Annotated in this window: 107 protein-coding genes and 1 tRNA gene (2 of these 108 cut by a window edge); 76 read left to right on the top strand and 32 right to left on the bottom strand. The window is 65.7% G+C overall.

Features of this window, described 5'->3' with window-relative positions; translation table 11 throughout:
* Nucleotides 1-787, top strand: the 3' end of a protein-coding gene (gene dsbD / locus ACIGJC_RS14445) for a protein-disulfide reductase DsbD (RefSeq protein WP_483709635.1). Its footprint begins 1130 nt before the window's first position; only the last 787 of its 1917 coding nucleotides appear in the window; the start codon falls outside the window, past its left edge; it ends in the stop codon at nucleotides 785-787.
* A 3-nt stretch (nucleotides 788-790) separates the two neighbouring features.
* Here the strand turns inward: dsbD and ACIGJC_RS14440 are convergent, their stop codons facing one another.
* The 3 genes from ACIGJC_RS14440 to yihA form a co-directional block, all read right to left on the bottom strand.
* A complete protein-coding gene (locus tag ACIGJC_RS14440; RefSeq protein WP_483709634.1) occupies nucleotides 791-1984 on the bottom strand; it encodes a magnesium transporter CorA family protein in 1194 nt (397 codons plus the stop codon).
* 15 nt (nucleotides 1985-1999) lie between these two features.
* Nucleotides 2000-2992 (bottom strand): porphobilinogen synthase, encoded by a 993-nt coding sequence (gene hemB / locus ACIGJC_RS14435; RefSeq protein WP_483709633.1) that lies wholly within the window; start codon nucleotides 2990-2992, stop codon nucleotides 2000-2002.
* Between the two features lie 265 nt (nucleotides 2993-3257).
* A complete protein-coding gene (yihA, locus tag ACIGJC_RS14430; protein ID WP_483709631.1) occupies nucleotides 3258-3959 on the bottom strand; it encodes a ribosome biogenesis GTP-binding protein YihA/YsxC in 702 nt (233 codons plus the stop codon).
* Nucleotides 3960-4408: 449 nt separating this feature from the next.
* On the opposite strand from yihA, the gene ACIGJC_RS14425 reads away from it, so the two are divergent.
* The 8 genes from ACIGJC_RS14425 (at nucleotide 4409) to msrQ (ending at nucleotide 12526) form a co-directional block, all read left to right on the top strand.
* Nucleotides 4409-5068 carry a c-type cytochrome gene (locus tag ACIGJC_RS14425; protein ID WP_483711561.1) on the top strand — a complete coding sequence of 220 codons (660 nt, stop codon included), beginning with the start codon at nucleotides 4409-4411 and terminating at the stop codon, nucleotides 5066-5068.
* A 156-nt stretch (nucleotides 5069-5224) separates the two neighbouring features.
* Complete coding sequence (locus ACIGJC_RS14420) at nucleotides 5225-7444, top strand: cytochrome c biogenesis protein ResB (protein WP_483709629.1); 2220 nt, start codon at nucleotides 5225-5227, stop codon at nucleotides 7442-7444.
* Nucleotides 7445-7535: 91 nt separating this feature from the next.
* On the top strand, nucleotides 7536-8741 hold the full coding sequence (gene ccsB / locus ACIGJC_RS14415; RefSeq protein WP_483709628.1) for a c-type cytochrome biogenesis protein CcsB: 1206 nt from the start codon (nucleotides 7536-7538) through the stop codon (nucleotides 8739-8741).
* 140 nt (nucleotides 8742-8881) lie between these two features.
* A complete protein-coding gene (locus ACIGJC_RS14410; protein ID WP_483709627.1) occupies nucleotides 8882-9316 on the top strand; it encodes a COG4315 family predicted lipoprotein in 435 nt (144 codons plus the stop codon).
* A 30-nt stretch (nucleotides 9317-9346) separates the two neighbouring features.
* A complete protein-coding gene (locus ACIGJC_RS14405; protein ID WP_483709626.1) occupies nucleotides 9347-9889 on the top strand; it encodes an RNA polymerase sigma factor in 543 nt (180 codons plus the stop codon).
* A complete protein-coding gene (locus ACIGJC_RS14400) occupies nucleotides 9886-10719 on the top strand; it encodes an anti-sigma factor family protein (RefSeq protein WP_483709624.1) in 834 nt (277 codons plus the stop codon). Before ACIGJC_RS14405 ends, ACIGJC_RS14400 begins: the two co-directional genes overlap by 4 nt.
* A gap of 107 nt (nucleotides 10720-10826) precedes the next feature.
* Entirely contained in the window at nucleotides 10827-11834 is a 1008-nt protein-coding gene (gene msrP / locus ACIGJC_RS14395) for a protein-methionine-sulfoxide reductase catalytic subunit MsrP (RefSeq protein ID WP_483709622.1), read from the top strand.
* 14 nt (nucleotides 11835-11848) lie between these two features.
* A complete protein-coding gene (gene msrQ / locus ACIGJC_RS14390; RefSeq protein ID WP_483711560.1) occupies nucleotides 11849-12526 on the top strand; it encodes a protein-methionine-sulfoxide reductase heme-binding subunit MsrQ in 678 nt (225 codons plus the stop codon).
* Nucleotides 12527-12553: 27 nt separating this feature from the next.
* Here msrQ and lysA read toward each other — a convergent pair whose 3' ends face one another.
* Nucleotides 12554-13813 carry a diaminopimelate decarboxylase gene (gene lysA / locus ACIGJC_RS14385; protein ID WP_483709620.1) on the bottom strand — a complete coding sequence of 420 codons (1260 nt, stop codon included), beginning with the start codon at nucleotides 13811-13813 and terminating at the stop codon, nucleotides 12554-12556.
* 2 nt (nucleotides 13814-13815) lie between these two features.
* Nucleotides 13816-14046, bottom strand: a complete 231-nt coding sequence (locus tag ACIGJC_RS14380) for a hypothetical protein (protein ID WP_483709619.1) — start codon at nucleotides 14044-14046, stop codon at nucleotides 13816-13818.
* Nucleotides 14047-14246: 200 nt separating this feature from the next.
* Here ACIGJC_RS14380 and cyaY point away from each other — a divergent pair, with 200 nt between their 5' ends.
* Nucleotides 14247-14582 carry an iron donor protein CyaY gene (cyaY, locus tag ACIGJC_RS14375; RefSeq protein WP_483709618.1) on the top strand — a complete coding sequence of 112 codons (336 nt, stop codon included), beginning with the start codon at nucleotides 14247-14249 and terminating at the stop codon, nucleotides 14580-14582.
* 75 nt (nucleotides 14583-14657) lie between these two features.
* Here cyaY and ACIGJC_RS14370 read toward each other — a convergent pair whose 3' ends face one another.
* Nucleotides 14658-17033, bottom strand: a complete 2376-nt coding sequence (locus ACIGJC_RS14370; RefSeq protein WP_483709616.1) for a penicillin-binding protein 1A — start codon at nucleotides 17031-17033, stop codon at nucleotides 14658-14660.
* Between the two features lie 380 nt (nucleotides 17034-17413).
* Here ACIGJC_RS14370 and pilM point away from each other — a divergent pair, with 380 nt between their 5' ends.
* The 11 genes from pilM (at nucleotide 17414) to ACIGJC_RS14315 (ending at nucleotide 33138) form a co-directional block, all read left to right on the top strand.
* Nucleotides 17414-18484, top strand: coding sequence for a type IV pilus assembly protein PilM (gene pilM / locus ACIGJC_RS14365; protein ID WP_483711559.1), 1071 nt, complete (start codon nucleotides 17414-17416; stop codon nucleotides 18482-18484).
* Between the two features lie 20 nt (nucleotides 18485-18504).
* Complete coding sequence (locus ACIGJC_RS14360) at nucleotides 18505-19146, top strand: PilN domain-containing protein (protein WP_483709614.1); 642 nt, start codon at nucleotides 18505-18507, stop codon at nucleotides 19144-19146.
* Nucleotides 19147-19148: 2 nt separating this feature from the next.
* A complete protein-coding gene (locus ACIGJC_RS14355; protein WP_483709613.1) occupies nucleotides 19149-19817 on the top strand; it encodes a type IV pilus inner membrane component PilO in 669 nt (222 codons plus the stop codon).
* On the top strand, nucleotides 19814-20353 hold the full coding sequence (locus ACIGJC_RS14350) for a pilus assembly protein PilP (RefSeq protein WP_483709611.1): 540 nt from the start codon (nucleotides 19814-19816) through the stop codon (nucleotides 20351-20353). The genes ACIGJC_RS14355 and ACIGJC_RS14350 overlap by 4 nt, the downstream gene beginning before the upstream one ends.
* A complete protein-coding gene (locus ACIGJC_RS14345; RefSeq protein WP_483709610.1) occupies nucleotides 20350-22467 on the top strand; it encodes a type IV pilus secretin PilQ in 2118 nt (705 codons plus the stop codon). Before ACIGJC_RS14350 ends, ACIGJC_RS14345 begins: the two co-directional genes overlap by 4 nt.
* Before the next feature lie 160 nt (nucleotides 22468-22627).
* On the top strand, nucleotides 22628-23290 hold the full coding sequence (locus tag ACIGJC_RS14340; RefSeq protein ID WP_483709608.1) for a shikimate kinase: 663 nt from the start codon (nucleotides 22628-22630) through the stop codon (nucleotides 23288-23290).
* A complete protein-coding gene (gene aroB, locus ACIGJC_RS14335) occupies nucleotides 23287-24393 on the top strand; it encodes a 3-dehydroquinate synthase (RefSeq protein ID WP_483709606.1) in 1107 nt (368 codons plus the stop codon). The genes ACIGJC_RS14340 and aroB overlap by 4 nt, the downstream gene beginning before the upstream one ends.
* 47 nt (nucleotides 24394-24440) lie before the next feature.
* Entirely contained in the window at nucleotides 24441-25577 is a 1137-nt protein-coding gene (locus tag ACIGJC_RS14330; RefSeq protein WP_483709605.1) for a deoxyguanosinetriphosphate triphosphohydrolase, read from the top strand.
* A 107-nt stretch (nucleotides 25578-25684) separates the two neighbouring features.
* Entirely contained in the window at nucleotides 25685-26410 is a 726-nt protein-coding gene (locus ACIGJC_RS14325; protein ID WP_483709604.1) for a transposase, read from the top strand.
* 437 nt (nucleotides 26411-26847) lie between these two features.
* Entirely contained in the window at nucleotides 26848-31554 is a 4707-nt protein-coding gene (locus ACIGJC_RS14320) for a glutamate synthase-related protein (protein ID WP_483711558.1), read from the top strand.
* A gap of 120 nt (nucleotides 31555-31674) precedes the next feature.
* On the top strand, nucleotides 31675-33138 hold the full coding sequence (locus ACIGJC_RS14315; RefSeq protein ID WP_483709602.1) for a glutamate synthase subunit beta: 1464 nt from the start codon (nucleotides 31675-31677) through the stop codon (nucleotides 33136-33138).
* A gap of 75 nt (nucleotides 33139-33213) precedes the next feature.
* Here ACIGJC_RS14315 and ACIGJC_RS14310 read toward each other — a convergent pair whose 3' ends face one another.
* Nucleotides 33214-33744 (bottom strand): GNAT family N-acetyltransferase, encoded by a 531-nt coding sequence (locus tag ACIGJC_RS14310; protein ID WP_483711557.1) that lies wholly within the window; start codon nucleotides 33742-33744, stop codon nucleotides 33214-33216.
* Between the two features lie 368 nt (nucleotides 33745-34112).
* Here ACIGJC_RS14310 and ACIGJC_RS14305 point away from each other — a divergent pair, with 368 nt between their 5' ends.
* From ACIGJC_RS14305 to ACIGJC_RS14175, 27 genes are all read left to right on the top strand, one after another.
* Nucleotides 34113-35054, top strand: coding sequence for a Bug family tripartite tricarboxylate transporter substrate binding protein (locus ACIGJC_RS14305; protein ID WP_483711556.1), 942 nt, complete (start codon nucleotides 34113-34115; stop codon nucleotides 35052-35054).
* A gap of 96 nt (nucleotides 35055-35150) precedes the next feature.
* Nucleotides 35151-35972, top strand: a complete 822-nt coding sequence (locus ACIGJC_RS14300) for an ABC transporter ATP-binding protein (protein ID WP_483709601.1) — start codon at nucleotides 35151-35153, stop codon at nucleotides 35970-35972.
* Entirely contained in the window at nucleotides 35969-36745 is a 777-nt protein-coding gene (gene mlaE, locus ACIGJC_RS14295) for a lipid asymmetry maintenance ABC transporter permease subunit MlaE (RefSeq protein WP_483709600.1), read from the top strand. The genes ACIGJC_RS14300 and mlaE overlap by 4 nt, the downstream gene beginning before the upstream one ends.
* 52 nt (nucleotides 36746-36797) lie before the next feature.
* Nucleotides 36798-37319, top strand: coding sequence for an outer membrane lipid asymmetry maintenance protein MlaD (gene mlaD / locus ACIGJC_RS14290; RefSeq protein WP_483709598.1), 522 nt, complete (start codon nucleotides 36798-36800; stop codon nucleotides 37317-37319).
* Complete coding sequence (locus tag ACIGJC_RS14285; RefSeq protein ID WP_483709597.1) at nucleotides 37316-38221, top strand: MlaA family lipoprotein; 906 nt, start codon at nucleotides 37316-37318, stop codon at nucleotides 38219-38221. The genes mlaD and ACIGJC_RS14285 overlap by 4 nt, the downstream gene beginning before the upstream one ends.
* A 200-nt stretch (nucleotides 38222-38421) precedes the next feature.
* Nucleotides 38422-39051, top strand: coding sequence for an MlaC/ttg2D family ABC transporter substrate-binding protein (locus tag ACIGJC_RS14280; protein ID WP_483709595.1), 630 nt, complete (start codon nucleotides 38422-38424; stop codon nucleotides 39049-39051).
* Nucleotides 39052-39187: 136 nt separating this feature from the next.
* Nucleotides 39188-39472 (top strand): STAS domain-containing protein, encoded by a 285-nt coding sequence (locus tag ACIGJC_RS14275; protein ID WP_483709594.1) that lies wholly within the window; start codon nucleotides 39188-39190, stop codon nucleotides 39470-39472.
* A 245-nt stretch (nucleotides 39473-39717) separates the two neighbouring features.
* On the top strand, nucleotides 39718-40668 hold the full coding sequence (locus tag ACIGJC_RS14270) for an ABC transporter ATP-binding protein (RefSeq protein ID WP_483709592.1): 951 nt from the start codon (nucleotides 39718-39720) through the stop codon (nucleotides 40666-40668).
* The gene (locus tag ACIGJC_RS14265) at nucleotides 40665-41486 is read left to right on the top strand and encodes an ABC transporter permease (RefSeq protein WP_483709591.1); all 822 of its coding nucleotides are present in this window, start codon (nucleotides 40665-40667) and stop codon (nucleotides 41484-41486) included. The genes ACIGJC_RS14270 and ACIGJC_RS14265 overlap by 4 nt, the downstream gene beginning before the upstream one ends.
* Nucleotides 41487-41519: 33 nt before the next feature.
* Nucleotides 41520-41768 carry a BolA family protein gene (locus ACIGJC_RS14260; RefSeq protein WP_211955740.1) on the top strand — a complete coding sequence of 83 codons (249 nt, stop codon included), beginning with the start codon at nucleotides 41520-41522 and terminating at the stop codon, nucleotides 41766-41768.
* A gap of 105 nt (nucleotides 41769-41873) precedes the next feature.
* Complete coding sequence (murA, locus tag ACIGJC_RS14255) at nucleotides 41874-43124, top strand: UDP-N-acetylglucosamine 1-carboxyvinyltransferase (RefSeq protein ID WP_483709589.1); 1251 nt, start codon at nucleotides 41874-41876, stop codon at nucleotides 43122-43124.
* Between the two features lie 8 nt (nucleotides 43125-43132).
* Nucleotides 43133-43807 (top strand): ATP phosphoribosyltransferase, encoded by a 675-nt coding sequence (hisG, locus tag ACIGJC_RS14250; RefSeq protein WP_483709588.1) that lies wholly within the window; start codon nucleotides 43133-43135, stop codon nucleotides 43805-43807.
* A gap of 28 nt (nucleotides 43808-43835) precedes the next feature.
* A complete protein-coding gene (gene hisD / locus ACIGJC_RS14245) occupies nucleotides 43836-45173 on the top strand; it encodes a histidinol dehydrogenase (protein ID WP_483709586.1) in 1338 nt (445 codons plus the stop codon).
* Between the two features lie 45 nt (nucleotides 45174-45218).
* Nucleotides 45219-46319 (top strand): histidinol-phosphate transaminase, encoded by a 1101-nt coding sequence (hisC, locus tag ACIGJC_RS14240; protein ID WP_483709585.1) that lies wholly within the window; start codon nucleotides 45219-45221, stop codon nucleotides 46317-46319.
* Between the two features lie 4 nt (nucleotides 46320-46323).
* Nucleotides 46324-46911, top strand: a complete 588-nt coding sequence (gene hisB, locus ACIGJC_RS14235) for an imidazoleglycerol-phosphate dehydratase HisB (RefSeq protein ID WP_483709583.1) — start codon at nucleotides 46324-46326, stop codon at nucleotides 46909-46911.
* A gap of 93 nt (nucleotides 46912-47004) precedes the next feature.
* On the top strand, nucleotides 47005-47628 hold the full coding sequence (locus ACIGJC_RS14230) for a YchE family NAAT transporter (protein ID WP_211949890.1): 624 nt from the start codon (nucleotides 47005-47007) through the stop codon (nucleotides 47626-47628).
* Complete coding sequence (gene hisH, locus ACIGJC_RS14225; RefSeq protein WP_483709581.1) at nucleotides 47625-48278, top strand: imidazole glycerol phosphate synthase subunit HisH; 654 nt, start codon at nucleotides 47625-47627, stop codon at nucleotides 48276-48278. Before ACIGJC_RS14230 ends, hisH begins: the two co-directional genes overlap by 4 nt.
* A 115-nt stretch (nucleotides 48279-48393) precedes the next feature.
* The gene (hisA, locus tag ACIGJC_RS14220) at nucleotides 48394-49140 is read left to right on the top strand and encodes a 1-(5-phosphoribosyl)-5-[(5-phosphoribosylamino)methylideneamino]imidazole-4-carboxamide isomerase (RefSeq protein ID WP_483709580.1); all 747 of its coding nucleotides are present in this window, start codon (nucleotides 48394-48396) and stop codon (nucleotides 49138-49140) included.
* 69 nt (nucleotides 49141-49209) lie between these two features.
* On the top strand, nucleotides 49210-49980 hold the full coding sequence (gene hisF, locus ACIGJC_RS14215; RefSeq protein ID WP_211949893.1) for an imidazole glycerol phosphate synthase subunit HisF: 771 nt from the start codon (nucleotides 49210-49212) through the stop codon (nucleotides 49978-49980).
* Between the two features lie 2 nt (nucleotides 49981-49982).
* On the top strand, nucleotides 49983-50390 hold the full coding sequence (hisI, locus tag ACIGJC_RS14210; RefSeq protein WP_483709579.1) for a phosphoribosyl-AMP cyclohydrolase: 408 nt from the start codon (nucleotides 49983-49985) through the stop codon (nucleotides 50388-50390).
* Nucleotides 50387-50764, top strand: coding sequence for a phosphoribosyl-ATP diphosphatase (locus ACIGJC_RS14205; protein WP_483709577.1), 378 nt, complete (start codon nucleotides 50387-50389; stop codon nucleotides 50762-50764). The genes hisI and ACIGJC_RS14205 overlap by 4 nt, the downstream gene beginning before the upstream one ends.
* Before the next feature lie 34 nt (nucleotides 50765-50798).
* Nucleotides 50799-51188, top strand: a complete 390-nt coding sequence (locus ACIGJC_RS14200) for a DUF4870 family protein (RefSeq protein WP_483709576.1) — start codon at nucleotides 50799-50801, stop codon at nucleotides 51186-51188.
* A gap of 54 nt (nucleotides 51189-51242) precedes the next feature.
* The gene (locus ACIGJC_RS14195; protein ID WP_483709575.1) at nucleotides 51243-51599 is read left to right on the top strand and encodes a histidine triad nucleotide-binding protein; all 357 of its coding nucleotides are present in this window, start codon (nucleotides 51243-51245) and stop codon (nucleotides 51597-51599) included.
* Nucleotides 51600-51745: 146 nt separating this feature from the next.
* Nucleotides 51746-51970 (top strand): Sec-independent protein translocase subunit TatA, encoded by a 225-nt coding sequence (gene tatA, locus ACIGJC_RS14190; RefSeq protein ID WP_483709574.1) that lies wholly within the window; start codon nucleotides 51746-51748, stop codon nucleotides 51968-51970.
* Nucleotides 51971-52069: 99 nt separating this feature from the next.
* Nucleotides 52070-52576 carry a Sec-independent protein translocase protein TatB gene (tatB, locus tag ACIGJC_RS14185; protein ID WP_483709573.1) on the top strand — a complete coding sequence of 169 codons (507 nt, stop codon included), beginning with the start codon at nucleotides 52070-52072 and terminating at the stop codon, nucleotides 52574-52576.
* A gap of 107 nt (nucleotides 52577-52683) precedes the next feature.
* The gene (gene tatC, locus ACIGJC_RS14180) at nucleotides 52684-53472 is read left to right on the top strand and encodes a twin-arginine translocase subunit TatC (RefSeq protein WP_483709571.1); all 789 of its coding nucleotides are present in this window, start codon (nucleotides 52684-52686) and stop codon (nucleotides 53470-53472) included.
* A 228-nt stretch (nucleotides 53473-53700) separates the two neighbouring features.
* A complete protein-coding gene (locus ACIGJC_RS14175; RefSeq protein WP_483709569.1) occupies nucleotides 53701-54852 on the top strand; it encodes a porin in 1152 nt (383 codons plus the stop codon).
* 457 nt (nucleotides 54853-55309) lie between these two features.
* Here the strand turns inward: ACIGJC_RS14175 and ACIGJC_RS14170 are convergent, their stop codons facing one another.
* Nucleotides 55310-56503, bottom strand: a complete 1194-nt coding sequence (locus ACIGJC_RS14170; protein ID WP_483709568.1) for a Do family serine endopeptidase — start codon at nucleotides 56501-56503, stop codon at nucleotides 55310-55312.
* Between the two features lie 19 nt (nucleotides 56504-56522).
* On the opposite strand from ACIGJC_RS14170, the gene ACIGJC_RS14165 reads away from it, so the two are divergent.
* Nucleotides 56523-57269, top strand: a complete 747-nt coding sequence (locus ACIGJC_RS14165; RefSeq protein WP_483711555.1) for a Nif3-like dinuclear metal center hexameric protein — start codon at nucleotides 56523-56525, stop codon at nucleotides 57267-57269.
* A 64-nt stretch (nucleotides 57270-57333) separates the two neighbouring features.
* On the opposite strand, the gene mscL is transcribed toward ACIGJC_RS14165, so the two are convergent.
* Nucleotides 57334-57771: a large conductance mechanosensitive channel protein MscL gene (gene mscL, locus ACIGJC_RS14160; RefSeq protein ID WP_483711554.1), complete on the bottom strand. Its 438-nt coding sequence runs from the start codon at nucleotides 57769-57771 to the stop codon at nucleotides 57334-57336.
* A 214-nt stretch (nucleotides 57772-57985) separates the two neighbouring features.
* Here mscL and petA point away from each other — a divergent pair, with 214 nt between their 5' ends.
* The 6 genes from petA (at nucleotide 57986) to ACIGJC_RS14130 (ending at nucleotide 62292) form a co-directional block, all read left to right on the top strand.
* The gene (petA, locus tag ACIGJC_RS14155) at nucleotides 57986-58603 is read left to right on the top strand and encodes a ubiquinol-cytochrome c reductase iron-sulfur subunit (RefSeq protein ID WP_483709566.1); all 618 of its coding nucleotides are present in this window, start codon (nucleotides 57986-57988) and stop codon (nucleotides 58601-58603) included.
* A 2-nt stretch (nucleotides 58604-58605) separates the two neighbouring features.
* Entirely contained in the window at nucleotides 58606-60009 is a 1404-nt protein-coding gene (locus ACIGJC_RS14150) for a cytochrome b (RefSeq protein WP_483709565.1), read from the top strand.
* A 38-nt stretch (nucleotides 60010-60047) separates the two neighbouring features.
* Nucleotides 60048-60791 carry a cytochrome c1 gene (locus ACIGJC_RS14145; RefSeq protein ID WP_483709564.1) on the top strand — a complete coding sequence of 248 codons (744 nt, stop codon included), beginning with the start codon at nucleotides 60048-60050 and terminating at the stop codon, nucleotides 60789-60791.
* Nucleotides 60792-60996: 205 nt separating this feature from the next.
* Nucleotides 60997-61608 (top strand): glutathione S-transferase N-terminal domain-containing protein, encoded by a 612-nt coding sequence (locus ACIGJC_RS14140; RefSeq protein WP_008643086.1) that lies wholly within the window; start codon nucleotides 60997-60999, stop codon nucleotides 61606-61608.
* Between the two features lie 58 nt (nucleotides 61609-61666).
* Complete coding sequence (locus tag ACIGJC_RS14135) at nucleotides 61667-62155, top strand: ClpXP protease specificity-enhancing factor (protein ID WP_483709562.1); 489 nt, start codon at nucleotides 61667-61669, stop codon at nucleotides 62153-62155.
* A gap of 61 nt (nucleotides 62156-62216) precedes the next feature.
* Nucleotides 62217-62292, top strand: a tRNA-Thr gene (locus ACIGJC_RS14130).
* A 79-nt stretch (nucleotides 62293-62371) separates the two neighbouring features.
* Here the strand turns inward: ACIGJC_RS14130 and ACIGJC_RS14125 are convergent.
* The 4 genes from ACIGJC_RS14125 to ACIGJC_RS14110 all read right to left on the bottom strand — a co-directional run bounded on the left by ACIGJC_RS14125 (nucleotide 62372) and on the right by ACIGJC_RS14110 (nucleotide 65898).
* The gene (locus ACIGJC_RS14125) at nucleotides 62372-63142 is read right to left on the bottom strand and encodes an enoyl-CoA hydratase/isomerase family protein (protein WP_483709561.1); all 771 of its coding nucleotides are present in this window, start codon (nucleotides 63140-63142) and stop codon (nucleotides 62372-62374) included.
* Between the two features lie 14 nt (nucleotides 63143-63156).
* Nucleotides 63157-64392, bottom strand: a complete 1236-nt coding sequence (locus ACIGJC_RS14120) for a CaiB/BaiF CoA transferase family protein (RefSeq protein ID WP_483709560.1) — start codon at nucleotides 64390-64392, stop codon at nucleotides 63157-63159.
* 60 nt (nucleotides 64393-64452) lie between these two features.
* Entirely contained in the window at nucleotides 64453-65427 is a 975-nt protein-coding gene (locus tag ACIGJC_RS14115) for a Bug family tripartite tricarboxylate transporter substrate binding protein (RefSeq protein ID WP_483709559.1), read from the bottom strand.
* Between the two features lie 108 nt (nucleotides 65428-65535).
* Entirely contained in the window at nucleotides 65536-65898 is a 363-nt protein-coding gene (locus tag ACIGJC_RS14110) for a hypothetical protein (RefSeq protein ID WP_483709557.1), read from the bottom strand.
* 3 nt (nucleotides 65899-65901) lie between these two features.
* Between ACIGJC_RS14110 and ACIGJC_RS14105 the strand changes: the two genes are divergently transcribed.
* The gene (locus tag ACIGJC_RS14105) at nucleotides 65902-66558 is read left to right on the top strand and encodes a LysR substrate-binding domain-containing protein (protein ID WP_483709556.1); all 657 of its coding nucleotides are present in this window, start codon (nucleotides 65902-65904) and stop codon (nucleotides 66556-66558) included.
* Nucleotides 66559-66576: 18 nt separating this feature from the next.
* Here the strand turns inward: ACIGJC_RS14105 and ACIGJC_RS14100 are convergent, their stop codons facing one another.
* Nucleotides 66577-67629, bottom strand: a complete 1053-nt coding sequence (locus ACIGJC_RS14100; protein ID WP_483709554.1) for a phytoene/squalene synthase family protein — start codon at nucleotides 67627-67629, stop codon at nucleotides 66577-66579.
* Nucleotides 67630-67825: 196 nt separating this feature from the next.
* On the opposite strand from ACIGJC_RS14100, the gene sorA reads away from it, so the two are divergent.
* Both sorA and sorB read left to right on the top strand, forming a co-directional pair.
* Nucleotides 67826-69079 carry a SorA family sulfite dehydrogenase catalytic subunit gene (gene sorA, locus ACIGJC_RS14095; RefSeq protein WP_483709553.1) on the top strand — a complete coding sequence of 418 codons (1254 nt, stop codon included), beginning with the start codon at nucleotides 67826-67828 and terminating at the stop codon, nucleotides 69077-69079.
* A 19-nt stretch (nucleotides 69080-69098) separates the two neighbouring features.
* Nucleotides 69099-69716, top strand: coding sequence for a SorB family sulfite dehydrogenase c-type cytochrome subunit (sorB, locus tag ACIGJC_RS14090; protein ID WP_483709551.1), 618 nt, complete (start codon nucleotides 69099-69101; stop codon nucleotides 69714-69716).
* 479 nt (nucleotides 69717-70195) lie between these two features.
* Here sorB and ACIGJC_RS14085 read toward each other — a convergent pair whose 3' ends face one another.
* From ACIGJC_RS14085 to manD, 3 genes are all read right to left on the bottom strand, one after another.
* Complete coding sequence (locus tag ACIGJC_RS14085; RefSeq protein WP_483709550.1) at nucleotides 70196-70384, bottom strand: hypothetical protein; 189 nt, start codon at nucleotides 70382-70384, stop codon at nucleotides 70196-70198.
* Nucleotides 70385-70754: 370 nt separating this feature from the next.
* Entirely contained in the window at nucleotides 70755-71789 is a 1035-nt protein-coding gene (locus ACIGJC_RS14080; RefSeq protein WP_483709549.1) for a Zn-dependent oxidoreductase, read from the bottom strand.
* A 19-nt stretch (nucleotides 71790-71808) separates the two neighbouring features.
* Entirely contained in the window at nucleotides 71809-73017 is a 1209-nt protein-coding gene (gene manD, locus ACIGJC_RS14075) for a D-mannonate dehydratase ManD (RefSeq protein ID WP_483709547.1), read from the bottom strand.
* Nucleotides 73018-73245: 228 nt separating this feature from the next.
* On the opposite strand from manD, the gene ACIGJC_RS14070 reads away from it, so the two are divergent.
* Genes ACIGJC_RS14070 through ACIGJC_RS14060 form a run of 3 tightly spaced genes read left to right on the top strand, consistent with a single transcriptional unit; the run spans nucleotide 73246 to nucleotide 77681 of the window.
* Complete coding sequence (locus tag ACIGJC_RS14070; protein WP_483711553.1) at nucleotides 73246-74706, top strand: mannitol dehydrogenase family protein; 1461 nt, start codon at nucleotides 73246-73248, stop codon at nucleotides 74704-74706.
* 45 nt (nucleotides 74707-74751) lie between these two features.
* Complete coding sequence (locus ACIGJC_RS14065; RefSeq protein ID WP_483709545.1) at nucleotides 74752-75771, top strand: TRAP transporter substrate-binding protein; 1020 nt, start codon at nucleotides 74752-74754, stop codon at nucleotides 75769-75771.
* 41 nt (nucleotides 75772-75812) lie between these two features.
* Nucleotides 75813-77681, top strand: a complete 1869-nt coding sequence (locus ACIGJC_RS14060; protein WP_483709543.1) for a TRAP transporter large permease — start codon at nucleotides 75813-75815, stop codon at nucleotides 77679-77681.
* A gap of 23 nt (nucleotides 77682-77704) precedes the next feature.
* Here ACIGJC_RS14060 and ACIGJC_RS14055 read toward each other — a convergent pair whose 3' ends face one another.
* Both ACIGJC_RS14055 and ACIGJC_RS14050 read right to left on the bottom strand, forming a co-directional pair.
* Nucleotides 77705-78184: a M48 metallopeptidase family protein gene (locus tag ACIGJC_RS14055; protein WP_483711552.1), complete on the bottom strand. Its 480-nt coding sequence runs from the start codon at nucleotides 78182-78184 to the stop codon at nucleotides 77705-77707.
* 49 nt (nucleotides 78185-78233) lie between these two features.
* Nucleotides 78234-78458: a hypothetical protein gene (locus tag ACIGJC_RS14050; RefSeq protein ID WP_061953311.1), complete on the bottom strand. Its 225-nt coding sequence runs from the start codon at nucleotides 78456-78458 to the stop codon at nucleotides 78234-78236.
* Nucleotides 78459-78600: 142 nt separating this feature from the next.
* On the opposite strand from ACIGJC_RS14050, the gene ettA reads away from it, so the two are divergent.
* Nucleotides 78601-80268, top strand: coding sequence for an energy-dependent translational throttle protein EttA (gene ettA, locus ACIGJC_RS14045; RefSeq protein ID WP_483709541.1), 1668 nt, complete (start codon nucleotides 78601-78603; stop codon nucleotides 80266-80268).
* A 190-nt stretch (nucleotides 80269-80458) separates the two neighbouring features.
* On the opposite strand, the gene ACIGJC_RS14040 is transcribed toward ettA, so the two are convergent.
* Nucleotides 80459-81589 carry a metallophosphoesterase gene (locus tag ACIGJC_RS14040; protein WP_483709540.1) on the bottom strand — a complete coding sequence of 377 codons (1131 nt, stop codon included), beginning with the start codon at nucleotides 81587-81589 and terminating at the stop codon, nucleotides 80459-80461.
* Nucleotides 81590-81941: 352 nt separating this feature from the next.
* On the opposite strand from ACIGJC_RS14040, the gene ACIGJC_RS14035 reads away from it, so the two are divergent.
* From ACIGJC_RS14035 to ACIGJC_RS14020, 4 genes are all read left to right on the top strand, one after another.
* Entirely contained in the window at nucleotides 81942-84326 is a 2385-nt protein-coding gene (locus ACIGJC_RS14035) for a carbohydrate-binding family V/XII (RefSeq protein ID WP_483709539.1), read from the top strand.
* A gap of 209 nt (nucleotides 84327-84535) precedes the next feature.
* Nucleotides 84536-85756 (top strand): efflux RND transporter periplasmic adaptor subunit, encoded by a 1221-nt coding sequence (locus tag ACIGJC_RS14030; RefSeq protein WP_483711551.1) that lies wholly within the window; start codon nucleotides 84536-84538, stop codon nucleotides 85754-85756.
* On the top strand, nucleotides 85753-88926 hold the full coding sequence (locus ACIGJC_RS14025) for an efflux RND transporter permease subunit (RefSeq protein ID WP_483709537.1): 3174 nt from the start codon (nucleotides 85753-85755) through the stop codon (nucleotides 88924-88926). The genes ACIGJC_RS14030 and ACIGJC_RS14025 overlap by 4 nt, the downstream gene beginning before the upstream one ends.
* Complete coding sequence (locus tag ACIGJC_RS14020) at nucleotides 88923-90371, top strand: efflux transporter outer membrane subunit (protein ID WP_483709536.1); 1449 nt, start codon at nucleotides 88923-88925, stop codon at nucleotides 90369-90371. Before ACIGJC_RS14025 ends, ACIGJC_RS14020 begins: the two co-directional genes overlap by 4 nt.
* Here the strand turns inward: ACIGJC_RS14020 and ACIGJC_RS14015 are convergent.
* The 3 genes from ACIGJC_RS14015 to ACIGJC_RS14005 all read right to left on the bottom strand — a co-directional run bounded on the left by ACIGJC_RS14015 (nucleotide 90360) and on the right by ACIGJC_RS14005 (nucleotide 93262).
* Entirely contained in the window at nucleotides 90360-91736 is a 1377-nt protein-coding gene (locus ACIGJC_RS14015) for an MATE family efflux transporter (RefSeq protein WP_483709534.1), read from the bottom strand. The genes ACIGJC_RS14020 and ACIGJC_RS14015 overlap by 12 nt on opposite strands.
* Nucleotides 91726-92235, bottom strand: coding sequence for a winged helix-turn-helix transcriptional regulator (locus tag ACIGJC_RS14010; RefSeq protein WP_483709531.1), 510 nt, complete (start codon nucleotides 92233-92235; stop codon nucleotides 91726-91728). The genes ACIGJC_RS14015 and ACIGJC_RS14010 overlap by 11 nt, the downstream gene beginning before the upstream one ends.
* 124 nt (nucleotides 92236-92359) lie before the next feature.
* Nucleotides 92360-93262: a LysR substrate-binding domain-containing protein gene (locus ACIGJC_RS14005; protein WP_483709529.1), complete on the bottom strand. Its 903-nt coding sequence runs from the start codon at nucleotides 93260-93262 to the stop codon at nucleotides 92360-92362.
* Between the two features lie 127 nt (nucleotides 93263-93389).
* Here ACIGJC_RS14005 and ACIGJC_RS14000 point away from each other — a divergent pair, with 127 nt between their 5' ends.
* The 4 genes from ACIGJC_RS14000 to ACIGJC_RS13985 all read left to right on the top strand — a co-directional run bounded on the left by ACIGJC_RS14000 (nucleotide 93390) and on the right by ACIGJC_RS13985 (nucleotide 98477).
* Nucleotides 93390-94892, top strand: a complete 1503-nt coding sequence (locus ACIGJC_RS14000) for an acyl-CoA synthetase (protein ID WP_483709528.1) — start codon at nucleotides 93390-93392, stop codon at nucleotides 94890-94892.
* Nucleotides 94893-94970: 78 nt separating this feature from the next.
* Nucleotides 94971-95966 (top strand): Bug family tripartite tricarboxylate transporter substrate binding protein, encoded by a 996-nt coding sequence (locus tag ACIGJC_RS13995; protein ID WP_483709526.1) that lies wholly within the window; start codon nucleotides 94971-94973, stop codon nucleotides 95964-95966.
* Nucleotides 95967-96126: 160 nt separating this feature from the next.
* Nucleotides 96127-97623, top strand: a complete 1497-nt coding sequence (locus tag ACIGJC_RS13990; RefSeq protein ID WP_483709525.1) for a chloride channel protein — start codon at nucleotides 96127-96129, stop codon at nucleotides 97621-97623.
* A 137-nt stretch (nucleotides 97624-97760) separates the two neighbouring features.
* Nucleotides 97761-98477, top strand: a complete 717-nt coding sequence (locus tag ACIGJC_RS13985) for a hypothetical protein (RefSeq protein WP_483709523.1) — start codon at nucleotides 97761-97763, stop codon at nucleotides 98475-98477.
* A gap of 19 nt (nucleotides 98478-98496) precedes the next feature.
* Here ACIGJC_RS13985 and dapB read toward each other — a convergent pair whose 3' ends face one another.
* Together dapB and ACIGJC_RS13975 are read right to left on the bottom strand one after the other, a co-directional pair.
* Nucleotides 98497-99306, bottom strand: a complete 810-nt coding sequence (gene dapB / locus ACIGJC_RS13980; protein WP_483709522.1) for a 4-hydroxy-tetrahydrodipicolinate reductase — start codon at nucleotides 99304-99306, stop codon at nucleotides 98497-98499.
* A 48-nt stretch (nucleotides 99307-99354) separates the two neighbouring features.
* The gene (locus ACIGJC_RS13975) at nucleotides 99355-99813 is read right to left on the bottom strand and encodes an Lrp/AsnC family transcriptional regulator (protein WP_483709521.1); all 459 of its coding nucleotides are present in this window, start codon (nucleotides 99811-99813) and stop codon (nucleotides 99355-99357) included.
* 138 nt (nucleotides 99814-99951) lie between these two features.
* On the opposite strand from ACIGJC_RS13975, the gene ACIGJC_RS13970 reads away from it, so the two are divergent.
* The 3 genes from ACIGJC_RS13970 (at nucleotide 99952) to ACIGJC_RS13960 (ending at nucleotide 103003) form a co-directional block, all read left to right on the top strand.
* The gene (locus tag ACIGJC_RS13970; RefSeq protein ID WP_483709520.1) at nucleotides 99952-101133 is read left to right on the top strand and encodes a saccharopine dehydrogenase family protein; all 1182 of its coding nucleotides are present in this window, start codon (nucleotides 99952-99954) and stop codon (nucleotides 101131-101133) included.
* Entirely contained in the window at nucleotides 101130-102647 is a 1518-nt protein-coding gene (gene amaB, locus ACIGJC_RS13965) for an L-piperidine-6-carboxylate dehydrogenase (RefSeq protein ID WP_483709519.1), read from the top strand. Before ACIGJC_RS13970 ends, amaB begins: the two co-directional genes overlap by 4 nt.
* Before the next feature lie 143 nt (nucleotides 102648-102790).
* Nucleotides 102791-103003, top strand: a complete 213-nt coding sequence (locus ACIGJC_RS13960; RefSeq protein ID WP_483709518.1) for a hypothetical protein — start codon at nucleotides 102791-102793, stop codon at nucleotides 103001-103003.
* A gap of 21 nt (nucleotides 103004-103024) precedes the next feature.
* On the opposite strand, the gene ACIGJC_RS13955 is transcribed toward ACIGJC_RS13960, so the two are convergent.
* From ACIGJC_RS13955 to hemA, 6 genes are all read right to left on the bottom strand, one after another.
* Nucleotides 103025-103657, bottom strand: coding sequence for a UbiX family flavin prenyltransferase (locus tag ACIGJC_RS13955; protein WP_483709516.1), 633 nt, complete (start codon nucleotides 103655-103657; stop codon nucleotides 103025-103027).
* 8 nt (nucleotides 103658-103665) lie between these two features.
* Entirely contained in the window at nucleotides 103666-103977 is a 312-nt protein-coding gene (gene grxD, locus ACIGJC_RS13950; RefSeq protein WP_483709514.1) for a Grx4 family monothiol glutaredoxin, read from the bottom strand.
* Between the two features lie 134 nt (nucleotides 103978-104111).
* A complete protein-coding gene (gene prmC / locus ACIGJC_RS13945) occupies nucleotides 104112-104981 on the bottom strand; it encodes a peptide chain release factor N(5)-glutamine methyltransferase (protein ID WP_483709513.1) in 870 nt (289 codons plus the stop codon).
* A gap of 157 nt (nucleotides 104982-105138) precedes the next feature.
* Nucleotides 105139-105465, bottom strand: a complete 327-nt coding sequence (locus tag ACIGJC_RS13940; RefSeq protein ID WP_483709511.1) for a hypothetical protein — start codon at nucleotides 105463-105465, stop codon at nucleotides 105139-105141.
* A 194-nt stretch (nucleotides 105466-105659) separates the two neighbouring features.
* Nucleotides 105660-106742, bottom strand: coding sequence for a peptide chain release factor 1 (gene prfA, locus ACIGJC_RS13935; protein ID WP_483709509.1), 1083 nt, complete (start codon nucleotides 106740-106742; stop codon nucleotides 105660-105662).
* Nucleotides 106743-106846: 104 nt separating this feature from the next.
* Nucleotides 106847-108151 (bottom strand): glutamyl-tRNA reductase, encoded by a 1305-nt coding sequence (gene hemA / locus ACIGJC_RS13930; protein WP_483709507.1) that lies wholly within the window; start codon nucleotides 108149-108151, stop codon nucleotides 106847-106849.
* A gap of 158 nt (nucleotides 108152-108309) precedes the next feature.
* Here hemA and ACIGJC_RS13925 point away from each other — a divergent pair, with 158 nt between their 5' ends.
* Nucleotides 108310-108555 carry a hypothetical protein gene (locus tag ACIGJC_RS13925; RefSeq protein WP_483711550.1) on the top strand — a complete coding sequence of 82 codons (246 nt, stop codon included), beginning with the start codon at nucleotides 108310-108312 and terminating at the stop codon, nucleotides 108553-108555.
* Nucleotides 108556-108603: 48 nt separating this feature from the next.
* On the opposite strand, the gene ACIGJC_RS13920 is transcribed toward ACIGJC_RS13925, so the two are convergent.
* A complete protein-coding gene (locus tag ACIGJC_RS13920) occupies nucleotides 108604-109371 on the bottom strand; it encodes a 5'-methylthioadenosine/adenosylhomocysteine nucleosidase (RefSeq protein ID WP_483709505.1) in 768 nt (255 codons plus the stop codon).
* 133 nt (nucleotides 109372-109504) lie between these two features.
* Between ACIGJC_RS13920 and ACIGJC_RS13915 the strand changes: the two genes are divergently transcribed.
* Entirely contained in the window at nucleotides 109505-110533 is a 1029-nt protein-coding gene (locus tag ACIGJC_RS13915; protein ID WP_483709503.1) for a DUF2157 domain-containing protein, read from the top strand.
* Nucleotides 110530-111085, top strand: partial view of a DUF4401 domain-containing protein gene (locus ACIGJC_RS13910; RefSeq protein WP_483709501.1) — the 5' portion only. It continues 569 nt past the right edge of the window; the window shows 556 of its 1125 coding nt (coding positions 1-556); its start codon is at nucleotides 110530-110532; its stop codon lies beyond the right edge, outside the window. The genes ACIGJC_RS13915 and ACIGJC_RS13910 overlap by 4 nt, the downstream gene beginning before the upstream one ends.

Genomic DNA, 111085 nt, shown 5'->3' with positions numbered 1-111085 from the left:
CATGGCGCTGGGCATGGGGGTTCCGCTGGTGCTGGTCGGGGTCGGCGCGGGCAATCTGCTGCCGCGCGCGGGGCGCTGGATGGAAGCCACCAAGCGCTTCTTCGGATTCCTGCTGCTGGGTGTGGCGATCTGGATGGTGACGCCCGTGCTGCCGGCATGGCTGATCATGGCGTTGTGGGCGGCGCTGTTGCTCGTGGCGGCGGTATTCCTTGGCGCGTTTGATGCACTGGGTGCTGAAGCGCGCGGCGTGGCACGGCTCGGAAAGGGGCTTGGCGTGCTGGCGGCGCTCGCTGGCGCCATCTTGCTACTGGGCCTGGCCTCTGGCGGACGCGATCCGCTGCAGCCGCTGGCGCATCTGAACCTGGCGCGCGTGACCGGCGCCCCGGCAGAAGCACCCGCCGGTCCTCAGGCGGTGCGTTTCGAGCGGGTCCGAACCGTGGCGGAACTCGATGCGCGCGTGGCGCAGGCCGCAGCCGCAGGCAAGCCAGTGCTGCTCGATTTCTACGCAGACTGGTGTGTGAGCTGCAAGGAGATGGAGCGCATGACGTTCACCGATACCCGTGTGCGTTCGCGCATGTCGGAGATCGTGCTGCTGCAGGCCGATGTCACGGCCAACAACGCCGACGACAAGGCTCTGCTCAAGCGCTTCGGCCTGTTCGGGCCGCCTGGCATCATCCTGTTCGGCGCCGACGGCCGTGAACGGCCGGTGCGCGTGATCGGCTACCAGTCCGCCGGTCGCTTCCTCGAAAGCCTGGAGCGCGCGCTTGGCACGCGCCCCAGCACCTGAGCACTAGCGCTCCAACTGCCGCCCGAGCGCCCACACGGCGCCTAGTACCACCACGACCGCGCCCATCAACCCAAGCGACCACCAGAAGCCGTCGGGCTCGCGCAGCCACGGCATGCGTTCGAAGTTCATGCCGAAGACGCCGGTGATCAGCGTCAGCGGCATGAACAGCGCGGTGATCAGCGTCAGCGTGCGCATGGTGCGGTTGGTCCGGTGGGCCACCGCCGAGAAATGGATCTGGACGGCGGACTCGATCGAATCCTCCAGTCGCCGCGCGTGCGCCAGCACGCGCTGGATGTGCTCCATCAGGTCGTTGATGCGTACCAGCAGCATCTCATCGCGGCCTGGCGCCTTGCCGGCGGGATCGGTCGGGTCGCCGCTGTAGCGGTTGTCCAGGACGCTGTCGCGGAATTCCTGCAGGGCATCGCGCTGCTCTTCGCTCAGGTGCTCCAGCTTGCGCAGCTGGATGCGGGCATCGAGCAATCCTTCCCAGCTTGAAAAACTGCGGCGCGAATTGAGCAGCGCGCGCTGCCAGCGGTCCAGTTGCCGTGTGAGCGGCGCGCGCAACTCCAGGTAGCGGTCGACCATGGCGTTGAGCAGGCGCAGCATCAGGTCTTCGGGCCGGCTCGGCGGCCGCACGCCGTGCAACAGCGGCGCCTGTCCGTTTGCCCGGGGCGCGGCTTGTGGCCTTGGCGCCTGGCAAAGCTCCAGCAGGCGCTGGCGTACCTGGTCGATCGTGCGCGACGGACCGGGCCGGACGGTGACCAGCACATTGTCGAAGACGAAGAACGTGACCGGTTGCGTGTCGATCCGGGCCAGTGCCGGCAGGAAGCCGGGCGGATGGCGGCGCGGCTTTGGCGCGGCCCCGGCGGGAGCCGGTGCCGAACCTTCAGCCTCGGCAATGGCGCGGCTGGTCTCGAAAGTCAGCTTGCGGAAGATCACCATGTCGTACGCATGCGTCGTATCGAAGTACGACGGATGCGCGGTGTTGGTGGCGTCTACCAGATGCAGGTCCAGGATAGGCGCGCCGGTGAGCTGCCGCACGCTCTCGCGCCAGCTTTCCGGGGCCGCCGCGACCTCTTCGATCGGAAAATCGGCCCAGACGAAGCGGGCCGACGCGCTACCGGCGAGGAACGTGCCCGCCTCGGCCAGCGAGGCGAGCGGGTGAACCTGGCTGGCCGAGAAGCCTAGCAGCTCCATGTGGGCGACGTCGCTTCAGCCGGCAAGCAGGCGCGCGGCATCGCGCGCGAAATAGGTGAGGATGCCGTCGGCACCGGCGCGGCGGAAGGCCAGCAGCGATTCCATCATGACCTTGTCGTGGTCCAGCCAGCCGTTTTGCGCGGCGGCCTTGAGCATCGCGTACTCGCCGCTGACCTGGTAGACGTAGGTCGGGAAGCGGAACTCGTCCTTCACGCGGCGCACGATATCCAGATAGGGCATGCCGGGCTTGACCATCACCATGTCGGCGCCTTCCATGATGTCCTGGGCGACTTCGCGCAGGGCCTCGTCGGTGTTGGCCGGGTCCATCTGGTAGGTCATCTTGTTGCCCTTGCCCAGGTTGGCGGCCGAGCCCACGGCGTCGCGGAACGGGCCGTAGAACGCCGACGCGTACTTGGCCGAGTAGGCCATGATGCGCGTGTGGATGTGGCCTGCATCCTCCAGCGCCAGGCGCACGGCGCCGATGCGGCCGTCCATCATGTCGGACGGGGCGACGATATCCACGCCGGCTTCGGCCTGCACCAGCGCCTGGCGGACCAGGATCTCGACGGTCTGATCGTTGATCACGTAGCCGTTCTCGTCGAGCACGCCGTCCTGGCCGTGGCTAGTGTACGGATCGAGCGCCACGTCGGTGAGCACGCCAAGTTCGGGGAAGCGGTCCTTCAGGGCGCGCACCGCGCGCGGAACGAGCCCTTCGGCGTTAGTCGCTTCAATGCCGTCAGGGGTCTTCAGAGAGGGATCGATGACCGGGAACAGCGCGATGACCGGAATGCCCAGCTTCACGCAGTCTTCCGCCACCGGCAGCAGCAGATCGACGGAAACACGCTCCACGCCCGGCATGGACGCCACGGACTGGCGCTGGTTCTGCCCGTCCAGGATGAAGACTGGGTAGATCAGGTTGTCCGGCGACAGGCGGTGCTCGCGCATCAGGCGCCGCGAGAAGTCATCGCGACGCATGCGGCGGGGACGGTACTCTGGAAAGGCAGACATGGCAGCTTGAAGGGGGAGTTCAGGGAGGAATTATGCGCAAAGCGGCTCGTCCCCGGCGGGCGGCGGACGCGCCGGAGCGCGTAATGCAGAAAAACTAAACTTTTGAGTGTGCCCGCTATCATACTCGCGGACACCTTGCGTTGCGCCTCGCGCGGCGCGGTGTCCCCCGCTACTCCTCCCTGAGCGGGTACCCGCCCTGACCGGCGGGAAAGTTCGTCCCCGTTGCTTGCAACGGGGCTTTTTTTGTCCGTGCGAAACGCGTGCGTTACTCGGGCTTGCGTTGCTCGGAGGTGCCCGGCTCCGCAGGTGGCTGAGCCGGCGTCTGGGGTTGCGCTTCGGGCAGCGACAGCCAGCCTGCGATGACGCGCTGCGCTTCTTCGATGCCGCGGCGCTTCAGGCTGGAGAACAGCTGCGCGGTGAGCGGCACCGGCGTGCCCAGTTGCTCCGAGTAGCCGGCCAGGATCTGCCGCGTCTCGCGCAGGGCCTTGGCGTTTTCGCTGTTGGTCAGCTTGTCGGCCTTGGTGAGCAACACGTGAATCGGCTTTCCGGTGGGCAGGAACCACTCCACCATCTGGCAATCGAGATCGGTGAAGGGGCGGCGCGCATCCATCATCAGGATCAGGCCGGACAACTGGGTGCGGCTCTGCACGTAATCGCTGAGCAGTCCTTGCCAGTGGAACTTGGCGGAGCCCGAGACCTCTGCGTAGCCATAACCCGGCAGGTCGACCAGGAAGGCAATCGGATCCGGCGCCTTGACCGGGGCCACCGTGAAGTAGTTGATATGCTGCGTGCGTCCCGGCGTGCGCGACGAAAAGGCCAGGCGCTTCTGGTTGCACAGGATATTGATGGCCGTCGACTTGCCGGCGTTGGAACGACCGGCGAACGCGACCTCCGGCACCGCGGTGGCGGGCAGGTCGCGCAGGTGGTTGACGGTCGTGAAGAAACGGGCCTGGTGTAGGAGGGACATGCGTCGAAGCGGGTGGGGCGGGTAGTTGCGGCCGGCGCGAATCGCGCGGGAGTGCAACGACGGTCACGCCGAGGTGGTAAGGCTGGCGGCACGGAATCGGCCAGGCCACCGGAGGTTGATCTTGCACAGGCACAGGGCGGCCATGGCATCAATCCGGCACATTATTTATTGTACAATACGCCGGTTTACGGTCTCCTGAACGGGTGGCGCAGGGCATCCATGGCCGCGTTGCCGGTGACCCGATCCATCCGGACGGGAGCCGTGTTTGCCGTTTCATCGCGAGCGGCGCCAGGAAAGGCGGGGTCTGCTGCCTGGCGCACCGGTCAACCCGGAATTTCCGGTTGCCACGACCACGATGCCAGGCCTTGCAAGGGTGCGTCCTCACCGCCCGCAAAGCGCCTGCCGGCATGCACTACGGTATTCAAAAACAATTCAGACAAGGTGTGCGAATGAACCGCATTGCGAAGCTTCTGGGTGTCCTGGTGCTGGCCCTGCCTGCAACCGCCATGACCGGTCTGGCTTTTGCCTCCGAGCAAGCCGCCGTGAAGGCGGATCCGGCAAAGGGCGAAACGCTTTATACGCAGGGTGCGCCCGATCGCAATGTTCCCGCCTGCCTGAGCTGCCACGGCGCCAACGGCAACAGCGGTGCCGCCGCTAATCCCAAGCTGGCGGCGCAGCATCCTGAATACGTCCACAAGCAACTCGCCAACTTCAAGGACAAGTCGCGCAACAACGCGATCATGTCGCCGCTGGCTGGTTCGCTGAACGATCAGGAAATGAAGGACATCGGCGCCTATCTCGCCAAGCAGCCGATCAAGCCGGCCACGGCCAAGAACAAGGACACCATCGAGGCAGGCCAGAAAATTTACCGCGCCGGTATCGCCGCCAAGGGCGTGCCGGCCTGTGCCGCCTGCCATGGCCCCACCGGCGCCGGCATTCCGGCCCAGTACCCGCGCATTGGCGGCCAGTGGTCCGATTACACCGAAGCCCAGCTCGTGGCATTCCGCCAGGGCACCCGCAAGAACAATCCGGTGATGACAACGATCGCCGCCAAGATGTCGGACGCCGAGATCAAGGCCGTGGCGGACTACGTCGCCGGCGTTCGCTAAGTCGTTCCGCGCCGGCCCGACGGTTGGCCTGCCGCTCCGCGCATGCGGAGCATGAAGCAGGATGCAACCGATGGCCTCGGCAACAATCGAAGAGGGTGGCCTGCTTGCAAAGCATGTCCACCCTTTTTTATTTCAAAGCTTATTGCTGCACATCACATGTCGACCGCTTCCACTTCAGGCCTGCACCTGAAGACCCCACACCGCGTGTTGCGCGACGCGGTCGAATTGTTGTCCTCGATGCGCTTTGCGATCACCCTGCTGACGGTGATCGCCATTGCCAGCGTGGTCGGTACCGTACTCAAGCAGAACGAGCCGTACCCGAACTATGTGAACCAGTTCGGGCCGTTCTGGGCCGATGTCTTCCACGCATTGTCGCTGCAGAAGGTCTATGGCTCGTGGTGGTTCCTGCTGATCCTGGCCTTCCTGGTCGTGTCGACGTCGCTGTGCCTGGTGCGCAACGCGCCCAAGATGATCGTCGACATGCGCTCCTGGAAGGATCATGTGCGCGAGCGCAGCCTGCGCGCCTTCCACCACCGCGGCGAATTCGAGGCGGCACGTCCGCGTACCGAAGCCGTCGCCCGCGTGAATGCGCTGCTGCAAAACCGCGGCTACCGCACCCGACAGGTCGAGCATGAGGGCGCGACGCTGCTGGCCGCAAAGGCCGGTGCGGCCAACAAGCTCGGCTATATCCTGGCGCACACCGCGATCGTGGTGATCTGCATTGGTGGCCTGCTCGACGGCGACATGCTGATCCGCGCCCAGATGTGGTTCGGCGGCAAGACGCCGATCCGCGGCAACGCAGTCATCAGCGAGATTCCGCCGGAGCATCGCCTGTCGGCGGCCAACCCGGGCTTCCGGGGCAATGCCTTCGTGCCCGAAGGCTCGACCGTATCCACGGCCATCCTGAACATTGCCGATGGCGCGCTGGTACAGGACCTGCCGTTCAACATCACGCTCAAGAAGTTCACGGTCGATTTCTACCCGACCGGCATGCCCAAGCTGTTCGCGTCGGATGTGATCGTGACCGACCGCGCCACCGGCAAGCAGACGCATGCGACGGTGAAGGTCAACGAGCCGCTGATCGTCGATGGCGTGGCGATCTACCAGTCGAGCTTCGAGGACGGCGGTTCGCAGTTGAAGTTCGTTGGCTATCCGATGCAAGGCAACAGCCACGGCACGTTCCCGTTCGCCGGTACCGTCGGTGGCAACACGCCGCTGACCACCACGGGTACGGCGGCCGACAAGGACGGCCTGACGGTGGAGTTCAGCGACTTCCGCCTGATGAATATCGAGAACGTCACCGATGCCTCGGGCAAGCCCGATGCACGTGGCGTGGCGCGCAAGTCGTTCAACGAGACGCTCGAGTCGCACCTCGGCGCCGCGGCCAACACGCAGAAGGAAAAGACGCTGCACAACGTCGGCCCGTCGGTGCAGTACAAGCTGCGCGACCGCAATGGCCAGGCGCGCGAGTACAACAACTACATGGTGCCGGTGCAGCTCGACGGCCAGTCCGTGTTCCTGGCCGGCATGCGGGAGTCGCCGAACGAGCCGTTCCGTTACCTGCGCATCCCCGCCGACGACCAGGGCAGCGTGGCCGACTGGATGCGCCTGCGCGCCGCCCTGCAGGACCGCGGACTGCGTGGCGAGGCGGCACGCCGCTTCGCGCTGGCGTCGATGCCCGGCGCGGATAAGGCCGACCTTCGCGGCCAATTGGCGGAAAGCGCCCTGCGCGCGCTGGACCTCTTTGCCGGCGCCACCCGCCCCAGCCCGGACGCTCCGCCGGGCGGCTTCACGGCGATCGCCGCGTTCCTCGAAAAATCGGTCCCGGCGGCAGAGCAGCAAAAGGCAGCCGATGTCCTGCTGAAGATCCTCAATGGCTCGATGTGGGAACTGTGGCAACTCGCCCGCGCGCAGGACAAGCAGCCGGTGGTGCCCAACAGCGCCCAGAGCGGGGCGTTCCTGCAGCAGTCGATCAACGCCCTGTCGGACAGTTTCTTCTATGGCGCGCCGGTTTTCCTGCAACTCGACGACTTCAAGGAAATCAAGGCCAGCGTGTTCCAGATGACCCGTGCGCCGGGCAAGAACATCGTGTATCTTGGCTGTCTGCTGCTGGTGCTGGGCGTGTTCTCGATGTTCTATATCCGGGAGCGCAGAGTGTGGGTCTGGATCAAGGATCCTGGACATCATGCGGATGCCACTGCACCGGCCGCGCCAACGGCGCCATCCGATGCGGCAGTGCCTGGCAGCCATGTGCTGATGGCCATGTCGACCCAGCGCCGCACCCTGGACTTCGAGAAGGAATTCGTCGCCTTGCGCGACGACATCGGCCGCGCGGCCGGGGCCGACCAGGAGGCCCCGGCGCAGGCGCAGCATTGAACCCGTCGGGCCGGGCGGTGGCGATCCTCGCCAGCCGCCGCCCGGCCTTCGTTGCGCAGCCAAAGGCTGTGCGCAGATCGCAGGTAACGCTATGTCTTCAAACGTGAACCAGGCCGCCCGGCCGGCCATGCGGCCGGCAACCCCTGCCGCTTCCGGCGCCGCGGACGAGGCCTATCTTGAACCTTCCTTCCTGCGCCGCCTCACGTGGCTCGACTGGGCCTTTGCGGTGCTGCTCGCGGTCGGTGCCGGCGTGGCGCTGTCGCGCTATGGCCAGTGGATGAACGGCTATGACAAGGCCGTGCTGATCGCGTCGGTGCCGACGTTCGCTCTGCTCGGCTGGCACTGGAAGCCGGTGCGAGCCCTGATGCCTGGGCTGGCCATCCTGGCGCTGTTCGCCGTGCAGCTCTATCAGGGCCAGCTCGCGCGGGCCGACCAGGCTTTCTTCCTGAAGTACTTCCTGTCGAGCCAGTCGGCCATCCTGTGGATGAGCGCGCTGGTGTTCCTGTCCACGCTGTTCTACTGGGTGGGCCTGGCGACGCGCTCGGCCACCGGCTACAGCATCGGCAGCAAGCTGTGCTGGGCGGCCGTGGTACTAGGCTTCACCGGTTTGCTCGTGCGCTGGTACGAGTCGTACCTGATCGGCACGGACATCGGGCATATCCCCATCTCGAACCTCTATGAAGTGTTCGTGCTGTTCACGCTGATCACGTCGCTGTTCTACCTCTACTACGAAGGGCGCTACGCCACGCGCGCGCTCGGCCCGTTCGTGATGCTCGTGGTATCGGCCGCGGTCGGCTTCCTGCTGTGGTACACGGTCAGCCGCAATGCGCAGGAGATCCAGCCGCTGGTGCCGGCGCTGCAAAGCTGGTGGATGAAGATCCACGTACCGGCCAACTTCATCGGCTATGGCACGTTCGCGCTGGCGGCGATGGTCTCGGTGGCCTACTTGCTCAAGCAGCGCGGCATCCTGGCCGAGCGCCTGCCCTCGCTCGAAGTGCTGGACGACGTCATGTACAAGGCGATCGCGGTCGGCTTTGCCTTCTTCACCATCGCGACGATCCTCGGCGCGCTCTGGGCTGCCGAGGCCTGGGGTGGCTACTGGAGCTGGGATCCGAAGGAGACCTGGGCCCTGATCGTCTGGCTGAACTACGCGGCATGGCTGCACATGCGGCTGATGAAGGGACTGCGCGGCACGGTGGCGGCATGGTGGGCGCTGACGGGCCTGCTGGTGACTACCTTTGCCTTCCTCGGCGTCAACATGTTCCTGTCGGGCCTGCATAGTTACGGCGAATTGTGATGACTGCGCTGCTTGCGTAGCGAAAAAACCTGTCCGATGGGCAGGTTTTTTTTGCCCTCATGGAATAAAGGCATCACATCCGGTGTTTACTTGAGGAACGGTGCCGGCTGGCGGCACCGGTCCGCATGGAGAAAAACATCATGGCAAGTCTGCGTCGTCCTATCGCTGCATCGCTGGTTCGTCCTGCCGCACTGGCCCTTGGCTGTGCATCCGTCCTGCTGGCCGCCTGTTCGGGCATGGGTGGCATGGGCGGTGCCGGAAGCATGCCTCCCACCGTCAAGGTGACCGACGGCGTGCTGACCGATCCGCAAGGCCTGACGCTGTACACGTTCGACCGCGATATGAAGGACAGCGGCAAGAGCGCCTGCAACGGCCCATGCGCGACCAACTGGCCGCCGCTGATGGCGGCACCCGGCACCGCTGCTTCGGGCAGCTACACCATCATCACGCGTGATGATGGCGGCAAGCAGTGGGCCTACCGCGGCATGCCCCTGTATCGCTTTGCCAAGGATGCCAAGCCCGGTGACCGCGTGGGCGACAACGTCAACAACGTCTGGCACGTCGCCAAGCCCTGACGGTCAGCAACGGATTGAGTCCGGCACGGCATGGACGGGTTTGAAGGCCAGCTGGTAGCGCTGGCGCCGCGGCTGCGGCGCCACGCGCGTGGCCTGACCAGGGACGCGGCGCTGGCTGACGACCTGGTGCAGGACACGCTGGAGCGCGCGTTGCGCTACCGCTGGCGTTTTCGCTTGCGCCCGGGAGCGTGGTGGGGCGATGGCGCCGATGGCCTGCTGCCCTGGCTACTCACGCTGATGCACCGCTTGCGCCTGAACACGGTGCGGCGCAAGGAGTTGGTGGTGAGCACCGAGACCCTGCCGGACGTCAGTGCCCCGGTTACCGACCCCGGCCTGCGGCGCGACTTGCTGCAGGCGCTCGCGGAACTGCCCGAGGCCCAGCGCGCGGTGTTGTTGCTGGTCAGCCTTGAGCAGTTCACCTATGCCGAGGCCGCACAGGTGCTGAATGTTCCGGTGGGCACCGTGATGTCCCGCCTGGCACGAGCGCGCGAGCACATGCGCGCCCTCCTGGACGGCGCGCGTCAGCCGGCACCGGCCGCGGAGGCCGGTACGACGCTGCAGCGAGTGAAATGATGTCCCCGATCCACGAAGCCGACCTGCATGCCTACGCCGACGGCCAACTGAGCGGCCGCCGCCGCGCGGCCGTGGAGGCGTATCTGGCTGAACGGCCCGAGGTTGCGGCACGCGTGGCGGCGTGGCGCCGCCAGGGCGAGGCATTGCATGGCGCGCTCGATGGCGTGCTCAATGAGCCTGTGCCACTCGCGGCCTTGCCGGAACCGCTGCGCGATGGCACCCCGAGGCGAGATGGCGCAGGCAGTGGCTGGCGCACGGCATGGATCGCCGCGTGCGCCTCGGTTGCCTCGCTGGCCATGGGCGGCGCGGTTGGCTGGCTCGCGCACGGCCGCATGGCTGATGGTGTCAGCGTGGCCATGGCGCCGGGCGAGCGCTTCGCGCGCGACGCGTTGGTGTCGCACGTGGTCTATGCGCCCGAAGTCCGCCATCCTGTGGAGGTGCCGGCCAGCGACGAAGCCCATCTGATCGCATGGCTGTCCAAGCGGCTCGGCGCTCCGCTTCAGGTGCCGGACCTGCGTCCGCAGGGTTTTCACCTGATCGGTGGCCGCCTAGGCGTGGCCGAAGGCGGCCCATCCGCCATCCTGATGTACGAATCCGATGACGGTACGCGCCTGTCGCTGCAGCTGCGCCGCATGGCGCAAGGCACGCCAGATACCGGCTTCCGACTTGAGCGGATGCCCCAGGCTGCTCCCGCCAAGGGGGCCGGCGCCATGGCGTTCTACTGGATTGACCGCAGCCTGGGCTTCGCGCTGGCCGGGCAGGTCGATCGCGCGCGGCTGCTGACCGTGGCGCAGTCCGTGTACCAGCAATACCAGGGCCAGGGAGGATAGGCATACCGGCCTCGAACCCACAGCAAAAAGACTGTCAGGAATGGCCTGCACTATCCGACCAAGGGAAAGTCCAATTCCCGGGCCGTTCGAAGCATCAAGGATCAACCATGCTGATTCCCTCCCCGAAGTGGTTGCGCGGTGACGATATCGCCGCCTCCGACATCACGCCGCGCCACGTGTTCGCCGCACGTCGTCGGCTGCTGGCGCTCGCGGCTGCCGGTACCGCCGGTACCGCGCTGGGCCCGTGGTTTGCGCGCGAAGCGCGCGCCCAGCAGGGCCAGCACGGGGCGAAGCTGGCTGCCACCGTCAACAAGGCCTACGTCGTGACGGAGAAGCGCACGCCCTTCGAGGACGTGACGACGTACAACAATTTCTACGAATTCGGCACCGACAAGTCCGACCCGTCGCGCAACGCCGGCACGTTGCGGCCACGCCCCTGGCAGGTGGCGGTGGAAGGGCTGGTGAAGAAGCCCAAGGTCTACGACCTCGATGAGCTGCTGAAGCTTGCGCCGATGGAAGAGCGCGTCTACCGCCTGCGCTGCGTGGAGGGCTGGTCGATGGTGATTCCGTGGATCGGCTATCCGCTGGCCGAGCTGATCCGGCGCGTGGAGCCGCAGCCGGGTGCGAAGTACGTGCAGTTCATCACGCTGGCCGACAAGAAGCAGATGCCCGGCGTCAGCAGCTCGGTGCTGGACTGGCCCTACAGCGAAGGTCTTCGTATGGACGAGGCCATGCACCCGCTCGCGCTGCTGACGTTTGGTCTCTATGGCGAAGTCCTGCCGAACCAGAACGGCGCACCGGTGCGCATGGTGCTGCCGTGGAAGTATGGGTTCAAGAGCGCCAAGTCGATCGTGAAGATCCGCTTTCTCGACAAGCAGCCGCCGACGAGCTGGAACCTGGCGGCGCCGCAGGAGTACGGCTTCTACTCCAACGTAAACCCGGAAGTGGATCATCCACGCTGGAGCCAAGCCACCGAAAGGCGCATTGGCGAGGACAGTGGCGGTGGCGGCTTTGCCGCGTTGTTCGCGCCCAAGCGCAAGACGTTGCCGTTCAACGGCTACGGCCAGCAGGTGGCGTCGCTGTATCAGGGCATGGATCTGAGGAAGTTTTTCTGATGGGCCGCGCTGACATGACGGTCTCGCAGTCGGCTTCACCGCGTACGGCGGGCGCGGCACCGGGCGGCAATTCCAGCGGTCTGGCAGCGCTGCCGCAGTCGCAGGTGCGCATCATCAAGGTCGCCATCTGGCTGCTGGCGATGCTGCCTTTTGTGCGTCTGCTTTACCTCGGCGCGACCAGCCAGTTCGGCGCGAACCCGCTGGAGTTCGTCACGCGATCCACCGGCACCTGGACGCTGGTGATGCTGTGCGTGACGCTGGCGGTTACGCCGCTGCGCCGCCTGACAGGCTGGAACTGGCTCGTGCGGATGCGGCGTATGCTGGGCCTGTTCGCGTTTTTCTATGGCCTGCAGCACTTCCTGCTGTGGATCGGCGTCGACCGTGGGTTTGACCTCGCCTACATGCTGAAAGACGTGGCCAAGCGGCCGTTCATCACGGTGGGCTTCACGGCCTTTGTGCTGATGATTCCGCTGGCGCTGACGTCGACCAACGGCATGGTGAAGCGTCTGGGCGGCAAGCGCTGGCAGGCGCTGCACAAGTCGGTGTATGCGATCGCGGTGCTGGCCATCCTGCACTACTGGTGGCATAAGGCCGGCAAGAACGACTTTGGCGAGGTGTCGATCTACGCCGCGGTGGTATTCGTGCTGCTCGGGCTGCGCCTGTGGTGGCGCTGGAGGCCGGCCGCCCGCTGATGGGGCGGGCCGGGACCGCGGGCAGAATCAGTCCTGCAGCAGGCGTTCGTCGCGGAACAGGTCTTCCACCAGTTCGCGCTCGCGCACCACGCGGACCTTGTTGCCGTCGACCATGACTTCGGCCGCGCGCGGACGGGTGTTGTAGTTGGAGCTCATCGTGAAGCCGTAGGCACCCGCCGACATCACCGCCAGCAGATCGCCGGGCTGCACGGCCAGCGCGCGGTCGCGGCCGAGCCAGTCGCCCGATTCGCACACGGGGCCCACGATGTCGTAGGTCACCGCCGGCGCGCTGCTGGCCAGCACCGGTTCGATACGGTGGAAGGCCTCGTACATGGCCGGGCGCGCCAGGTCGTTCATCGCGGCATCGACGATGCAGAAGTTTTTGGCCTCGCCGGGCTTGAGGAATTCCACCTGGGTCAGCAGCACCCCGGCGTTGCCGACGAGCGAGCGGCCCGGCTCGAACAGCACTTCACGATGACCATGGCCGCGTGCCGCCACGCGATCGAGCAGCGTGGTGGCAAAGGCCGTGATGTCCGGCGGGGTCTCGTCGTCGTAGGTGATGCCAAGGCCGCCGCCGACGTCGATGTGCTCGAGGACGATGCCCTCGCGCTCCAGCGCTTCGACCACGTCGAGCACCTTGTCGAGTGCTTCCAGGTACGGCGCGACTTCGGTGATCTGTGAACCGATGTGGCAGTCGATGCCGGTGACTTCGATATGCGGCAGTGCCGCGGCCGTGCGGTACGTGGGCAGCACCTGCTCGAACGCGATGCCGAACTTGTTGCCCTTCAGGCCCGTGGAGATGTACGGGTGCGTCCTGGCATCGACATCCGGGTTGATGCGCAGCGACACGCGCGCGCGCTTGCCGACCTGTCCGGCCACCGCATTGAGGCGATCCAGTTCGGGGATCGACTCGACGTTGAAGCAGCGCACGTCATGCGCCAGCGCCAGTTCCATTTCCGCCGCGCTCTTGCCTACGCCCGAGAACACCACCTTGCGCGGATTGCCGCCGGCGGCCAGCACGCGCTTGAGTTCGCCGCCCGAGACGATGTCGAAGCCCGCGCCGAGTTTGGCGAAGACCTGCAGGACCGCCAGGTTCGAGTTGGCCTTCATGGCGTACTGTACCTGCGCCTTGCGGCCCTGGCAGGCGGCGGCGTAGGCCTGGTAGGCGGCCGTCAGCGCCGCGCGCGAGTACACGTAGGTCGGCGTGCCGAACTCTGCGGCGATCTGTGCCAGCGGTACCTGCTCGGCAATAAGGGCGCCGTCCTGGCGATGGAAAAATGCGGTCATGGTTACCTGGTGGTGGGGGCGTCGGACTCGGACTTGCCCGGGGGCGTGGCGGGGGCTGCCGGGACCGGCAGCGTCGCGTCGGCATGGCCGAGGCCCGGGTCGGGCACCGCCGGAGCGGTCGGCTCAGGCGGCCGCTTGGGCATGGTCAGCGGCCCGCGAATGCCGCATCCGCCCAGCAGGGGCATCGCAAGGCCGGCGGCAAACGCCGATACAATCGCAACACGACGGAGCATCGGGTCGTCCTTGAAAGCGGTTGGGAAAGCTGTCGGACCGGCAGCTGGCGTGTCGTACGCGGCCGCCGCCAGAGTTCCAGGGCATGGCCGGAATCCGGAAATCCTCAACAAAAAAGCCGGTCACTGCAAGTGCTCCATGCGATGTCCCCCGTGGCATGGCAAGGCGGACAGCGCTGGCGCCGGCGGTCTTGGAGTTTAGCATGCCCCCCTTGAGCGAAAGCGAGTTCCTGGCCCTGGCGGCCAGGGAGCTGGACCGCATCGAAGCCACGGTGGAAGCCGCAGCGGACGCGGCCGACGCCGACATCGAAATCAGCCGGACCGGCAACGTGATGGAACTGGAATTCGAGAACGGCTCCAAGATCATCATCAACAGCCAGGCGCCGATGCAGGAGCTGTGGGTTGCGGCGCGTTCGGGCGGCTTCCATTTCCGCCGCGATGGCGAGCGCTGGGTCGATACGCGCAGCGGTAACGAGCTGTACGCCGCGCTGTCCGGCTACGTGAGCCAGCAGGCGGAAGCCACGCTCAAGCTCGGCTGACGCGCAGCGAAGCGAGTCGCCCAATGAAAAAGCCGGCCCAGTGTGGCCGGCTTTTTCTTGCCTGGTTGGCCGCGCTCAGGCGCCGCCGAACATCTCCAGGATCTTCTTCTTCTCTGCCTCGACATCGGCCGGCGAACGCGTGCTTTCCTCCGGCTTGCCCGGCCACGGATCGCCCAGGCCGACCGAAGCCACGCCGGCGCCGCTGGCATTCTCCTCGAAGGTCCAGTCGCCGCCAGCCATGACGACGCCTTCCGGCGCCGGCCGTTCGGGACTTTCCGGCACGCCCTTGAGCATCTTGCCCATGTAGCCAACCCAGATCGGCAAGGCCAGGCCGCCACCGGTCTCGCGCACGCCCAGGCTCTTGGGCTGGTCGTAGCCCATCCAGGCGATCGCCACCAGGTTTGGCGTGTAGCCGGCGAACCAGGCATCCACGGCATCGTTGGTCGTACCGGTCTTGCCGGCCAGGTCGTTGCGGCCCAGGCGCTGCTTGGCGGCGTTGGCCGTGCCCATGCGCACCACGTCGCGCAGCATGGTGTCGGCGATGAACGCCGTGCGTGCGTCGAGCACGCGCACCGCATCGCTGCCGGCACGTTGCGGCTGCGTTTCGGAGAGCACCTTGCCGCGCGCATCGACCACCTTCTGGATCAGGTACGGGTTGACGCGGTAGCCGCCGTTGGCGAAGACCGAGTAGGCGCCCGCCATCTGCAGCGGCGTGACGCTGCCCGCGCCAAGCGCCATCGGCAGGTAGGCCGGATGCTTGTCGGCCTCGAAGCCGAAGCGGGTAATGAAGTCCTGCGCGTATTGCGTGCCGATCGCACGGAGGATGCGCACCGACACCAGGTTCTTCGACTTGGCCAGCGCGCGGCGCATGGTCATGGGGCCTTCGAACTTGCCGTCATAGTTCTTCGGCTCCCACACCTGGCCGCCCGTGTCCGGGCCGATCGTCAGCGGTGCGTCATTGATGACGGTGGCCGGAGAGAAGCCCTTTTCCAGTGCGGCCGAATAGATGAACGGCTTGAAGCTGGAACCAGGCTGGCGCCAGGCTTGCGTCACATGGTTGAACTTGTTGCGGTTGAAGTCGAAGCCGCCGACCATCGAGCGGATCTCGCCATCCTGAGGATTGATCGAGACGAAGGCCGCCGAGACTTCGGGGAGCTGCGTCACCGTCCACTGGCCCTTTTCGTCCTGTGTCACGCGGATGATGGCGCCGGGGCGGATCTTGGTCTTCGGTTGCGCGTTGGCCGACAGCGACGGCGCGATAAAGCGCAGCGCCGAACCTTCGATGGTGGCCACCTCGCCCGACAGCAGCGTGGCTTGCACCTGGCGCGACGACACGCTCGTTACCACGGCGGAGCGCAGGTCGTCGCTGCCCGGGTGCTCGACCAGCGCGTCGTCGATGGCCTGCTCGCGGTCAGCCTGGTCCGAGGGCAGGTCGATAAAGGCTTCCGGGCCGCGGTAACCGTGCTTGCGCTCGTAGTTCATGATGCCCGCGCGTACCGACTCGTACGCGGCGTCCTGGTCGGGCTTGGTCAGCGTGGTGTAGACCGTGAGTCCGCGCGTGTAGGTTTCCTCGCGGTATTGCGCGTACATCAGCTGGCGCACGATCTCGGCCACGTACTCGGCGTGCGTCGAGAACTCGTTGCCTTCCGTGCGGACCTTCGGCGCTTCGCGCAGGGCCTGGTCATACTGCTCGGGCGTGATGTAGCGCAGGTCGCGCATGCGCTGCAGGATGTACTCCTGGCGTACCTTTGCGCGCTTGGGGTTCACCACGGGGTTGTAGGCGGACGGTGCCTTGGGCAGGCCGGCCAGCATCGCGGCCTCGGCCGGCGTGACGTCGCGCACCGACTTGCCGAAATAGACGCGCGCGGCGCTGTCGAAACCGTAGGCGCGCTGTCCCAGGTAGATCTGATTCATGTACAGCTCGAGGATCTGGTCCTTGGACAGGTTCGCCTCGATCTTGTACGCGAGCAGCATCTCGTAGATCTTGCGCGTGTAGGTCTTCTCGCTGGACAGGAAGAAGTTGCGCGCCACCTGCATGGTGATCGTCGAAGCGCCTTGGGACAGCCCGCCGCGCAGGTTGGCCAGGCCCGCCCGCATCACGCCGACGAAGTCCACGCCGCCGTGCTCGTAGAAGCGGTCGTCCTCGATCGCCAGCACGGCCTTCTTCATCACGTCGGGGATCTCGGCGATGGGCACGAAGTTGCGGCGCTCCTCGCCGAACTCGCCGATCAGGACGTTGTCCGCGGTGAAGATGCGCAGCGGAATCTTGGGCCGGTAGTCCGTGATGGTATCGAGCGACGGCAGGTTGGGCGCGGCCACCAGCAGCGCATAGCCCAGCAGCAGCGCGACCGCCACGATGCCAGCGACGATCAGGCCGACCACCCAGAACGTGAGCCGTGCCCAGAGCGGGCGGCGGGCAGGGAGGGACGGCTTCTGTTGTGCTGTGGCCATAAGGGAAAAACCTAGTCAGGAGTGCGGGGGATTATATCTTCCGGGATAGCGGCGACTTCCCATGCAGTGGCGCCAGCGACGCTACTGCGCTGTTACAAGATGTAATGTCCTGGATACCGGCAGTTTGCGCCGAACTACGAGCAGAAAAAAGGCTGGGATGGGAACCCGACGACCGTGGGGTTTTGGCAACGCTTTGTAGGAGCCGTCGCAAAAATAAAAGCGTGGCCAGACCGGCACATTGCCAGCACTGCCGCTTTTTGTGAGAATCGCCCAACATAAAAGAGCAAAAACGTTTCATCGAGAAACATGGCTCGCCCGATTAGAGCAGTCAAGCCAGGGGTGAGTTCAAAAGTCAGGGGGTCACCTTGCGACGGGGCATTTTGTCGGGGCTTCTGCGCCGGACTACGGTCGGCGTGGATATCGGGTCGTCCAGTGTCAAGGTAGTCGAGCTGTCCGTGGGGGGCAGCAAACATGACTACCGGCTGGAGAAATGTGCCAGCGAACTGCTGGACCGTAATGCCGTTGCCGATGGCAACGTGGTCAATATCGAGGCGGTCGGCATTGCGCTCAAGCGCGCGCTTGGCAAGGCCGGCATTCGCACCAAGGACGTGGTGCTCGGCGTGCCTTCGATGCTGACCGAATCCCAGACGGTCAGTCTGCCGGACAACCTGTCCGAAGACGAACTCTATTCCCAGGTCGAATCCGAGGCGCACCGGCTTTATCCGCCGTCGCAGACGGTGAATTTCGACTTCGCCGTGATCGGCCCGAGCGAAACCGAGGGCGGTATCGGCGTGCGCGTGACCGCGGCCAACAGCGATCGCGTGCAGGAGCGCGTCACCGCCGCCGAGATGGCAGGCCTGCGCCCGCAGGTCATGGACGTCGAGGAATACGCGGTGCAGCGGACCATCGTGCAGATGCTCGGCGTGCCTAGCGACATGTCCGAAGCCGACGCGCGCGCGCTGCCCGTGGTGGCCGTCGTTCACCTGGGCGGCAGCCGTTCCAAGGCCATCTTCTACCAGGGCTGGAAAGAGCTGTACGAGCAACCCCTGAACAGCTACGGCGACCAACTCACGCAGAGCGCCGCGCGCATGTTCACGCTCGACGCGCTCAAGGCCGAGATCAAGAAGCGCAAGAACACGCTGCCGGAAGCCTGGCGCGCCCAGCTGCTCAAGCCGTCGCTCGAAGCGCTGGCCATGGAAGTGCAGGCCGCGGTGGGCAACTTCATCGCGAGTTCGAGCCTCGGCCGGGTCGACGAGATCCTGCTGTCGGGCGGCCATGCGTCGCTGGTCGGCGTGCAGGCGGCCATCCAGCAGCAGACCCAGATCACCACCACGCTGGCGAACCCGTTCGCCAACATGGTCACCAACGGCAAGGTCAACGAGCGCTACCTGCAGCGTGACCTGCCGGCGTATATCGTCAGCGCCGGACTGGCATTGCGCGGCCTGCAATAACGCACCCCGGGGGAATCCGAATGTCAACGAACACGCTCCCGTCGGTCAACCTGCTGCCTTACCACGAAGCCCGCAAGGCTGCCCGACGCAAGCGCGTCTACGGGATCCTTGGCGGCGCCGCCGCGGGTGGGGCGCTGGTGGTGCTGCTGGGCGGGCTTTATATCGACCGCCAGACCGAATCGGTGGTCGCGCTGAACCAGGTCCTGGCCGCGGAAAACGCCCGGCTGGACGGGCAGATCCGCGAAGTCAACACACTCAAGAAAGACATCGAGGCGCTGCTGCAACGCCAGCAGGCCGTGGAAAGCCTGCAGACCGAACGCAACCGCCCGGTGCAACTGCTTGAAGAACTGGTGCGCCAGGTGCCGGAAGGCGTCTACCTGACCAGCCTGAAGCAGACCGGCGAGACCTTCACGATTGCCGGCGTGGCGCAGTCCAACGAGCGCATTTCAGAGCTCTTGCGCAATGTTGGCACGGTGCCCTGGCTCGACAAGGCCGAACTGGTCGAGTCCAAGGCGGTGACGATGACCAACAACCTGCGCGAGCAGCGCCGCCTGTTCGATTTCTCCATGCGCTTCGCCTACCGCGCTCCCGAAACGCCGGCCGACAAGAACAAAGGTCCGGCCCAACCGGCTCAGGCGCCGGCAGCCAACGGAAAGGCCTGATCATGGCGCTCAACTCCGAAATCAACCTGTCGGACCTCGCAGGCCAGTTCCGCGGGCTCAACATGAACGAGCCCGAGACCTGGCCGATGGCGCCGCGCGTGGCTTTCGCCATCGCGGCGGCGGCAGTGGTGCTGCTGCTCGGGTGGCAGTTCTACTGGAGCGGGAAGTCCGAAGAGCTGGACCGCCAGCGCGCCGAACAGGAGACCCTCAAGCAGGCCTACCAGTCCAAGGTCGCGCAAGTGGCCAACCTCGAGGCGCTGCGTGCGCAGAAAAAGCAGGTCGAGCAGCGCGTCGCGCAGCTTGAACGCCAGCTTCCGAACAAGACCGAAATGGATGCGCTGCTGGCCGACGTCAACCACGCCGGCGTGGCGCGTGGCCTGCAGTTCGAACTGTTCAAGCCGCAAGCCGCCGTGCTCAAGCCTTACTTCGCCGAGATCCCGGTGAACCTGAAGGTGACGGGCCGCTACCACGATGTCGCGCAGTTCAACGCCGATGTCGCCGCCCTGTCGCGGATCGTGTCGATGCAGAACCTGCAGCTCGCCAATACCAAGGATGGCGCGCTGACCATGGAGGCGGTCGCGATGGCCTACCGCACGCTGGACCCGGACGAGCAGGCCGCGCAACGCAAGGCTGCCGCCAACGCCGCCAAGCCGGCCGGAGGTGCCAAATGAGCCGCCGCGTGAGCCTTTCCCTGCAGCGCGCCGGCGTGCTTGCCATGGCCGCGCTGGCTGTCGGCCTGCTGGGCGCATGCGGCTCCAGCGACGAACAGGCGCTGCACCAGTGGATGGACGCCACGCGCAATGCCAAGGCCCAGCCGCCCGCACCGCTGCCCGAGCCCAAGCCCTACGTGCCGCGCGAATACGCCGGACGCAGCGCGCCCGAGCCGTTCGCGCAGACCAAGATCGGCGAACTCAACAAGATGATGGCGGAGTCGCCCGAAGCCGGACGGCGTCGCGAGCCGCTGGAGGACTATCCGCTCGAAAACTTCAAGATGCTCGGCATGATGAAGAAGAACGGCGAGACCTTCGGCATCGTTCGAGTTGATAACAAGATCCACCACGTAAAGGTGGGTCAGTATCTCGGCCAGAGCTACGGCCGGGTGGTCCGCATCACCGATCAGGAGATCGTGTTGCGCGAATTGGTCCGGGAAGGGGTATCCGAGTGGAAAGAGAAAATGACCAGCCTGAAGCTGGAGGTGTCGGCATGACCCTGGGTCGCTGGTACCGGGCGCTTGCGGGCGCGGCAACAATGGCTCTGGTGCTGGCCTCTCCGGCCGCGCTGGCTCAGACAAACCAGGTGAAGGCGGTCGACTCCAGTGTCGTGGGCGAGCAGACCGTGTTCACCATCGACCTGCAGTCGCCGCCGGCGCAAAAGCCGGTCGACTTCACGACGCAGAATCCGGCGCGCATCGCGATCGATTTCTTCGACACCGCCTTCGCCGCCGGACGCGCCCAGTATGACTATGGCGGCAAGCTGCTGCGCGGCGCCAACGTCATGCAGATCGGCGGCCGTACGCGCGTGGTGCTGGACCTTACGCGCACGGCGACCTACCGCACCGAAGTCCGCGGCAACCAGTTCGTGGTGCTGCTGGACAACGTCGCACCCGCGGCCAAGGCGGCCGCGCCAACCTTCGCGGCGCCTTCCGTACCGGCCGCGGCTGCGGTGGGGCGTGCCTCCGTGCGCAATATCGACTTCCGTCGCGGCGCGGACGGCGCAGGACGCGTGGTGGTTGACCTGTCCTCGCGCGAATCCGGCATCAATATCGCGCAGCAGGGCCAGAACGTGGTGGTCGACTTCCTCGGCACCTCGCTGCCCGACAACCTGCGCCGCCGCTTCGATGTCAGCGACTTCGGCACGCCGGTGCAGGGCATGCGCGCCACGGACACCAGCGGCAATACCCGCCTGACCATCGAGCCGCGCGGCAACTGGGAGTACAGCTCCTACCAGACCGACACCCAGTTCGTGGTTGAAGTGCGCCCCGTCAAGGAAGATCCGACCAAGCTGATCAGTGGTCCGGGCTACCGTGGCGAGCGCCTGTCGCTCAACTTCCAGAACATCGACATCCGCTCGCTGCTGCAGGTGTTTGCCGATTTCACCAACCTGAACATCATCACCAGCGACACTGTGCAGGGCAATATCACGCTGCGTCTCAAGGACGTGCCGTGGGACCAGGCCTTGCAGATCGTGATGGATGCCAAGGGGCTGGCGTCGCGCCGCAATGGCAACGTGCTGTGGGTGGCGCCCAAGGCAGAACTTGCGACCAAGGAAAAGCTCGAGCTGGAGGCGCAGCAGCAGATCAATGACCTGGAGCCCATCCGCAGCCAGGTGTATCAGCTGAACTACCAGCGTGCCGAAGACGTGCGCAAGATGCTGCTGGGCCTGGCCACGGGGGCGCCGGGCGCGGCGGCTCCGGCCATTGGCGTGGGTGGCGCCGCCGGCCTGGCGACGCGCATGCTGTCCAAGCGCGGTTCGCTGACCGCGGATGCCCGCACCAACCAGCTGTTCGTGTCGGACATCGCGAGCAAGCTCGAGGAGGTGCAGAACTTCCTCGGCAAGATCGACATCCCCGTACGCCAGGTCATCATCGAGGCGCGCATCGTCGAGGCGACCGATACGTTCAGCCGCAACCTTGGTGTCAAGCTCGGCTTCGCCGGCCAGTACAACAACGCCAAGGTGGGGAACACCTACGGCAACGTGCTGCCCGGCGCCACGTCCGACAACGGCCCGTTCCTGAGCCTGCCGGCGGCCGCCATCAACGGCGCGAACCCGGCGAACATCGCGGTCAGCATCTTCAACAGCGCGGCCACCAAGTTCCTGGCGCTCGAGCTTTCGGCGCTGGAAGCGGACGGCAAGGGCAAGATCATCTCCAGCCCGCGCGTGGTGACGGCCAACAACATCAAGGCCTTGATCGAGCAGGGCACGGAACTGCCTTACCAGGCGGCGACGTCCAGCGGCGCCACGTCGGTCCAGTTCCGCAAGGCCAACCTGAAGCTCGAGGTGACGCCGCAGATCACGCCGGAAGGCAATGTGCTGCTTGACGTGGACGTGAACAAGGACAGCGTCGGCATCCAGACCACGTCGGGCTTTGCCATCGATACCAAGCACGTGCAGACCCAGGTGCTGGTGGACAACGGCGGCACGGTGGTGATCGGCGGTATCTACACGCAGACCGAGTCCAACGACACCGACAAGGTGCCGTTCCTGGGGGATATCCCGGTGCTCGGCTACCTGTTCAAGAGCAACGCCAAGGTGCGCAACCGTACCGAATTGCTGGTATTCCTGACGCCGCGCGTCCTGAACGAGAGCGTCACGCTGAAATGACGCTCGCCCCGGCGCGAATGCGGCGTAATTGGCGCCCGGGAGGCTGGATGCAGTAGACTGCAAGGCCGCATCGACCGATGCGGCCTTTTTTTGTCCGTGACGGCCCATCGCACGGCCATGCCGCATCCGGCACTTGCCGCAGGCGGCCCAACATAAGAAGATGATGCAGTTTCCAACGGGGGAGGACGGACCGGAATCCGTATTCCCGAGCGACAATCCAGTGACAGCCTTGCCGACGGCCACGGAGACCGGCCGTCCCAATCTCTTCTTCGTCGGCCTGATGGGTGCCGGCAAGACTACCGTGGGCCGGACGGTCGCGCGGCGCCTGCACTATCCGTTCTTCGATTCCGACCATGAACTGGAAGCGCACTGCGGCGTGCGCATCCCGGTGATCTTCGAGGTCGAGGGCGAGGAAGGTTTCCGCGACCGCGAGGCGGCGATGATCAGCGAGCTGACCGCGCGCAGCGGCATCGTGCTGGCCACCGGCGGCGGCGCGGTGCTCCGGGCGGAGAACCGCGAGCTGCTCAAATCCCGCGGCACCGTGGTCTACCTGCGCGCCAGCCCGCATGACCTGTGGCTGCGCACCCGGCACGACCGCAACCGCCCGCTGCTGCAGACCGAAGATCCGAAGGGCAAGCTGGAAGCGCTCTACGCCGCGCGCGACCCGCTGTACCGCGAGGTGGCCGATTTCATCATCGAGACCGGCAAGCCCTCGGTGGCGCAGCTTGCTAATATGGTCTTGATGCAACTGGAAATGGCCGGTTTCCGCATCGATCCGGCCCCCGACGCGCCGGAACTGCCGGCTAACGATACGCATCCATGATCACGCTACAAGTCGACCTGGGAGAGCGCAGCTATCCCATCCATATCGGTACCGGCCTGCTCGGCAACGCCGAACTGCTGCGCCCGCACGTGCGCGGCCAGCATGCCGTCATTGTTACGAACGAAACCGTTGGCCCGCTCTACGCGGCCCCCGTGGAAGCCAGCCTGAAGGCGCTCGGCAAGACCGTACGGGTGGTGACGCTGCCCGATGGCGAGGCCTTCAAGCAGTGGGAAACGCTCAACCTGATCTTCGACGCGCTGCTGTCGGCCGGTGCTGACCGCAAAACCACGCTGATTGCACTGGGCGGCGGGGTGGTCGGCGACATGACCGGGTTTGCCGCAGCCTGCTACATGCGCGGCGTGCCGTTCGTGCAGGTGCCGACCACGCTGCTGTCGCAGGTGGATTCGTCGGTGGGCGGCAAGACCGGCATCAACCATCCGCTTGGCAAGAACATGATCGGCGCGTTTCACCAGCCGAATGCGGTGATCGCCGATATCGACACGCTGCGCACGCTGGCGCCGCGCGAGCTGGCGGCCGGCATGGCCGAAGTCATCAAGCATGGCGCGATCGCCGATGCGGAGTACTTTGCCTGGATCGAGCGCAATATTGCCGCACTGAACCAATGCGACCCGGACCTGATGGCCCTGGCCGTGCAACGCTCCTGCGAAATCAAGTCGGGCGTGGTGGCGCAGGACGAGCGCGAAGGTGGCCTGCGCGCCATCCTGAATTTCGGCCACACCTTCGGCCATGCGATTGAAGCCGGCATGGGCTATGGCGAATGGCTCCATGGCGAAGCGGTCGGCTGCGGCATGGTGATGGCGGCAGACCTGTCGCACCGCCTGGGCTTCATCGACACGGAAACGCGCGCGCGCATCCGCGAACTGACGCAGAGGGCCATGCTGCCCATCGTCGCGCCGGAACTGGGCACCGACCGCTATATCGAACTGATGAAGGTGGACAAGAAGGCCGAGGCCGGCAGCATCAAGTTCATCCTGCTGAAGAAGCTTGGCGACGCGTTCATCACCACGGTTCCCGATACCGACCTGCGCGCTACGCTGGCGCAAGCCGTGCTTAAACCTCCCACCGAGGCCTCGGTCGCGTGAGCGATCGGTTATGCCTCGCAACCCCGACCCTGCCCACGGATTGCCGCATGACCGACCTTGAAAGCCATCTCGCTCCCTACGCCGCCCGCTCCGCGCAGACGCGCGGACGGGTCCATGCCGAGCCCGCATCGTCGTCGCGCAGCGAATTCCAGCGCGACCGGGACCGCGTCATCCACAGTACGGCCTTCCGCAGGCTCGAGTACAAGACCCAGGTCTTCGTCAACCATGAAGGCGACCTGTTCCGCACGCGCCTGACGCACAGCCTGGAAGTGGCGCAGATCGCCCGCTCGATCGCGCGCAACCTGCGCTTGAACGAGGATCTCGTCGAGGCGATCTCGCTGGCGCACGACCTTGGTCACACGCCATTCGGCCACGCCGGCCAGGACGCCCTCAATGCCTGCATGAAGAACCACGGCGGCTTCGAGCACAACCTGCAGAGCCTGCTGGTGGTGGACGAGCTGGAAGAGCGCTATGGCGGCTTCAATGGCCTGAACCTGACGTTCGAGACGCGAGAGGGCATCCTCAAGCATTGTTCGCGCGTCAACGCGGCCGCGCTTGGCGAGCTTGGCCGGCGCTTCCTGGAGGGCGCGCAGCCGTCGCTGGAGGCACAACTGGCCAACCTGGCCGACGAGATCGCCTACAACAACCACGATATCGACGATGGCCTGCGCTCGGGGCTCCTGACGCTCGAGCAGCTCGATGAAGTACCGATGTGGGGACGCCACCGTGCCGAAGTAGCGGCGGCCTTCCCGGGAATCAACGGTCGCCGCGCCATCAACGAAACCGTGCGCCGCATGATCAACACGCTGATCGTGGACCTGATCGAGACCACCAGCCGGAATATCGCCGCAGCGAACCCGCGCTCGATCGAGGCCGTGCGCTCGGCGGGGCCGCTGATCGGGTTCAGCGCGCAGATCCACGAAGAGGCGGCCGCGCTCAAGCGCTTCCTGTTCCGGCACCTGTACCGGCATTATCTGGTCATGCGCATGTCGTCCAAGGCGCAGCGCATCGTCTCCGACCTGTTCGGGGCCTTCATGTCCGATTCGCGCCTGCTGCCGCCGCAGTATCAGGCGCCGCATGGCGGCGACCAGTCGCGGCTGATCGCGAATTACATCGCCGGTATGACTGACCGCTACGCCATCCGCGAGCATCGCCGCATCTTTGCGGTCAGCGAAGGTGATTAACCTCATCCTTTGTGGGTTAGGGCGGGGACAAAATCGTGCCCGCGAAAATTGGGGACGGATCAGGCTATCATTTGGGGCAACCCGGTTCTGATCTCTGCAGCTTCCCGATGGCACGACTTCCCCGCTTTTCCCCGGCTGGCCTGCCGGCGCTTGTGTTGCAACGCGGCAACAACCGGCAACCGGTCTTCCTGGGGCCGGACGATTACCTGCACTACTTGGACAGCCTGCGCATGGCCGCGCGGGAATACGACCTGGCAATCCACGCCTATGGTTTGCGACCCAATCACATCCACCTTGTAGCCACGCCGCGCGGGCCTGACTCGCTGAGCCTGACCATGCAGGCGGTGGGGCGCCGCTACGCGCGCTACTTCAATCGCACCGCGGGACGGACGGGCACGCTGTGGGAAGGGCGATTTCGGTCCGCGGTGTTCGATCCAGCCGACTGGATGTTGCCGGCGCTGCTATACACCGAGGGCAACGCCCTGCGGGCCGGCGAAGTTATGACGCCCGAAGCCGACCGGTGGAGCAGCCACCGCCATCATGTCGGCATCGAGGCCAGCGCACTCGTGAGCGATCACTCCGTGTACTGGGGGCTGGGCAATACGCCGTTCGAGCGGCAGTCGAACTACCGATCGCTGAGCAATGAAGGTCTCTCCGGCCGCACCCTTGCCACGTTGCGCAAACACGCTCACAGCGGCTGGCCCCTCGGCGGCGAGGCTTTCCTGGTGCAACTCGAGCGCCAGGGCGCGCGACGCGTACAGCCCTTGCCGAAAGGCCGCCCCAAACGCGGCCAGTCCGCAGAACCCGGTCATGAGGACACCTCGGTGGCTTAGGGCACCCATGGAGTTGCTGATGCGCCACGTCCAAACAGGAGCGCGCCAGTTTAATGTGTCCCCATTTAGTTTGATTCTCAAAACGATCTGTTTTTAAATGTGTTCTGACCCCATTTAAAAATTTTGCGGCGTCAGCGGTATTCCCATATAGTTGCCCCACCCACAGTAATTGTGCGGCGCGTCACGCTCGTGTACGCCGCTGCGGTTCCCGTAGTCCCTGACAGCAGATGAGCCGGTCCAAACCGGCCCACCCGGCCGATATTGTGTCCGGCGCGCAGGCAGAATGCGGTACCCCTTCGGTCTACCCGGCATTCCGCGCAGCCTTCACCGGAATTCAGCCCGTGGACCAATCGCAAAACCATCCGGCCCAGGAACTGGCCCAGGCGCAGACCAGCGCCACTTCCACTGACATCGCCCTGCGTCCGCAAGCACAAGGCATGTATGACCCGACCAATGAGCACGACGCCTGCGGCGTCGGCATGGTTGCGCATATCAAGGGCAAGAAGACTCACGAGATCGTCAGCCAGGGCCTGAAGATCCTTGAGAACCTGGACCATCGTGGTGCGGTCGGCGCGGATGCGCTGATGGGCGACGGCGCCGGCATCCTGATCCAGATCCCCGACCAGTTCTATCGCGAAGAGATGGCCGCGCAGGGCGTGAGCCTGCCGCCCGCCGGCGAATACGGCGTGGGCATGATCTTCCTGCCGAAGGAACACGCCTCGCGCCTGGCCTGCGAACAGGAACTGGAGCGTACGGTTCGCCTGGAAGGCCAGGTCGTGCTGGGCTGGCGCGACGTGCCGGTCGACGCGAACATGCCGATGTCGCCGACGGTCCGCAAGACCGAGCCGGTCATCCGCCAGATCTTCATCGGTCGCGGCCGCGACATCATGACGACGGACGCGCTGGAACGTAAGCTCTACGTGATCCGCAAGACCGCCAGCCACGCCATCCAGGCGCTCAAGCTCAAGCACGGCAAGGAATACTTCGTGCCGTCGATGTCGGCGCGCACGGTGGTGTACAAGGGCCTGCTGCTGGCCAACCAGGTCGGCGAGTACTACCTGGACCTTCAGGACCAGCGCGCCGTGTCGGCCCTGGCCCTGGTGCACCAGCGCTTCTCGACCAACACCTTCCCGGCCTGGGAGCTGGCCCACCCGTACCGCATGGTCGCCCACAACGGTGAAATCAACACCGTCAAGGGCAACGTCAACTGGATCAACGCCCGTACCGGCGCGATCTCGTCGCCGGTGCTCGGCGACGACCTGCCCAAGCTGTGGCCGCTGATCTACCCGGGCCAGTCCGACACCGCATCGTTCGACAACTGCCTCGAACTGCTGACGATGGCCGGCTACCCGCTCGTCCACGCGATGATGATGATGATCCCGGAAGCCTGGGAGCAGCACACGCTGATGGACGACAACCGTCGCGCCTTCTACGAGTACCACGCCGCCATGATGGAGCCGTGGGACGGCCCGGCCGCGATCTGCTTCACCGACGGCCGCCAGATCGGCGCGACGCTGGACCGTAACGGCCTGCGTCCGGCCCGCTTCTACGTGACCGAGGACGACATCGTCGTGCTGGCCTCGGAAGCCGGCGTGCTGCCGTTCCCCGAGTCGCGCATCGTCGAAAAGTGGCGCCTGCAGCCGGGCAAGATGTTCCTGATCGACATGGAGCAGGGCCGCATCATCGACGACAAGGAACTCAAGGACAACCTGGCCAATGCCAAGCCGTACAAGAGCTGGATCGACGCCGTACGCATCAAGCTGGATGAGATCGACGCCAAGCCCGAAGACGTCGCCGCCGAGAAGAAGCCCGTGGCCAAGCTGCTGGACCGCCAGCAGTCGTTCGGCTACACCCAGGAGGACGTCAAGTTCCTGATGGCGCCGATGGCGCTGTCGGGCGAGGAAGCCACCGGCTCGATGGGCAATGACTCGCCGCTGGCCGTGCTGTCGTCGAAGAACAAGACGCTGTACCACTACTTCCGCCAGCTGTTCGCCCAGGTGACCAACCCGCCGATCGACCCGATCCGCGAGAACATGGTGATGTCGCTGGTGTCGTTCATCGGCCCGAAGCCGAACCTGCTCGAGCTGAACAACATCAACCCGCCGATGCGCCTCGAAGTGTCCCAGCCCGTGCTGGACTTCAAGGACATCGCCAAGATCCGCAACATCGAGCACTACACCGGCGGCAAGTTCCGTTCGTACGAACTGAACATCTGCTATCCGACCGCATGGGGCAAGGAAGGCATTGAAGCGCGCCTGGCCTCGCTGTGCGCCGAAGCCGTGGATGCCGTGCGTTCGGGCTACAACATCCTGATCGTGACCGACCGCCGCGTCGACGCCGACCAGGTCGCGATTCCCGCGCTGCTGGCCACGTCCGCGATCCACCACCACCTGGTGGAGAAGGGCCTGCGCACGTCCACCGGCCTGGTGGTCGAGACCGGCACCGCGCGTGAAGTGCACCACTTCGCACTGCTGGCCGGCTACGGCGCCGAAGCCGTGCACCCGTACCTGGCCATGGAAACGCTGGCCGATATGGCCGCAGACCTGTCGGGCGACCTGTCGGCCGAGAAGGCGATCAAGAACTTCGTCAAGGCGATCGGCAAGGGCCTGTTCAAGGTGATGTCCAAGATGGGCATCTCCACGTACATGTCGTACACCGGCGCACAGATCTTCGAAGCGATCGGCCTGTCGCGCGAGCTGGTCCAGAAGTACTTCCACGGCACGCCGTCGAATGTCGAGGGCATCGGCATCTTCGAGGTGGCCGAGGAAGCGCTGCGCCTGCACAAGGACGCCTTCGGCGCGAGCCCGGTGCTGGAGAACATGCTCGACACCGGCGGCGAATACGCCTTCCGCATCCGCGGCGAAGAGCATATGTGGACCCCGGACTCGATCGCCAAGCTGCAGCACTCGGTGCGCGCGGACGACGGCAAGGGCGCCTACCAGACGTACAAGGAATACGCCAACATCATCAACGACCAGAGCAAGCGCCACATGACGCTGCGTGGCCTGTTCGAGTTCAAGGTCGATCCGGCCAAGGCGATTCCGCTGGAAGAAGTCGAGCCCGCGAAGGAAATCGTGCGTCGCTTCGCGACGGGCGCGATGTCGCTCGGCTCGATCTCGACCGAAGCCCACGCCACGCTGGCCGTGGCGATGAACCGCATCGGCGGCAAGTCGAACACCGGTGAAGGCGGCGAGGACGAGAAGCGCTACCGCAATGAACTGCGCGGCATCCCCATCAAGCAGGGCGACAGCCTGAAAAGCCTGCTGGGCGATGTGATCGAGGCCGACCTGCCGCTGCAGGACGGCGACTCGCTGCGCTCGAAGATCAAGCAGGTGGCGTCGGGCCGTTTCGGCGTGACCGCAGAGTACCTGGCCTCCGCCGACCAGATCCAGATCAAGATGGCGCAGGGCGCCAAGCCGGGCGAAGGCGGCCAGCTGCCGGGCCACAAGGTGTCGGACTATATCGGCAAGCTGCGTTACTCGGTGCCGGGCGTCGGCCTGATCTCGCCGCCGCCGCACCACGATATCTACTCGATCGAGGATCTGGCACAGCTGATCCACGACCTGAAGAACGTCAACCCGTCGTCGGATATCTCGGTCAAGCTGGTGTCCGAAGTGGGCGTTGGCACGGTGGCTGCTGGGGTGTCCAAGGCCAAGGCCGATCACGTCGTGATCGCCGGCCATGATGGCGGCACCGGTGCTTCGCCGTGGTCGTCGATCAAGCACGCAGGCTCGCCGTGGGAACTCGGCCTGGCCGAAACGCAGCAAACGCTGCTGCTCAACGGCCTGCGCAACCGCATCCGCGTGCAGGCCGACGGCCAGATGAAGACCGGCCGCGACGTCGTCATCGGCGCGCTGCTGGGCGCCGACGAGTTCGGCTTCGCCACGGCACCGCTGGTTGCCGAGGGCTGCATCATGATGCGCAAGTGCCACCTGAACACCTGCCCGGTGGGCGTGGCCACGCAGGATCCGCAGCTGCGCAAGAAGTTCCAGGGCAAGCCGGAACACGTGGTCAACTTCTTCTTCTTTGTTGCTGAAGAAGCCCGCGAGATCATGGCCCAGCTGGGCATCCGCACCTTCGACGAACTGATCGGCCGCGCCGACCTGCTCGACACGAAGGCTGGCATCGAACACTGGAAGGCCCGCGGCCTGGACTTCGGCCGCATCTTCCACCAGGTGGCACTGCCGGCGGACACGCCGCTGTACCACACCGACGTGCAGGACCACGGCCTGTCGGCCGAAGCCGGCAAGGCGCTGGACCACGTGCTGATCGCCAAGGCACGTCCGGCGATCGAGAAGGGCGAGCGCGTGTCGTTCATCCAGCCGGTCAAGAACGTGAACCGTACCGTCGGCGCGATGCTGTCGGGCGTGGTGGCCAAGCAGTACGGCCACGAAGGCCTGCCGGACGACACCATCCACATCCAGCTGCAAGGCACCGCGGGCCAGTCGTTCGGCGCGTTCCTGGCGCACGGCATCACGCTGGACCTGGTTGGCGACGGCAACGACTATGTCGGCAAGGGCCTGTCGGGCGGCCGCGTGATCGTGCGCGCTCCGCACGAGTTCCGCGGCGATCCGACTCGCAACATCATCGTCGGCAACACCGTGCTGTACGGCGCGATTGCCGGTGAAGCGTTCTTCAACGGCGTGGCCGGCGAGCGCTTCGCGGTGCGCAACTCGGGCGCTTCGGCGGTCGTGGAAGGCACCGGCGACCACGGTTGCGAGTACATGACCGGCGGTACCGTGGTGGTGCTGGGCGGCACCGGCCGCAACTTCGCGGCCGGCATGTCGGGCGGCGTGGCCTACGTCTATGACGAAGACGGCCTGTTCGACAAGCGCTGCAACACCTCGATGGTCGCACTGGAAGCGGTGCTGGCGTCGGCCGACCAGGAGAAGGGCCAGAGCCCGTCTTCGTGGCACAAGCTCAACGGCACGCGCCAGCTTGACGAAGTCATCCTGCGCAACCTGATCGAGCAGCACTTCCGCTACACCGGTTCGGAGCGCGCCAAGGCGCTGCTGGCGGACTGGACCACGGCGCGCCGCAAGTTCGTCAAGGTCTTCCCGACCGAGTACAAGCGCGCGCTGGGCGAGATGTACGCCAAGGAACAGGCTGCCCGCGACAGCGACCGGGAAGCCATCGCCGCCTGATCCGCGGCACCACGAGACAGGGGCCGCAGCCAGGGCAGCACCGGCGGCGGTCCCGACAAGATACTGACCTCACAGCAAGGCCGGCCACGCCGGTCTTGCCAGCAAGACCAAGGACGCAACATGGGTAAGGCGACTGGCTTTCTCGAATTTCCGCGCCAGAACGAAGGCTACGAAGCGGTAGTCAAGCGCGTGAAGCACTACAAGGAATTCGTGTTCGCGCTGTCCGACAGCGAAGCGAAGCTCCAGGGTGCGCGCTGCATGGACTGCGGCATCCCGTTCTGCAACAACGGCTGCCCGGTCAACAACATCATTCCGGACTTCAACGACCTGGTGTACCGCCAGGACTGGAAGAGCGCCATCGAGGTGCTGCACCAGACCAACAACTTCCCCGAGTTCACGGGCCGCATCTGCCCGGCGCCGTGCGAGGCCGCCTGCACGCTGGGCATCAACGAGCTGCCGGTCGGCATCAAGTCGATCGAGCACGCCATCATCGACAAGGCCTGGGAAGAGGGCTGGGTCGCGCCGCAGGCGCCCAAGCACAAGACCGGCAAGACCGTGGCCGTGGTCGGCTCGGGTCCCGCCGGCATGGCGGCCGCGCAGCAACTGGCGCGCGCCGGCCATGACGTGACCGTGTTCGAGAAGAACGACCGCATTGGCGGCCTGCTGCGCTACGGCATCCCCGACTTCAAGATGGAGAAGACGCTGATCGACCGCCGCATCGAGCAGATGCAGGCCGAAGGCGTGACCTTCCGCGCCGGCGTGATGGTGACCGACGGCGCGCTGCCGGCCGGCATCAAGAACTACGCCCGCGAAACCATCTCGGCCAAGGACCTGATGGACCAGTTCGACGCCGTCGTGCTGGCCGGCGGCTCGGAAGTGCCGCGCGACTTGCCGGTGCCGGGCCGCGACCTGGACGGTATCCACTTCGCGCTGGAATTCCTGATTCCGCAGAACAAGGAAGTGGCGGGCGATGGCGAGAACAACATCCGCGCCGAAGGCAAGAACGTGATCGTGATCGGCGGTGGCGATACAGGTTCCGACTGCGTCGGCACCTCGAACCGCCATGGCGCGACGTCGGTGAACCAGTTCGAACTGCTGCCGCAGCCGCCGGAGGAAGAAGACAAGCCGCTGGTGTGGCCGTACTGGCCGATCAAGCTGCGCACCTCGTCGTCGCACGAAGAAGGCTGCGACCGCGACTGGTCCGTCGCCACCAAGGAATTCATCGGCGAGAACGGCAAGGTCACCGCGCTGAAGGCCTGCCGCGTCGAGTGGAAGGACGGCAGGATGCAGGAAGTGCCGGGCAGCGAATTCATCCTGCCGGCGGACCTGGTGCTGCTGGCCATGGGTTTCACCAACCCGGTGGGTTCGATGCTGGACGCATTCGGTGTCGACACCGATGCACGCAAGAACGCCAAGGCCGCCACCGAGGGCGAGCGCGCCTACCAGACCAATGTGCCGAAGGTGTTCGCCGCTGGCGACGTGCGCCGCGGCCAGTCGCTGGTGGTGTGGGCAATCCGCGAAGGCCGCCAGGCCGCGCGTTCGGTCGATGCGTTCCTGATGGGCCATTCGGAACTGCCGCGCTGATCGCGCCGCTAGGACGGATCGAAAAAACCCGCCTGGTGCGAGCCAGGCGGGTTTTTCTTTTCCGCGTCCGGGAGCCTAAGCGCTTAGCGTGCGCTCCATGATCAGCGCGCCCGACCCATAGCTGGCGAGCTTGCGGGCATGCACTGCGGCCTGCTGCGCTGCCATCGGAGCGTACCCAAGCCTGCGCCACCAGTCCGCCGCGGCCTGCACCGCGATCAGCCGCGAATGCTGCAAGCCGGCTTCCAGCGCAGCCTGCAAGGCCGCCTCATAGAGCCTTGGCGCGAGGCCGCTCCCTCGTCCTGCCGGTGCTACCGCCATGTCATGGACGAACCAGGTCATGACCGTGTCCAACCCCTCAGCGGATGGCTCCAGGACGCCGTCGAGCGGCGGCAGGCTGCTCCGTGGCCAAGGGTGGGTGAAAAGGTAGCCCGCCAGGGCTCTATCCCCGCCGGAAATCGCGACCATGCAGGTCGATGGAGCGAACATTAACCGGCTGGCGAAGGCCTCGATGCCTTCAAGCAGGTTGCCGGGATAGCACTGCGCCTGGATCTCCAGTACACCAGGCAGGTCTGCGGCGGTCATGCACCGCACATGGAAATCTGACATCGCGCCATTGTAGGCGGCATTGGCGGTGGTTGCGCAAAGATGCCGGATGTTCATTTGCGCTTCCGGGCGATTTCAGGGTTCTCCCGCGCTATGGTTTACGTGCCTGTGTTCCTCCCTCAGGTTGTTCGTACAATTTACAAAAACAATAATCAGAAATCGCCTCGGATCCTTTTTCAGCCGACCCATATGCGGTCCTGCTAAGCGGGACGCGCCGGAGAAAATTGATGACCGAAGTACGCACTTTGTCGCGGCTTTGGCGAGGTAAAGCGAAGTTAGTGCTTCCTGCTGCCATCCGGAATGCTGCAGTGGCGTGGTCTGGGGTGTTGGCCGCCTTGCTGGCGGCTGGGACGCCTGTTGCCGCGCAAGCCATATCGACGGCCAGCGCCTCGACGCCGACCGCCATGGCGCGGACGATGTCGTTTCCGGCGCGGCCGGTGCGACTGATCGTCCCGTTTCCCGCGGGCGGCGTGGCCGATGCCATCGCGCGCCTGCTTGCCGAGCGGCTGTCGGCCCGGCTCGGTGTGCCGGTGGATGTGGATAACCGGCCCGGCGCGGCCGGTACCACGGCCGGCGATGTCGTGGCCAAGTCAAGCTCGGACGGGCACACCTTGCTGTTTCACCAGGCCAACATGCTGATCCAGCCCGGGCTGGAGCCCGTGCCGTATGACGTGGTGCGCGATTTCACGCCGGTCGCCCGCGTAGCCACCACGCCGCTCTTCCTGGTCATCGATGGCCGCTTGCCGATGCGCACGCCGGAACAATGGGCGGTCGCGGTCAGGTCGAATCCCGGCTCCTACAGCTACGGATACGGCCAGCCGGGCAGCCCGTCCCACCTGTATGCGGAATACGCCGTGCGCGGCATCCGCAACGGCGTGCCGCTCGTGACGGCCAAGGGCGAGGGGGCGATCGTGCAGGAGATGCTGGCCGGCCGGATCAGTGCGTGCTTCTGCTCCTATGCGGCCGTGCAGAGTCATGTCCGCAGCGGCGCGCTGCGCATGATCGGCGTGACCGGCGTATCGCGCTCGCCGCTGGCGCCGCTGGTGCCGACGCTGCAGGAAGCCGGCCTGGAGGGATATGCCGCCGCAGCCTGGTTCGGTGTGCTGGCACCGGCCAAGACGCCGCGCGCGATCGTCGCGCGCCTGGCGGTCGAGCTGGACGAGGTGATGGCCGAGCGGGAAGTCCGCGCGCGCCTGATTGCTGCGGGCCTGGCGCCACTGCGCGATTCACCCGAGGCGTTCGCCACCGCGATCCGCTCCGAGTCGATCCAGTGGCAGGTCATCCTGCGCGATGCCGCGCAGGGGGAGCCATAGCGCTCCGGCAGCGTTCGATGTGGCGGCGGGCCCACGGCGGCCTGCAGGCCTAGGTAGTAGCCCTTATAATGGCCGACTGCCCGGAACGCTGCCAACGTGACTGATTCAGCCCACCATCTCGTCGAACTCAACGCGGTAGATTTTGCCTACTCGCCTGATGCCAAGCCGATCCTGACCGGCCTGACCATGCAATTCCCGCGTGGCAAGGTGATCGCGGTGATGGGCGGATCCGGCTGCGGCAAGACCACCGTCCTGCGCCTGATCGGCGGCCAGGTACGGCCGCAATCCGGTGCGGTCAAGTTCGACGGCGCCGACATCCAGGCACTGGATGTGAAGGGGCTGTACGCCGTGCGGCGCCAGATGGGCATGCTGTTCCAGTTCGGCGCGCTGTTTACCGACCTGTCGGTGTTCGATAATGTGGCTTTCCCGCTGCGCGAGCACACGGACCTGCCCGAATCGATGATCCGCGACCTGGTGCTGATGAAGCTCAATGCGGTGGGCCTGCGCGGCGCGCGAGACCTGATGCCGTCGCAGATCTCCGGCGGCATGGCGCGTCGGGTGGCCCTGGCCCGGGCAATCGCGCTGGATCCGACGCTGCTGATGTACGACGAGCCCTTTGCCGGGCTTGATCCGATATCCCTGGGACTGACCGCGCGGCTGATTCGCAGCCTCAACGACGCGCTGGGCGCCACCACGATCATCGTCTCGCACGACGTGCACGAGACCTTCCAGATCGCCGACTACGTGTACTTCATTGCAAACGGCCGCATTGCCGCGCATGGCGAACCGGAAACCCTGCGCGCCTCGACGGATCCGTTCGTGCACCAGTTCGTCCATGCCGAGGCCGACGGTCCGGTGCCGTTCCACTATCCGGGCCCCACGCTGGCCGAGGATTTTGCCGGCGGAGGTGCGCGTTGAAAGGCTTTCTGACGGCAATCGGCGCTGCGGTGCGGCTGAGTGTTCTCGGACTTGGTCGTGCCACCCGGATGTTCTTCACCGTGCTGGGACTGTCGCCGGCACTGCTTCGGCGCTTCCGTCTTGTGACGGACCAGATCTTCTTCGTTGGCAACCTGTCGCTGGTGATTATTGCCGTGTCCGGCCTGTTCGTTGGCTTCGTGCTCGGCCTGCAGGGCTACTACACGCTGAACCGCTACGGCTCGGAGCAGGCGCTCGGGCTGCTGGTGGCGCTGTCGCTCGTGCGCGAACTCGGACCCGTGGTCACGGCGCTGCTTTTCGCCGGCCGCGCGGGCACCTCGTTGACTGCGGAGATCGGCCTGATGAAGGCCGGAGAACAACTCACGGCCATGGAGATGATGGCCGTTAACCCGTTGCAACGCGTGATCGCCCCGCGTTTCTGGGCGGGTGTGGTGGCCATGCCGGTTCTTGCCGCGATCTTCAGTGCGGTGGGCGTCCTGGGCGGCTACCTGGTCGGCGTGCAGCTGATTGGCGTGGACGCGGGTGCCTTCTGGTCGCAGATGCAAGGTGGCGTGGACGTGCGTGACGACGTGGTCAACGGCGTCATCAAGAGTTTTATCTTCGGCATTGCCGTGACGTTCATCGCGCTGTACCAGGGATTCGAAGCCAAGCCCACGCCGGAAGGCGTGTCGCGGGCCACGACCCGCACCGTGGTGATTGCGTCGCTGGCCGTGCTTGGGCTGGATTTCCTGCTGACGGCGCTGATGTTCAGTTGATGGACAACGGCATCGGGCCAACCGGCAGGACAACGGGTAGAAAGAGATCCCAATGAAAAAAAGTGCACTCGATTTCTGGGTGGGGTTGTTCGTGGTGGCAGGCTTCGTTGCCTTGCTGTTCCTCGCCCTGAAGGTCGGCAACATGAGCGCCTTCACGTTCCAGGAAACCTATGCGGTCGAAGCGCGCTTCGACAATATCGGCGGACTCAAGGCGCGTGCGCCGGTCAAGAGCGCCGGCGTGGTGGTGGGGCGCGTGGCCGCGATCCGGTTCGACGACAAGACCTACCAGGCGACCGTGGTCATGAACCTGGAAAAGCAGTACCAGTTTCCCAAGGACACCTCGGCCAAGATCCTGACCTCGGGGCTGCTCGGCGAGCAGTACATCGGCCTGGAGGCTGGCGGCGACACCGCCATGCTGGCACAGGGGTCGCGCATCACCATGACGCAGTCGGCGGTGGTGCTGGAAAACCTGATCGGCCAGTTCCTCTACAACAAGGCGGCCGATGCCGGCGCCGGCGGGGGTAGCAGTGGTGGCGCGGCGAGCGCACCGGCCCTGGGCGGGGCAGGTAAATGACGGCCCCCTCCTGCACGCCCAGGCGCACCGCACTGGCTTTCGCGGCCAGCGCGCTGATGCTGCTGGCCGGTTGCGCCACGGGCCCGACCGCCAACCCGAAGGATCCGCTCGAACCGTTCAACCGCGAGGTCTCGCGCATCAACGAGGACTTCGACAAGGGCGTGCTGAAGCCGGTTGCCCAGCTCTACTCCGACTACATCCCGTCGCCCGTCCAGACGGCGGTCGACAATTTCTTTTCGAACGTCAGCGACGTCTATTCGGCGGTGAACAACCTGCTGCAGGGCAAGCCCACGCGCGCCGCTGAAGACACCATGCGGGTCGCGATCAACACCGTGCTGGGTATCGGCGGGCTGATCGATATCGCAACCCCGGGCGGCCTGCCGAAGTACAAGGAAGACTTCGGCCAGACATTGGGCGTGTGGGGCGTGCCCGCGGGACCGTACCTGGTGCTGCCGCTGTTTGGGCCGAGCACCGTGCGCGACACCGCGGGCATGCTGGTGGACCGGCAGATCGACCCTTCGGCCTATTTCTACCCGGTCTCGTTGCGTAATTCGCTGGTCGGGGTTCGTATCGTGGCGGGCCGCGCACAGTTGCTTGGCGCGACCAACCTGCTCGAGCAGGCCGCGCTGGATAAATACGCGTTCATGCGAGATGCGTACCTGCAGCGGCGCGAGTACCTGATCTACGATGGCAATCCTCCGAGCCGCGAGGATGACGAATCAGAGAGCGACGGCGCGGCAGCCCCTCAGCCGCCGGGACCCCAGCCGTCGGCGCAGGAGCCGTCCCAGGCACCCGCCACACCCGCCGAGGGAGCGACGCAGCCCGAGGGCCAGAACCTGCCCGTGCCGCCGGCGTCGCCGATGCAGCGCTTTGTTCCCGGCGGCGGCTTGCGCATCCGCTGACCTCGTGCACGCTCGCCGACGCTGTGAACGCGCTGTCAGCACTGAAACAAATTGTTTTGAAGTGGCGCCGGATGCCCTGGCGCCAAAAACTCGCTGCGCTGGACTATGTTCCAATGTGCGCAAGGTCCTGGATTGCGGACTGTCAGAAACGGCAGTCGGTTTCCGGGCAGCGAACGAACCTGACTGAGAAGGAAAATTTCATGATCAAGCGACTGTTGCTCCCCTTCCTCGCTGTAGCCGCCTTTGCCGGCGCCGCCCAGGCGCAGGTTCCGGCGCAGGATGCCGCCAGCCCCGAAACGTTGGTCAAGGCCGTCGTCAACGACGTGATGAGCAGCGTCAAGAGCGACAAGGATATGCAGGCCGGCAATATTGCCAAGATCTCCGCGCTGGTCGAGCAGAAGATCCTGCCGAACGCGAACTTCCAGAAGACCACGCAGATCGCCATGGGCCGCAACTGGTCGAAGGCCACGCCCGAGCAGCAGAAGGTGATTATCGACGAGTTCAAGACGCTGCTGATCCGCACCTACGCCGGCGCCATCGCGCAGATCCGCGACCAGACCGTGCAGTACAAGCCGTACCGCGGTTCGCCCGAGGACACCGATGCGACCATCCGCACCCAGGTGATCAACAAGGGCGAGCCGATCCAACTCGACTACCGCCTCGAGAAGACCGCGCAGGGCTGGAAGGTCTACGACATCAACGTGCTGGGAGCGTGGCTGACCGAAGCCTACAAGGGCAGCTTCAACACTATCGTCGGCCAGCAGGGTGTCGATGGCGTGATCAAGACGCTGCAGGACCGCAACCGCCAACTGGCCAACGCCAAGAGCTGAACCCTCGGGCGTCGCTGCGTCGCAGCACGCGACCGCGAAACTGCTCTACAATAGTCCGCACGCACATAAGCTCCCGCCTGAAGCGGGAGCTTATGTTTTCCGGGACTCCGCTGGCTTCGCCGAACCATCCTTCACCATGCTCTCGCTTGGCACCTCGCTGACCAACCAGAACGCCGCCGCCGTGCTGCGTGATGGCCTGTCGCGCGTGGCGCAAGGCGAAACGCAGGTAGACTGCGCCGCGCTGGCGCAGGTGGATTCGTCCGCCGTGGCCGTGCTGCTGGCCTGGCAACGCGCCGCCGCCGCCCGCCAGGGCAAGCTGTCGCTGCAGGGCGTTCCGCCGCAACTTGCCGAGCTGGCTTCGCTGTACGGTGTCGAGGGTCTGCTGGGCCTGGCGCCGCAAGCGGCTTCGCATCGACATTGAACCGGCATCCCTGACCGCGCGCCTCGGCAGTGGTCATCCGGATGCCCCGGCCGCTGCCTGAAGCGGTGGCCGCGTACCAAGCGGGAGTCTCCCCGCATCCCCTATAATTCCGGGTTGTTCGCCCATTCCCCCGCAGCCCCGCAGCACGTCGGGGCCGGTTCAGGGTAGCCCGGGCACCAGTGCTCCAAGTTGGTCCCCATTTCCAGACGGCCGGTCCCAGGCGGACCAGCTCCAGACATTCGGCCATGAAAGCCATCGAACTCACCGACGTTCGCAAGCGCTACAGCAACCTGCAGGCGCTCAAGGGCGTCAGCTTCACCGTCGAGCGCGGCGAATTCTTCGGGCTGCTCGGTCCCAACGGTGCCGGCAAGACCACGCTGATCTCCATCCTGGCTGGCCTGAACCGCGCGGACTCTGGCCGCGTCAGTGTGCTCGGGCACGATGTCGTGTCCGATTACCGCATGGCGCGGCGTATGCTCGGCGTGGTGCCGCAGGAACTGGTGTTCGATCCCTTCTTCACCGTGCGCGAGACGCTGCGGCTGCAGTCCGGCTACTTTGGCCTGACGCGCAATGACGACTGGATCGACGAGATCATGGCCAACCTCGATCTCACCAACAAGGCCGATGCCAATATGCGCCAGCTCTCTGGCGGCATGAAGCGGCGCGTGCTGGTGGCGCAGGCGCTGGTGCATCGTCCGCCGGTGATCGTGTTGGACGAACCTACCGCCGGCGTGGACGTGGAGTTGCGCCAGACCCTGTGGAAGTTCATTTCGCGGCTGAACCGCGAAGGGCACACCATCATCCTGACCACGCACTACCTGGAAGAGGCGGAGGCGCTGTGCGACCGCATCGCCATGCTGAAATTCGGCGAGGTCGTGGCGCTGGACCGCACCAGCAACCTGCTGACGCAGTTCGCGGGGCTGCAGCTGGTGCTGACGTTCGCGCGCGGCACGCTGCCGGTGGCCCTGGAGCCATTGCGCATGCCGGCCAACCCGGGCGAGCGCGCGGTGCGACTGCGCCTGTCCGGCTATCCGGCCGTGGAACCCATCCTGGCCGCCTGCCGCGAGGCGGGCTGTGAAATCGAAGACATGGAAATCAACAAGGCCGATCTCGAAGACGTGTTCGTCCAGATCATGCGGCGCGAGGGACACATGCCCGGCGCCTTGCCCCACCAGGCCATGGAGGCCGCGGCATGAAACAGCCTGGCGAACTCGAAGTGCTCGACAACGCCCGGCTCGCGCCGATGTCCGTCGGCGGGCTGGTCGGTTTCCGGACCCTGCTCTACAAGGAAGTGCTGCGCTTCTGGAAGGTCAGCTTCCAGACCGTGGCCGCGCCCGTGCTCACGGCGGTGCTGTACCTGCTGATCTTCGGCCACGTGCTGGAAAACCGCGTCAAGGTCTATGACCAGATCAGCTACACCGCCTTCCTGGTGCCGGGTCTGGTGATGATGAGCGTGCTGCAGAATGCCTTCGCCAACAGCTCGTCGTCGCTGATCCAGTCCAAGATCACCGGTAACCTGGTGTTCGTGCTGCTGCCGCCGCTGTCGCACTGGGACATGTTCGGCGCCTATGTGGTGGCATCGGTCATCCGCGGGCTGACGGTGGGCCTGGGCGTGCTGCTGGTGACAGCGTGGTTCGCCAACCTGCATTTCGCCAATGTCGGCTGGATCCTTGTGTTCGCGCTGCTTGGCGCGGGCATCCTCGGCACGCTGGGGTTGATTGCCGGTATCTGGGCCGAGAAATTCGACCAGCTGGCCGCCTTCCAGAATTTCCTGATCATGCCCGCGACGTTCTTGTCGGGCGTGTTCTATTCCATCCATTCGCTGCCCGCCTTCTGGCAGGCGGTGTCCCATGCCAACCCGTTCTTCTACATGATCGACGGCTTCCGCTATGGCTTCTTCGGCGTCTCGGACGTGTCGCCGCTGTTCAGCCTGGCGGTGGTCGGCGCGGCCTTCGTGCTGCTCGCGACGCTGGCGTTGCGCCTGCTGAAGTCGGGTTTCAAGCTGCGCCACTGAAAACGCGGCCCTCCACACAGAAGAGAAGAGATCATGCTGCCTACTCCGGAACAAGTCAGGGATTACATTGCCCAAGGTTTGCCCTGCGAACATCTGGAAGTCGAGGGTGACGGCCAGCACTTCTTTGCCACCATCGTCAGCGCCGAGTTCGATGGCAAGCGTCTGATCCAGCGTCACCAGCGCGTGTACGCCGCGCTTGGCGACCGCATGCGTGCCGAGATCCATGCGCTGTCGATGAAGACGCTGACGCCGGCCGAATGGCAGGCCGGCGCCGGCAAATAAGCGGCCGGGGCCGGTTTCACCGATTCGGGCTGCGTGCTATGCGTGCGGCCCCCCGCAATAACGACGCCGGGCATGCTCACCCCGTCCGGCTGCAACTGACAGAACATGGACAAATTCCAGATCCAGGGCAATGGCCCGCTCAAAGGCGAGATCCGTGTTTCCGGCGCCAAGAACGCCGCGCTGCCGATCCTCTGCGCCGGCCTGCTGACGGCCGACACCGTCACGATCGACAACGTGCCGAACCTGCAGGACACGCGCACCATGCTCAAGCTGCTGCGGCAGATGGGCATGCATGCCGAGATGACCGGCGCCACCGCCACGCTGGCAGGCGCGGACATCAATTCGCCCGAGGCGCCGTACGAGCTGGTGAAGACCATGCGTGCGTCGATCCTGGTGCTCGGCCCGCTGGTCGCGCGCTTTGGCGAGGCCCGTGTCTCGCTGCCGGGCGGCTGCGGCATCGGCGCGCGTCCGGTGGATCAGCACATCAAGGGCCTGCAGGCCATGGGTGCTGAAATCACGATCGAGCACGGCTTTATCCATGCCCGCGCCAGCCGCCTGAAGGGCGCGCGCGTGGTGACGGACATGATCACCGTGACCGGCACCGAAAACCTGCTGATGGCCGCGACGCTCGCCGACGGCGAGACGGTGCTGGAAAACGCCGCGCGCGAACCCGAGGTGACCGACCTAGCCGAGCTGCTCGTCAAGATGGGCGCGAAGATCGACGGCATCGGTACCGACCGGCTGATCGTGCAAGGCGTCGACAAGCTGCATGGCGCGAAGCACTCGGTGGTCGCCGACCGCATCGAGGCCGGCACCTTCCTGTGCGCGGCCGCGGCCACGCTGGGCGACCTGGTGCTGCGCGACATTCCTCCGCAGATCCTCGACGCCGTGCTGATCAAGCTGCGCGAGGCCGGCGCCAACGTGGAAACCGGCGACGACTGGATCCGCCTGTCGATGCCGCGCCGCGCGCAGGCGGTGAGCTTCCGCACCTCGGAATACCCGGCCTTCCCGACCGACATGCAGGCGCAGTTCATGGCGCTGAACGCCGTGGCCGAAGGCACCGCACGCATTACCGAGACGATCTTCGAAAACCGCTTCATGCACGTGCAGGAGCTGAACCGCCTGGGTGCCAACATTACGGCGGAAGGCAATACGGCCGTGGTGACGGGCGTGCCGCGCCTGTCCGGCGCGACCGTGATGGCTACCGACCTGCGCGCCTCGGCGAGCCTGGTCATTGCTGGCCTGGTAGCCGACGGCGACACCGTGATCGACCGTATCTACCACCTGGACCGCGGCTACGACCGCATGGAAGACAAGCTGTCGGCGGTTGGCGCCAAGATTCGCCGCATCGCCTGAGGAACCCGATGAGCCCCGCTTTCAACGCTTCGCCCAGCCAGCTTACCCTGGCGCTTTCCAAGGGCCGCATCTTCAAGGAAACGCTGCCGCTGCTCGAAGCCGCCGGCATTCGCGTGACCGAGGATCCGGAGACTTCGCGCAAGCTGATCCTGCCGACCACCGATCCAGCCGTGCGCGTGATCATCGTGCGCGCGTCGGACGTGCCGACCTACGTGCAATACGGCGCCGCCGATTTCGGCGTGGCCGGCAAGGACGTGCTGATGGAACACGGCATGACCGGCTTGTACGCGCCGATCGACCTGAACATCGCGCGCTGCCGCATGTCGGTGGCGGTGCCCGCCGGCTTTGACTACGCCAAGGCCGTGCGCCAGGGCGCGCGCCTGGCGGTGGCCACGAAGTACGTGCAGACCGCCCGCGAGCACTTTGCCAAGAAGGGCGTGCACGTCGACCTGATCAAGCTGTATGGCTCGATGGAACTGGGCCCGCTGGTCGGCCTGTCGGATGCCATCGTCGACCTGGTCAGCACCGGCAATACGCTGCGCGCCAACAACCTGGTGGAAGTCGAAGAGATCGTGCAGATTTCGTCGCGCCTGGTGGTGAACCAGGCGGCGCTGAAGCTCAAGCGCGAACGGCTGACGCCGATTCTCGACGCGTTCGAGAAGGCATCGGCGGCGCTGGCCTGAGGCCAGTGCCCCAGAGAGGAATGGAGTTATGAACGCAACCGAAATGGACAACGTGTCGATCCGCCGGCTCGACTCCGCGGAGCCTGGCTTTGCCAAGGCGCTGCGCGAGGTGCTGGCCTTCGAGGCGGGCGAGGACGAGGCCATCGACCGCGCCGCGGCGCAGATCCTGGCCGACGTGAAGGAACGCGGCGACGCTGCGGTACTCGAATACACGCAGCGGTTTGACCGGGTCGAGGCGGCGTCGATGAGCGCGCTGGAAATCGCACAAAGCGAACTCGAAGCTGCGCTCGAAGACCTGGAGCCCAAGCGCCGCGCCGCGCTGGAAGCCGCCGCCGCGCGCGTGCGCGCCTACCACGAGAAGCAGAAGATCGAGTGCGGCAGCCACAGCTGGGAGTACACCGAGGCGGACGGCACCATGCTCGGCCAGAAGGTGACGCCGCTGGACCGCGTGGGCATCTACGTGCCGGGCGGCAAGGCCGCGTATCCGTCGTCGGTGCTCATGAACGCGATTCCGGCGCGCGTGGCCGGCGTCAAGGAAATCATCATGGTCGTGCCCACGCCGGGCGGCGTGCGCAATGAACTGGTGCTGGCCGCGGCGCAGATCGCCGGCGTGGACCGGGTGTTCACCATTGGCGGCGCACAGGCGGTTGGCGCGCTGGCCTTCGGCACGGCGACGCTGCCGCAGGTCGACAAGATCGTCGGCCCGGGCAATGCCTACGTGGCCGCAGCCAAGCGCCGCGTGTTCGGCACGGTCGGCATCGACATGATCGCGGGGCCCTCGGAAATCCTGGTGATCTGCGACGGCACGACCGATCCGGATTGGGTCGCGATGGACCTGTTCTCGCAGGCCGAGCACGATGAACTCGCGCAATCGATCCTGCTGTGCCCGGACGCCGGCTATATCGCCGAAGTCGAGGCGAGCATCCAGCGCCAGCTCGACAGCATGCCGCGCCGCGAGGTCATCGCGGCCTCGATCTCGGGTCGTGGCGCGCTGGTCAAGGTGCGCGACATGGAAGAGGCCTGCGAGATCGCCAACGCGATCGCGCCGGAGCACCTGGAAATCTCCACCGAGAATCCGCGCCAGTGGAGCGAGAAGATCCGCCACGCCGGCGCCATTTTCCTGGGCCGCTATACCAGCGAATCGCTCGGCGACTACTGCGCCGGCCCCAACCACGTGCTGCCGACCTCGCGCACCGCGCGCTTCTCGTCGCCGCTGGGCGTCTACGACTTCCAGAAGCGTTCGAGCCTGATCGAGGTGAGCGAGGGCGGGGCGCAGATGCTGGGCCAGATTGCAGCCGAACTGGCGTACGGCGAAGGCCTGCAGGCCCACGCCCGCAGCGCCGAATATCGTTTCAAGCGTAGTTGAACCCATTGCTGCCGCATCGGTGCGGCAGCGCAAACAGGAGCATCCATGTCAGTCGTAGACCCTTCCCTGATCGAGCGAATCATCCGTGATGACGTGCGCGCCATGGGCGCCTACCACGTGCCGGATTCGCATGGTCTGGTGAAGCTCGATGCCATGGAGAACCCATACCGCCTGCCGCCCGATCTGCGCGACCAGCTGGCCGCGCGGCTGGGCGAGGTGGCGCTGAACCGCTACCCGGTGCCCAGCAGCGAGGCGCTGCGCGCGAAGCTGAAGGACGTCATGCAGGTGCCCGCCGGCATGGACGTGCTGCTCGGCAACGGTTCGGATGAAATCATCAGCATGCTCGCGCTGGCAGCGGCCCGGCCCGGTGCGAAGGTGATGGCACCCGTGCCCGGCTTCGTGATGTACGCGATGTCGGCCCAGTTCGCCGGCCTGCAGTTCGTGGGCGTGCCGCTGCGCGCGGACTTCACGCTGGACCGCGAAGCGATGCTGGCCGCCATGGCGGAGCACCAGCCGGCCATCGTCTACCTGGCCTATCCGAACAACCCGACCGGCAACCTGTTCGATGCCGCCGACATGGAGGCCATCGTCCGAGCCGCGCAGGGCCCGGTGTGCCGCAGCCTGGTGGTGGTGGACGAGGCCTACCAGCCGTTCGCGCAGGAAAGCTGGATGCCGCGCCTGACGGAATTCGGCAACCTGCTGGTCATGCGCACGGTCTCAAAGCTGGGCCTGGCCGGTATCCGCCTGGGCTATGTGGCGGGCGCACCACAGTGGCTGGAGCAGCTCGACAAGGTGCGGCCGCCCTACAACGTCAACGTGCTGACCGAAGCGGCGGCGCTGTTCGCGCTCGAACACGTCGCGGTACTGGACGAACAGGCCGCGCAATTGCGCGCCGAACGTGCGCGCGTGGCGCAAGGCATGGCTGTCCAGGCGGGCGTGAATGTGTTTCCAAGCGCCGCTAATTTCCTGCTTGTGCGCGTGCCGGATGCGGCACAGACGTTCGACCGGCTCCTTGCCCGCAAGGTGCTGATCAAGAACGTGAGTAAAATGCACCCATTGCTGGCCAACTGTTTGCGCGTCACGGTCAGCACCCCCGAAGAAAACGCGCAGTTCCTTGAGGCATTTGCAGCTTCGCTGCAGGATTAACACCATGCGTGTTGCAGAGGTCACCCGCAATACTTCGGAAACGCAAATTCGCGTTTCCCTGAATCTCGATGGCACCGGTCGCCAGCATCTGGCGTCCGGCGTGCCGTTCCTCGACCACATGCTCGACCAGATTGCCCGCCACGGCATGTTCGACCTGGAAGTCGAGGCTACCGGCGATACGCATATCGACGACCACCACACCGTCGAGGACGTGGGCATCACCCTCGGCCAGGCCGTCGCCAAGGCCATCGGCGACAAGAAGGGCATCACGCGCTATGGCCACAGCTATGTGCCGCTGGACGAATGCCTGTCGCGCGTCGTGATCGACTTTTCCGGTCGACCGGGCCTGGAATTCCACGTGCCGTTCACCCGTGCGCGCGTGGGCAGCTTCGACGTGGACCTCACCATCGAGTTCTTCCGTGGATTCGTCAACCATGCGGGCGTGACCCTGCATATCGACAACCTGCGGGGCATCAATGCCCACCACCAGTGCGAGACCGTGTTCAAGGCCTTTGGCCGGGCCCTGCGCATGGCGGTGGAGCTGGACCCGCGTTCGGCAAACACCATTCCATCGACCAAGGGCACGCTCTGACCGGCTGCTGAACCGAAGGCGTGCCGGCTGGTTGCGGCGCCCGCTGACCGAACTTCGCGAAACTGGGCCGGGGCACCGGCTGATCCGCAACCGATGGATACGCTCAAGTCGTTCATCTCGCTGCTGGCGCTGATCAACCCGATCGGCGCCATTCCGTTCTTCATCAGCCTGACCGGGCAGCAGTCGGAAGCGGAGAAACTGCGTACCATCAAGATCGCATCGGTGTCGGTGGCCATCGTGGTGGCGGTATCGGCGCTGCTGGGTCAGCAGATCATCGAGTTCTTCAATATCTCGGTGGCGTCGCTGCAGGTCGGCGGCGGGCTCATCATGATCATGATGGCCATGAACATGCTGAACGCCCAGACCAGCCGGACCAAGGCCACGCCGGAAGAGGAGGACGAGGCCGAGGCCCGGTCCAGTATCGCGGTGGTGCCGCTGGCGCTGCCGCTGCTGACCGGGCCCGGTTCGATCAGCACGGTGATCGTCTATGCCGGCAAGACGCAGCACTGGTACCAGCTTCTGATCCTCGTGGGGATTGGCGTGGTGCTGGGCGCGGTGGTGTATGCGGTGTTTCGCGCGGCGGATCCGATCGCGCGGGTGGTTGGGCGTACCGGCATCAATATCGGCACGCGGCTGATGGGACTGATCCTGTCGGCGCTGGCCGTTGAATTCATTGTGGACGGGCTGAAGACATTATTGCCTGTTTTGAAATCATGACTACCATAGCAATTGTGGATTACGGCATGGGCAACCTGCGCTCGGTGGCGCAGGCCCTGCGTGCCGCGGCGCCTGAGGCCGATGTGCGTGTAGTAGATGTCCCGGAAGGCATTCGCAGCGCGGATCGCGTGGTGTTGCCGGGGCAGGGCGCCATGCCGGACTGCATGTCGGCGCTGGGCGCTTCGGGGCTGCAGGAGGCGGTGCTCGAGGCGGCGGCGAGCAAGCCGATGTTCGGCGTGTGCGTTGGCGAACAGATGCTGTTCGAATACAGCCGCGAAGCCAGGCCGGGCACCGACAAGACGCCTTGCCTCGGACTGATGCCAGGTGAAGTCATCCGCTTCGAGCTGGAAGGGATGACCCAGCCCGACGGGTCCCGCTTCAAGGTGCCGCAGATGGGCTGGAACCGCGTCAGGCAGTGCAGGGCCCATCCGCTGTGGGATGGCATTCCGGACGAAAGCTGGTTTTACTTCGTGCATAGCTACTTCGTGCGCGCGCAGGACCCGGCCCATATTGCCGGCGAAACGGAGTATGGGAGTGTGTTTACCAGCGCGGTAGCACGCGATAATATTTTTGCCACGCAGTTCCACCCCGAAAAAAGCGCAGCCATGGGGTTGCAGCTTTACCGGAACTTCGTGCATTGGAATCCCTGAAGATCCGATCCGAGCCAGTCAACGCCATGCAGGAATGCTTGCCTATTGATCCGGACCTGCCGGCCGTTGGCCGCACTGGCTCTATCTCACTCACTTAACCACGCTCGTCACGATTATGTTGCTCATTCCGGCCATCGACCTGAAGGACGGTCAGTGTGTACGCCTCAAACAAGGCGACATGGACCAGGCCACCGTCTTTTCCGAAGATCCCGCCGCCATGGCACGTCACTGGGTCGATCAGGGTGCGCGCCGCCTGCACCTGGTCGATCTCAACGGCGCATTTGTCGGCAAGCCGCGCAACGAAGCCGCCATCAGGTCCATCATCGCCGAGGTCGGCGATGAGATCCCGGTGCAGCTGGGTGGCGGCATCCGCGACCTGAATACCATCGAGCGCTGGCTGGACGGCGGCCTGTCTTACGTCATCATCGGCACCGCCGCGGTGAAGAACCCGGGCTTCCTGAAGGATGCCTGCTCGGCCTTCGGCGGCCACATCATCGTTGGCCTGGACGCCAAGGACGGCAAGGTCGCGACCGACGGCTGGAGCAAGCTGACCGGCCACGAAGTGGCTGACCTGGCCCGCAAGTACGAAGACTATGGCGTGGAAGCCATTATCTATACCGACATCGGCCGCGACGGCATGCTGCAGGGGATCAATATCGACGCCACCGTGAAGCTGGCGCAATCGATGTCGATTCCGGTGATCGCCAGCGGCGGGCTGTCCAACCTGGCCGATATCGACAACCTGTGCGCCGTGGAGAACGACGGCGTGGAAGGCGTCATCTGCGGCCGTGCCATCTACTCTGGCGATCTCAACTTTGTCGACGCGCAGGCGCGCGCGGACAAGCTGAGCGCCGGGGAATAAGCCAAACGCGCCCCGACGGGCGCCGCCGCTGCCGGGCCGCCACCGGGCCCGCGGCGGACAAGGAATCTCATGCTAGCCAAACGTATCATCCCCTGCCTCGATGTGACGAACGGGCGGGTGGTCAAGGGCGTCAATTTCGTCGAGCTGCGCGATGCGGGCGATCCCGTGGAAATCGCGCGTCGCTATGACGAGCAGGGCGCCGATGAAATCACTTTTCTCGACATCACCGCGACCAGCGACGGACGCGACCTGATTCTCCACATCATCGAAGCGGTGGCTTCGCAGGTCTTTATTCCACTGACCGTGGGCGGCGGCGTGCGCGCCGTGGAAGACGTGCGGCGGCTGCTCAATGCCGGCGCGGACAAGATCAGCGTCAATTCGTCGGCCATCGCCAATCCGCAACTGGTGTCGGACGCGACCGGCAAGTATGGTTCGCAGTGCATCGTGGTGGCCATCGACGCCAAGCGCAGTTCGGCGCCGGGCGAGCCGCCGCGCTGGGAAGTCTTCACGCATGGCGGACGCAAGGCCACGGGGCTGGACGCGGTGGCGTGGGCGAAGGAAATGGCCGCGCGTGGCGCTGGTGAAATCCTGCTGACCAGCATGGATCGCGACGGTACCAAGAGCGGCTTCGACCTGGAGCTGACGCGCGCCGTCAGCGATGCGGTGCCGGTGCCGGTGATCGCCTCGGGCGGCGTGGGCGGCCTGCAGGACCTGGCCGACGGCATCCGCCTGGGCCACGCCGACGCAGTCCTGGCCGCCAGCATCTTCCACTACGGCCAGCATACGGTTGGCGAGGCAAAAGCATTCATGGCCCGCGAGGGCATTCCCGTGCGGATCTGATCATGGCAAAGAAGTGGCTCAACAAGGTCAAGTGGGACGATAACGGCCTGGTGCCGGTGATCGTCCAGGAAGTCGGCACCAACGACGTGCTGATGTTCGCGTTCATGAACCGCGATGCGCTGCAGAAAACGGCCGAACTCGGCGAGGCCGTGTTCTGGTCGCGTTCGCGCAAGCGCCTGTGGCACAAGGGCGAGGAGTCGGGCCACGTGCAGAAGGTGCACGAGATGCGCCTGGATTGCGATGAAGACGTGGTGCTACTCAAGGTCACGCAGATCGACAGCATCGCGTGCCACACCGGCCGGCATTCCTGCTTCTTCCAGAAGTTCGAGGGCGATGCCGAGACCGGCGACTGGCAGACCGTCGAGCCGGTGCTCAAGGATCCTTCGCAAATCTACAACGCCAAGCCATGACCGAATCCCACTCCGCCGGCGCCGACGTGCTGGCGCGCCTGGCCGCGGTGCTGGAATCGCGCAAGCCTGAGAACGGCGGCGACCCCGAGAAATCCTACGTCGCGCGCCTGTTCCGCAAGGGCGATGATGCCATCCTCAAGAAGATCGGCGAGGAAGCCACCGAGACCGTGATGGCTGCCAAGGACGCGCGCGCCGCCGGAAAGACCGGCGCGGACGCGGACAAGGTGGTCTACGAGGTGGCGGACCTTTGGTTCCATACCATGGTGCTGCTGGCCAACTTCGGCCTGAAGCCGGCGGACGTCGTCAACGAACTTGCGCGCCGCGAAGGGTTGTCCGGCCTCGAGGAAAAGGCCAGCCGCCCGAAGCAGGACTGACGGCCGGCGCAGCGGCTGAATCGAAAGGGCGAGCATGGCGAACGATTACACCGGGCAGGTCACGATCAGCGATAGCGAACGGCTCGCCAGCCTGCGCAAGCTGATGCACATCCTTTATGCGCTGTATGCCATCTTCTGGCTGACGGGTGGCGTGACGGCGCTGATCGCCATCATCGTCGACTACGTCAAGCGCGACGATGCGCGCGGCACGCTGTATGCGTCGCACTTCGCCTGGCAGATCCGCTCGTTCTGGTGGTCGGTGGCCTGGGCCGTGCTTGGCGGCGCGTTTTTCGTCAGCGTGGTGCTGATTCCACTCGCCTTCGCGGTGTGGGCGATTCTGTCCCTCTGGATGCTGTATCGTATTGTGAAAGGTTGGCTCTATCTCCATGACAGCAAGCCGATGTACGCGGAGCGGGGCCTATAGTGATCAGGTATGTCGCGATGACTGATGTGCGCTCGACATCGCAACGAAAATTTCATGAACTCCCAGGATAATTGCATCTTCTGCAAGATTGTGGCCGGCCAGATTCCGTCGCGTAAGGTGTACGAAGACGACGACATGATGGCCTTCCACGATATCCACCCCAAGGCCCCGGTACACTTCCTGCTGATCCCCAAGTCACACGTCGACTCGCTGGCGGAGTGTGGTCCAGCCGAAGGGGAGGTGCTTGCTAGAATGATGCTGAAGGTGCCCGAACTGGCGCGTGCGGCGGGCTGTGGCAATGGCTTCCGGACGGTGATCAATACCGGCCCGGATGGCGGTCAGGAGGTCTACCACCTGCACCTGCATGTGCTTGGTGGTCCGCGCAATGAATGGAAGGTGCCGCTGCCCTGACCGGGCAGACGAAGCATAAGGAGCCGGACCACGTGCGTGGGCCGGACGCTGCGCCGGCAACCGTCGCCCGGCGCGGCCAGATTTGGACGGAACAACGGGTCCGGGCGGCAACAGAGTAACGCCCGCGGCTTCATCAGGAGCAAGAAATGGGTTCGTTTAGCATTTGGCATTGGCTGATCGTTCTGGTGATCGTCATGCTCGTTTTCGGTACCAAGAAGCTGCGCAATATCGGCCAGGACCTGGGCGGCGCGGTCAAGGGCTTCAAGGACGGCATGAAAGAAGGCGGTGACGACAAGCCTGCAGAGGCCAAGGAACTGCGTGATTCCACCACCATCGATGTGGAAGCCAAGGAAAAGAGCCGCCAGCAATAAGCCTGGCATTGCCGCTATTTCCCTTTTCGCCCTGTCTCCGCACCGAGTGGTTGCACGACCGATGATTCTCGCCCTGGCTGTAATCCGCCCGACGTCCGCATGATCGACCTTGGCATCTCGAAGCTGGCGCTGATCGGCGCCGTGGCGCTGATCGTGATTGGCCCCGAGCGCCTGCCCCGCGTGGCGCGGACGGTGGGTGCGCTGGTCGGGCGTGCGCAGCGCTATATCAATGACGTCAAGGCTGAAGTCAGCCGCGAGGTGGAGCTCGAGGAACTGCGCAAGATGCGTACGGAATTCGAAGACGCCGCGCGCGATGTCGAGCGCACCATCCACAAGGAAGTCAGCGAGCAGGCGCAGGCGCTGAACGAAGCGCTGGGCGGTGCCGAGGGAGCTGCCGCGCCTGGCGGCGATGCCTCGAGCTTCTCGCCCAGCTGGGACTCGGCGCACAAATCGCACAACGGGCGCAAGAGCTGGCGGGTCAAGCAGGGCGCGCGTCCGCTCTGGTTCAAGCGCCAGAACAATGTCCGCGTCTGGGTCCAGTCCGGCGCCGCGCGCGTCAAGCGACACCGCCCGGCCGCTGGCCGGGCCCGATCCTTCTTCGAATGAGCATGGCCGGGCAGCAGCACGCTTGCCGCCCGCCATCGCGATGCCTGCCGCGCAAGCGGTCTCACCGAAATACAAATGCCAGCCGCCACGGCTGAGCGGTCCACGCCATGAGCGACAACCGGTCGAACGATCCCCAAGACGAATCGCAGCAGGAAACCTTCATTTCCCATTTGGTCGAGCTGCGCGAACGCCTGGTCAAGGCGGTGGCCGGCGTCCTCCTGGTCTTCGTGGGACTGGTGTACTGGGCACCCGTCATCTTCAACCTGTTCGCGCGCCCGCTGATGGATGCGCTGCCCAAGGGCGGCAGGATGATCGTGACCGATGTGACCGGCTCCTTTTTCGTGCCGATGAAGGTCACGCTGCTGGTCGCTTTCCTGATCGCGCTGCCCTGGGTGCTGTACCAGATCTGGCAATTTGTCGCGCCGGGCCTGTACCAGCATGAGAAGCGGCTGATTGTGCCGCTCGTGAGCAGCAGCTACGTGCTGTTCCTGTGCGGCGTGGCGTTCGCGTACTTCCTGGTCTTTCCGACCGTCTTCCATTTCATGGCGCACTACAACGCGCCGCTCGGCGCGGACATGTCGACGGACATCGACAAATACCTGAGCTTTGCCATGACCACGTTCCTTGCCTTCGGCATCACCTTCGAGGTGCCGGTGGTGGTGATCGTCCTGGTTCGGTTTGGCGTGGTGGAGCTGGATAAGCTCAAGCAGATCCGTCCCTATGTGATCGTCGGTGCCTTCATCATTGCTGCCGTGGTCACGCCGCCGGACGTCCTGTCCCAGCTCCTCCTCGCCGTGCCCTTGATTGCACTGTATGAGCTCGGGTTGCTGATGGCGCGCTTTGTGGGCCGTCCGGAAGCCCGCACCGATGCCGCCGCCGAGACGCAGGCTGATTGATTCAATGGGACAAGAAAGCGGCGTTTTTGCACCAATTTGGTGAAATCTCGCCTTGTTTCTGTTGTTCAATCACAACAAAAGGCGGCCGTATACGCGGTTTACGCCGAAAAAGCCTTCTGACGGCCGGGGGCGCTGGCCCATAATACGCAGCAGACGTGAAAGTTAATGCGTCGCCCAAACACTTGGGCAACCAAGATTTCCCAATCAGTTGACAAGGAAAGTGTCGATATGAAGATGAAACTGTTTGCTGCTGCCGTCGCCGCTCTGGCCGCTGGCGGCGCATATGCCCAATCGAGCGTGACCCTGTACGGTGTGGTTGATGCTGGTATCGAATACCAGAACAACCAGCCCGCCGTTCCGTCGCAAGGCATTTCGAATGGCCACAGCGTGACGCGCCTGATCTCGGGCGGCCAGTCGGGCAGCCGTTGGGGCCTGCGCGGTGTTGAAGACCTGGGCGGCGGCCTGAAGGGTCTGTTCGTGCTGGAAAGCGGTTTTACCGTTGACGATGGCAAGATGGGCAACGACAGCCGCCTGTTCGGTCGTCAGGCTTACGTCGGTGTTGGCAGCCAGTACGGTCAGCTGACCCTGGGCCGTCACCAGACCCCGATGTATGACTTCGGTCTGCAGTTCGACCCGATGGCGATTGCATCGAACTACTCGATCACGGCACAGGACGGCGCGTTCGCGGGCCGTGCCGACAACTCGATCAAGTACATCGGTACGTTCGGTGGCCTGACTGCCAACGCCCTGTACAGCTTCGGCTCGAACACCGGCGGCGCTGCTAACGCGATCCAAGGCAACCAGGGCGAAGTCCCGGGCACGTGGAAGATCGGCCGCGAATACAGCCTGGGCCTGTCCTATGCTGCTGGTCCGTTCGCAGTGGGTGCCGTGTATGACGAAACCAACCTGGGCTTCGCCAACAACGTCAACCCCGACGCAACCCTGCGCCGCGCTTCGCTGGCCGGTACGTACGCTTTCGGTCCGGCCAAGCTGTTTGCCGGCTATCGTTGGGCCAAGGGCGTTGACCTGGGCACGATCGCGTTCCTGGGCAACACCAGCCTGCAATCCATCAGCGGCGCGAAGGCTTCGTCGAACCTGTACTGGCTGGGTGCTGGCTACCAAGTGACGCCGGCATTCTCGCTGACCGGCGCAGCTTACTACCAGGACTTCCGCGGCGCCAAGGCTGATCCGTGGCTGTTCGTGGCTACGGCTGACTACGCCCTGTCGAAGCGTACCGACGCTTACCTGAGCCTGGCCTACGCTTACAACCGCGACAACTCGAATCTGGGTGTTAGCGGTCTCGGCAAGGTCAACGTCGACGCGACCGGCAAGTCTGACAGCCAGTTCGGCGCTACCGTTGGTATCCGCCACAAGTTCTAATCTGATGCGGGCGTGAGCCCGCTGTAGATTGGCTTGAAAAACGCCGGCACTCGAAAGAGTGCCGGCGTTTTATTTTGTCGGCTGTATGTCAAGCCAGTGCCGAAAGGCGGTGCTGCGGAAAAGGCACCGAGCGAAGTTCTGTGTGCAAAGTCGATCGACGGCCTGATGATCGCTCGGGTCGCACGAAGCGGAGGGCGAAAGCCTGCGCCTCGTGCCGTTATTGCATGACGAGCCATACACGAAGAATGTGCTCTCGGTCATGGCTGCGTCTCCGGCTGGGCTCGTCGGGATCTCCCGGTTTCCTGTAACCGCTGGCAATTCCGTCGGCACCACGCTGCGCGGTCTGCGGCTTGTGTGAAAGGGCCGGATTGTCTCGCGGCGACATGACAAAAAAAACCCCGCCATCTGCGGCGGGGTTTTTGCTTTGCGTACTTGGGCTAGAGATCAGGCGGACGCGCTATTCCTCGTCGTCGAACGGCACGGCACGCCGTGGAGGCGGGGGCCGCTTGCCAATGGTCACGGTCAGCTCGGCCGGCTTGCCGCGGCGGATCACTTTCATCTTGCTGTCCACGCCCGGCTTGAGCTGCGCGATCGCGTTCAGCAACGCGGTGGTGTCGGTGATGGGCTGACCATCCACGGAAGCCAGTACATCGCCCGGCTTCACGCCGGCCTTGTCGGCCGGGCCGCCTTGCACCACGGCGGCGATCAGCGCGCCTTCCTTGGCCTCGAGCCCGAACGATTCAGCGATTTCCGGCGTCATGTCCTGTGGTTCCACGCCAATCCAGCCGCGCGTCACGCTGCCGGTCGAGATGATCGATTCCATCACTTGCTTGGCCGTCGAGACCGGGATGGCGAAGCCGATGCCGAGCGACCCGCCCGAGCGTGAATAGATGGCCGTGTTGATGCCCAGCAGGTTGCCCTGCGCGTCCACCAGTGCACCGCCGGAATTGCCCGGGTTGATGGCCGCATCCGTCTGGATGAAGTTCTCGAACGTATTGATCCCGAGATGGCTGCGACCCAGCGCGGAGACGATGCCCATGGTCACGGTCTGGCCGACACCGAACGGATTGCCGATGGCCAGTACCACATCGCCGACCTTCACGTTCTCCAGGCGGCCGAGCGTGATGGCAGGCAAGTCCTTCAGCGAGATCTTGAGTACGGCCAGGTCGGTTTCAGGATCCGAGCCCACGACCTTGGCGTTCGCCTTGCGGCCGTCGGTCAGCGCCACCTCGATTTCATCGGCGCCATCGACCACGTGGTGGTTGGTTAGAATGTAACCCTCGGCACTGACAATGACGCCCGATCCCAGGCTGGACACCGGCTCCTGACGTTCCGGCAGGCGGTCGCCGAAGAAGAAGCGGAACCAGGGATCCTCGGACTGCGGATGGGGCGAGCGCCGTGTGCCGTTCTTGCTGGTAAAAATATTCACGACGGCAGGCATCGCCACCCGGGCAGCTTCGCTGTAAGACCCTTGCGCGGCGGCGCCGGCCACGTTGGGCACGACCTCCTTCAGCGCCACGATAGGCGACCCCGACTGCACCGCGACGCGCCCCCTCTGAAGCCACTCGGGCTTGAGCGTGGCGACGACGAACCAGACTGCCAGCACGACGGTGACAGCCTGGGCAAAGAACAGCCAAAAGCGCCGCAACATATTGGAGTTTGATCAAAAAATGAAGACGAAAGAGCTGGAATTGTACTTGAACGACCTGTTGGCGGTTTCCCGCTACAAGGACTATTGTCCTAACGGCCTGCAAGTGCAAGGCAACGCCGAAGTCACACACATCGTGACGGGCGTGACGGCCAGCCTGGCGCTGGTCGAAGCGGCCATCGAGGCCGGTGCGCAGGCCATCCTCGTGCATCATGGCTATTTCTGGAAAAACGAGGATGCGCGCGTGGTCGGGCAGAAGCATGCTCGTCTCAAACGGTTGCTGGGCTCGGACGTCAACCTGTTCGCGTATCACCTGCCGCTCGACAACCACCCGGAGTTCGGCAACAACGCCCAGCTCGCGCAGCAACTGGGCTTCACCCCGACGGGCCGCTTCAGCGGCGATGAACTCGGCTGGACCGGCACGCTGCCTTCACCGATGCCGCTGCAGGCGCTCGCCGCGCATATCGGCGGTGTACTCGGGCGCGAACCACTGGCCATTGGCGATCCGGACCAGATGATCCGCACGGTAGGGTGGTGCACCGGCGGTGCGCAAGGTTATTTCGATGCCGCCGTGGCAGCGGGTGTCGATGCTTATCTGAGCGGCGAAGTCTCCGAGCAGAACACGCACCTCGCGCGCGAAAGCGGTGTGGCGTATCTCGCGGCCGGGCATCATGCCACGGAGCGCTACGGCATTCGCTCGCTCGGCGAGCATGTGGCGCAGCGCTTTGGCCTGCAGCACACCTTCGTCGATATTCCCAATCCTGTTTGACGCGTATCAATAAAAACGGCCCCCACAGGGGCCGTTGTCTTGTCAGAATCCTGCTCTTGCCCGATCAGGGCTGGCGGGTCTGCAGGCTGTCGCGAATTTGACGCAGCAGGACAATATCTTCAGGCGTCGGCGGCGGTTCCGCCGGAGCCGCCGGCTCCTCGGCGCGCATCTTATTGAATGCCCGCACCATCAGGAAAATGATGAAGGCCAGAATCAGAAAGTTGACAACGATGGTCAGGAAATTACCGTAAGCAAACACCGGCACGCCGGCTTTTTTCAATGCGTCCAGCGTCATTGGCGTACCCGGCGGCGGCTCGGCCAGCGTGACGAACATATTGGAAAAATCCAGCTTGCCAACGATACGCCCGATCACGGGCATGATCAGGTCATTGACGACCGAATCGACGATTTTCCCGAATGCGGCCCCAATGATCACGCCGACCGCAAGGTCGATCACGTTGCCGCGCATTGCGAAGGTCTTGAACTCCGACATCATGCTCATGGGGCTTTCTCCTTCTTGTTGCAAGCAATGAACGCCTTCAAGCCCAGAAGCCTGCCGCATCGATGCGCGGAAAGCAAGCTTGCACGCGGCAATCCGCGCGTCCGGCCGATAATCGTACATTCCCATTGGGTTTTTCGCCTATCTTGCGCGGAGGTGCCTCATGTACAATTTATGGTTGACGCAAAATCTAAATTGACTTCCCCTGGGGTTTGGAATGAGTGACCAGCAAGACGTGAAGAGCGTGGATAAAGGTCGCCGCAATTGGTTGATCGCGACATCCGTCGCTGGCGGCGTCGGAGGCGTAGCAGTAGCGGTTCCTTTCGTCAGTACCTTTGCACCATCCGAGAAGGCCAAGGCGGCCGGCGCGCCAGTGGAAGCCGATATCGGCGCCCTCAAGCCCGGCGAGATGATGACGGTCGAATGGCGCGGCAAGCCGGTCTGGATCCTGCGCCGCACCGACGAGATGCTGGCCTCGCTCAAAAAGACCGACGGCGAAGTCGCTGATCCCAATTCCGACGTTCCGTTCACCATGAAGACGCCGGAGTACTGCAAGAACGAAACCCGCTCCCGCGCGGAACACAAGGACCTCCTGGTCGTCGTGGGCATCTGCTCCCACCTGGGTTGTTCCCCTTCGGGTCCTTTCCCTGCCGGCTCCAATCCTCAGCTCGGCACCGATCCCGGTTTTCTCTGCCCCTGCCACGGCTCGACCTTCGACCTGGCCGGCCGCGTCTTCAAGAACAAACCGGCTCCGCAGAATCTCGATGTTCCCCCATACCAGTTCCTGACCGACACCAAGCTCGTGATCGGCAAGGATGAAAAAGGAGAAGCTTGATCATGGCGGCCGATAAGCAAGTCAAGACGACCGGTCTGCTGGGCTGGGTCGACGCCCGCTTCCCCGCCACGCAACTGTGGGAAGACCATCTCTCCAAGTACTACGCGCCGAAGAACTTCAACTTCTGGTATTTCTTCGGTTCGCTGGCGCTGCTGGTCCTGGTGATCCAGATCGTCACCGGCATCTTCCTGGTGATGAACTACAAGCCGGACGGCACGCTCAACGCCGCCGGCATTCCCGTGGCATTCGCCAGCGTGGAATACATCATGCGCGAAGTCCCATGGGGCTGGCTGATTCGCTACATGCACTCGACCGGCGCCTCGGCGTTCTTCGTGGTCGTGTACCTGCACATGTTCCGCGGCCTGCTGTACGGCTCGTACCGCAAGCCGCGCGAACTGGTCTGGATCTTCGGCTGCCTGATCTTCCTGTGCCTGATGGCCGAAGCCTTCATGGGCTACCTGCTGCCATGGGGCCAGATGTCGTATTGGGGCGCGCAGGTGATCGTGAACCTGTTTTCGGCCATCCCGGTGATCGGCCAGGACCTGTCGCTGTTCATCCGCGGCGACTACGTGGTGAGCGATGCCACGCTGAACCGCTTCTTCTCGTTCCACGTCATTGCGGTGCCGCTGGTGCTGCTGGGGCTGGTGGTCGCGCACATCATCGCGCTGCACGAAGTGGGTTCCAACAACCCGGACGGCGTCGAGATCAAGGCCAAGAAGGACGCAAACGGCGTGCCGCTCGATGGCATCCCGTTCCACCCGTACTACTCGGTGCACGACCTGCTGGGCGTGGGCGGTTTCCTGATGATCTTCTCGGCGGTGATCTTCTTCTTCCCGGAAGTCGGCGGTTATTTCCTGGAATCCAACAACTTCTTCCCGGCTGATCCGCTCAAGACGCCGCCGCACATCGCGCCGGTGTGGTATTTCACGCCGTTCTACTCGATGCTGCGTGCCACCACGTCGAATTTCCTGCCGATCCTGTGGGTGTTCTTCGCGCTGGTGCTGGGCATGCTGTTCGTGCGCAGCAAGGACGCCCGCATCAAGGCGGCGTCCGTGGCCATTGCCGTGATCCTGGCGGTCGGCTTCTATTTCATCGACGCCAAGTTCTGGGGCGTGCTGGTGATGGGCGGCTCGGTCGTGATCCTGTTCTTCCTGCCGTGGCTCGACTGCTCGCCGGTGAAGTCCATCCGCTATCGTCCCGCCTTCCACAAGACCATCCTGACCGTCTTCGTGGTGGTGTTCATCGTCCTCGGCTACCTCGGCGTGCAACCGCCGTCGCCGGTTGGCGAGAAGGTGTCGCAGCTCGGCACGCTGCTGTACTTCGCCTTCTTCCTGACCATGCCGCTGTGGAGCCGTGCCGGCCAGTTCAAGCCGGTGCCGGAGCGCGTCACGTTCCATCCGCACTGAGCGACGCGCGAACCCCGACAAGAGGACAAGGACACACGATGAAAAAGCTGCTTTCCATCATTGCGCTGGCAGGCGCCTGCTTTGCCGCCGCGCCCGTCATGGCCAACGAAGGGGGGTATCCCCTGGAGCCTGCACCGGTGAACACTGCGGACCTGTCGTCGCTGCAGCGTGGCGCCAAGCTGTTCGTCAACTACTGCCTGAACTGCCACAGCGCTTCGCTGATGCGCTACAACCGGCTCAAGGACATTGGCCTGACCGATGACCAGATCCGCGACAACCTGCTGTTCTCCGCGGACAAGGTTGGCGAGACCATGACCATCGCCATGCAGCCGAAGGAAGCCAAGGCCTTCTTCGGCGCGCAGCCGCCCGACCTGTCCGTCATTTCCCGCGCCCGCGGCGATGACTGGCTGTACACCTACCTGCGTACCTTCTACCGCGACGACAGCCGCGCCACCGGCTGGAACAACCTGGTCTTCCCCAGCGTCGGCATGCCGCACGTGCTGTGGGAACTGCAGGGCCAGCGCGCCGCCAAGTTCGCCGAAACGGAAGAGCATGGCGAAAAGGTCCACAAGTTCGCCGGCTTCGAACAGCTGAGTCCCGGCAAGCTGAGCAAGGTCGAGTATGACCAGGCGACTGCCGACCTGGTTGGCTTCCTGGACTGGATGGCAGAACCTGCTCAGAACCACCGCAAGCGCCTGGGCGTCTGGGTGCTGCTGTTCCTGGGCATGTTCACCATCTTTGCGTGGCGCCTGAATGCCGCCTTCTGGAAAGACATCAAGTAACGTCCCAGCCGGCCCGGCATGAAAGAGGGCCAGAGCGGAAGTTGCTGTTGCAGCACCGCTCTGGCCCTTTTCCTATTGGGATTGCCTCAATAGTGGTCCCATAAGTGACGTATTTATATCTTATTTGCTTTTCGATGCCCGAGTTTGGCAGAATGTCTGACCTTACCGTCCGACCCTGCATCGGCTAAGCCCAAGGAATCCAACCATGATGGTGTTGTATTCGGGTACGACTTGCCCGTTTTCCCAGCGTTGCCGCCTCGTCCTGTTCGAAAAGGGCATGGACTTCGAGATCCGCGACGTTGACCTGTTCAACAAGCCCGAAGATATTTCGGTGATGAATCCCTACGGCCAGGTGCCTATCCTGGTCGAGCGCGACCTCATCCTGTATGAGTCGAACATCATCAACGAGTACATCGACGAGCGCTTCCCGCACCCGCAGCTGATGCCGGCCGATCCGGTTCAGCGTGCGCGCGCGCGCCTGTTCCTGTTCAACTTCGAAAAGGAACTGTTCACTCACGTCTACGTGCTGGAGAACGAAAAGGGCAAGGCCGCGGAAAAGAATCACGAGCGTGCCCGTGCCGCGATCCGCGACCGCCTGACCCAGCTCGCGCCGATCTTCGTCAAGAACAAGTACATGCTTGGCGAAGAATTCTCGATGCTCGACGTCGCCATTGCCCCGCTGCTCTGGCGCCTGGACCACTATGGCATCGAGCTGTCGAAGAACGCCGCGCCGCTGCTCAAGTACGCCGAGCGCATCTTCAGCCGTCCGGCCTATATCGAAGCGCTCACCCCGTCGGAAAAGGTGATGCGCCGTTAAGCCTGGCAGGCCCGATGCTTGCGCATCGGGTCAACCACCGGCGTCATGAAGAAGCACCATGCCTGAAACTTCCACCAAGCCCTACCTGATCCGCGCCATCTACGAATGGTGCACGGACAACGGCTTCACGCCGTACGTTGCCGTTTTTGTCGACGCCAACACGAGCGTTCCGCGCGAATTCGTCAAGAACAACGAGATCGTGCTCAACGTCAGCTTCGACGCCACGAGCGGCCTGGACATGGGCAATGAGTGGATCACGTTCAGCGCGCGCTTTGGCGGTATCTCGCGCAAGATCGACGTGCCCGTGGAAAACGTGCTCGCCATCTACGCGCGTGAAAACGGCCAAGGCATGGCGTTCCCGGTCGAGCGCAGCGTGCCCGAAACCCTGGCCGCGACCGAGCGGGAAAGCAACCCGCCGCCCAAGCTGGCCCCGGTGGAATCCGAGACGCCGGCCGACGCCGGACAGGGCGCTCCGGACGACGACGAAACCCCGCCGCCCGTGCCGCGCATCGGGGGCAAGAAGCCGTCGCTGAAGGTGGTGAAGTAAGTCACCCGCAACGCACCAAAGCGGACCGCAATGCAGTAGAATCGCGGTCTGCATCAGAAATGCCGGCTTAGCTCATCAGGTAGAGCAGTTGATTTGTAATCATCAGGTGGCGGGTTCGAGTCCTGCAGCCGGCACCAGACAGAAAAAGGGGTTACGTGATTTTTGCGTAACCCCTTTTTGCTTTGCGTTTTGTCCGGCCAAGGCGAATCAAACGCTTCAGCTCTGCCAGTACGGCTTGCGCTTCTCCACGAACGCCGAAATGCCTTCCTTGGCATCCTCTGTCGCAAACACATTGCCAAATGATTCCACCGCCGTCGCGATGCCACGCCGGTAGTCGCCATCATTGGCGCGCAGGAACGCCGTGCGTCCCATCCGCATCACAACCGGTGATTTGTCGCACAGCGTCTGCGCCAGCGCTCTTGCTTCACCCATGACGTCTTGCTCCGGGACGACGCGGCTGGCCAGTCCGAGCGACATGGCTTCGGCCGCGCCGAACGAGCGGCCCGTGAACAGCAGGTCGAATGCGCGATGGCGGCCGATGATGCGCGGCAGGTGCGTGAAGTGGATGGACGGCGTGACGCCGACGTCGATCTCCGGATAGCCGAAGGTCGCGGAATCGGCGGCGACGATCATGTCGCAGTGAATCGCAAGCGTCATGCCGCCGCCGCGCGCGGTCCCGCCCACGGCGGCGATGGACGGCTTGCCAAGGTTGAACTGTGCTTCGTGCAGGCCGCTGTAGAGCTTGTCGACAAGCTGGTACGCGCGTGACGGCGCCGCACCGTGCAGCGCGTCGAGCTGAAGCCCCGCGCAGAAGCGCCGCGGCACGGCGCTGCCAAGGATGACGGCGCGCACGGAATCATCGTGCGCCGCACGGCGCAAGGCCTCGAGCAGTGCATCGATCATGCCTTCGTTCAGCGCATTGACCGGAGGGCTGTCCAGAAGGATCTCGGCGACGCGGTCGCGGACTTCATAGGTAACGGCGGACATGGCGGCTCCTGATGTCATGCCGCGACGCGCTGCGTCGACGGGGTATTGGATTCAGCGTTGCTGGCAGTCGCCACCACGCCGCTCGTCTTGAGCGCGGCGATGGCTTCGTCGTTGTAGCCAGCCTGGCGCAGCACCTCCTCAGTGTGTTCGCCGAGCAGCGGCGGAGCCCGGTGCGCGGCGCGGTTCTCGCCCCGGAAGCGCACGGGCAGGCCCATGTTGCGGATCGTTCCCAGTACCGGGTGCTCCGACTCGACGACCAGTCCGCGCGCAGCCAGTTGCGGATGCGCCAGTGCCTGATCGAGGGTATGAATCGGCGCGCAGGCGACACCGGCGTTGCGCAGCGCCTCCAGCCAGAACCCGACGGACTCGGTGACAATGCGCGCCCGGACTAGCGCGACGGTTTCGTCGAAGTGGGCGACGCGGTCGGCATTCGTCGCGAAGCGCGGATCGTCGACATAGGCCTGCAGCCCGGCAACGGGGCAGAAGCGCCGCCACTGCGCGTCATTGCCGATGCCGATCATGACCGGGCCGTCGGCGGCGTCGAACACCTGATACGGCGCCATGGCCGGATGCGCAGTGCCCATCGGACGCGGCGGCTTGCCGCTGCACCAGTAGTTCTGTGCAAGGTAGCCCATGAAGCCCATCGCGGTGTCCAGCAGCGAGACCTCCAGCTGCATGCCGCGTCCTGTCTTCTGCCGCTCGATCAGCGCGGCCAGGATGCCGCTGAACGCGTGCATGCCCGTACCGAGATCCACTGGAGAGAAGCTCGCGCGGGCGTGCCTGCCGCCGGGTTCGCCCATGGTGCTGATCATGCCGCTGAAAGCCTGCAGCATGACGTCATAACCTGGCTCCTGTCCGAGCGGGCCGGTCCGGCCGTAGCCGGATATCTCGCAGTAGATCAGGGTTGGGTTTAGCGACGACAGGGTTTCATAGTCCACGCCCAGCCGTGCGGCCGCGCCGCTGCCAAATCCTTGCAGCACGATGTCGGCTTTGGCCGCCAGCGTCTGGACGATCTTCCGGCCCTCCGCCGTCTTCAGGTCCACCGCGAGACTGCGCTTGTTGTGGTTGACCGCCAGGAAGGTGGCCGACTGGCCGCGATCCTGCGGCAGCCACGCGCGCGTGTCGTCGCCGTGCCCGACGGGCTCGACCTTGATGACCTCGGCGCCCAGTTCGCCCAGGTACTGGCCGCACAGCGGGCCAGCCAGCACCTTGCTCAGGTCGAGCACCCGAATTCCTTGCAATGCAATCATGTGTCTGTCCGTTGTAAATCCATCTGCAGCAGGCTGCGATCCTGCTCGCTGATCCGCGGCCTATTCCGGCCGGATGTCGATCGACCGCGCCAGGGCAGTCCAGCGCGCCGCGTCGCGGTTGACGAAGTCCTGCACCTCGCCGGGCGCAAGATGGAAAGGCTCGGCGCCGCGTGCGACCAGCGCATTGCCGTAGGCCGCACTGCGCGCGGATTCGGCCACCGCTTCGCGCAGCAAGCTGACAATCGCGGGCGGCGTGCGGGCCGAGATTTGCAGCGCGAGCCAGAACTTGAGGCTTACCGCCGGATAGCCCGCTTCGGCCAGCGTCGGAACGTCGGGCAGCAGCGGCGAGCGTGCGGCCGAGGTAATGGCCAGCGCCTTGAGCTTGCCGCCCTGTATCTGGCCAAGACAGGTGGTCATGCTGTCGAACAGGAAATCGACATTGCCGGCCATCACATCGCTGCTGGCGGGCGCGCTGCCCTTGTACGGGACGGTGACCGCCGTGAACTTCGCGGCCTTGAGCAGCAATGCGCCGTAGATATGCGGCGAGCTGCCGGCGCCATAGGTCGCGTAGCTGAGGTTGTCGGGCTTCTGCCTGCCCAGCCGGACCAGGTCGGCCACGCTGCCGACGCCAAGCTTGGTCGGATGGATCACCAGCACATTCGGCACGGTCGCGACCACGCCCAGCGCCAGCAGGTCGCGTTGCGGCTGGAAGCGCAGGTCCGGGAATATCAGCGGGTTGACGGCATGCATGCCGACCGTGTTCAGCAGGATGGTGTAGCCATCGGGACTGGCGTCGAGCACGCTCTGCGTGCCGAGGTTACCGCCGGCGCCGGGTTTGTTCTCCACCACGACGGGCTGGCCCAGCTTCTGCGACAACGGCATGGCGATCTGCCGCGCGACGAAGTCGCCGGGGCCGCCCGCGGCGAACGGCACGACCAGCTTTACCGGCCGCGCAGGCCATGAATTTGCCAGCAGCGGCCGCGCGAACAGCGCAGCGCCTGCGCCGGCAAGAAAGTTGCGGCGATCGATTCCCATGTTGTCTCCTGTGACGGCCTGCGCCGGGTTCCGCGTGCGTTGCGCGGGCTGGTGTCACTATCGACGCCACGGAGATATATGTCTAAGACATCTTGTGGATGCCGGGTATCATCGTTCGTTATAGCCCGTGAAGGCCAGCCTTCGTGCAGCAGGAGACACAGCAATGGGGATACCGGTAGATGTGCGCGGGTTGCGCAGCTTTCTTGCCGTGGCGGCGGCGGGGTCGATCTCGCGCGCGGCCGAAACCTTGCACATCGCCCAACCCGCCCTGAGTCTGCAGATCCGGCAGCTCGAAGAGACGCTGGGCGTACCTTTTTCCTGCGCAGCCACAAGGGCGTATCGATTACGGCGGCGGGCCAGCGCTTCGAGCAGCACGCCAGGGACATCCTGAAGCGGGTCGATCTGGCTTGTGAGGATGTTCGCGATCTCGTTACGGACCCGGAAGGGCGGGTCGCCATCGGACTGCCGCAATCCATGGCCAAGATCCTGACCGTGCCGCTGGTGCGCGAGACCATCCGGCGCTGGTCCAAGGTGCGGCTGCAGGTGATCGAGCTGAGCACGGGGTACATCCCGAACCATCTGCTGACGGGCCATATCGATATCGGGCTGACCTTCCAGTCGAACGCCGATCCTGGCCTCTTGTTCGAGCATCTGGTCGACGAAGACCTCGTGCTCGTGGCCGAGCCCGGAAAATTCGGCGGCGCGAGACGGCGCGATGCATTGCCCGCAAAGTCCGTCCGCCTCGGCGACTTGAGTCATTACCCGATGATCCTCCCCGCTGGCGAGCATGGCCTGCGTGCGCTGATCGACAGCCACTTGCGCGCGCACGCGATCGAACTGAGCGTGCTGGCGGAGGTGAATGCGATCCCGGAACTGATCGCACTCGCGGCCGCCGGGGTGGGCTATACGGTCCTTTCCTATGCGTCGGTCTCTACGGAGTTGCGCAAGGGGCTGCTGTCCGCCGCGCGCATTGCCGAGCCCGCGATGTCGCGGCCGGTGTTCCTGTGCCGTTCGGCGACCATGCCGCTATCCGTGGCGGCGTCGGCGGTGCATGAGTTGCTGGGCGAGATTGTCAGCGCGCAGATTGCCGACGGGAGCTGGCCGGCGCGTGTCGGTACGGCGCGGCGGTGAATGGCCGTCCGGCCGAACCTATCGCGACAGCACTGCCTCGATGCGTGCGATTTCGCCTTCCATCCAGCGCCGGAGTAAACCATCCGACATGACCAGCGCCGTGCTGCCGCCGAGGATGCGATAGACCTTCTTGCGATCGATCTTCGAGACCTTGCCCGGGTCGAGCCAGTCCTCGTTCTCCACGAGCAGCCGCAAGGTATCGAGGCCGATCAAAATCGGCCACAGGCAGGCGAGCCGCAAGCGCACGGCGGTACGCGGAATCGCCAGCGTGTACGCCATGGCTTCCCGGAAATGGTCCAGCGCCAGCCGTACGAGTTCGAACAGCACCGGCCGCATGCGCCGCGAATTGGCCGGCTCCAGGAGGTCGCGCGGCGCGCATCCGTGGCGATCGAGGCGTGCCTGGGGCAGATAGCAGCGCCCGATACGGAGGTCACTGCTACAGTCGCGCAGCACGTTGACCATCTGCAAGGCCTTGCCGAAGCGGATGCCGCGACGCTGCATGATGGCTGGCTCGTCCCTGAGTACGCCGGGCTGGTGGGCGTAGGTCATTGCCGTCCAGAACTCTCCCACGCAGCCGGCCACGAGGTAGGTGTAGCGATCAAGGTCGGACAGCTCCTGCAACGCGCCAAGTTCGCCCGATTGCTCGTCCGGAAACGTGCGCAGGTCGAACTCCATGCCTTCGGTCAGCGTGGTGACGATGCCGCGCACCGCGGTGCGGTCGGAATCATCGAGTTGCGCCAGCACGTCGAACGCTGGCCGGATCGATTCCAGCAGCGCCTTTTCTTTTGATTCCGTCTGATGGCCGGCGACTTCGCGCGACAAGCGCCCGGAGAACGTTGCGGGGTTGCCGCGGCCGTTGACACACTCGCGCAGCGCCAGCAGCAGATCCAGGCGCTCCGCAGGAGGAATCAGCGCGGTGTCCGCAATCGTGTCGGCCGCCCGCGCCAGCAGGTAGGCCAGTCCGACGGGGTCACGCATGCCCGCCGGCAGGATGCGCAGCGTCAGGTAGAACGAACGGGAAACTCCCTTCAGCAGCGGGCCGAGCAGGTAGGCCCGGGTCGGGTTTGGCATGGGTGCGTTGGTGGCGCGAGGGTAGGGCGCATTGTAACGGGCGTGGGCGGCCCGATGATGTGATGGCAACGGCGAATTCGATTTCCCCGATAACCCTTACCAAAATATCGCGTTATACGGCGGCCCAGCCTGCTAGCGACAATTCGCCAAAGTCCTCACCGTGGACACTATATTGAGAACAAAAAGGGAGAAGACCATGACTGCCCCCGACCATCCCCACGACGGCACGCGCGAGCGGCGCCGCTTCCTGCAAGGAGCCGGCGCCCTGATGGCCCAAGCCGCGCTGGGCGCCACGGCGTTCGATGCTTTGGCTGCCGGCACGCCGGGCAAGGTCGCCTTGCCCTTCGCCAATGGCGAGCGCGAGTTGGCCACCTTTCCGCAAAAGCGCCCGCTGATCCTGCTGACCAGCCGCCCGCCGCAGCTTGAGACGCCGTTCAGCGTCTTCAACGAGGGCATCATCACGCCCAATGACGCGTTCTTCGTGCGCTACCACTGGAGCGGCATACCGACTTCGATCGATCCCCAGGCTTATCGCCTGCGTATCGGCGGCCATGTGAAGGCGCCGCTGGAACTGTCGCTGGCGGACCTGAAGTCCTTGGCCGATCCGGTCGAGATCGTCGCCGTGAACCAGTGTTCGGGCAACAGCCGTGGCTTCTCTGAGCCGCGCGTCAACGGCGGCCAGCTGGCCAATGGTGCGATGGGCAATGCGCGCTGGACTGGCGTGTCCCTGAAGAAGGTGCTGGAAAAGGCCGGCGTGCAACCCGGTGCGGTACAGGTGACCTTCAATGGCCTCGACAAGCCGCCCCTCGAAAACGGCCCGGACTTCGTCAAGGCCTTGAACATCGATCACGCGCTCGATGGCGAGGTGATGCTGGCCTGGGCGATGAACGGTGCCGACTTGCCGATGCTGAATGGCTACCCGTTGCGCCTGGTGGTCCCCGGCCACTACGGCACGTACTGGGTCAAGCACCTGTCGGATATCCAGGTCGTGGACAAGGTGTTCGATGGCTTCTGGATGGCGTCGGCCTACCGTATCCCGGCGAACCCCTGCGCCTGCGTGCCACCCGGTACGGCGCCGTCGGCCACCACGCCGATCGGCCGCTTCACCGTGCGTTCGTTCATCACCAGCCTGGAAAATGGTGCAAAGGTGCCGACGGGCCGCGAAACGGTGGTGCGTGGCATTGCCTTCGATGGCGGCTACGGTATCGGCGAAGTGGGCTTCTCGCCGGATGGCGGCAGGACCTGGCAAGCGGCGAAACTCGGTCAGGACCTTGGGCGCTACTCGTTCCGCGAATGGACGGCGGTGCTACGCCCGCAGCGTCGCGGCAACCTGGATCTGCGTGTGCGCGCCGTGAACCGCATCGGCCAGAGCCAGCCGCTGGAGGCGCTTTGGAACCCGCCCGGCTATATGCGCAACGTGGTGGAAACCACACGCGTCACCGCGGTTTGAGGGAGGGGACATCATGAACATGAAAACCCTGATTGCCGCCGCGTTCGCCGCCTTCGCTTTGCCAGCCATGGCGCTGGAGATCACCCTGCCGGCGGAGACCGCCGCCTGGCGTCCGAGCGATCTTCCCGGATACCGGCTCGTGCAGCAGAACTGCATGACCTGCCATTCGGCGCAGTACGCGGAGACACAGCCGCAGACGTCTCCGCGTGCCTATTGGGACGCGACCGTCAAGAAGATGAAGAAGCCGTACGGCGCGCCGGTGCGTGACGAAGACATGCCGGCCATCGTCGATTATCTCGTCAAGACCTATGGTGCTGAGCGCGGCAGCGCAACGCCCGTAGCCGCTGCTGCGGTGCCTGCCGCGCCGGCAGCCGCCGGTGGCACGCCGCGCACGGCGGATGCGCTGCTCGGCGCCAACCAGTGCAGCGCCTGCCATGCGGTCGACAAGAAGGTCGTCGGCCCGGCGTTTCATGACGTGGCGGCGAAGTACGCCGGTAATGCCGATGCTACCGGCAAGCTGATGCAGAGCATCCGCAACGGCGGTAGCGGGAAGTGGGGGCAGGTGCCGATGCCGGGGTTCCCGCAGCTGGATGAGGCGGATTTGAAGACGTTGGCGAATTACGTTTTGTCGCGTTAGCCAAGCGGCGAATGTTTGCCTGGCGAGCAACGGTGCTCGCATAGCTGTCCGGCAGTCGCGACTGTCGGACAGCAGTATCAGAAAGGGCGTCACGCTTGGCATGCGCCGCTGTTTCGCCGGCGTAGCCGGCGACTTGCTCTTTTGTCCGAGCGACAAAAGAGTAAGCAGAAAAACGCGTCGCTTACCCTAGCGGGCGAATATTGATCGTAGTGTGCCGAGGGCGTTGTACGGGTATTCGCTTCAGGATCTGCCCGGCTGCCTGCCGCGTGGGGCGCGCCCGTATGTAGGCTCTCCGGCAATGATTGAACGAGCCCCGAAACTGTCCGTGGCCCGACACTGCCCGCGATATCGCATCATCGCCTACGGCTGCGCTGCGCGCGGCTCAGTGAAGACCAAGAAGCGGTGGAGAAAGGAATCAAAGCATGCGGGCCTTCTCCCGGCGTAGCCGAAAGTCCGGCCACGCCAGAAGCCATCCCCCGTCAATGCACCTGCAATTCCCCAGCCATTACCAGTCCTAGTCGCGCCCGTACCAGCTCAAGCAGGCAGAACGCACTGAAGCATTCCTCCGACCGCTCACACTGCGGCTCCAGCAGGCGAAGCACACCCTCGATTCCTGCGCTGACTTTTTCAAGGCTGGAATCCGCTGCTGCTACATCGATGATCGACATATGACCTCCATCGTTTATGGAAAGCCTGCCGCAAGAAGTTAGGGAGGCGGCGGGCCTGACGACGAGGGTGGAAGACCGGTGCAGTGATCGGTAAGCCTTGCGGCTGCCTCGTGTCCGCCCGCCATAGAAGCGGATAATTCGCGAACTCGAATCGAACGGCCCCTTCAGGGCCGTTCGATCACTGCTCTCGGGCTTCCACACCCGGTCACCGCTGCGCGATGACAGCCTCAAGTATTCCGCGATGCCGATGGCGATTCGATAGGACAGTTCGCATTTCCGTGCGAACCCGCGCATCCTGCATCAGCAGTGCTGGCCATAAAATGGCGTTGTGCCTAGACCAATCACGGAAATTTCCGATTCCCTGTACCGGTTAACTTGCCTCGCCAAAATCGAGCAATACCTTGCAGCTCTCGCGCGGGTTGCGTCCGGCCAGGTCGAATGCGCCGGTGACTTCCCGGAAGTCGACCGTATGCGTGACGATATGTCCGGGGTCCACCAATCCGCGCGAGATCCAGTCGATCACGGTTGGGAACATCGCGCAGTTGAGGCGCGACGCATACAGCGTCAGCTCCTTCCGCGTCAGCTCCTGCTGCGGGATGGCCGACGGTGTCGCGGAAAAGCCTAGAACACCGATCCGACCCGCCGGCGCCGCAATGCGCACCGCTTCTTCGAGAATCGAAGGGTGGCAGACGGCGTCATAGATCAGCGTCGGGCCGCCTTCCACGCCGCGCAGAGCAAGCGTCTGTTCCAGCGGCGCATGCAAGGTGTTGATGATCTCGTCCTCTTCGGCGCCGCAGGCGCGCGCCAGCGCAAGGCGTTCATCGACGTGATCGGTAATGAAAGTCCGCACGCCATGCACGCGCTTGAGCACTTGCAGCAAGTTGAGGCCGACCGGCCCGGCGCCATAAATCAGCGCGATGTCTTCCGGCAGCACGCCGGTGCGGCAGGCCACGTTGGCCGCCACGGCAAACGGTTCGATCACTGCCGCGCTGGTGGCCGGCAGGCCATCCGGCACCACGTAGGCATTGCGCGCCGGCACGCACGCGTATTCGCTGAAGCCGCCGTCGCGGTGCACGCCTATCACTTGCAGGCCGCTGCAAACGTTCTGCCGGCCGATCCGGCACGCGTGGCACTGGCCGCAGCTGATCACCGGATCCACCACCACCCGCTGGCCGATGCGCGCTGCGCTGACGCCCGCGCCCACCGCGTCGATATGGCCACCGAACTCGTGGCCGATGATGCGCGGATAGGCCGCGAACGGGTTCTTGCCATGGAAGATATGCAAGTCGGAGCCGCAGATGCCGGCGTAGCGCACGCGCACGCGAACCTCGCCCGCGGCGGGATCGGGAGTCGGCCGTTCGCACACGGCCATGCTGTTCGGTTTGTCGACGACCACGCTCAACATGCTGGATCCTTGTTCTGGCTTACCAGTTCCACATTGCACCGTCGCGCAAGCGCGCAACCGGCAGGCAGGCGCGCTCGTACGGATACTTCGCAGCCAGCGTTTCGTCGATCTCGACGCCGAGGCCCGGCACTTCATCCATGACGAGGTGGCCGTCTTCAAAGCGGTAGTTGTGCGGAAACACTTCGTCGGTCAGGGCGCTATGCGGCATCAGTTCCTGGATGCCGAAGTTCGGCGCCCATAGCCCGAAATTGACCGCGGCGGCCATGCATACCGGAGACAGGTCGGTGGCGCCGTGGAAGCCCGTGCGCACCTGGTACATGGCCGCGAAGTCCGCGATGCGCCGCACATGCGTGATGCCGCCCGCGTGCACGATGGTGGCGCGGATGTAGTCGATCAGCTGGTTGCTGATCAGGTCCTTGCAGTCCCAGATGGAATTGAAGATCTCGCCCACGGCCAGCGGCGTGGTGGTGTGCTGGCGGATGAGGCGGAAGGCATCCTGGTTCTCGGCCGGCGTGGCGTCCTCAAGCCAGAACAGGCCGAACGGTTCGAGTTCCTTGCCGAGGCGGGCCGCTTCGATGGGTGTCAGCCGGTGGTGCGCATCATGCAGCAGATGGGGCGCGAAGCCGACCGCCTCGCGCACCTTGCGGAACAGTTCCGGTGTGTGATGCAGGTAGAGCGACGTATCCCACGGCTCCTCCGGGGGCAGGCCTTTCTCCGCCGGTTCGTAATGGCCTTGTTGCCTGCCCACGCCGTACACCTTCGACAGGCCCGGCACGCCGGATTGCACGCGGATGGCCTTGTAGCCTTCCTCGATATGCCTGTGCACGGCATCGATGGCTTCGCTGTGGTCGCGGCCATTGGCATGGCCGTACACCATCAGTCCGTGGCGGCTCTTGCCGCCCAGCAACTGGTACACCGGCATGCCGGCCAGCTTGCCCTTGATGTCCCACAGCGCCATGTCGATGGCCGCGATGGCGGTCATCGTGACCGGCCCGCGCCGCCAGTAGGCGCCGCGGTAGAGGTACTGCCAGATGTCCTCGATGTTGCGCGGATCGCGCCCCGCCAGGCAGGGAATCACGTGCTCGTCGAGGTAAGCCACGACAGCCAGTTCCCTGCCGTTGAGCGTGGCGTCGCCCAGCCCGTACACGCCTTGGTCAGTCGTCACTCTGACCGTCACAAAGTTGCGATCGGGGCAGGTGACGATGGTCTGTATGTGTTCGATCTTCAAGGCGCGCGCTCCGGTCGGATCAGTCAGTGAGGGTGCTTTCCGTACGACGATGCTACGTCGTGGAGCGCCAGGAAAAATAGGGCAGGGTCTGCAGAAAATGCGGCAATTTCTGCTTAGAGCAGCGGAATTGGAGAACATTGGAGCGCCCATCCGCGATGCTACGCTCGCAGTCATGTGCAAATTTCGGGCGGCGAATGTGGCAAGGCGGACGATCGAGGTACCGAGATGATGGAACTGGGGCAGCACACGCTTTCCAGTATCGACACGGGCGAGACCGGTATCCAACTGCCCGGCTACCATCCCGGCTGCCTGGCCCGCGGCATCGTCCACCTCGGCCTGGGTGCGTTTCACCGCGCGCACCAGGCGCTCTATACGGAGGCCGCCATCCGGCAAGGCGACAAGCGATGGGGCATCCTCGGCGTCAGCCTGCGGGATCCGCGCACGGTACAGGCGCTGGAGAGCCAGGATCACCTCTACTCCGTCACCGAACGCGAAGGCGATGCGGCTACGACGCGCGTCGTGGGCGCCGTGGTGCAGGCCCTGTATGCGCCGCAGGCCTTGCAGCAGGTCATCGCGGCGCTGGCTGACCCGGCCGTCACGGTCGTCACCTGCACCGTGACGGAGAAGGGCTACAGCCAGAACCCGTCCACGTCGGACCTCGATATCGATGATGCGGACATCCGGCACGACCTCTGCCATCCAGCCGCGCCAGCCAGCACGCTCGGTGTGCTGGCCGCGGGCCTCCGCAGGCGGCCAGCGGGAGCGCCACTCAGCATCGTGTGTTGCGACAACATGTCTGACAACGGCGATACGCTGCGCAAACTGCTGACGCAATACGCCGGGCTGATCGATCCGGCGCTTGCGCGGCGCATCCGGGACGAGATCGCGCTGCCCAATTCCGTGGTGGACCGGATCGTGCCAGCCGCCACGCCAGCATCGCTGGACTGGGTTCAGGAACGCCTCGGCGTGCGCGACGAGGCGGCCATTGTTTGCGAGCGGTTCTCGCAGTGGGTCATCGAAGACTGCTTCGCGGGGCCCCGGCCAGCGTGGGAAGCGGGCGGCGCCGTGCTGACGGGCGATGTGCGCCCCTACCAGGCGATGAAGCTGCGCCTGCTCAATGGCACGCATTCTGCCATCGCCTATGCGGGGCAACTGTGCGGCTTCGACAGCGTAGCCGCGGCCATGGCTGACCCCGTCGTCGGCGCCTTTGCCCATGGCGTGATGCAAGACTTGCGGGATACCGTCGACGCGCCGGCCGCCTTCGACGTTGGCCGCTACTGCGGCGAGCTGTTGCGGCGCTTCGCCAATCCCGCGCTCGCGCACCGCACCGCACAGATCGCGAGGGACGGTACGCAGAAGGTTCCGGTGCGCTGGCTTCCGGCCTTGCGCGAAAGTGCAAGTGCCGGCATCGAACGGCCATGCCTCGAACGCGCGCTCGCCGCCTGGCTGCACTACCTGCGCAGCGATGCCTGTGACAGCGGCGAGCCGCTGGCCGTCCGTGACCCCGGTGCGCCCGCGCTCGCGGTCCGCCTGCGCGTAGCGGCCAGCGACCTCGAAGCCGCAAGGCTGGCGCTCGGCCATGCCGCCGTTTTCGGCGGCGCACCGTGGCCGCCATCGTTCGCGGTACGGCTCGCCCGTTATCTGGCGGTGCTGCGGGAGCGCGGCGCGGCCGTGCTGCTGTCGTCCTGAGCCAGCCGCCATCCAAGCTCAACGCAAGAGGAGACATCCCAAGTCATGGCTACTGCATTGACCCGGCGCCGGTTCGGCGCGCTCACCGTCGGCGGCCTCGCCCTGACGCTGCCCACCTGCCGGGCGTTTGCCCAGGCCGGCACCATCAAGCTGAAGTACGGCACTGCGTTTCCGGCGGACCATCCGGGCACGCTGCGCATCCAGGAGGCCGCGCAAGCCATCCGCAAAGACACCGGCGGCAAGGTGGACCTGCTGGTCTATCCGACCAGCCAGCTCGGCAGCGAACCGGACATGATTTCGCAAGTCCGAGCCGGCGCCCTCGATTTCATGTCCACGGCCGGCACCAACCTGCAGACGCTGGTGCCGACCGCCGGCATCAACGGCGTGGCCTTCGCCTTCAAGGACTACGCCACGGTGTGGGCCGCCATGGATGGCGAACTTGGTGCCTACGTGCGGGCCGCGCTCGGCAAGGCCAACCTGCATGGGTTCGAGCGGTGCCTGGACAACGGTTACCGCAACATCACCACGGCCAGCCGGGCGGTCAACACGCCGGACGACCTGAAGGGGCTCAAGCTCCGGGTACCCGGCATTCCGCTCTGGATTTCGATGTTCAGGGCCTTGGGTGCGTCGCCAACCGCCGTCCCGTTCGGCGAACTGTATTCAGCGCTGCAGACCCGCGTGGTCGATGGTCAGGAGAACCCACTGGCCCTGATCCGCAGCGCCAAGCTCTATGAAGTGCAGAAGTTCTGCTCGCTGACCGGCCACACGTGGGATGGCCATTTCATCTTCGGCAACGCCAAGAAATTCCAGGCGCTGCCGCGTGAAGCGCAGGCGTCGATCACCGCCAACTTCACCGCTGCGGCGCTGAAGCAGCGCGAGGACATTGCGCGCCTGAATGTCGATGCGCAGGCCGAGCTGACGCGGCTAGGCATCACGTTCAACCGACCCGATCCGGCGCCGTTCCGCAAGCTGCTGCAAAGCGCCGGCTTCTACAAGGAGTGGAAGAGAAAGTATGGCGACGAAGCGTGGGCGAAGCTGGAGAAATACTCCGGCCCGCTCGCATGACGCCAGGCGCAACCGACAAAAACAAGAAGGAGGAGATTGTCATGGAGCACGCCGCCGAAACCTTTGTCCACCCCTCACATGCATCTTCGGCGGCCATGGTGCTCTGGGGCCGGATCATGGCGTGCCTCGTGGAGGTACCTGCCGCGCTGATCGTGCTTGCCGAAATCGTGATCCTTGGTGGCGGTGCCTTCGCGCGGTACGTGCTGCATGACCCCATTCCATGGACGGATGAACTGGCCGGCATCCTGTTTCTCTGGCTGGCGATGCTCGGCGCCATCATTGCGCTGCATCGCAGTGCGCACATGCAGCTGACCACGTTCGTCAAGAACGTGTCGCCGGCCAGGCGCGTCTGGCTCGATGCATTCGGCATGTGGCTGGTGGTGGCGTTCCTGCTGCTGCTGGTCGGGCCAGCCTGGGAGCACCTGACCGAACACCTGGAAGTCACGACACCGACGCTGGAGGTCAGCGAAGGCTATCGGGCAGCAGCCGTATTCGCCGGCGTGGTGCTGATGCTGGTGACCGCCGCCATGCGCTTGCTGGACCGTGCAAGCTGGAGGCCGGTCATCTTGAGCGGCTTGCTGGTCGCCGCCGGCGGCGGCGCGCTCTGGCTGTTGTCGCCCACGCTGATGGAACTGGGCAATGCCAACCTGGTGATCTTCTTCCTGCTGATGCTCGTCACCTGTGTGGTCATCGGCGTTCCTATCGCCTTTGCCTTCGGCCTTGCGACGCTGTCGTATCTGGCGCTGTCCACGGCCACGCCGCTTTCCATCATCCCGAACCGCATGCAGGAAGGGATGTCCCACCTGATCCTGCTGGCGGTGCCGCTGTTCGTCTTCCTGGGGGGGCTGATCGAGATGACGGGGCTGGCGCGGGCGATGATCAACTTTCTGGTCAGCCTGATCGGCCATCTGCGTGGCGGCCTGCAATATGTGTTGCTGGGGGCGATGTACATCGTCTCGGGCATCTCGGGCGCCAAGGCCGCCGACATGGCCGCCGTGGCGCCGGCGCTGTTTCCTGAGATGAAGAAGCGCGGCGCCAGGGATGGCGACCTGATCGGGCTGCTGTCGGCGTCGGGGGCCATGTCGGAAACCATTCCGCCTAGCATCGTGCTGATCACGGTTGGATCGGTGACCGGTGTGTCGATCACCGCGCTGTTCGTCGGCGGTTTGATGCCCGCAGTCGTTGGCCTGGTAATGATGTCTTTCGTGGTCTGGTTCCAGACGCGCAAGGAAGACATGAGCGGCGCCGGGCGGCCCTCGCGCAAGGAAATCCTCAGGTTGCTGCTGATTGCGTTGCCTGCGTTGGCCCTGCCGGTCATCATCCGCACCGCGGTGGTGGAGGGCGTGGCCACGGCCACCGAGGTATCGACCATCGGCATCTTCTACACCGTGCTGGCAGGCGTGCTGATCTACCGCCAGTTCGACTGGCGGAGGGTCTATCCGATGCTGCTGGACACGGCGGCGCTGTCGGGAGCGATCCTGCTGATCGTTGGCTGCGCCACCACGATGGCGTGGGCGCTGACACAGTCGGGTTTTGCGCTGGACCTGGTGAAGATCATGTCGGCCGTGCCCGGCGGCAAGATTGGCTTCCTGCTCGTCTCGGCGCTGGCCTTTGTCGTCCTGGGCAGCCTGCTGGAGGGCATTCCCGCCATCGTGCTGTTCGGCCCGCTGCTGTTCCCGATTGCGAAGCTGATCGGGGTGCACGAGGTGCATTACGCCATGGTGGTGATCTTCGCGATGGGCCTGGGCCTGTTTGCGCCGCCGTTCGGCGTGGGCTTCTATGCGGCCTGCGCCATCGGGCGGGTTTCGCCCGATGTGGCGATGCCCCGGGTCTGGCCCCACATTGCCGCGTTGTTCATAGCCCTGTTGCTGCTGACACTGGTGCCGTGGTTCTCAATCGGCTTCTTGTAGAGCTGCCGTTGCGGCATGCCGGGCTAGAGTTCGCGCGACGCCAGCCACAGCCGCGTGTCGAATTCGAGCTGGTGGTAGTGCGGCTCCATGTGCTCGCACAGGCGATAGAACGCCTTGTTGTGGTCACTCTCCTTGAGGTGGGAGAGCTCGTGCACGACGATCATGCGCAGGAATTCGGGCGGCGCTTCCTTGAACAGCGAGGCCACGCGGATTTCCTTCTTGGCCTTGAGCTTGCCGCCCTGCACGCGTGAAATCGCGGTATGCAGGCCGAGCGCCTTGTGGGCCGTGTCGAGGCGGGCGTCGTAGCCGACCTTGTGCAGCGGCGGCGCGCTGCGCAGGAATTCCTGCTTCAGTTCGGACGCGTAGTCATACAGTGCGCGGTCGGACTGCACGCCATGCTGGCCCGGGTAGCGGCGCGCGATGTGCTCGCCAAGCTTGCCGGCCGCGGCCAGTTCGCGCACCTGGTCGAGCACGCCTGGCGGGTATCCGCCCAGGAAGCGCATCGGGTCCTTCGCGGACGGCTGCCAGGTGTTTGCGTTCACGGCGCGCGGATCAGTGGTGGTGGTGATGGTGGTGCATCCAGCTGTTGTCCATCGAATTGACGAAGGACTCCACGGCGTCCTTGTCGCCGGTGGCGTGGCGCATCAGCTCGCCGCATTTGCAGAAGCCCTGGTACGGCGTGATATGCGAGCAGGCCGAAGTCTTCTGCAGGTACAGCGTGACGGGCTTCGTGCACTTCTTGCACTTGAATTTAAGGGTCAGGGCAGGTTTGCTCATGGGCGAATGAAATCAATGGGTTAGCGCTACAGCGAACCCTGGATTGTACCGGGCGCGCCGGCATTTCGCCGACCGGCGGGCACGTGCTTTGTTAAACTCCGCCCATTCCCAAATTCCCCGCACAGCACGGACACCGCACTCCATGGCTCAGTACGTTTTCACCATGAACCGCGTGGGCAAGATCGTTCCGCCCAAGCGTCACATCCTGAAGGACATCTCGCTGTCCTTTTTCCCCGGCGCCAAGATCGGCGTGCTTGGCCTGAACGGCTCGGGCAAGTCCACGGTGCTGAAGATCATGGCTGGCCTGGACAAGGAGATCGAAGGCGAAGCCACGCCGATGCCGAACCTGAACATCGGCTACCTGCCGCAGGAACCGCAGCTCGATCCCGAGCAAACCGTGCGGGAATCGGTGGAAGAAGCGCTCGGTGGCGTATTCGAGGCGCGCAAGAAGCTCGACGAGATCTACGCCGCCTATGCCGAGCCGGATGCGGACTTTGACGCACTCGCCGCCGACCAGGCCAAGTACGAGGCGATCCTGGCCGCCAGCGATGGCAACAACGCCGAACTGCAGCTCGAAATCGCCGCCGATGCGCTGCGACTGCCGCCGTGGGATGCCAAGGTCGGCCACCTGTCCGGTGGCGAGAAGCGCCGCGTGGCGTTGTGCCGCCTGCTGCTGTCGCGCCCCGACATGCTGCTGCTCGACGAACCGACCAACCACCTGGACGCCGAGTCGGTGGACTGGCTGGAACAGTTCCTGACGCGCTTCCCGGGCACCGTGGTGGCCGTGACCCACGACCGCTACTTCCTCGACAATGCCGCCGAGTGGATCCTGGAACTGGACCGCGGCCAGGGCATTCCCTGGAAGGGCAACTACAGCTCGTGGCTGGACCAGAAGGAAAACCGCCTCAAGCAGGAGGAAGCCAGCGAATCGGCCCGCCAGAAGGCGCTGCACAAGGAACTGGAGTGGGTGCGCCAGAACCCGAAGGGCCGACAGGCCAAGTCCAAGGCGCGTCTGGCCCGTTTCGACGAGCTGAACAGCCAGGAATACCAGAAGCGCAACGAAACCCAGGAAATCTTCATCCCCGTGGGTGAGCGCCTGGGCAACGAGGTGATCGAGTTCGACAACGTCAGCAAGGGGTTTGGCGACCGCATGCTGATCGAGAACCTGAGCTTCAAGGTGCCGCCCGGCGCCATTGTCGGCATCATCGGCCCGAACGGCGCCGGCAAGTCGACCTTCTTCAAGATGCTCACGGGCCAGGAACAGCCGGACAGCGGCGAGATCAAGATCGGGCCGACCGTGAAGATGGCCTTCGTCGACCAGAGTCGCGACGCGCTGGATGGCAGCAAGACCGTGTTCGAGGAGATTTCGGGCGGCGCCGACATCCTGACCGTGGGCCGGTACGAAACGCCGTCACGCGCCTACATCGGCCGCTTCAACTTCAAGGGCGGCGACCAGCAGAAGCAGGTCGGCACGCTGTCGGGCGGTGAACGCGGCCGCCTGCACATGGCCAAGACGCTGATCGCCGGCGGCAACGTCCTGCTGCTGGACGAACCGTCGAACGACCTGGACGTGGAAACGCTGCGTGCGCTGGAAGATGCGCTGCTGGAGTTCGCCGGCTCCGTGATGGTGATCTCGCACGATCGCTGGTTCCTGGACCGGATCGCCACGCACATCCTGGCCTTTGAAGGCGATTCGCACGTGGAATTCTTCCCGGGCAACTACCAGGAATACGAGGCGGACAAGAAGCGCCGCCTGGGTGAGGAAGGCGCCAAGCCGAAGCGGATCCGCTACAAGCCGATTTCGCGCTGATTGGTGCGGCCTTAAAGCTAACGCCCCTTCAATTGAAGGGGCGTTTTGCATATCAGCGGTGACCGAGGATCACGGCGCATGTTGCCTTTCCTGGCTCAATGATCACAGTGCTCTCCCTGGCGTATGTGTATCTATTGGCATCTGCCGATAGGCTTGCGTCGGCAAGCAAGCTCGTCGACGCATTTCAGCCTTACGCTCGCACCAGCCTCACCCGCGTAATCTCCGACGGCGCCCCAAACCGCTTGGGTGGCCCCCAATATCCCGTCCCCCGGCTGACATAGACCCACATCGCCCCATGCCGCGCCAAGCCTGCGGTGTACGGCTGCTGCATCGGCACGAACAGGTTCCATGGCCAGAACTGGCCGCCATGGGTGTGGCCTGACAACTGGAGGTCGAAGCCGGCCTCGACCGCGGCAGGCGCCGTGCGCGGCTGGTGGGCCAGCAGCACGCGTGCGCCGGCGCGTGGCGCGCCTTGCAGCGCGCGCGTCGGGTCGCTGCGGTGGTGCTCGTGGAAGCGGCCGGCCGAGTAATCGGTCACGCCGGCCAGTACCAGGACGTCGCCGCCATGATCGAGCGCCACGTGCTCGTTCATCAGCACGCGCAGGCCAAGCCGGCTTAGTTCGGCGATCCACGGTTCGGCGCCGGAGTAATACTCATGGTTGCCAGTGACGAAGTACACCCCGTGGCGTGCCTGCAGCCGCGCTAGCGGAGCGGTGTGGGCGGACAGCTCGCGCACGGTGCCGTCGACCAGGTCGCCGGTGATGGCCACCGCATCGGCCTGCAGGCTGTTGACGCGGTCGACGATGCGGTCCAGGTAAGGCCGCTTGATCGTCGGGCCGACGTGGATGTCGCTGATCTGGGCGATCGTGAAGCCATGCAGCGCCTCGGGCAGGCCGCTGACCGGCACGTCGACTTCGACCACCCGGGCGAGCCGCCGAGCATTCACGTAGCCGGCCAGCGTCACCAGCAGCGCCAGCGCCGGCACTGCGGCGGCGCTATAGGCGTACAGCCCGGCGGGCTGCCAGCCCGCCAGCCAGGCCACGACCAGCACGATGTCGCGCGCAACCGTCAGCACCAGCAGCGTGGAGAAGAAGCCCATCGCCAGCATGCCGATCCAGGACACCGCGTCCGACCACGGCTGGCTCACGCGGCGCGCCAGCAGGCCGGCCGGCAGCAGCGCGCATGACAGCGCCAGCCAGGCGCCGCCCAGCAACTTGACCAGCAGGGGCAGCGGCAGGTCAGGCAGCAGGCGCAAGCCGATATAGGCGTGCAACAGTGCCGTGATGGTACCGGCGGTCAGGATGGTGAGCCTTGGGGTCATGGGGGCGGATTTGGGCGAGCGTCCGGAAAAGGTGGGGCCAGCGCGGCGCAGGTTCAAGGGCGTACACGCTGCCGGCGTGGCTGCAATGTGCCATTGACGGTCGTGGCAGGGATTTACCGCCGGTCTTCCGGGATCGAATCGAAATCGGCATGTGACGCAGCCGACGCGCTTCACGCGTGCCGAGGTTAGTGATCTGAGCCTTTTGCGGTCTCGTGCTGAATGTTTTTGAAACGGATTGTCCGCCCTTGCAGGCTCATCTAGATTCGCACAAAGACGGGTCGGTTGTGCCGCATCGTGCCCAGCGTTCGTCTGTTATGCCTGCACGGCGGTCAGCCCAAGCCGGAGATATTCCATGTCGTTTCGCCTTAAGCACGCCAGCGCGCTGGCGGTTGCCGTCTGCATCGCGCTGTCGCCGGTCGCGCCACAAGCGGCAACACCGCCCAAGACGGTTACCCCGCTTACCTGGCCCCGGAATTTCGACGCGGCCAGCGAGCATGTCGAGTTGTACCAGCCGGAGATCGAGAAGTGGGAAGGCAACCGCATGTCAGGCCGTGCCGCGGTGGCAGTCGGCGCGAAGGACGGGTCGCCGACATATGGCGTAGTCCATTTCTCGGCCATCGCCGATATCGACAAGCCATCGGCACTGGTCCAACTGACCCAGATCACCATTGAAAGCGTCGAGGTGCCGACGCGCCCCGACGCCGCCGACCAGGTGCGCAACGCCCTCCTGGCCCGGCTTCCGCCCGCCGGCCTGACGGTGCCGCTGGACGAACTCCAGGCCAGCTACGCCGTTTCGCGCCAGCTGGCCAGCGCGGCGCGGGTGACGGTGAAGAACGATGCTCCGCAGATTGTCTTTGCCACCACGCCGACCCTGCTCGTGCTGGTGGACGGTGACCCGGCCTGGCGCGCCGTGCCGGGGACCGGCTACGAACGCGCGCTGAACAGCCGGGCCATGCTGCTGCGCGAGCCCGGCGGCGAGTTGTACCTTCAGGCGGCAGGGTATTGGTATCGGTCCGAGTCCGCAGGCGGCTCCTGGGAAGTGATGGCGACCGTGCCAAAGAGCCTGCAGTACGCCGCCACCAAGGCCGCCGCGTCCTTGAAGCCCGACGCGATGCTGCCGGCGGACGGCAAGCGCCCCGCGCGCGGGCCCGACATCGTGCTGGCGACGCGGCCGACCGAACTCGTGGTGACCAGCGGCGCGCCACAGATGAAGCCGGTGGGTGGCGGCGGGCTGCTGGCCATGTCAAATGCGGACCACGCAGTGTTCGTCGATCCGGCCTCCAACAACTACTACGTACTGGTGTCGGGCCGCTGGTTCCGCGCATCGATGCTGCCAGGCCCCTGGGAATACGTGCCCGGCGCCGAGCTTCCGGCCGATTTCGCGAAGATCTCCCCGAACGATCCCAAGGCCAACGTGCTGGTGTCGGTGCCGGGCACGCCGCAGGCAAAGGAGGCCGCGATCGCCGCCACCATTCCGCAGACGGCCACCGTGTCGCGAGCGAAGGCGGAACTGACCGTTGCCTATGATGGCGCGCCGCGCTTCGTGCCGATCACCGGCACGTCGCTCAGCTACGCGCTCAACACCGGCACGCCGGTGATCGAGGTGGACAGCAGCCATTACTACGCCGTGGCCAACGGCGTCTGGTTCACGGCGCCTTCGCCGGCGGGCACCTGGCGCGTGGCGACCGAGGTGCCATCGGCCATCTACACCATTCCGCCGAGCTCCCCGGTCTACTACGTGACCTACGTGCGCATCTATTCGGTCACGCCGGAGACCGTCGTGGTCGGCTACACCCCGGGCTACATGGGCGTGGTGGTCAGCGCCGACGGCACCGTGGTGTACGGCACCGGCTACGTCTATCCGGCGTATGTGGGCGCGGTCTATTACGGCTATCCGGTCACCTACGGCTATGGCGCTGGCTTCGGCATCGGCCTGGCCGAGGGTTTTGCGTTCGGCTTTGCCGCCGGCGCCTTCTGGGGGGCGGCGTCGCCTTACTGGGGACCTTACTGGTGGGGCGGCGGCCCCTACAACTGGAATTACGTGAACGTGAACCAGGCCAACTTCTACGGCCGCTGGGGGCAGGGCACAGTCACGCACGCGCAGGGCTGGAATGCCTGGACAGGCACCGAGTGGCGCGGCACCGCGGCCTCGGGATTCAACCCCGCCACGGGCGCGCATTTCCAGGGCAGCCGCGGCGCCGCGTTCAATCCGTATTCCGGCAATTTCGCGGCGGGACGGCAGGGGTCGTTCGCCAATCCGTCCACCGGCCGTGAAGGCGCCGGGCGTGGCGGTGTCGTCGGCAACGAATACACCGGCAACTATGCAGCCGGGCGCCAGGCCGCCGGCTACAACGCCCAGACCGGGCGCGTGGGCGCGGCCGAGGCCGGCATCGCAGGCAATGCCCAGACGGGCCAGCACACGGCCGGCAGCCGTGGCTTCGTTGCCAATCCGGACAAGGGCAATGCGGTCGTCTGGAACAACGGCAATGTCTATGCCGGGCACGACGGGTCCGTGTACCAGCACACCGACAACGGCTGGCAAAAACACACGCCGGGCGGCTGGGAACCGGTGCAATCCAGCAACGAAGTCACGGGCCGGCTGGACCAGCAACGGCAGGCGCGCGAAGTCGGCCAGCAGCGCTTCCAGGGCGCGGCGCAGCGATGGCAGGGCGGTGGCCGTTTCGGTGGCGGCGGCTTCCGTGGCGGCGGCAGGTTCCACGGCGGCTTCCGGCGCTGAGGCGCCGGCGGCAGAGCGAAGCGGCACCCGCGCATGACGGCCGATTTGCGCGACGAAATGAGTAAACACGGCCACAAAAAGTTTGAATAGGCGCGCCCTTTGGCGCGCCGTAACCTGCCTGAACAGGCACCAGCACGGCCGGCTTTGGCTCGTCGTGCCTGGAACAAGAGGCTGCCATGTTTGCTGGCACAGGAGGTCACGTGAGGACAATGCTCAACTGGCGCAGGGCAGCGGGGCTGCTTGCGGTCTTGCTGGTGGCGGGGTGCAGCAAGGAGAAGCCTGCGGCAGTTGCGCCTCCTGCGGCGGAGGTCGGGGTCATGACGGTGGCGCTGCGGGACGTGCCGCTGGTCTACGATTTCGTCGGCCAGACCGAGAGCTCGCAGCAAGTGGAGATCCGGGCGCGCGTCAATGGCTTCCTGGACAAGCGGGTCTATACCGAAGGCGCCGTGGTCAAGGCCGGCCAGACCCTGTTCCTGATGGACCGCAAGCCGTTCGAGGCCACCTTGCAGGCGGCCGAGGCCGAACTGGGGCAGCAGCAGGCCCGCCTGTCCACGGCTCGCGCCGACCTGAAGCGCGTGCGGCCGCTGGCCGAACGCAACGCCTTGAGCCAGCGCGATCTCGATGATGCCGTGGGCAAGGAACAGGCTGCCGCGGCGGCCGTGGAAGGCGCGAAAGCCAATGTCATCAGCGCCAGGCTCAACCTGGGTTATACGACCATCACTTCGCCGGTGGCCGGCCTGTCGAGTTTCGCCAAGCGCCAGCCGGGCTCCTATATCGACTCGGCCAACAGCCTGCTGACCTACGTCGCCAGGCTCGACCCGATGTGGGTGAACTTCAGCCTGTCCGAGAATGAAGTGCTGCGCATGCGCACGGAGCGGGAATCGGGCGCGATCAAGTATCCCGGACAGGACCGCTTCGAAGTCGTGATCGTGCTGGCCGATGGCACCGAGTTCCCGAACCATGGGCGCATTGCCTTTGCCGATGCCTCGTTCAACGCGCAAACCGGCACCTACCTGGTCCGTGCCGAAGTGGCCAACCCCGAGGGCGTGCTGCGCCCCGGCCAGTTCGTGCGGGTCAAGGTGCATGGCGCCACGCGCACGAGCGCCATTGCCGTGCCGCAGGACGCCATCATCCAGAGCCAGCGCGGCCAGACCGTGTGGGTGATCGGGCCCGACAACAAGGCCCAGCAACGCGTGGTCGATGTCGGTGAGTGGACCGGCAATAACTGGGTGGTACGTTCCGGACTGAAGGCCGGGGAGCGCGTCGCGGTGAGCGGCACGCTGCGCCTGGCGCCTGGGGTACCGGTCAAGCCGGTCGAGGCCACGCCGGGCTCTGCGCCCGCCGCGGCCAGCGGCGCCGTGGCGCCGCCCGCGGCTCCCGCTCCGGCATCGAGCACGGCAGCCGCAGCACCGGCCGGGGGCAAGTCATGAAACTTGCCCACTTTTTCATCGACCGCCCCATCTTCGCGGCGGTCGTTTCCATCATCATCACGGTGGGCGGCCTGGTCGCGCTGACCAAGCTGCCGATCGCCCAGTTCCCGGATATCACGCCGCCGACGATCACGGTCACCACGCGATACCCTGGCGCCAGCGCGGAAGTGGTGGCCCAGAACGTGGCCGCGCCGATCGAGCAGCAGGTCAATGGCGCGGACCGCATGATGTACATGAGTTCGACGAGTTCCTCGACGGGCGACCTGACGCTGACCTCGTATTTCGAGATCGGCACTGACCCGGAACTCGCGCAGGTCGACGTGCAGAACCGCGTCAACCTGGCACTGCCCACGCTGCCGAGCGAGGTGACGTCGCAGGGCGTGTCGGTGCAGAAGCGTTCGTCCGCGTTCATGATGGTGATTGCCATCTACTCGCCGGACAACAGCTACAACCAGACCTTTGTCGGCAACTACGCCAACATCTATGTGCTGGACGCGATCAAGCGGATACCCGGCGCCAACCAGTCATCGATCTTCGGCAGTCCCGACTACGCGATGCGCATCTGGCTGCGGCCGGACCGCATGGCCTCGCTCGGCATCACGACCGAGGACGTGAAGAACGCGGTCGCGGCCCAGAACCAGCAGTTCTCCGCCGGGCGTATCGGCCAGTCGCCGACCAACGGTCCGGTGCAGCTGACGTTCCCGATCTCGACCAAGGGCCGCATGACCGAGCCGGCCGAGTTCGACAACATGATCCTGCGCGCGCAGTCCGGCGAAACCGCGCTGGTACGGCTCAAGGACATCGGCCACGCCGAACTGGGGTCCAAGGACTATTCGCTGCGCAGCCGCTACAAGGGCAAGACCGCCACGCTGATGGCGGTCTACCAGCAGCCGGGCGCCAACGCGCTGGACGTCGCCAAGCAGGTGCGCGCCACATTGGCCGATCTGAAGAAGAGCTTCCCGCCCGGGCTGGAATACGAGATCGCGCTCGACACGACCGAGTTCGTGCATGAGTCGATCAACGAGGTGGTGCATACGCTGCGCGACGCCGTGATCCTGGTGATCCTGGTGGTGTACCTGTTCCTGCAGAGCTTCCGCGCGACGCTGGTGCCGCTGCTGGCCGTGCCGGTGTCGATCATCGGCGCCTTTGTCGGCATGAGCGCGTTCGGCTTCTCGGTCAACATGCTGACGTTATTTGGCATGGTCTTAGCGATCGGCATCGTCGTGGACGATGCCATCGTGGTGATCGAGAACGTCGAGCGCAACATGACCGAGTTCAAGCTGCCACCGAAGGAAGCCGCCAAGCGGGCGATGGACGAGGTGAGCGGGCCGGTGGTGGCGATCGTGCTGGTGCTGCTCGCGGTGTTCATCCCGGTCGCATTCCTGTCCGGTATTACGGGCCAGCTCTACAAGCAGTTCGCGGTCACCATTGCCGTATCGGTGGTGCTGTCCGGGGTCGTGGCGCTGACCTTGTCGCCGGCGCTGGCGGCCATCCTGCTCAAGCCTGGCGAACACAAGAAGAACCGCTTCTTCACCTGGTTCAACAACAAGTTCGACCAGCTCATCGCCGGTTACGACAAATCGCTGCAGCTGGTGATACGGCGCTCCGTGGTGTCGATCGCGATCATACTGGTGATGGTCGCCGTGAGCGTGCTGATGTTCATCCGCATTCCGGGCTCGTTCCTGCCGGTCGAGGACCAGGGCTACCTGTTCGGCGCCGCGGTCATGCCCGACGCTGCCAGCCTGGACCGCACCGGCGACATGACCAAGCGCGCGGAGGCCTGGCTGGCCAAGCAGCCGGGCGTGGCTTCGGTGGCGACCGTCGACGGCTACAGCCTGATCGACTCCCAGAACAAGAGCAATTCCGGCACGTTGTTCATCACGCTCAAGGGCTTCCATGATCGCGGCAAGGGCGAAAGCGCGAACGATCTGATCGTCCAGGGCAAGAAGGAGTTCTCGGCCTACCAGGACGGCGTGGTCATCCCGATCAATCCGCCGTCGATTCCTGGCCTGGGCACGACCGGTGGCTTCGAGTTCTGGCTGCAGAGCACGGGCGACAATACGTATCAGCAGCTGGAGGAGCGGGTGCGCGCGTTCATTGCCAAGGCGCACCAGCGGCCGGAACTGACGGGTGTGAATTCGACCATCAACTCGCGTTCGCGCCAGTACCTGGTGGAGGTGGACCGCGAACGTTCCGAAACGCAGGGCGTGCCGGTCGAGAACGTGTATTCGGCGCTGCAGACCATGTTCGGGTCGCTGTACGTGAGCCAGTTCCCAAAGAACAGCCGCCTGTTCCAGGTGATCCTGCAGGCGGAGCCGGATTTCCGCTCGCGGCCGGAAGACCTCGACAAGGTCTACGTGCGCAACAGCAAGGGCGAGATGGTGCCCATCAAGGCGGTGACCACGACCAAGTACATGCCTGGCGCCGACATCGTCACGCGCTTCAATAACTTCCCCGCCGCCAAGATTGTCGGCGACGCCGCGCCGGGCTACAGCTCGGGGCAGGCACTTTCGGCCATGGAGGAAATCGCGCAGGAGGTGCTGGGCGAGGGCTACGCGTATGCCTGGAGCGGGCAGGCCTACGAAGAGAAGACTGCCGGCTCCACCGCCGTCTACGTGTTCGCCTTCGCGCTGCTGATGGTGTTCCTGATCCTGGCGGCCCAGTACGAAAAATGGTCGCTTCCGCTTGGTGTGCTGCTGGCGGTGCCGTTCGCGCTGTTCGGCGCCTTGCTGGGCATCCTGATGCGGGGCATGGAGAACGACGTCTACTTCCAGATCGGCCTGACCGTGCTGATTGCGCTGGCCGCGAAGAACGCCATCCTGATCTTCGAGTTCGCCGTGGAAATGCGCGAGAAGGAAGGACTCAGCGCGTATGACGCCGCCATCCATGCGTCCAAGATGCGGCTGCGCCCGATCATCATGACCTCGCTCGCGTTCATCCTGGGCTGTGTGCCGCTGGCCATTGCCAGTGGCGCATCGGCGGCCAGCCGGCAATCGCTCGGGACGGGCGTGATCGGCGGCATGCTCGGCGCCACGGTGATCGCGCTGTTCTTCATCCCGATGTTCTTCTGGGGGCTGGAGCGCATGTCCGAAGGCAAGGCCAAGGGCGAAGCCAAGGCCGGGGGCGCGTCGCAGCCGCCAGCCGTGCCACCGGCGGGAGAACCATCATGACCGTGCGTGCCTTGATGCTGGGCGTCGGTGCCGCGGCGGCGCTGAGCGGATGTGCAATCGGTCCCAATTACCAGCGGCCGGAAACGCCGGATGTCGCGCAATACCGCATGGATACCGGCCAGTTGGCCATTGCGGCGGACGGCGACTGGTGGAACCAGTTCAACGATCCGCAGCTCAACGCGCTGGTCGACGAGGCGTTGGCCAATAACTACGATGTGCGCATTGCCGCCGCGCGCATCGACGAATTCCGCGGCCAGCTGATGGTCGCGCGCTCGGGCTTGTTCCCGCAGCTGAACCTGGGCGCGGCCGCCACCCGCCAGCGCGCGGGCACGTTCAACGGCACGCAGTTCGCGTCGTTCGACGGGCCGCGCAACTCGTATCAGCTGCTGGCCAACGCGAGCTGGGAACTCGACCTGTGGGGCCGCATCCGGCGCCAGGCCGAGGCCGCCGAGGCCAGCCTGTGGAATGCCGAGTACGCGCGGCGCGGCGTGGTGCTGTCGCTTGCGGCGTCGGTGGTGCAGGGCTATGCCACGCTGCGCGGGCTCGATGCCCAGCTTGAAGTCGCCAAGCAGACGCTGGACTCCCGTGCGAGCGGGCTCGACATCTTCAAGCAGCGCTATGAAGGTGGTGTGATCTCCGAGATGGAGCTGGCCCAGGCCCAGAACGATTTCTATGTCGCTGAGGCGTCCATTCCGCAGATCCGCACCAGCATTGCACAGACCGAAAACGCGCTGTCGGTGCTGCTCGGGCGCCAGCCGGGGCCGGTAGAGCGCGGCAAGGGCATCTATGAGCTGCAGGCCCCGCCGGTGGGCGCCGACCTGCCGGCGGTGCTGCTGTCGCGCCGGCCCGACGTGCTGCAGGCCGAGCAGGTCGCGGTGGCGGCCAACGCGCAACTGGGCGCGGCGCAGGCGTTGTACTTGCCGTCCGTCAACCTGAGCGGGTTGTTCGGCGCCATCGCCTCGTCCCCGGCGGGGTTGTGGGACAGTGCATCGAGGGTGTGGGGGTTCGGTGCCGGACTGACCCAGCCCATCTTCCAGGGCGGCGCCATCCGTGGCCAGGTGCAGACGGCGTCAGCGCAGCGCACCGAGGCCATGCTGGCCTACCAGGGCACCGTGCTGGCGGCGCTGGCCGACGTGAACAGTGCCCTGGCCAACGGTGTCGAAACGCGCAACCGGCTGGGCAGCCTGCGCAACCAGGAAAAGAGCCTGACCATCTATGCGGACCAGGCCTTTGCGCGCTACGAGGGCGGTTATTCGAGCTACCTGGAAGTCACCAACGCGCGCGAGAAGCTGTTCGACGCGCAGCTGGCGGCCATCCAGGGGCAGGTCGACGTGCTGAACGGCACCGCGGCGCTGTACAAGTCGCTGGGCGGCGGCTGGCCGGCGGTGCCCGATGCGGTCCGGGGTGCAGGCATGCCGGGCGACGCGCCCGTCCTAGCGCGCTGACCATTCCCCCTGGCGCACGCCCAGCGCCGTCACCAGGCCGTAGGCGGTGATCCCCATCGCCACGCCCAGGAAATGCCCATCCAGCCCCATGCCGGCGACATTGGCGAGAAGCCAGCCGCCGCCGGCGGCCAGGCCGATCCGGCACAGGCCGGCCGCGATCGGCCAGCGCATGCGGCCCGCGCCCATCGAGGCAAAGTACAGCGCCATGCCCAGCCCGAAGCCGCCAAATGCCGGCCCGACCCAGGACAGCGCACGCGCGGCAATGGCGGCGACCTGCTCGTCCTGCGTGAACAGCCCGGCGAACCGGTGCGGCATCATGCCGACCAGTGCGCCGGCCAGCCCGGCGATCAGCAGCGCCAGCAGCGCGCCGACCCATGCCGTACGGCGCGCGGTGCGCCAGTCCCCCGCGCCGACCGCGCGGCCGACCAGCGCGGTCAGCGCCGAGCCGACGCCGAACGCCAGCGGGATCATCAGGAATTCAAGCCGCGCCGAGATGCCGTAGGCAGCCACGGCGGCGGTGCCATGGTGGCGCAGCTGCGCAGTGACGAGGATGGTGGTCAGGTTGGCCACCGACGCCAGCGCGCACGCCACCAGCCCGACCGCCAGGATGCGCGCGAACAGCGCGCGGGACGGCCGCATGCGCAGCACCGGCACGAAGCCCGCGCCGCCGCGCGCCACCACCACGGCCATGGCCAGTGCCGCAGCCCACGACACCGCCGCCAGCGCCGCGCCAATGCCGGCCAGACCCATGCCCATCGGCTCGGCCAGCAGCCATGACAGCAACGGAAAGGCTACCCACATCAGCGCCAGCACGCGCGCGGCCAGCGCGTGGCGTCCGCCGCCGCGCAGCACCGAGGCCAGCGTGTTGGCGAGCCAGGCGGGCACCGCGCCCACCCCAAACAGCCAGATCGCGTAGGTGGCCGCTGCCTCGGCCGCGGTGACACCGGCCACCGCGCCCAGCACGCCACGCGGGAAGCCCGCCAGCACCACGGCGAACGCCAGGCCGGCCGTCACCGCGATGATGAGCGCGTGCAAGACCAGCGCCGAGGCCTCTTCACGCTTGTTGGCCCCCAGCGCGCGGGCGATGGCGGACACCACGCCGCCGCCCATGGCGCCCGTGGACATCTGCTGCAGCAGCAGCGCAAATGGCAGCACCACGGCCCAGCCGGCCAGGGCCGCGGTGCCCTGGCGAGCGGCGAGCCAGGTTTCCACCAGCTGCGCGCAAGACTGCAGAATCGCGATCACGGCGGTTGGCCCGGCCAGGCTGCCGATGCGGCGCGCCAGTTCGGTCGCCGGTACGGGGTCCGAACTGGCGGCCGAGGCTACGGTATTGGGGGTGGTCATGGCGGGCGTTTCAGGAGGCATGGTTGTCCTCCGGCTCGGCGTCGGTTTCGCCAAAGCGGCGGCGCAGGAAGCGTCCCGCGCCAGGGCCAGGCAGGACGCGGACATCGTCCAGCGTGATCGCGCTGCCATCGGCGCGCGTGAGCGAGGGCGTGGGGATTTCGGTGCCGCTGCGCATGTCCTGCAGGACCGTCAGCGGACCCTTTTCATCGGCCATCCAGCGGTCCGCCCAGGCCTTGAGTGCGACATAGGCGGGGAAGAAGTCCCGGCCTTTTTCCGTGAGCTGGTAGACATGGCGCCCGCCCCCCTCAGGCGTGACGCGACCCAGCAGCCCGTGCGCCACGAGCGTCTTCAGCCGCGCGCTCAGGATGTTGGGAGCAATGCCCAGGTTCTTCTCGAATTCGTCGAAGCGCGTACTGCCGTAGAACGCTTCGCGCAGCACCAGGATGGCCCAGCGCTCGCCCAGCACCGCCATCGAGCGGGCCACGGGGCAGGGCATGGTGGTGAAATCGGTTGGGGGCATAGGTCTTTCGCGCCTGGTGTGGTTTTACTTGCGATTTGCAAGTTTTCGGAATAATAGCTTGCGAATTGAAAGTTTGCACGGCACGTTTCGGCGTGTCGTACAGATCTCATTCGTCTTTGCCGTGCTATCCGTTGAACACCGGCAGCTTGCCAATCTCTTCCTTCAGAAACGCGATCAGCGCGCGCGTCGCCATGGTCGGATGCCGGCTCGGCGTGGTGATGACGTAGAGGCTGCTGCCGAGCCCTTCCGGTTTCCAGTCGGGCAGCACCGGCACCAGTTGGCCCTGCCGCACTTCCTCCCAGCTCATATAGCGCGGCAGCAGGCTGACGCCATGGCCTTCGCGCACGGCCTGGTGCAGGAAGCGGAAGTGCTCCGATTGCAGATGGGGCGTGAGTTCGACTTCCTCGCGCAGGCCGTCGCGATTGAGGGCCAGCACGAAACGCGTGCCGTACGGCGGGCACAGGAAGTGGCAGCGCTTCAGGTCGGCTGGCACGCCGGGCGGCGCCACGCGTTCCAGGTAGGCGGGCGACGCGCACAATTGCCAGTCGATCGGGCAGATCTCGCGCGCCACGTGGTCCAGCGGCGGCGACGACGTCACCCGCAGCGCCACGTCGATTTCCGATGCAATCAGATCGACCACGCGGTTCGCGAAGAACACGCGCAGCGTAATGCCCGGGTAGCGCTGCGCGAACTGCAGCAGCAGCGGCGCGACGAACGCATCGCCCAGCCCCGTGGGCATGCTCACGCGCACATGGCCGCGCAGCGTCTTGCCCAGGCTGTCGATCTCGGCCTGCGCCGATGCCACCTCCTGCAAGATCCGCAGCCCATGCTGGTAGAGCGCGTGGCCGGGCTCGGTCATCTCCAGCCGGCGCGTGGTGCGGCGCAAAAGCTGGGCGCCGGCCTGCTGTTCCAGCTCGCGCAACTGGCGGCTCACCTGCGAGCGCGTCACGCCCCGGCGCCGGCCGGCCTCGGCCAGATTGCCGGCATCGACGATGTCTACAAAAGCCTCGATCAGGTTCAGGTCCATCGGGGATTGCCTGCAGGATTGTCACGTCTGGCGCAACATTGTGATTCCGGTGCGGTGAATTGTCGATGCCACGCAGCGCGGCTACAGTGGAACGCTGCCAAACAGGACAATGCACAGGAGACCACCGATGGCGACAGACCTCTGGTTCGAAGACATGCACCGCGACGGCGCCGAACTGCTCGATCGTGGCGCCCGCCTGGCTGGCGGCCTGCGCGCCGCCGGGCTGCGGGAGGGCGACGTGGTGGCGGTGCTGCTGCGCAACGATCCGGTCTACGTCGATGTCGTCCAGGCGTGCCGCATCGGCGGCACTTATTACTGCCCGATCAACTGGCACTTCACCGCCGAGGAGGTGCGCTTTCTGCTGGCCGACAGCGGCGCCCGCGCGCTCATCGTCCATGCAGGCCTGCTGGCTGCCGTGCGCGAGGCCATACCGGCGGGCATGACCGTGCTTGTCGTCGCCGATGACTCGCAGGCGCCCGACGACGGTATCGACTACGAAGGGTGGCTCGCACGGCAATCCCCTTACGACGGCCCGCGCGTGTCACCGCGCGGCCATATGGCCTATACCTCGGGCACCACTGGCCGTCCCAAGGGCGTGCTGCGCGAGCCGGTGCCGCTGGACCAGCTCGAAGACCAGCTTGCGCGCTCGCGCTCGCTGGTGCGGCAGGTTTACGGCATCGTCCCCGGCTGCCGCGTGCTGATGACGGCGCCGCTGTACCACAGCGCGCCCGGTTCGTTTATCCAGAACGCGCTGCAGATGGCCGAGCGGCTGGTGCTCACGCCGCGCTTCGATGCCGAGCAGGTACTGGCGCTGGTGGAGAAGCATCGCATCGACGTGCTTTACCTTGTGCCGATCATGTACGTGCGCCTGCTCAAGCTCGCACCCGGGGTGCGCGCGCGCTACGACCTGTCGTCGATCCGCTTCGTCGCCTCGACCGGCTCGCCGTGCGCGCCGGAGGTCAAGCGCGCGATGCTTGAATGGCTCGGCCCGGTCATCCACGAAACCTATGCGTCGAGCGAGGCCGGCATGATCACGGTCGCCACGCCCGCCGATGCCGCCGCCCGCCCCGGCACCGCCGGCAAGCCGGTGGACGACGCGCAACTGCGCATTCTCGATACCGACGGCAAGCCGTGCGCGCCGGGCGAGATCGGCATGGTCTATGTGCGCCAGCCCGCCTACCCGGACTTCACTTACCGCAACAATGACGCTGCGCGCCGCGCCATCGACCGCGATGGCCTGGTGACGCTCGGCGACATGGGCTATGTCGATGCGGATGGCTACCTGTTCATCTGCGACCGTGCATCCGACATGGTGATCTCGGGCGGCGTGAACATCTATCCGGCCGAGATCGAGCACGAACTGGTGCGCTACCCGGGCGTGGCCGATTGCGTGGTGTTCGGCGTGCCCGACGATGAATATGGCGAGCGGCTGCTGGCCATGGTGCAGCCAATGCCCGACGCCACGATCCGCGAGGAAGACGTCATCGAGTGGTTGCGCACGCGCCTGTCGGGTTTCAAGGTGCCGCGCAGTATCGTGATCGAGCCGCAATTGCCGCGCGACGAAACCGGCAAGCTGGCCAAGCGCCGGCTGCGCGACCGGTACTGGGAAGGGCGCCAGCGGCGCGTCTGAACCGGGCGCGGCAAGGCCGCATCCATCAAAACCAGAGAAGCATGGCGCCCACGATGGCGCCGCCAGACAGGAGACAGTATGCAAGGCAGCAAATTCAGTCGCAGGACCTGGCTCGCCGCGACGGCAGCCGCCGTATGGGCACTGGCAGGCGGCGCCGCGCCGGCGCTGGCCGCGTATCCCGATCATCCGATCAAGCTCGTGGTGCCATACACCCCAGGCGGCTCGACCGACCAGTTCGGCCGCGCGATGGCCGACGGCATGTCGCGCCAGCTGGGCCAGACCGTGGTGGTGGAAAACCGCCCGGGCGCGGCCACCATGGTCGGCACCACCAGCGTGGCGCGCGCGCCGGCTGATGGCTACACCATGGTGCTGGCGACCAACGGCAGCATGGTGCTCAACCCCATGCTGTACAAGAAGATCTCATACGATCCGCCGCGCGATTTCAGGATCTTCAGCGTCGGCGCCGAGGTGCCGCTGGTGGTGGTGACCAACACCAAGGTGCCGGCCAGCAATGTCCGAGAGTTCGCCAGCTATGCCAAGGCCAGCGGCGGCAAGCTCAACTATTCGTCGGTGGGACTGGGCAACGCGCTGCAGCTGGCCACCGAGATGCTGAAGACCGAGCTGGGCATCGAGGTCACGCATGTGCCCTACAACGGCAGCGCGCCGGCGCTGTCGGCGCTGCTGGCCAATGACACGCAGCTGATGGTGGACGTGGTCAGCACCTCGCTGCCGCACATCAAGGCCGGCAAGCTCAAGGCGCTGGCCGTCACCGGCCGCCAGCGGCTGGACGTCCTGCCCAATGTGCCGACCGTCGCCGAAGGTGGCTATCCCAACTTCCAGGCCGCCACGTGGTTCGGCCTGGCCGTGCCGGCGCAGACCCCGCCCGAGGCCGTGGCCAGGCTGCGAGCCGCGGCCGACAGCGTGCTGAAGGATCCTAAATTCCGCGCCACCTTCAACGACCTGGGCCTGGTGGTGCAGCCGCCCCGCACGCAGGCCGAGATCGACCGCTATGTCGAAGTGGACCGCGAGCACTGGGGCAAGGTCATCAAGGCCAACAACATCACGCTGGATTGACGAACCACCGCGCGGTGAAGCGCGCGTTTGGGCACCGGCGGCATTCGGCCGATTACCGGCGACGTGCGGTGCGCTCCGCGCTGACGGGCGTATAGTGCGACATCCAGGCACAGGCGCCCGCAACGCCGGGCGCGCAGGATGCCGCAATGCTCCGCACGTCATGACAGACCCCGCCCCACCCGAACCAACCAGCGCTTCCTCCGCCTCCGAGAACGCAGAAGCCGTCCGCCCGGAGGCTTCGGATGTCATCCCTGCCCCCCCCCGGGGCCGCGCCAATGACCGCCTGACCGACGCGATCAGCCGTCGCGCCCGCCTCGCGGCCTGGCGCAAGTCGCGCCAGGCGGGGCGCATCTCCCGTACCACGCTGCGCTATGCCGTCTTCATGTGCGGTGCCGGCTGCGTGGCGCTGTTCTCGCTGGTGTTCGCATGGATCGCCGAACTGGCGCTGCGCTGGAATTACCACATGACGCAGGCCACGCCATGGATCTCGTTCGTCATGCTCCCGTTCGGGCTGGCCGCACTGCGCTGGCTGACCATCCGGCTCGCGCCGCAGGCGCGCGGCAGCGGCATTCCGCAGGTGATCGCGGCCGTCACGCTGCCGCCTTCGGGGCCGGCGCAGACGCTGCTGGTGTCGTTCCGCCAGTCGATGTGGAAGGTCGTGCTGACCGCCGCCGGCCTGCTCGTCGGCGCTTCGGTCGGGCGCGAGGGGCCGTCGGTGCAGGTTGGCGCCGCGGCCATGCTGGCCTGGGGCCACTGGTGCCACGAGAAGATGCGCTTTCGCATCGGCTTTCATCCTAACGCGCTGATCGCGGCCGGCGCCGCGGGTGGCCTTGCCGCGGCGTTCAACACGCCGCTGGCGGGCGTGGTATTTGCCATCGAGGAACTTGGCCGCGGCACGGCCGTGCGCTGGGACCGGCTGGTGCTGTCTGGTGTGCTGACGGCCGGCTTCCTGTCGCTGGCCTTGCTCGGCAATAACCCTTACTTTGTCGTCAAGGTTCCCATGCTGGTGCTGCATGCCGCGTGGGGGCCGGTGATCCTGTGCGCGCTGGTGTGCGGCGTGCTCGGCGGGCTGTTTGCCAAGGCGCTGATCGGCGGCGTGCCGGGACTGTTGCCGCAGCGCTGGCGCCACTGGCCGCCCGCGCATCCGGTGCAAGCGGCATTTTGCTGCGGTCTGGTCGTGGCCGCGCTGGGCTGGGCGACGGCCGGGGCGACGCTGGGCACGGGCTATGAGCAGGCCTCGGCGCTGATCAATGGCGAATCGCACGCCACGCTGTGGTTCGGCCTGGCCAAGTTCGCGGCCACGGTGGTGTCGTATTTCGCGGGCATTCCCGGCGGCATCTTCACGCCGGCACTGGCCATCGGCGCCGGCATCGGCGAGAACGTCGCGCACTTTATCCCCGGCATGCACGAGCCACGCTTGTTGGCGCTGGTGGCCATGGCCGCATTCCTGGCCGGTGCCACGCAGGCGCCCATTACGGCCAGCGTGATCGTCATGGAAATGACGCGCACGCAGGACCTGACCCTTTTCCTGCTGGCGGCCTCACTGCTGGCGTCGTTTATCTCGCGGCAGTTCTCGCCGCCCCCGTTCTACCATCACGTCGGCCATGTCTTCCGTCGCGAGGCCCAGGCGCTGGTGCGCAAGGCCCCCGCAGGCTGACGGCGCAGGCCGGCTTGGGCGCACTTTGCAATGGAAGAGTGCCTCATGCGCCATGCCTGCGCGGTGTTATGCAGGGCGGCCGGAACATCCGGCCCCCCGCAGGCTCCAACAGGGGCCTTTTTTGAGGAGTCCGGATTTTGAAATTTCCCGTTGCCAGGCTGGCTGCCGCCGGCCTGATCGGCGCCGCCACGAGCGCCTTTGCCGCCCCGGCGGCTGCCGCCCCTGCCGCCGCGGCACCGAAAGCCGCCCAGAAGACTGCGCCCGCCAGCGACAGCGCGCTGGCCCCGATGCTGAAACTGCTGGAAATCGGCAATCCGCTGCCCGCGCTGCCTGACTGTGCGGACAAGCGCACGCCCGATGGCCGCGATGTGACCGCTTTCTGCGTCGAGGTAAAGGGCGACGGCATCATGCGCCAGGTCGGCATCCCGCGCGACAAGCGCCCGTCCTTCATGGACGGCGTGCATGTCCTGGCCTTTGCGGACGGTAACGCGCTGGTCGGCGTGGTCGTGCCGACCGGCGGCGCCAATTCGCAGCAGGCCGCCCTCGACAGCGTCAATGCCCTGTACGGCAAGCCGTTCCGCCAGGAGCAGGAAGACATGCGGGACAAGGCCGGCAACACGGTCAAGACCATCCACGCTGGCTGGATGCAGAAGCCACTGACGGTCGAGCTCTACGCCATGCCGGAAGACCCGAGCACCGGCACCATCGAAATGCTGCTGCCCCGCGCCCGCGCGCTGATGGCGGACAAGGACGCGCAGGTCGCGCAGCAGCTCGCGCCCGCATCGGCGCCTGCCGCCGCGCCGAGCAAGGAGAAGAAGCCGGCGCCCAAGCCGGTCAAGCCGGGCAGCTGGTAACGCCTGCCCGCGTGCTGGCTCAGATGCCTTCCATCACCTTGTCCAGCCCGCGTACCACGCCGCGCACGGTGTGGACCTTGCGGATCGCCAGCAGCGCGCCCGATACATAGGGCTTGGAGCCGTCGCCGGCTTCATGCTTGAGGTGCAGGCGCTGGCCGTCGGCGCCGAAGATCACTTCCACGCCGAGCTGGTAGCCGGGCAGCCGCACGGCATGCACCTGCGTGCCGGACATGGTGGCGCCGCGCGTCTCGCGCGGGCCATTGACCTGGTCCACCGGCACCGCCTGCTGCGCCGCCTTGACCTCGCCGAGACGGAACGCCAGCTCGCGCACGGTGCCTGACGGCACGTCGACCTTGCCGGCCTTGGCGTAGTCGATGATCTCCCAGTGGTCGAGGTGGCGCGCCGCCATTTCCGCGAACTTCTGCAGCAGCACCACGGTGATGGCGAAATTGCCGCACGCCAGCACGCCGCGATCGGCCTTGCGCGCGGCCGCGTCGATCTCGGCATAGTCATCGTCGGTCAGGCCCGACGTGCCCACCACCACGTGCGCGCCGTGCGCGAGCGCCTGCAGGATGTTGTGCTTGGCAATGGCCGGCTTGGTGTACTCGACGTAGACGTCATAGGGCGTGCTGCCCAGCGCCTCGATGCTGGCCGCCGCCACGCCCGGCGTATCGGCATGGCCCGTCAGCTGCGCCAGCGGCTGCCCGGCGGCGCCGCGCGACAGGCCGGCCACCAGCGTCATGTCGGACGCGTGCGCGACGCCGCGTGCCAGTTCGCCGCCGGCCCAGCCGGTTACGCCGCCTACGGCGACACGGATCGGATTGCTCATTGTCTTTTCTCTCCCGTTTCGTAAGGGTGGTCGCAGGAGCATACCGCGCTAGCCGGTTGCGCGCCGGCGGTCGATTTTTCTGGCCAGCACGATCGACGTCGTGGTGTGGTTCACGCCGTCGAGCATGCCGATCTCGTCGAGCAGCTGGTCGAGCCGCGCATGGGTGTCGCAGCGGATCACCGCCATGTAATCCACCGGGCCGCTGACCGAACTCAGTTCCTCGATTTCCGGCAGGCGCTGCAGCGCCCGCACGATGGCCGGACCGGCCTTGGGCTGCACCGACAGTCCGCAGAAGGCCTGGATGGCGTTGTCGCCCATCTCGCGCCCCAGCCGCACGCCGTAGCCGGCGACCACGCCCAGGCGTTCCAGCCGCGCGATCCGCGCGACCACCGTCGTGCGGGCGATGCCCAGACCGCGGGCCAGGTTGGCGGCGCTTTCCCGGGCGTTGGCCTGCAGCAGCGCCAACAGGTGCCGATCGGTCTGGTCGAGCTTGTCGGAATCTGCCATATCGTCGAAATCAGTCGTCGTTTCGTTCGATTATGGCGGGGATTCGTCGAACTTGTGCCTTCTTTCCGTTGTGCACCCTGACCATACTTCAGTCAGGAATCCGGAATGCACGAACAGGCTTGGACAGAGGAGGACACCATGCAGGCAACTACCCTGGGGCCCGGCTCGCCGCGGGACCTGACGCTGGCCAAGGGGCCTTTGCAAATCGTCGTGCTGGGGGCCGGCAAGATCGGCCGCACCATTGCCGCCATGCTGCACGACAGCGGCGACTACCGCGTGAGCCTGGTCGACAACGATGCGCGCCGCCTCGACGGCCTGCCGCGCGCCATCACCGTGCGCGCCGGCGATCCGACCGAGCCCGGCACCTGCGCCGCGCTGCTGGCGGGCGCCGACGCGGTCCTCAACGCGCTGCCATTTCACGCCGCGGTGAGCGTCGCCACGGTCGCCGCGCGGCTGGGCGTGCACTACTTCGACCTGACCGAGGACGTGGCCGCGACGCAGGCTATCCGCCAGCTCGCGCAGAACGCGCGTTCGGTGCTGATGCCGCAGTGCGGCCTGGCGCCGGGCTTTATCGGCGTGGTCGGCAACGACCTGGCGCAGCGCTTCGTGCGCGGCGGCGGCGAGTTGCTGGACCTGCAGATGCGCGTGGGCGCGCTGCCGCGCTACCCGAGCAATGCGCTCAAGTACAACCTGACCTGGAGCACCGAAGGGCTGATCAACGAGTACTGCAATCCGTGCGAGGCGATTGTCGATGGCCGCAGCGTGGAACTGCCGGCGCTCGAAGGTCTGGAAACCTTCGCGCTGGACGGCATCGAGTACGAGGCCTTTAATACCTCAGGCGGGCTCGGCACGCTGCCGGAGACGCTGTCGGGCCGCGCACGCAATGTCGACTACAAGTCGATCCGCTACCCGGGCCACTGCGCGCTGATGAAGCTGCTGCTCAACGACCTGCGCCTGCGCGAGCGGCGCGGCTGGCTGCGCGAGATCTTCGACCGGTCGATTCCGGTCACGGAGCAGGACGTGGTTATCATCTTCGCCACCGCGACCGGCTATCCGGCCGGCGGCGAGCGCGGGCGCGGGCCGCTCACGCAGGCCTCGTACTCGGCGCGTATCGGGGGCGTGGATGGCCCGGCCGGGCACGTCAATGCCATCCAGCTGACGACGGCCGCGGCGATCTGCACGGCGCTGGACCTGGTGGCCGGCGGCGGGCTGCCGCAGTCTGGCTTCGTGCGGCAGGAAGCCGTGCCGCTGGCGGCCTTCCTGGCCAACCGTTTTGGCCGCCATTACACGCAGCGCCCACTGCAGGAGATGACGGTATGAAAGCGCAAGAGATCGCGGCGTGCTGGCAGTCGATGGGTTTGCCCCGGCCATGGAGCGACGGCACTCCGGCCGGCACGGTCATCGTTCGTTCGCCCGTCGATGGCGAAGCCGTCGGCCACGTTCCCGCCTGCACGCCAGCCCAGGCGGACGCTCTGATTGCACGCGCGCACGAGGCGCAGAGCGGCTGGGCGCTGGTGCCGGCCCCGGTGCGCGGCGAAATCGTGCGGCGCTTCGGCGAGGTGCTGCGCGAACACAAGATGGCGCTGGGCCGGCTGGTGTCGCTCGAGTCGGGCAAGATCCTGCAGGAAGGACTGGGCGAAGTGCAGGAGATGATCGACATCTGCGACTTCGCGGTCGGACTGTCGCGGCAGCTGCATGGGCTGACCATCGCGTCGGAGCGCCCGCAGCATGCCATGCGCGAAACCTGGCATCCGTATGGCCTGTGCGGCGTGATCTCGGCCTTTAATTTCCCGGTGGCAGTGTGGGCGTGGAATGCGGCGCTGGCGCTGGTGTGCGGCAACGCGGTGATCTGGAAGCCGTCGGAAAAGACCACGCTGTGCGCGCTGGCCGCGCATGGCCTGTTCGAACGCGTGCTGGCCGCCACGGCGCCGCAGTACGAGGGGATATCGGCAGTGCTGCCGGGCGGCCGCATGATCGGTACGCATCTGGTCGGGCACCCGGCGGTCCGCCTGGTCAGCGCGACCGGTTCCACGCGCATGGGCCGCGAAGTCGGCGTGGCTTGTGCCCAGCACTTCAAGCGCAGCATCCTGGAGCTTGGCGGCAACAACGCGGCCATCGTGACGCGCTCGGCGGACATTGAACTGGCCGTGCGTGCCATCACGTTCGCGGCGGCGGGCACGGCCGGGCAGCGCTGCACCACGCTGCGCCGCTGCTTCGTCCATGCCGACCTGATGGACACATTGACGAGCCGCCTGGTCACGGTGTTCGACCGCCTGCCAGTTGGCGATCCGCTCGAGGACGGTACGCTGCTAGGCCCCCTGATCGATACCGCCGCGGCCGATGCCATGGCCAACGCGCTGGCCAGTTGCCGCGCGCAGGGCAGTATTGTCACCGGGGGCGAACGGCTGCTGGCCGACCGCTTCCCGCATGCCAGCTACGTGCGCCCGGCCCTGGTGATGACCGAGGTGCAGCACGACACCATGCTGACCGAGACCTTCGCGCCGATCCTGTACCTGATGCCCTACACATCGCTCGACGAGGCCATCGCGCTGAACAATGCGGCGGCGCACGGGCTGTCGTCGTGCATCTTCACGGAGTCGCTGCGCGAGGCGGAACGCTTCCTGTCATCGGCGGGCAGCGACTGTGGCATCGCCAACGTGAACATCGGCACCAGCGGGGCCGAGATCGGCGGCGCGTTCGGCGGCGAGAAGGCGACCGGCGGCGGCCGCGAGTCGGGATCGGATGCGTGGAAGGGCTATATGCGGCGGGCCACCAATACCATCAACTACGGCGATACCTTGCCGCTGGCCCAGGGCATCCGGTTCGAGATCTGAGGCACAACGGAGCGGCTTTACGTTCATCCAATCGTTGCGAATCGTAACAAGGGTTACAGCGCCTTGACGCTGTATTACGCGAGGGCCCCGTATAACGTTTCCAGGGCAGGCACATGCCCGGAAGCGACCCCAAGGAAAAAACGATGAGAACAGTAACGATTGGACTGGCCGCAGCGGCCGCTGCCACAGCCTTGCTGGGCGGGTGTGCGGTATATCCGTATCCGGCTGGCCCGGGCCCCGCCGTCGCGGTGGCGCCGGCGCCGGTCTATGTCGGCCCGCCGGCGGTGGTGGTGTCGCCGCGGCCGTACTACGGCTATGGCGGTTATGGCTACTACGGCCGGCGCCACTACTGGTAAGCCGGCGCCGGGGTGGGCGGCTCAGTTGCCGCCGTCTCCGGCCTTGCCGTAGCCGCCGTTCAGCCCCGGCCAGCTCGGGGCCAGGGTCTGGGCGATATCCGGCAGGTCGACCAGGTCGAGCACGCGGCCCACGGTGTGGTCGACCAGCTCGGCAATGCTTTGCGGCTTCTGGTAGAAGCCGGGCACGGGCGGGAAGACGATGCCGCCCATCTCCGTCACGGCCGTCATATTGCGCAGGTGCGCCAGGTTCAGCGGCGTCTCGCGCACCATCAGCACCAGACGGCGGCGTTCCTTGAGCGTGACGTCGGCCGCGCGCGTGATGAGGTTGTCGGACAGGCCGTGGGCCACGGCGGCCAGCGTGCGCATCGAGCACGGGACCACCACCATGGCATGCGCCCGGAACGAGCCGCTGGCAATGGTCGCGCCGATATCGCGCACGTTGTGCACGACATCGGCCATGGCTTCCACGTCGGCGCGGCTGATCTCCAGCTCGTGCTGGAGGTTCATCACGCCCGCCGGGGAAATCAGCAGGTGGGTTTCCACCGTCGGCACTTCGCGCAGCACCTGCAGCAGGCGCACGCCATAGATGGCGCCGGTGGCGCCCGTGATGGCGACGATCAGCCGTTGCGGCACGGCGCCGCCGGTCACGGGCATGGCAATCCTCAGCCCTTGAGCAGGGTCTGGAGTTCGCCGTTCTGGTACATCTCCATCATGATGTCCGAGCCGCCGATGAACTCGCCGTTCACGTAGAGCTGCGGGATGGTCGGCCAGCTGGCGTATTCCTTGATGCCCTGCCGGATCCCTTCGTCTTCCAGCACGTTGACCGTGGCCGGCGCATCCACGCCGCAGGCCTTCAGGATCTGGATGGCGCGGCCGGAGAAGCCGCACATCGGGAACTGCGCGGTGCCCTTCATGAACAGGACCACCGGGTTGCCCTTGACGATCTGGTCGATCTTTTGTTGCACGTCACTCATGATTGCTTTGTCGGTTGAGGTGGCGCCTGCATTCCAGGAGCCACCGGGTGTCGAAGGCCGCACGGGGATGCCGCGCGACGGTGATCTGACTGCAAATTTTACCGGATTCGCCGCCAGCCTTCAGGCTGCCCCCACTAGGCGGCTCCGGGACGGCGTCCGCCCGTGCAGCGCTCCTGACCGGCCAGGTCGCGCGCGGTGAAAACTTCGGTGAACCCGGCGCGCTCCAGCAACGCCTGCGTGGCCGCGGCCTGGTCGTAGCCATGTTCCATCAGGAGCCAGCCGCCGGGCAGCAGCCGCCCGTGCGCGCCGGCGATGATCGCCGCCAGGTCCGACATGCCGTCCTGGTGGTCGGTCAGCGCGTCGATTGGCTCGAAGCGCAGGTCGCCCTCCACCAGATGCGGGTCGCCTTCGGCAATATACGGCGGGTTGCTGACGATCAGGTGGAAACGCAGCCCGGGCGGCAAGGCGGCGTACCAGTCCGAAACCAGGAACTGGATGCCGTCTGCACCGAGTGCGCAGGCGTTGTCCTGCGCCACCAACAGCGCGCCCGGCGAAATGTCGGTCGCCCACACCTCGGCATCGGTGCGCTCGCGCGCGATGGTCACGGCCAGGATGCCCGAACCCGTGCCAAGGTCCAGCACGCGGGGGTGTTGGACGCCGGCCAGCCGCGCCAATGACGATTCCGCGGCGATTTCCGTGTCAGGGCGCGGGATCAGCACATCGGGCGTCACGCGGAACTTGCGGCCGAAGAATTCGCGCTCGCCGATCAGGTAGGCCATCGGCTCGCCGGCCAGGCGGCGCGCCAGCAGCGTGGCAAAGGCATCGCGCTGGGGCAGCGTCAGGGTGTCGCCGTCACGGGTGATCAGTTGGGTGCGGGTCAGCCCGGTGACGTGCGTCAGCAGCATCCGCGCTTCCAGCGTGGGCAAGCCAGCCATGGCGGCGAGCGTCTGCGCTTCGCGCACGGTGGGAGTAGCCGGCAAGGCGCCGGACAGGGCAGGGGACATCGGCAATGCGGGAACGGAAGCGCCGGCGGCAACACGCCGGCCGAAAACAAAAAACCCCGCCGGGCGTTGGCCTGGCGGGGCTTTCGGCGGGTCTACCAGCTAGGGAGGCAGTGTAGCGCCGAACCCTGGCGGCTGGTGCGAATCCGCGTAGCGGTCATTACTTATTGACGGCGTCCTTGGCCTTGTCGGCGCCTTCGTTGACGGCGTCCTTGGCGGCTTCCTTGGCATGTTCCATGGCGTTGCCAGCATCGGTCTTGGCCTTGTCCGCAGCAGCCGAGACATCGGCGGCGGCGTTGCTTGCCGCGGCCTTGGCGGCATCGGCGGCGTTGCTGGCGGCTGCGGCGGCATCGCTAGCGGCGGCCTTGGCCGACTCCGCTGCGCTTTGCATGGCGCTATCGGCGCTCGGCGTGGCCGGCGCTTCTTCCTTCTTGCTGCAGGCGGCCATGGCCGCGGTGATCATCAACAGCGCGAGCAGTTTCTTCATGATTTCGTCCTTTATGTCCGTGCGTCAGAGAGACAGTTGCCGGCAGCTTCTTCTGTCGCCGGTCGAAAACGATTATAGACAGCACCCTTTCGGCCGCCAGTGCTGTTTCAAGCATTTACAACAGATACAAAGCTTTGAGCGCAGTTGAGCGGGGATCCTGCCAAGTCGCCGTGTGGCGCCGGGGCAAGCGGCGCTCAGGCGTCGTCGCCTAGCGCTGCCAGCTGGTCGGCCTGGTGTTCCGCAGCGAGCGCCGAGACCAGCTCCTCCAGGTCACCGTCCATGATCATGTCGATCTTGTAGAGCGTGAGGTTGATGCGGTGGTCGGTCACGCGCCCCTGCGGGAAGTTGTACGTGCGGATACGGTCGCTGCGGTCGCCCGTGCCGATCAGGTTGCGGCGCGTGCTGGCTTCCTTGGCCTGCGCGGCGCGCGTCTGCTGGTCCTTGATGCGCGCGGCCAGGACCTTCATGGCCTTGTCCTTGTTTCGGTGCTGGCTGCGGTCGTCCTGGCACTCGACCACGATACCGGTCGGGATATGCGTGAGGCGCACCGCCGAGTCGGTCTTGTTGACGTGCTGGCCGCCGGCGCCCGAGGCGCGGAAGGTATCGATGCGCAGGTCGGACGGGTTGATTTCCACTTCGCCCACTTCGTCGGCCTCGGGCATCACCGCCACCGTGCAGGCCGAGGTATGGATGCGCCCCTGCGCCTCGGTGGCCGGCACGCGCTGCACGCGGTGGCCGCCGGATTCGAACTTCAGGCGCGAGAACGCGGCATCGCCGGCAATGCGCACGATCACTTCCTTGTAGCCGCCCAGGTCCGATTCGGACTCGCTCATGATCTCCACCTGCCAGCGCTGGCGTTCGGCAAAGCGCGTGTACATGCGCAGCAGGTCGCCCGCGAACAGCGCGCTTTCCTCGCCGCCGGCGCCGGCGCGGATTTCCAGCAGCAGGTTGCGGTCGTCGTTGGGGTCCCTGGGCAGCAGCAGCTTCTGCAAGCTGGCTTCCAGCGTCTCCAGGCGCTCGCGCGCGCTGGCGATCTCGTCGGCCGCGAAATCCTTCATCTCCGGATCGTCGAGCAGCGCCTGCGCGGTGGCCAGGTCGTCCTGCGCCTGGCGATACAGGCCATATTGCTCGGCCACGGGCGAAAGTTCGGCATGCTCGCGGCTGAGCTTGCGATATTGGTCGATCTTGGCGGTCGCGTCTTCGCGGGCAAGCAGGGCGTTGACTTCGTCGAGTCGCTCGGCCAGTTGGTCGAGCTTGGCAAGCATGCTGGCTTTCATGGGAATCCGGGTGGGCAAGGCGGGAACCGGGCGGCGATCGTTACGATCGGCGCGGGCGGCGAATTGCCGGCGCGCAGGGCGCGCGGGCGCAGCGGTTGGCGCGGCTAGCGCTCTGAGTGGCTGCTGTGGCGGAACAGGCCGGGCACCAGGCGCACCAGCGCCTCGCGATCCTCGCCCTGCATATGGTTCAGCGCATGGGTCGGGCCATGCAGGAACTTGCGCGTCAGCGCGCCCGACAGGGCTTCGAGCACGGCCTCCGGGTCGTCGCCGCGCGCGAGCATGCGGCGGGCACGGTCCAGTTCGGCCTGGCGGATCGATTCGCCGGCGGTCTGCAGTTCGCGGATGACAGGCACCACGCTGCGCGTTTCCAGCCAGTGCATGAAGTTCTGGACGCGGCTTTCGATGATGGCCTCGGCCTGCGCCACGGCGGCCTGGCGCAGCGCATTGCCTTCGCGCACGACGGCGCCGAGGTCGTCCACGGTATAGAGAAAGACGTCGTCCAGGCGCGCGACTTCGGGTTCCACGTCACGCGGCACGGCCAGGTCGACCATCATGATCGGGCGGTGCTTGCGGCGCTTGACCGCGCGTTCCACCGCGCCCAGGCCGATGATCGGCAGCGAGCTGGCGGTGCAGGACACCACGATGTCGAATTCATGGAGCCGGTCGCCCAGCTCCTGCAGTCGGATCGCCTGCGTGGTCAGGCCCTGTTCGGCAAGCTGTTCGGCGAGCTTTTCGCCGCGTTCGACCGTGCGGTTGGCCACGACAATCTGGCGCGGCTGCTGCGCGGCAAAGTGCGTGGCGCACAACTCGATCATCTCGCCTGCACCGATGAACAGCACGCGCTGCGTCGAAATGCTTTCGAAAATCCGTTGCGCCAGGCGGACGGCCGCGGCAGCCATCGACACCGAATGCGCGCCGATCTCGGTCTGGCCGCGGACTTCCTTGGCCACCGCGAAAGTGCGCTGGAACAGCTGGTTCAGGTAGGTGCCCAGCGAGCCGGCTTCGCCGGCGGTGCGCACCGCGTCCTTGAGCTGGCCCAGGATCTGGGTTTCACCGAGCACCATCGAATCGAGCCCGCTGGCGACGCGGAACGCATGGCGCACGGCCTCGGACTGCGGCAGCGAATACAGGTGCGGCGCCAGGTCGGATGCCGGCACGTTGTGGTGCTGGGACAGCCACCGCAGCGTATGCTCGAATCCTTCGGCGCCCGGCTTGAGGACGTCGGTGGCGCAGTAGATTTCGGTGCGGTTGCAGGTGGATAGGATCGCGGCTTCGGTACCGTTGCGCCCCGCCAGGTGGGTTTGCAGTGCCCCAAGTGCCGGTTTGATCTGCTCAAGCGGAAACGCCACCCGTTCGCGCAGCGAAACTGGTGCCGTCGTATGGTTGATGCCGATCGCGAGCAGTTGCATTTGTGGGGACTGGTACCGGGGTCCGCAGCAAGTGCGGCCCGATTGCCATTATAACGTCGGGATCGGAACTTGCAGGCCGGACAGGATCAAAGCCGCCGCTGCGGTATCGTTACGCCGGAATCGCCGGACTGTGGTTCCGGAGACACATGGGAGTCAGGATGCTGGGCACGTTGATCGTCGGATTGCTGGTGGGGCTGGCCGCGCGCCAGATGCATCCCTCGGGCAAGGTCGTTTCCCTGCCGGCCGCGCTGGTACTGGGCATGGCGGGAGCGGCGGCGGCTTTCTATGGCGGGCGCGCGCTGCATCTGTTCATCGACGGACAGATGAGCGGATGGCTGGCGGCGATCGTGGGCGCCTCGCTGCTGGTCGGGCTCTGGGGCACGTTGCGGCCCCGCCACGGGTAAGGTCAGAACTGACGATTTGGCGCGCAATCCCCGCCAATGGAAGGCGGGTCAGGCGCGCGCGGCCAGGAAGCGGCGCAGGATGCCGTCCGAATAGTGGCTGGCCACGTCCTTCAGGAATGCCGGAAAATCAACATGGGCGCTATCGTCGGCGCGGTCAGAGATCGTCCGCATGACCGCATACCGCACGCCGTATTCATGGCAGACCTGGGCCACGGCGGCGCCTTCCATCTCCACAGCCAGCAGGTCGGGCAGGCATTCGCGCAGCCCGGCGACAGCCGTGGCCGCGTTGATGAACTGGTCACCGCTGGCAATCAATCCCAACTGCAGTGACGGCGTGCCGATGCCGAAACGCTCGCGCACGGCGGGCGGTACCTCGGTGGGCAGGTCCTCGCGCAGGAAGCCGGCCGCCGCGGCGCGCAGCGCTTCGGTCAGGTCCGGATCGGCGGGAAAGCGCGAGCGGTCCAGCAGCGGCACCTCATGGCGTGGGAACAGCGGACGGGCATCCAGGTCGTGCTGCATGGTCTCGCTGGCAATGACGATGTCGCCGACCCGCACGCCGTCGCCCACGCCGCCGGCCAGGCCGGTGAAGACGATCTCGTCTACGCCGAACTCGCGCACGAGGGTCGCCGTGGTGGCGGCTGCGGCGACCTTGCCGACGCGCGCCAGTACCAGCACGCAGGCCTGCCCGTGCAGGTGGCCGACGTGGTAGTCACGCATGCCGATACGGTGGATGGTCGCGCGCGCGTCTTCATGGCGCATGGCTGCGACCAGGCTGTCGACTTCATCATGCAGCGCGGCGAGGATGCCGAGGGTCATGGGGGCGTGTCCGGAACGAAAGGCCAAAGGATACCGGCAGCCACTGCCCTGGCATAGGCCGCCTTGACGAGTCCACGTGCGGCGCCAGCGGCGCTTTGCTAGAGTCATTCCATTCCTACTCCGGGACACGCGCATGACCCTCCCATCGACACCGGCAACCGGCCAGCGCCGCGCCATCCGCCAGGCGCTGGCCGACTGGCGCGCAGAAGGCAGGCTGGCAGCTGGCAGCGTGGCGCGGCCGTGGGCGCGCACGGAGCCTGGGGCGGCCGACTGGCGCCGCTGGCTGGACCACGGCCTGCTGGCGCTGGGCACGGTGCTGCTGTGCGCCGGCGTCATCGTCTTCTTCGCTTTCAACTGGCAGGACCTGAACAAGTTCGCGAAATTCGCGGTGCTGGCCGCGGCCATCAGCCTGCTTGCCGGGTTTGCGCTGTGCCGGCCGTCCACCGACATGGCCGGACGTGCGGCGCTGGGCGGCGCGCAGGTACTGGCCGGCGTGCTGCTGGCCGTGATCGGCCAGACCTACCAGACCGGGGCCGACGCGTGGCAACTGTTCGCGCTATGGACACTGCTGGCCGTGCCATGGGCGCTTGCCGCGCGCGTGGCGCCGCACTGGTGGCTGGTGATCGTGATCGGCAACGTCGCGCTGCTGCGCTATTTCAGCGTGCGGCTCGGCGTCGGCGGCATGTTCGAACTGCTGTTCGATGCGCGACATGCACGCGTCACGACCTTGCTGTTGCTGGGTGCGGTCATGCTGCAGCTGGCGCTGTGGGCGTGGCTCTGCGCGAATGCCGCCCCGCTGGGCTTCCGGGGCCAGACCGGAGCACGCATCCTGGCTGCATTGGCCTGCTTTCATGCGGGCTTCGCGGGCCTTTCCTCGCTGTTCGACAACCATCCCGACCTGTCGGCCTTCGGCCTTGCGGCCATCGCGCTGCTGGCGCTGGGCTGGTGGTTCCGGCAGCGCGCCTTCGACATCGTGGTGTTGAGCCTGGCGAGTATGACCGGCATCGTCCTGATCGTTGCCGCGGTCGGCCGGCTGCTGCTTGAGGGCAAGGCCGATTTCGGGGCCTTCCTGCTGCTCGGCCTGATTACCGTAGGCATGGCCGCCGGTGCGGCTGCCTGGCTGATGCGGGCGTACCGCTCGCAAGCCGTGGAGCTGACATGACCCATTCCATCCAGACCGAACAGGCCTTGTGGCGCGAGCTGGCCGCGCGTGGCGAGGTGCAGGGCGACCCTGTCGCCCGCGTGCGCACCCCCTGGGCCGTTCGTGCCCTGATGGGCGCGGCCGGGTGGCTGGGCGCGCTGTTCTTCCAGATGTTCTTCCTCGGCGCGGTGTTCGTCGCCGTGCGCGAGAACGCGGGCGCGATTGCGTTGACGGGCCTCGCCCTGATCGTCCTGGCGGCCGTGCTGTACCGGCGCGGCGGCGCAGGCATCGCGCTTGGGCAGTTCGCGCTGGCCGTGAGCCTCAGTGGCCAGGGCATGGTGATCTATGGCGTCGCCGAGTCGCTCGGCGGCGCGCGGCTGATCGAGACGGCCGCCTTTTGGCTCGGCCTGGCCGCGTTCGAGGCGGCGCTGTACGCGCTGGTGCGGAACCGGCTGCACCGCTTTCTGGCCGCGCTGGGCGTGTGGATCGGACTGGCGGTCGCCGTGCATATCGCACTGACGGTTTCGGAGCGCCACGCATGGCTGGCCATTCCGTGGTCGCTGGGCTGGCTGG

The organism is Cupriavidus sp. C3SS-1 (assembly GCF_057073755.1).
Note: the sequence above shows the minus strand (reverse complement) of the source record. Positions and strands in the feature narration are given on the sequence as shown.

Excerpts from the sequence above, each read along its gene's own strand:
- hisD (WP_483709586.1), top strand. The coding sequence starts at position 43,836 with ATGAACGCAACCGAAATGGACAACGTGTCGATCCGCCGGCTCGACTCC.
- ACIGJC_RS13915 (WP_483709503.1), top strand. The coding sequence starts at position 109,505 with ATGACCCTCCCATCGACACCGGCAACCGGCCAGCGCCGCGCCATCCGC.
- aroB (WP_483709606.1), top strand. The coding sequence starts at position 23,287 with ATGATCACGCTACAAGTCGACCTGGGAGAGCGCAGCTATCCCATCCAT.
- ACIGJC_RS14400 (WP_483709624.1), top strand. The coding sequence starts at position 9,886 with ATGATGTCCCCGATCCACGAAGCCGACCTGCATGCCTACGCCGACGGC.
- hisF (WP_211949893.1), top strand. The coding sequence starts at position 49,210 with ATGCTAGCCAAACGTATCATCCCCTGCCTCGATGTGACGAACGGGCGG.
- ACIGJC_RS14120 (WP_483709560.1), bottom strand. The coding sequence starts at position 64,392 with ATGATTGCATTGCAAGGAATTCGGGTGCTCGACCTGAGCAAGGTGCTG.
- msrP (WP_483709622.1), top strand. The coding sequence starts at position 10,827 with ATGCTGATTCCCTCCCCGAAGTGGTTGCGCGGTGACGATATCGCCGCC.
- ACIGJC_RS14405 (WP_483709626.1), top strand. The coding sequence starts at position 9,347 with ATGGACGGGTTTGAAGGCCAGCTGGTAGCGCTGGCGCCGCGGCTGCGG.
- tatA (WP_483709574.1), top strand. The coding sequence starts at position 51,746 with ATGGGTTCGTTTAGCATTTGGCATTGGCTGATCGTTCTGGTGATCGTC.
- ACIGJC_RS13925 (WP_483711550.1), top strand. The coding sequence starts at position 108,310 with ATGCTGGGCACGTTGATCGTCGGATTGCTGGTGGGGCTGGCCGCGCGC.
- hisH (WP_483709581.1), top strand. The coding sequence starts at position 47,625 with ATGACTACCATAGCAATTGTGGATTACGGCATGGGCAACCTGCGCTCG.
- ACIGJC_RS14325 (WP_483709604.1), top strand. The coding sequence starts at position 25,685 with ATGGCACGACTTCCCCGCTTTTCCCCGGCTGGCCTGCCGGCGCTTGTG.
- ACIGJC_RS14115 (WP_483709559.1), bottom strand. The coding sequence starts at position 65,427 with ATGGGAATCGATCGCCGCAACTTTCTTGCCGGCGCAGGCGCTGCGCTG.
- prmC (WP_483709513.1), bottom strand. The coding sequence starts at position 104,981 with ATGTCCCCTGCCCTGTCCGGCGCCTTGCCGGCTACTCCCACCGTGCGC.
- ACIGJC_RS14040 (WP_483709540.1), bottom strand. The coding sequence starts at position 81,589 with ATGACCCCAAGGCTCACCATCCTGACCGCCGGTACCATCACGGCACTG.
- ACIGJC_RS14315 (WP_483709602.1), top strand. The coding sequence starts at position 31,675 with ATGGGTAAGGCGACTGGCTTTCTCGAATTTCCGCGCCAGAACGAAGGC.
- ACIGJC_RS14065 (WP_483709545.1), top strand. The coding sequence starts at position 74,752 with ATGGCTACTGCATTGACCCGGCGCCGGTTCGGCGCGCTCACCGTCGGC.
- ACIGJC_RS14270 (WP_483709592.1), top strand. The coding sequence starts at position 39,718 with ATGAAAGCCATCGAACTCACCGACGTTCGCAAGCGCTACAGCAACCTG.
- ACIGJC_RS14105 (WP_483709556.1), top strand. The coding sequence starts at position 65,902 with ATGGCCAAGATCCTGACCGTGCCGCTGGTGCGCGAGACCATCCGGCGC.
- mscL (WP_483711554.1), bottom strand. The coding sequence starts at position 57,771 with ATGAGCATGATGTCGGAGTTCAAGACCTTCGCAATGCGCGGCAACGTG.
- ACIGJC_RS14350 (WP_483709611.1), top strand. The coding sequence starts at position 19,814 with ATGAGCCGCCGCGTGAGCCTTTCCCTGCAGCGCGCCGGCGTGCTTGCC.
- ACIGJC_RS14320 (WP_483711558.1), top strand. The coding sequence starts at position 26,848 with ATGTATGACCCGACCAATGAGCACGACGCCTGCGGCGTCGGCATGGTT.
- ACIGJC_RS14355 (WP_483709613.1), top strand. The coding sequence starts at position 19,149 with ATGGCGCTCAACTCCGAAATCAACCTGTCGGACCTCGCAGGCCAGTTC.
- ACIGJC_RS14165 (WP_483711555.1), top strand. The coding sequence starts at position 56,523 with ATGAAGACGAAAGAGCTGGAATTGTACTTGAACGACCTGTTGGCGGTT.
- hisC (WP_483709585.1), top strand. The coding sequence starts at position 45,219 with ATGTCAGTCGTAGACCCTTCCCTGATCGAGCGAATCATCCGTGATGAC.
- hisA (WP_483709580.1), top strand. The coding sequence starts at position 48,394 with ATGTTGCTCATTCCGGCCATCGACCTGAAGGACGGTCAGTGTGTACGC.
- ACIGJC_RS14440 (WP_483709634.1), bottom strand. The coding sequence starts at position 1,984 with ATGGAGCTGCTAGGCTTCTCGGCCAGCCAGGTTCACCCGCTCGCCTCG.
- prfA (WP_483709509.1), bottom strand. The coding sequence starts at position 106,742 with ATGAAAGCCAGCATGCTTGCCAAGCTCGACCAACTGGCCGAGCGACTC.
- ACIGJC_RS13920 (WP_483709505.1), bottom strand. The coding sequence starts at position 109,371 with ATGACCCTCGGCATCCTCGCCGCGCTGCATGATGAAGTCGACAGCCTG.
- sorA (WP_483709553.1), top strand. The coding sequence starts at position 67,826 with ATGACTGCCCCCGACCATCCCCACGACGGCACGCGCGAGCGGCGCCGC.
- ACIGJC_RS14275 (WP_483709594.1), top strand. The coding sequence starts at position 39,188 with ATGCTCTCGCTTGGCACCTCGCTGACCAACCAGAACGCCGCCGCCGTG.
- ettA (WP_483709541.1), top strand. The coding sequence starts at position 78,601 with ATGGCTCAGTACGTTTTCACCATGAACCGCGTGGGCAAGATCGTTCCG.
- ACIGJC_RS13975 (WP_483709521.1), bottom strand. The coding sequence starts at position 99,813 with ATGGCAGATTCCGACAAGCTCGACCAGACCGATCGGCACCTGTTGGCG.
- ACIGJC_RS14410 (WP_483709627.1), top strand. The coding sequence starts at position 8,882 with ATGGCAAGTCTGCGTCGTCCTATCGCTGCATCGCTGGTTCGTCCTGCC.
- ACIGJC_RS14000 (WP_483709528.1), top strand. The coding sequence starts at position 93,390 with ATGGCGACAGACCTCTGGTTCGAAGACATGCACCGCGACGGCGCCGAA.
- ACIGJC_RS14135 (WP_483709562.1), top strand. The coding sequence starts at position 61,667 with ATGCCTGAAACTTCCACCAAGCCCTACCTGATCCGCGCCATCTACGAA.
- ACIGJC_RS13970 (WP_483709520.1), top strand. The coding sequence starts at position 99,952 with ATGCAGGCAACTACCCTGGGGCCCGGCTCGCCGCGGGACCTGACGCTG.
- ccsB (WP_483709628.1), top strand. The coding sequence starts at position 7,536 with ATGTCTTCAAACGTGAACCAGGCCGCCCGGCCGGCCATGCGGCCGGCA.
- tatC (WP_483709571.1), top strand. The coding sequence starts at position 52,684 with ATGAGCGACAACCGGTCGAACGATCCCCAAGACGAATCGCAGCAGGAA.
- murA (WP_483709589.1), top strand. The coding sequence starts at position 41,874 with ATGGACAAATTCCAGATCCAGGGCAATGGCCCGCTCAAAGGCGAGATC.
- ACIGJC_RS14150 (WP_483709565.1), top strand. The coding sequence starts at position 58,606 with ATGGCGGCCGATAAGCAAGTCAAGACGACCGGTCTGCTGGGCTGGGTC.
- ACIGJC_RS14230 (WP_211949890.1), top strand. The coding sequence starts at position 47,005 with ATGGATACGCTCAAGTCGTTCATCTCGCTGCTGGCGCTGATCAACCCG.
- petA (WP_483709566.1), top strand. The coding sequence starts at position 57,986 with ATGAGTGACCAGCAAGACGTGAAGAGCGTGGATAAAGGTCGCCGCAAT.
- ACIGJC_RS14420 (WP_483709629.1), top strand. The coding sequence starts at position 5,225 with ATGTCGACCGCTTCCACTTCAGGCCTGCACCTGAAGACCCCACACCGC.
- yihA (WP_483709631.1), bottom strand. The coding sequence starts at position 3,959 with ATGTCCCTCCTACACCAGGCCCGTTTCTTCACGACCGTCAACCACCTG.
- ACIGJC_RS14170 (WP_483709568.1), bottom strand. The coding sequence starts at position 56,503 with ATGTTGCGGCGCTTTTGGCTGTTCTTTGCCCAGGCTGTCACCGTCGTG.
- ACIGJC_RS14070 (WP_483711553.1), top strand. The coding sequence starts at position 73,246 with ATGGAACTGGGGCAGCACACGCTTTCCAGTATCGACACGGGCGAGACC.
- ACIGJC_RS14005 (WP_483709529.1), bottom strand. The coding sequence starts at position 93,262 with ATGGACCTGAACCTGATCGAGGCTTTTGTAGACATCGTCGATGCCGGC.
- ACIGJC_RS14055 (WP_483711552.1), bottom strand. The coding sequence starts at position 78,184 with ATGCGCTTCCTGGGCGGATACCCGCCAGGCGTGCTCGACCAGGTGCGC.
- ACIGJC_RS14060 (WP_483709543.1), top strand. The coding sequence starts at position 75,813 with ATGGAGCACGCCGCCGAAACCTTTGTCCACCCCTCACATGCATCTTCG.
- hisB (WP_483709583.1), top strand. The coding sequence starts at position 46,324 with ATGCGTGTTGCAGAGGTCACCCGCAATACTTCGGAAACGCAAATTCGC.
- ACIGJC_RS14030 (WP_483711551.1), top strand. The coding sequence starts at position 84,536 with ATGCTCAACTGGCGCAGGGCAGCGGGGCTGCTTGCGGTCTTGCTGGTG.
- ACIGJC_RS14205 (WP_483709577.1), top strand. The coding sequence starts at position 50,387 with ATGACCGAATCCCACTCCGCCGGCGCCGACGTGCTGGCGCGCCTGGCC.
- ACIGJC_RS14285 (WP_483709597.1), top strand. The coding sequence starts at position 37,316 with ATGACGGCCCCCTCCTGCACGCCCAGGCGCACCGCACTGGCTTTCGCG.
- ACIGJC_RS14280 (WP_483709595.1), top strand. The coding sequence starts at position 38,422 with ATGATCAAGCGACTGTTGCTCCCCTTCCTCGCTGTAGCCGCCTTTGCC.
- ACIGJC_RS14010 (WP_483709531.1), bottom strand. The coding sequence starts at position 92,235 with ATGCCCCCAACCGATTTCACCACCATGCCCTGCCCCGTGGCCCGCTCG.
- ACIGJC_RS14050 (WP_061953311.1), bottom strand. The coding sequence starts at position 78,458 with ATGAGCAAACCTGCCCTGACCCTTAAATTCAAGTGCAAGAAGTGCACG.
- ACIGJC_RS14310 (WP_483711557.1), bottom strand. The coding sequence starts at position 33,744 with ATGTCAGATTTCCATGTGCGGTGCATGACCGCCGCAGACCTGCCTGGT.
- msrQ (WP_483711560.1), top strand. The coding sequence starts at position 11,849 with ATGACGGTCTCGCAGTCGGCTTCACCGCGTACGGCGGGCGCGGCACCG.
- ACIGJC_RS14340 (WP_483709608.1), top strand. The coding sequence starts at position 22,628 with ATGATGCAGTTTCCAACGGGGGAGGACGGACCGGAATCCGTATTCCCG.
- ACIGJC_RS14085 (WP_483709550.1), bottom strand. The coding sequence starts at position 70,384 with ATGTCGATCATCGATGTAGCAGCAGCGGATTCCAGCCTTGAAAAAGTC.
- lysA (WP_483709620.1), bottom strand. The coding sequence starts at position 13,813 with ATGACCGCATTTTTCCATCGCCAGGACGGCGCCCTTATTGCCGAGCAG.
- ACIGJC_RS14125 (WP_483709561.1), bottom strand. The coding sequence starts at position 63,142 with ATGTCCGCCGTTACCTATGAAGTCCGCGACCGCGTCGCCGAGATCCTT.
- ACIGJC_RS13940 (WP_483709511.1), bottom strand. The coding sequence starts at position 105,465 with ATGAAGAAACTGCTCGCGCTGTTGATGATCACCGCGGCCATGGCCGCC.
- sorB (WP_483709551.1), top strand. The coding sequence starts at position 69,099 with ATGAAAACCCTGATTGCCGCCGCGTTCGCCGCCTTCGCTTTGCCAGCC.
- amaB (WP_483709519.1), top strand. The coding sequence starts at position 101,130 with ATGAAAGCGCAAGAGATCGCGGCGTGCTGGCAGTCGATGGGTTTGCCC.
- hisG (WP_483709588.1), top strand. The coding sequence starts at position 43,133 with ATGAGCCCCGCTTTCAACGCTTCGCCCAGCCAGCTTACCCTGGCGCTT.
- ACIGJC_RS14345 (WP_483709610.1), top strand. The coding sequence starts at position 20,350 with ATGACCCTGGGTCGCTGGTACCGGGCGCTTGCGGGCGCGGCAACAATG.
- ACIGJC_RS14200 (WP_483709576.1), top strand. The coding sequence starts at position 50,799 with ATGGCGAACGATTACACCGGGCAGGTCACGATCAGCGATAGCGAACGG.
- ACIGJC_RS14425 (WP_483711561.1), top strand. The coding sequence starts at position 4,409 with ATGAACCGCATTGCGAAGCTTCTGGGTGTCCTGGTGCTGGCCCTGCCT.
- ACIGJC_RS14260 (WP_211955740.1), top strand. The coding sequence starts at position 41,520 with ATGCTGCCTACTCCGGAACAAGTCAGGGATTACATTGCCCAAGGTTTG.
- ACIGJC_RS14140 (WP_008643086.1), top strand. The coding sequence starts at position 60,997 with ATGATGGTGTTGTATTCGGGTACGACTTGCCCGTTTTCCCAGCGTTGC.
- ACIGJC_RS13955 (WP_483709516.1), bottom strand. The coding sequence starts at position 103,657 with ATGCCCGTGACCGGCGGCGCCGTGCCGCAACGGCTGATCGTCGCCATC.
- ACIGJC_RS14265 (WP_483709591.1), top strand. The coding sequence starts at position 40,665 with ATGAAACAGCCTGGCGAACTCGAAGTGCTCGACAACGCCCGGCTCGCG.
- tatB (WP_483709573.1), top strand. The coding sequence starts at position 52,070 with ATGATCGACCTTGGCATCTCGAAGCTGGCGCTGATCGGCGCCGTGGCG.
- ACIGJC_RS14145 (WP_483709564.1), top strand. The coding sequence starts at position 60,048 with ATGAAAAAGCTGCTTTCCATCATTGCGCTGGCAGGCGCCTGCTTTGCC.
- ACIGJC_RS14360 (WP_483709614.1), top strand. The coding sequence starts at position 18,505 with ATGTCAACGAACACGCTCCCGTCGGTCAACCTGCTGCCTTACCACGAA.
- cyaY (WP_483709618.1), top strand. The coding sequence starts at position 14,247 with ATGCCCCCCTTGAGCGAAAGCGAGTTCCTGGCCCTGGCGGCCAGGGAG.
- ACIGJC_RS13990 (WP_483709525.1), top strand. The coding sequence starts at position 96,127 with ATGACAGACCCCGCCCCACCCGAACCAACCAGCGCTTCCTCCGCCTCC.
- ACIGJC_RS14100 (WP_483709554.1), bottom strand. The coding sequence starts at position 67,629 with ATGCCAAACCCGACCCGGGCCTACCTGCTCGGCCCGCTGCTGAAGGGA.
- ACIGJC_RS13995 (WP_483709526.1), top strand. The coding sequence starts at position 94,971 with ATGCAAGGCAGCAAATTCAGTCGCAGGACCTGGCTCGCCGCGACGGCA.
- grxD (WP_483709514.1), bottom strand. The coding sequence starts at position 103,977 with ATGAGTGACGTGCAACAAAAGATCGACCAGATCGTCAAGGGCAACCCG.
- ACIGJC_RS14195 (WP_483709575.1), top strand. The coding sequence starts at position 51,243 with ATGAACTCCCAGGATAATTGCATCTTCTGCAAGATTGTGGCCGGCCAG.
- ACIGJC_RS14380 (WP_483709619.1), bottom strand. The coding sequence starts at position 14,046 with ATGCTCCGTCGTGTTGCGATTGTATCGGCGTTTGCCGCCGGCCTTGCG.
- ACIGJC_RS14175 (WP_483709569.1), top strand. The coding sequence starts at position 53,701 with ATGAAGATGAAACTGTTTGCTGCTGCCGTCGCCGCTCTGGCCGCTGGC.
- ACIGJC_RS14035 (WP_483709539.1), top strand. The coding sequence starts at position 81,942 with ATGTCGTTTCGCCTTAAGCACGCCAGCGCGCTGGCGGTTGCCGTCTGC.
- ACIGJC_RS14025 (WP_483709537.1), top strand. The coding sequence starts at position 85,753 with ATGAAACTTGCCCACTTTTTCATCGACCGCCCCATCTTCGCGGCGGTC.
- hemB (WP_483709633.1), bottom strand. The coding sequence starts at position 2,992 with ATGTCTGCCTTTCCAGAGTACCGTCCCCGCCGCATGCGTCGCGATGAC.
- ACIGJC_RS14020 (WP_483709536.1), top strand. The coding sequence starts at position 88,923 with ATGACCGTGCGTGCCTTGATGCTGGGCGTCGGTGCCGCGGCGGCGCTG.
- ACIGJC_RS14330 (WP_483709605.1), top strand. The coding sequence starts at position 24,441 with ATGACCGACCTTGAAAGCCATCTCGCTCCCTACGCCGCCCGCTCCGCG.
- ACIGJC_RS14080 (WP_483709549.1), bottom strand. The coding sequence starts at position 71,789 with ATGTTGAGCGTGGTCGTCGACAAACCGAACAGCATGGCCGTGTGCGAA.
- ACIGJC_RS13960 (WP_483709518.1), top strand. The coding sequence starts at position 102,791 with ATGAGAACAGTAACGATTGGACTGGCCGCAGCGGCCGCTGCCACAGCC.
- hisI (WP_483709579.1), top strand. The coding sequence starts at position 49,983 with ATGGCAAAGAAGTGGCTCAACAAGGTCAAGTGGGACGATAACGGCCTG.
- dapB (WP_483709522.1), bottom strand. The coding sequence starts at position 99,306 with ATGAGCAATCCGATCCGTGTCGCCGTAGGCGGCGTAACCGGCTGGGCC.
- hemA (WP_483709507.1), bottom strand. The coding sequence starts at position 108,151 with ATGCAACTGCTCGCGATCGGCATCAACCATACGACGGCACCAGTTTCG.
- ACIGJC_RS14015 (WP_483709534.1), bottom strand. The coding sequence starts at position 91,736 with ATGCCTCCTGAAACGCCCGCCATGACCACCCCCAATACCGTAGCCTCG.
- mlaD (WP_483709598.1), top strand. The coding sequence starts at position 36,798 with ATGAAAAAAAGTGCACTCGATTTCTGGGTGGGGTTGTTCGTGGTGGCA.
- ACIGJC_RS14370 (WP_483709616.1), bottom strand. The coding sequence starts at position 17,033 with ATGGCCACAGCACAACAGAAGCCGTCCCTCCCTGCCCGCCGCCCGCTC.